Consider the following 114,089-nt stretch of genomic DNA (forward strand, 5'->3'; position numbering starts at 1 on the left):
GTCCTCACCGCTTTCATCGGGACGCTGTGGCGAAAATGGGGTCGGCGGTCGGGTGGGGCCACAGGTGTGCGGCCGTGATGGCTGCGAGTGTAGCCGGCACGGTCAACGCCGCCGCGGCAACGACGTGCCCGGCATGGGCACCGACCCACCCGGCGAGGGGGTAGGTGATCAGGAAACAGGCATGGGACAAGGAGAACTGGGCGGTGAACAGCGCCTGCCGCTCCCGGTCATCGCAGTGGTGGCGCAGCAGCCGTGCCGAGGGGGTGTTGATCAGCGACGTACCCGCGCCGAGCACGAACCATACCGGCACGAGGACGGTCCAGCCGATGCCCGGCCCCGGGTCGACGGCCAAGAGGAGGGTGGTCGCGGCCAGTCCGGCGGGGATGGCAATGCAGCCGGTGAGCATCAGGGTCCGGTCGGATCGCTCGATGAGCAGATGCGGCAGCAGCAAGGCGACCAGCATCGATCCGGCACCGAAGCAGCCCAACGCGATGGCGACGCCGGTATCGGTGCCGTCGAGTAGGTCGTGGACGTAGACGACGGTGTTGACCAGTACCAGCCCGGTTCCGGCGGCAACCACCAGGTTCATCGCCGCCAACCCGCGCAGCGCCGGCCGCGACCCCATCATCCGGACACCGGCGAGAATCCGCGCGCTCAGCGATTGGGACCGGTCCGGCACCGGCAGGCCGGGCAACACGGTGGTGACGACCAGCAGGGCCGAGCCGAGGAATCCGGCGACGGTGCCGAGAAACAGCCAGTGGTAACCGATCACGGCCAGCGCGGCGGCGGCCAGCAGCGGGGACAGGACCGCCTCCAGGTCGTAGGCCAATCGCGACAGCGACAGCGCGCGAGTATAGTCGCCCTCGTCGGCCAGCACCGACGGGATAATCGACTGGAACGCGGGGGTGAACGTCGCCGAGGCCGCCTGCAGCACGAAGATCAGCGCATAGATCTGCCACACCTGGTCCACGAATGGCAACGCCACCGCGGCCATGGCCCGCACGGCATCCGCGGTGACCAACACCGTGCGTCGCGGCAGCCGATCGGTCAGCGCGGCGACCACCGGCGCGACCGCGACATAGGCGAGCATCTTGATCGCCAACGCCGTCCCCAGCACCGCGCCCGCATCGTGCCCGGCCAGGTCATAGGCCAGCAGTCCCAGTGCCACGGTCAGCAACCCGGTCCCGATCAGCGCCACCACCTGTGCCGCGAACAACCGGCGAAACACCCGATGACCCAATACGGCCGGTACGACCGGCCGTCCCGTATCGGCGATACGAACAGCAATCACTCTTCAACTATAGGTGCGCAATTGCGCACCTATACGATATTCGACCGATACCGCCGGGTTCCCCATACACTCCCGTTCACCTGGCCGATCCGAGGCCCAGCCGGCGCGTGACGCGATCGAACGGATCGGGAGGCATTCCCGGTTCCCGCCGCGCGGCCGGCGCCTCACGCCGGCCCGCCGCTACCACATCCGCCCTGATCCGTGTGACGGTGGCGGCCATCCGCGCGTCCCGTACGGCCTGGTCCGCGGCCCTCCGGATCGGCCCGGGCCGGCCGGACAGGGTCATCAGAACCGCGGACGCCACGCCGATCCTCCGTGCCACCACCTCGGCGAGTATCACGGCGAACAGGGTCCCGAACATCAGCGCCAACCGGTCCATGACCGTCCGGTCTGCGCGCGAGTGCCGCGATCCTCCCCACGCAATGCCGGGCTGCGCCGAAGGACCGGGTACTCACCACACGAACGAGCACAATCGAACCCGCGCCCACCGGCGGCCGCATTACGCCGGACCCGCACGCACAGAGACGACACGCACAGCGACGAAAGGGATCGCCCATGCCCCGTATCGCCACCGCCGAAACCGTCGAGCGGCCCGCGCTACTGGAGTTCCTGCGCCCGCGCCACCACGGCGTCCTGGTCACCACCCGCGGCGACGGCAGCCCACAGATGTCACCGGTCACCTGCGGCCTCGACACAGAGGGGCGCATCGTGATCTCGACCTACCCCGCCCGCGCCAAGACCCGCAATGTCCGCCGCAACCCCTCCGTGTCCATCTGCGTGCTGTCCGACGAGTTCGACGACGCCTATGTCCAGGTCGACGGACAGGCCCGGGTGCTCGATATGCCACAGGCGCCCGACGGTCTGGTCGACTACTACCGGGGCATCGCCGGGGAACACCCGGACCGGGACGAGTACCGCGACGCGATGGCCCGGCAGAACAAGTCGCTGATCCGCATCGACATCACCCGATGGGGGCCGATCGCCACCGGCGGCTTCCCGCCTCGGCTCGCCTGATCGTCCGCGCCCGGGCCGACGGAGGCCGCCGAGCCCGGCGGCCTCACAGGCCCCGCGGGCCTTCCGAACGCAGGTCCTCGACCTTGCGCATGGCCCCGCGCAATTCCTCCAACCACGATTCGGCGTGTTCGCCCGCCAGCTTCACCGTCCACGCCAGCGCATCGGCCCTGGAGCGCGCGACACCGGCATCGACAAGCGTGTCGAGCACTTTGCGTTCCGGCTGACGCAGCCGGGTCATCACCGGCACCGCCAGATGCGTGAAGAGAATCCGCTCGCCTTCGACCGAGACACCCCAGGCGACGCTGCGACCGTAGCGTCGCTGGGCCTCGTCGGCGATCTGCATACGCGCCGCTCGGGTGGACTCGCGGAACCGCGCGACCGCCCCCTCCTTCGTCGCGTCCGGAACCTTGCGGGTCGCCGTGTCACCGGACTCCTCCGCCTCGGTGGTCGCACCCTCCGTATCGGACGAAGACGCGTCCGGCTGCGGCAGGGGTAGCTCGCCGATCACCACGATTTCGTCCCGGTCGATCTCGATGACGGGCCGACCGGTGAACCAGTCGCTCGGCAATCGCCCCGCGAACCAGTCCGGTGCGTCCGCGATATCGGGCAGATCGGCCTGCTGCCAGCCGCCCGGCCGACCGAAGCCACGTCCTCGGTGTCCATACCTCATGGGTTTCACCTTCTCACTGCCAAGAACCATTACTTGATTACAAGATTACGCGACAATGGGTAGCAACGGTTCCGCCCAGAGCGAACGCACCGCATGAGGAGGAACCGCACAGCGGTGACGTCACGTGACGTGGTTGCGTTGCCATACCGCAAGTGGGGCTACCTGCGTGAATAAACGTTCCCGCCGCCTATCCGGGAAACCGACCTCGCGGATGACCGAAGAATCGCGCGCCGGTATCGGCGGTCGAGCGCGGGCACGGCCGCGCTTCTCGGGAAACCGATGGCCCGCGCAACCGCCCGCCGCGACCCGGCCGGCCGCTCGGTGTACACAAAGCACAACCTGCTCCGTCACGCCGGAGCCGCAGGAGTCGCGGCGGCCCCCGGCAAGGTGTCGTCGAGCGGGAAGAACACCGGCTCGCCGACCGAACGGGCGGCTTCGTCCACCTTCTCGCGATCCTCGGTGCACAGCGGACGCCACGGCCTCGACAACAGGCCCCACTGCCCACCGCCGACCGGGGGAACAGCACTCACGACGGCATTCGACCACGGTGGACGTATCGGAGCGGGCGCATCGGCGCATACCCTGGTCGACGATATCGGGGGTGCCGGTTGCTGCCGCTGCGGCCCCTCCACGAAATCGGGCCACCGCACGACGGAACAGGGCATCGAGCCCGCTCCGAAATCCGGCGGAACCACGGGAGGCTCCGAGGATGCCGCCCCGGTCACCTCGCCCGGCGGTGTGGCGGGGCCTGCCACCTCATGCGCGGCCGAGAGGGCCGGTCGTGTCCACGGTGTGGGCGACAGGGCGACCGGTTCCGGTGCGCCCACATCCACCGGCTCCGATGTGCCTGCCTCTCCGGAGATGGCCGGTGTGGTGCCCACAGACGACACCTGTGGGCGCTGCCGCGGAGCCGGGTCGGGGGTATACAAACGCGGCGGATCCACAAAAGGCACGGATGGTGGGACACAGTTCGGCATTTCCATATCGGGCCGCGGTGGCGGAACCGGGCATGCGACACTCCACGGTTGCGGCGGGATCACCGGTCGCACGTGTTCTCGCCGCTCCGGCACATCCGTTTCCGGGTGTCGCCGCATATGAGAATTCAATTCCCTGCGTAACGCGTCGATCTCGTCGCCGAGGGCTGTCGCCTTGTCGGCCACCCGATTACTCGAGGCCACCGCGTGGCTCAGGATATGGCGGCCCTGCTCGAAAGCGTCGTTCAACAGATCCAACGCGTGGATCTCGATCGAGGTCTCGGCGGCGGGAGGTTCGCTCGCCCGTCCGTTGGCGGTGTCGATGAGTGCTCCCACCGCGGCGCGTCCTTCGTCGGACAGTCGCGCGGTGTTCCCGGCGAGCTCCGCGACCCTGCGGTCCAGTTCGGCGAAGCCGGCCATCATCGCATCGAGCCGCCGGGCCTTTCCCGCGTACTCGCCGATGCCGCTCCGCGTGGTACCGGTCGGGGACACCGGCAGTTCCAGCGCCGGCGGGACCGCATGAGCACCCGATCCGAAGCTACGCCAGACGTCACACAGGTAGCGGGGCAGTACGCGGTACATATCGCCGACGGGGCCGGTCAGGTCCGTGGGCATGCGCAGAGTGGACATCTGGACAGGGCATCCACCGTTTCCGATATCGGCTGTCGCGATCACGACCGGCGAGCGAGCCTGTGGCGAGACCTCGTATCCGCCGATCGCGCCGCCGAAGGCGGCAATCGGCCCCCCTTCGTGTCCGTTCCACGGCAGCAACGCTTTCGCCGCGACCTTGTCCACCCCGCGCGCCGCACCGGCGGGAAGCACTTTCGTCGCCGCGGCACCGATCCCGTCCTTCAGGAGTTTCCCGGCCAGATTCGTCGCCCATGCGCCACCCGCGGCACCGATCCCGGAAACAATGGCTTCCTCCATCGCGGCATCTGCACTCTTGTCATCTCCCCATGCGGCACCCGCGAAAGAAAACACCGCCGAGCCGAGCATCGCCCCCGGCGGACCGAGAAAAGCGCCACCCAACGCACCGCCGACAAAAGCCCCGGCATCGGCCCAGGTGAATCCGAGAATTCCCATAACCGAACGCTATTCCACCGCACCGCGTACCAGAACAGCCCTTGATGGAATTCTGACTCGACAATCGAATTATTAACGGCTTACTCGAATGGAATGGGAGTTCTCGGCGAGTTGCAACTCGCCGAGAACTCCCATTCCACAGCACACGTATTACCGACCGTACACCGAATTATAGAATTGAATCGCACTGGCGATGCCCACCGGGACGCCGATCAGAATCATCCCCGCCGCGGCACCCAACGTTATGCCGGTGGCCGCTCCGGCGATACACAACCCGACCGGGCCGGCGAAAAACGTCGGAACGACCAGCGGCGCACCGATGACCGCGCCCGCCACACATCCGAGCGCACCACCGACAAGCGACCCGAGCAGGGTACCGACGGCCGTCGCGAGACCGAATTGGGTACCCACCGTGCCCAACGCCGTATTCGGATCGACGCCGCCGACGTTCTCGATATCAACCGGTTGCAACATGGTGGCGGATCGCGTGTCGGCCGGATTCGTACTCGGCGTGAAGATCGCCGTGTTCCCGTCGACACGCGCCGCGATGGGCCACTCCCGCCCATCCCTGAGATAGGTCAGGGGCATACCGGCGACGAGCCGCCCCTCGCCGTCCAGGACCTGGAACTGGGTACCCCGCGTCGTCAGCGAACCCCCGTCGGTACGGAGCACCACCGAATTGTCGACGATACTCGCCGTGTAGTGGATACCCGGGAGAATATCGGTCCGCAGAGTGGAGCCGGCGGGCGGCTCGGGTTCGGGCACCGGCGCCGCATACGCGGTCCCACCCGCCATTCCCACCGTGGCCGCCATTAATACCGAAGCAGCCGCGAAGCTTTTCATTCCCATATATTTCTCGCACTTTCCTGACAGTAGTACCGCAACCCCGAAGTCCCGGAACCAGAACGCGAATACAAACCTCGAAAGGGGTCCGTAGCATTCGATCACGAATTCATTCGGAAAACCGTATGGGACCCGTTAAATACATTCGTCCCCCGTCAAGAACCCGTCAACAGCCGCCGGATCGCTCAATACATCTCCCTGAAACGATGCCGCCCAGAGCGATTCGACCGTCCACTCACACGTTCGTACGGACGGCCTCATCGAATGGGGCACGATATTCACGGTGTGTTGACGCGATGATGGCTCATCCTGACGGCATCATGACACCAATACCGGCCGGTCTGTAAATGAAGTGTCAAACCGCACCCCCCGAGCGCTAGGGACCCGTAAAGACACTGGGCGCGGACTTCGGCGGCGGTTTGACTCACCGGGTGCCCGCCCGAAGGGCGCGATATGGAGGTTGGACCAGATGTCTGTCGTGGTGTTCACAGCGCTCACAGTCGCGGTGTTCGCGCTGCTGGGCCTTGTCCAGCGGGGAGTTGAGAAGCTGTGATCGCGAACCTGATCGGTCTGATATTGGCGGTCTCCGTCGCGGTCTACCTGGTCGCGGCGCTGCTCTTTCCCGAGAGGTTCTAGGTGGACCCGACAACAGCGGGGATCGTCTTCGTCGCATCCCTGGTACTCGCGCTCGCGCTGGTGCACGTGCCGCTCGGCGACTACATGTACCGTGTCTACACCGGCGGCAACCACTCTCGTATCGAGCGGCTGGTCTACAAGACCATAGGGGTACAGCCGCAGGTCGAACAGACCTGGGGAATCTATGCCCGCAGTGTGCTGGCCTTCTCCGCGGTGAGCATCCTGCTCCTGTTCTTCCTGCAGTTGGCGCAGGGCAGGCTGCCGCTGCGTCTCGCCGATCCCGGCACGGAGATGACCGCGGCGTTGGCCTGGAACACGGCGGTCAGCTTCACGACGAACACCAACTGGCAGAACTACTCCGGCGAATCCACCCAAGGGCATCTGGTGCAGATGGCCGGACTCGCCGTGCAGAATTTCGTCTCCGCGGCCGTCGGTATGGCGGTGGCCGTGGCGCTGGTCCGCGGCTTCGCCCGCACCCGCACCGGCGACCTGGGAAATTTCTGGGTGGACCTGGTGCGCGGCACCATCCGGATTCTGCTGCCGATCGCCTTCGTGTTCGCGATCGTGCTGGTCGCGGGCGGCGTCATCCAGAATTTCCACTCGCACGACCAGATCGTGCAGACGGTGGCCGGCGCCGAGCAGACCATAACCGGTGGACCGGTGGCGAGCCAGGAAGTCATCAAGGTACTCGGTACCAACGGCGGCGGCTTCTACAATGCCAACTCCGCGCATCCGTTCGAGAACCCCACATCCTGGACGAACTGGGTGGAGATCTTCCTGCTGTTGGTCATCGCCTTCTCGATGCCGCGCACATTCGGCCGGATGGTCGGTGATCGCAGACAGGGATACGCCATAGCCGCCATCATGGCCACGATCGCGGTGATCAGTGTCGCGTTGACCAATTTCTTCCAGCTGCGGCATCACGGCACCGTGCCCACCGCTATCGGCGCGGCCACCGAAGGCGTGGAACAGCGTTTCGGTGTCGCGGACTCGGCGACGTTCGCCACCTCGACCACGCTGTCCTCCACCGGTGCCGTCAACTCGTTCCACGACTCCTACACCAGCCTCGGCGGCATGATGACCATGTTCAACATGCAGCTCGGCGAGGTCGCGCCCGGGGGCACCGGTTCCGGCCTGTACGGCATGCTCATCCTGGCCGTGATCACGGTCTTCGTGGCCGGGCAGATGGTCGGGCGAACCCCCGAATATCTGGGTAAGAAGATCACGCCGCACCAGATCAAGCTCGCCGCGTCGTACTTCCTGATCAGTCCGCTCATCGTGCTGGTCGGTACCGCCGTCGCCATGGCGCTGCCCGGCCAACGCGCCGGAATGCTGAACACGGGGCCGCACGGACTGTCCGAGGTGCTCTATGCGTTCACCTCGGCGGCGAACAACAACGGTTCCTCGTTCGCGGGCCTGACCGGCAATACCGAGTGGTACAACACCGCACTCGGTCTGGCCATGGTTTTCGGCCGTTTCCTCCCGATCATCTTCGTGCTTGCCCTGGCCGGTTCACTGGCCCGGCAGGGCACCACTCCCGCGTCCATCGGCACGCTGCCGACGTATCGGCCGCAGTTCGTCGGCATGGTGGTCGGTGTGACGGTGATCCTGGTCGCGCTCACCTTCCTGCCCGCGCTGGCGCTCGGGCCGCTCGCCGAAGGAATCCACTGATATGACCAGTAGCACCGGTACCTCCGATACCGCCGTGGACGCCGAGCCCGAGAAGGCCCGCACCACCCGCGGGGCCGTACCGAGCGGCACGCTCGATCCGAGGATGATGCTGACCTCCCTGCCGGAGGCGGTCCGCAAACTCGACCCGCGCACGATGTGGCGCAATCCGGTGATGTTCATCGTCGAGATCGGCGCCGCCTGGTCGACCGTGCTCGCGATCGTCGACCCCGCCTTCTTCGCCTGGGCGGTCGTAGGGTGGTTGTGGCTCACCGTCGTCTTTGCCAATCTGGCCGAAGCCGTGGCCGAGGGCCGCGGCAAGGCGCAGGCCGAGACCCTGCGCAAAGCCAAGACCGACACCCTCGCGCGGCGCCTGGTCGACTGGACCCCGGGCGGGCGGATCGTGGAGGAACGGGTGGCGGCTCCGCAGCTGCGGCGCGGCGACGTGGTGGTCGTCGAGGCCGGCCAGGTCATCCCGGGCGACGGTGACGTCGTGGAGGGCATCGCCTCGGTGGACGAGTCCGCCATCACCGGTGAATCGGCGCCGGTGATCCGGGAATCCGGCGGGGATCGCTGTGCGGTCACCGGCGGAACCACCGTATTGTCCGACCGCATCGTTGTGCGGGTCACCCAGGAGCCCGGAGCGAGCTTCATCGACAAGATGATCGCTCTCGTCGAGGGGGCCAGTAGGCAGAAGACACCGAACGAGATCGCATTGAACATCCTGCTGGCCTCGCTGACGATCATCTTCGTGTTCGCGGTCGTGACACTGCAGCCACTCGCGATCTTCGCCAAGGCCGACAACCCCGGAGTGCCCGATACCGCGGCGCTGAACGGTCACGGTGTGACGGGCATCGTCATGGTCTCGCTACTGGTGTGCCTGATACCCACCACTATCGGGGCATTGTTGTCGGCCATCGGAATCGCCGGGATGGACCGCCTGGTGCAGCGCAATGTGCTGGCCATGTCGGGCCGCGCCGTGGAAGCGGCGGGAGACGTGAACACCCTGCTGCTGGATAAAACCGGCACCATCACGCTGGGCAACCGGCAGGCGTCGGAATTCGTTCCCATGCCCGGTGTTTCCGCCGACGAATTGGCCGATGCCGCGCAGCTGTCCAGCCTCGCCGACGAAACACCCGAGGGCCGCTCCATCGTCGTCTACGCCAAACAGGCGTTCGGCAAACGCGAACGCACCCCGGGGGAACTGGTCGGCGCGACCTGGGTGGGGTTCACCGCCCAGACCCGGATGTCCGGTGTGGACCTCTCCGACGGGCATCGGCTGCGCAAGGGCGCGGCCAGTGCCGTGATCGAATGGGTGCGCTCACACGGCGGTGACGTACCGGACGAAATCGGTGTCACCGTCGACGGTATCGCCGCCTCCGGCGGCACTCCCCTGGTCGTCGGGGAGGTACAGGACGGCAATGCCCGGCTGCTGGGCGCCATCCGCCTCGCGGATATCGTCAAACGGGGTATGCGGGAGCGCTTCGACGAAATGCGTCGCATGGGCATCCGCACCATCATGATCACCGGCGACAATCCGTTGACCGCGAAGGCCATCGCCGAGGAGGCCGGCGTGGACGACTTCCTGGCGGAGGCCACGCCGGAGCACAAGCTCGACCTGATCAAGAGGGAGCAGGCCGGCGGCCGTCTGGTCGCGATGACCGGCGACGGCACCAACGACGCCCCCGCACTGGCGCAGGCCGATGTGGGCGTCGCGATGAACACCGGCACCTCGGCCGCCAAGGAAGCCGGCAATATGGTCGATCTGGATTCGGACCCGACCAAGCTCATCGAAATCGTCGAAATCGGCAAACAGCTGCTCATCACCCGGGGCGCGCTCACCACGTTCTCGATCGCCAATGACATCGCCAAGTACTTCGCGATCATCCCGGCGCTGTTCATCGGGCTGTTCCCCGGACTGGAGGCGCTCAACGTCATGCGGCTCACCTCCCCACAGTCGGCGATCCTGTCCGCGGTGATCTTCAACGCGCTCGTCATCGTCGCCCTGATACCGCTGTCGCTACGCGGTGTCGAATACATCCCGAGCAGCGCGTCGACGCTGCTGAGCCGCAATCTGACGCTCTACGGCATCGGCGGCATCATCGCGCCGTTCATCGGGATCAAACTGATCGACCTCGTCGTGCACCTTCTCCCCGGGATGTCCTGACATGCGTATCTCCCCCTGGATGCGGCAGCACGTGGCGGCATTGCGTGCGCTGCTCGTGCTCACCGTGATCACCGGAATCGTCTACCCGCTCGCGGTTTTCGCCGTCGCCCAACTGCCCGGACTGCGGGACAGGGCCGATGGCTCCCTGATCGGAGCCGGCGGGACACTCGTCGGCTCCGAACTCATCGGGCAGTCGTTCACCGATGCGGACGGTAACGCACTCGTGCAGTATTTCCAGAGCCGGCCGTCGGCGGCGGGCGGTGGATACGATCCGCTGTCCACCGGTGCCTCCAATCTCGGACCGGAAAGCATCGTCGACAGGCCCGGAGGCCCGAGTCTGCTCACCACCGTGTGCACCCGCAGCAAGGAGATCGGCGAGCGGGAAGGAGTCGACGGCAGCAGACCGTTCTGCACGAAAAGCGGTGTGGGCGCCGTCCTCTCGGTGATCGGTCCGCGCGGGGCCGACGGGGAGGTGACCGCCCCGGTTCGGGTCGTCAGTGTCAACGAGACCTGCCCGGCCCAACCGTTCCTACGCTCCTACCAGGGTGTGCGGGTCGAATGCGCCGAGCCGGGAGCGGATTACTCCCACGGCCGGATCGTGCCGGTCATCGGTGACACCCCGCGTGATCCGCGGGTGCCCGCCGACGCGGTCACCGCGAGCGGCAGTGGTCTGGACCCGCATATCTCCCCCGAATACGCGGCCATCCAGGTGCCCCGAATCGCCAAGGCCCGAGGCGTCACCGAGGACCGGGTGCGCGAAGTGGTCGCGGCGCATACCTCGGGGCGGGCACTGGGGTTCCTCGGCGAGCCGACCGTCGAGGTGGTGCGGTTGAACCTCGAACTGGATCGGCGATATCCCCTCCCGGGGTAGCCCTTCGCTTCTCGCGCACGGACGGAGTCGCAGACCGACCACCACCCCACAAGGTAGTTGCAAATCACAATCGGAATTACCCTGGAGGTAGGCGATAGTAGAATGCAACCACTTCTGAGGAGGTGGGATGGAACCCCGATCCGGATGTCCGATCAACGCCGCGGTGGAGGTACTCGGCGATCCCTGGACGATGTTGGTGCTGCGCGACGTGATGTTCGGCAACCGGCGTCACTTCCGCGAGCTGCTGCACGGCTCGGAGGAGGGGATCGCGTCCAATATCCTCAGCGACCGACTCAAACGCCTCGTCGCCGCCGGCCTGCTCACCAAGGCCGACGCCGGACGCGGCCAACGGGCGGCGTACTCGCTCACCGAGGCAGGTATCACGACGCTCCCGGTAATGGTCGCCCTCGCCAACTGGGGACTCGACCACCGCGACGGCACGCCGACCCTGCGTGTGCGCGCCGAACTCCTGCGCGACGGCGGACCGAAACTGATCGAGCGGTTCATGGACGAACTGCGCGAGGCGCATCTCGGCATCCCACTGCCCCACCCCGACCTGCCGCGGGCGAGCGTTCAACTGCGGGAAGCGTATGAATCCGCTGTCGGCGCGGTATGAGCACACGGCCTGATCCCGGCGTCACTCGAGTGGCATGCCCGTATCGGCCCACCCCCGACCCTCGTCACGTCCGCGATACTGCGACCCGCGGGCGGAAACAACGAACCCCAGGCCATCGGGCCCGGGGTTCGTCGAGGATTACGCCGACACCGGCGGCCGAACGTCACGCGGGTCGCGGGTTCGGTTCCCCGGCAACGCGACCAACAGCACCGCGGAGATGGCGCAGGCCGGCAGATAGCCCGCGGTGATCGAGGTCAATCGAACGCGTCGCCTACTACCTGTCGAGCGCCGAGCGTGACCTGGACGAAGCCGGTATCGGCCAGCTGGTCGCCGTATCCGACAAACTCATCGTCCGAGCGCCGGGATCGGCGCTGCGCCTGCTGGACCGCGTCGCGGATGTCGCCGGTCCGGACCGGACGACCGGCTGCGGCGGTCACTCGGTCGGGTGTCCATCCGCCGCCTCGCCATCGGAGCGTCTCATGTCCCGGGCCTTGCGGCGCCACTGTGCGATCAGTTCGCGCGACCGGTCGGCGAACTCGGCCCGGTCCGCCTCGGGCCAGGTGTCGACGTCCATATCCAGTCCCCGTTCGAGAACGAAATTCATGAAATGCTCGCCGGTCGCCTTGCTGCGCTGCCGGATGAACTCCGCTTCTGCGGGGGTGATGTTCACAGCTTCTTCATCAGCCATAGGTCCATCCATTCCATGATGCGCACACCCAGCCGGGGATCGTCACCGACCACGGACACCAGTTCCAGGGGCGAGGGGTATTCGGTAACGGTTTCACCCACGGTGACGGGCTCTGCGAACCGGGCGAGCAGACCGTCCAAGATATAACGATCGGCGGGGGACGCCGTCTCGCGCAGGCTCGACAACCGCTCCCGTATCTGCTCGACGCCCTGTGCCAGCCTGACCGGATTCGGGTTCCAGTCATAGCCGGCCCGTGCCCAGAATACGGCTCCCTTCTCGGCGCCGGTGCGGACCTGCACTCGGTCCACGCCAGAGGAACGGTAGTAGTCCTCCACCGCGTTCAGGAACATGGACGAGAACCCTCGGCCGCGAGCGTTCGCGTTCTCGATATTGAGCGCGGCGACATCCACCACGAACCGGTCGTCACCGTCGATCGCGATGATCTGCCGTACGTATCCGATCTTGGTGTCCTCGTCGAGGATATCGGCTTCCACCCTGATGGCGGCCCGGATATCGGGTTCGCCGGCGACATTCATGTGTTTGCCGACGACCTCGCCCAAGCGGTACGGGCCGTACTGTTGCCCGAGCCCCTGCAGCCGAGCCGTCAACGTCTGGTTATCGGGGGTATCGAAAAGCTCTCGTACCGGAGGGAGGTTCGACAGATCCGGCTGTGGCCGAGACGCCGGCCCGGTGTTCGCCTCCGCGGAAGTGGGGTCAAGTCGGTCGGAAGCGCCGGCACCTGGGGAATCGACCACCGAACCGGCTTCCTCGCTCCGGGTGCGCGGTGCACCGGGTACCCGGTCGGCGTCGGCCGGGGACCGGTTCGGCGCCACGGTGGATTGCCGGTCGGGAAGTGTTTGTTCCCGTGCGATATCGGCGACTCCAGGGAACCGTTCGGAGAGAACGGAGGTGAGCGTGGCGGCACGCGGTGCGGCATGAAGGTCCGGGATGTTCGCACGTGTGCTCCGAAGATAGAAGTTGGTGAGGCCGACCGCGGCGGCGGAGAGCTCCGACGGCCATGCGTGGGCAAGGAGCTCGTCCATGATGTCGCTCATCTTCTCGGCGGCCCGCGACATCGCGCGATGTTGGTCGACCTGGTCGTCCAGTGCGGCGCGAGCCATATTCCGGGCTTCCTGCGCCTGCATCTGCGCCTCGAAATCCCTGACCTCGTGGTCGATTCTGGTTTCGTCCGCCAAGGCCGCGGCGATCCGACCGAACGGTTCGTCGTCGGGGGCGTCCGAAGGCGCCAGGCGATCCCGCTCTTCGAGAACGGTTCGGATCAGGATGTCACGCGCGCGCTCGGCGGACACATCGGCCGCGTGCTGCTGTGCGGCGGCCACCCGTTCGGTGGCGTAGGCCCGTTCCTTCGCACCGATGACACTCTCGACCGTGTGCGCTTCGGCGAGCGCCGCCATCCAGGACGGTTTGCTGGACGCCCCGTTCAATGCGTCACCGACAAACCGGGTGAAGTCGTCCAGCACTTGTATCTTGTGGTTGTTCCGCTCCTCGATGGTGTCCCTGACCGCCGCCCACGCCCCGGCACTGTCCTGATATGCCGTATTCGCCCGGTCGTACGCGTCACCGACCCTGTCCCACATATCGTTCAACAGGTTCTCCGCAGCGAATTCGGCGTCGGCGTCCGAATAGATCCGCAGCTCCAGCGATTCGAGCTTGGCGTCCAGCCAGGCCAGCGTGCGTAACCTGGCCTGGCTCGCGGCGTCGGTTGCCGCCATCTCGGCGACATTCGCGTCGAACATCGCGGACTCCACGGCCGCGTCCAGCTCCGACAGGCGGGTAGTGGCCTCCTGGATTCGGGCTGCCTGCTCCGGGAACGGCACTTCCGGGCCCGTCACGGCCGGTGCCTCGGGTTCGATCCCGACTTCGTCGGGGAGAGGTGCCGTGGTGTCGTCCGAGGCAGCAGACGGGGCGAGGTCACCGTGGTCCGGGCCATCGGATCTGACCAGATCAACGGAAACGCTCTCGGGAGGTTCACCTCCGCCACCGGTCGTTTCGGGCTTGACGCTCGGCGTATCCGGGAGGCCGGCCTCCGCCTGTGCCGCCATAGGTGCCAGCGGTGCGGCATGTGCGGTGTGTACGGCGTGGACAGCGCTGCCGACGACCCCACCGACCAGTCCGGTGACGATTCCGACGTGCAGATCTTCGAGGGTCGGCATGGCGACGCCGTCTCCGAAGAGCACGGGAGCCACCGCGGCGGCGCCGAGACCGGCGCCCGCACCGGCGATCCCACCGACCCCACCGAGCAGCAGCATGTTGCCGGCCGTGGCCCACCTGCCGGCCGGTGCAGTGATGCCGGTGTGCAATCCCAGCCGGCCGGCCAATCCGGCGGCCGCACCGGCGCCCGCCGCACCACCGGCCGCGCCGCTGATACCAGCAATAGCGATCGATTTCCAGTCGAAGGTTTTCCGATTGCCCTGCGCCCACTGCCACCCCTGTGCCGCTGCCATCACTCCGGCACCGGTCACCGCGCCGAGGACTGTGGAGGCCAACACCATGGCACCGCGCGAGGCGGTGGCCCGGGCCCCGCTCAGCGTGATCGTCTCGACCACCGAGCGCAGCACTATCCGCCACGCCGCCTGCGCGACGACCCGGTCGGCGGCCATCTTCACCGGCGCTGCATACAACAGATAGGCACTGGCGACGAGCTGGATCACCATAACCGTGCCTATGCCGATCCAGTTGAGTTGCCCCAGTTCAATGGAATTGGCGCCCGTGTACTGCTGCTCGGCCATCGAATCGTGGTAGTCGGCCTGCATCGACAAATCCCTGGCCAGATCGGCATACCGCCGCGAAGCCTCGGCGTAGGTATGTCCCTCGCCGGATTGCCGCAGCACGGCGGAGACCGTCTCGCACCGGCCCGCCAGCACCCGGCACCGTTCGGCCGAGTCCGACCACGCGTCGCCGGCCAGCCGCATCTCCCCCGGCTTCCCATCCGGGTACGGCCCGAGCACCTGCTCCACTAGGTCTTCGGGAAAACCCTCCGGCAGCATCATGCGCGTCCACCGATTCGGTCCCGTGCGGTATCGATCAGCAGGCGATGCAGCACCCGCGCCGGCCCGGCGGCCGGCTCACCGCCCAATTCCACCTGGGTGAATGCCGCCACCAGCGCGGCATCCGGGTCGAGACCCGCCGGGGTGAGCGCCTGTTTCGGCAATTGCGTCCGCCAGCTCCGATAACCTGCGACCACCCGCGCCGGTCCGTCTCGGCGGTCCCGGGCACCGCTGATCCGCAGATACTCTTCGATGAGGCTGCGTTCCACCCGACGCCGCAGCCTCGGCCCCACGGCGATGGCGGCTATGGCGCCGAGATCACGGACGAGCACGGCGTACACCGGTCGTCGTTCGGCTTCGTCCACCCATGTGCCCGTCCCGGCCTCCGCCCGCCATGCCTCGGCGAACCGTGTCGGGTCGCTCAGCGCAGACCTGCTCAATTCGATCCACGCGTGGGATGGAACGCTGGATTCGGATGCGGGAGAGGGATGATCGCCGACCGACGAGTCGGGAAGTGCCCTACGGCCGTCACGGCGATACGAAACATGCCGGTCGGAAACCACCTGCGACAGTGCCCGGCCGGGCAGATCGGCGACCGCCAGACCGGCCGGCCCGATGAAGGGGTGCCGGTCGAGCGTAGTGGTGATCGCGTCGGCGATCTGGCGTGCGATCTCGGAATCCAGGCCGACGGTGTCGAACCCCACGACGGTGAGGCCGTACCGTTCGGCCATGGCCGACATTATCCGTGCTGCCGCAGGGTCGGTCGCGGGGCTTCCGGCCGTCGGCCCGAGTGCGGGTTGCGGGCGCCGACGACCGGGGTCCGTACCCTTGCCGGCCGTGCGCGGTGTGCCCCGAGCGGCGGGCGGCCGATGAGCCGGCGGCGGGGAGGAAGCGGGGGCCGAGACCCGATTCGGCGAGGGCGTCGATGGTCGCGACCACGGTGTGGTGGTATCCGGCCGGGGTTGCGGCGCGGTCGACCAGGGCGTTCGGCTCGGTCCGCACCCGGTGGGGCTCACGGTGTCCGGCCGGACCGGTGTTATCGGCGAGGTGGTTCGACCCGGCACGGCACCAGTGGCGGGAAAAGCACCGGGTAGCGGCTCACTCGTCTGGGCGAGGGGAGGGTCCGGCTCCGCGAGCGGCGGTGCCGTGCCGGCCAGAGAAACGGTGGGCCGCGTGTCCGGTGGCGCGGACCGTACGGATAGCCCCTCGGATAGGTCGGGTGGCTCGTCGGATCCGCCGGATGGCCGTCCGCCGGCAGTGCCCGATTCGGCTGTCGGCGTGGCGAGCGCACCCACGGTCCCGAAGGTCGGGGTGTGCCCGGATAACCCGACGTCCCCGGGTGGTGGCACGCCGTCGCCGGCCGGTGCACCGCGTTCGGCCGGTATACCGTGACCGGCCGGTATACCGTTGCCAGTGAACGACCTCGGGGCAGACCGGTCGCCGACCGACTGCCCCGAATCGCTCGTCATCGGCCCCGAGCCGCGAATGTGACGGCCGAGTTCAAGGTCGGCGCTTTCGAAACCATGGGTGGCATCGGCTATTCCGGAGCTCATACGGCGCAGGTTCTCCACCAGATCTTCGAAGGCACTCAGACCCTTGTCGGCACCCGGCAGATAGGTCTCGGCGAATGCCTTGCCCGGTGGATCCTCCCCCCAGCACGCACCGCACAGTTCAAGGGCCGTGCGCAGTTCGGTGAGTGCCAGCCGAGCGTCTTCGGCAATAGTTTCGAGTTCCGGGGCCAATGCCCGCAACTGTTGCGTGTCGACCTCCAACCGACCGCCCATTGCCAGACCTCCTCGGGCGAAGACCCCACCATCAGTGTCGGCGGTTACACCAAGACGGTTTTCGCGCTGTCGCCGCACTGCGAGCGAGGTGAGGACAGCCCACTGCCCGAGGGGACCTTCTGCCGCCTTTTCCCGTTCCGAGCCATGCCGTATCGGTTCTACGGGTAGCGTCTCGCCGCTACGTCCGACACACAGGTCGCCGACCGACTTCGTTTCATGACATCCAGCTGGGCGGCCGATACTCTCATACCTGGCTCCGATCGTCGGTGTCGTCGCCTGGACCACACGCTCGAAAACGCTGCCGTGCGAACACGGTCGGCTCCCGATACAGCTGCCCTGGCATACCTCGCCGCGCTCATGCGGCTACGCGATGGCCACGTCGGCACCGATGTTGCGGCCGGCGGCTCAATTGTGATTGACACGGCCCCTCTTGCCAAGTAGGGATCTCCCTATTTCGATGCCCGAAATCCATTCGGACCCCGCTGCCGGCAGAGCCGTTGCGAAAGGTGTATCCCACTCGGGCACGTGGCCCTCCGGTCTCCGCCGACTCCGAAATCAAGCGAACATTGTCGCGAGTAACGATCCTCGACGTGGCACCAAAGGTTCACCGTGACGCATGATCTCGGGAGCGCCGTCACCCACGACGACCGAACAGTCCCGAGGCAGTGCGAGGTAACCGACGATGGCCGGGTTCGCTACGGCGAGCTCGTAGAGGGTCGCGCCGCGCAGCGTGTCGTCGGTGTGCTCGTGACTCTCACCGAGACAGCCGATGAACCAGCCCGACTCGTCTTCGTCATGCGGGTAGCGATGCATCAGCACGGCCTCGGCATCCAGGAATCCCTCGCAGGTGACGGCGTACTGGACATAGTGCGGAAAGTCCAGCTCGGCTGCCGGTCCGACACTCTCGGCGACTTCGCGTTGGAACCACAGCTGTCCCACCGCCTTCGACGCGCCCGCGGCGAGGATCGGGGGAACATTCACGAAATCAGGCTCGCACAGGCCCAGCGTGCCGTCCTCACGATCCACGACGTAACAGTTCAACCACCCGATACTCACGGTCTGCCCGTCGGTGAAACGGCTGCCCTCCCGTATCGAGTCCTCCAACCACGACACGAGCCAATCGATTCCCAGGCCGGTGACGACATCGGGTTCGTACTCGAGGGTGAACTCGGCCTGCCCGGCGACACCGGCCGCCGTCCTACGCCGCTCCACTGTTCTCCGATGCTCTCGCGGATACCGGTCCGGGCGGCCTTCGGCAAACGCCGGTAGCAACCGAAGGTCTGCCCATGGATATCCTGCCGCAGGATCACCGCCGCCGCGCCGCGAAGCAACACCATCGCACCCTGGACACCCTCGCGCCGCCAGCAACAGCCCGGTCGGCCCGAATCCCACTCCCGTCCGAAAACCACAGCCCCGATCCCGGCACCCGAACGTAGCGGCCGAACGGGTCACCACCGAGTGCGGCCGACGCCCTCCCACCGAGGATGATGTATGCGAAGCTGTGCCGACCGAGTGATACGGAACGCTGGAACGGATAAGCGGGCAGCCTGTACGGTCCGGCCCTACACTCGACGCACACGCATGTTCTCGACGGAGGTGATCGGCGGTTGAATCCCCAGGACCCGCGCGACCAGCACACCGCACGCTATGAAGCCGGTTATCAGCCGGGGAACTACCGGGAGGCCGCCCACGACCGGGACCACGGCTACCCTTCGGGCCCCGGATACGGCCAAGATCCCGGATACGGCCAAGAGGCATACGGCGCGTACGAGCAGCCCGGTTACCCGGACCGGCAGCCGCGACCGCAGCAGGGGCCCGACGTCAACATCGGCATGTTCACCGGTGGGGTGTTCGCGGCGGCGGTGGTAACCGCACTCGCGGCCTGGCTGTGCGCCTGGATCATCGAGATCATCGCCACCCGGGCGAGCGAAAGCGGCAAGTTCGGGGTGTGGAACCCGATGGCCCAGGACGCGTACTGGTTCGCGGTGGTGGCCTTCATCTGCACGCTGCTGGCCGGGGTGCTCTGGTATCTGCTGCGCCTGGGCACTCCGTCGCCGGAATTGTTCTTCAACTGGATCATCGGAATCCTCACGGCCGCGGCGGTGATCATTCCCCTGGCCCTGTCCAGCGACCTCTGGGTGGGTATCTCCACCGGTATCGAACATCTGGTGATCGGACTTCCGATCCTCAGCATGGTGCGCATGGTGGGCGCCAAGAGCATCGTGTACCCCTGAGAAACGAGCGAGCGGACCGTCGTGGCCGGCCGTCCATGGGCAGGCCCGGGAGCCCGAGGCTGCACGACACGACTCGGGTCGGGCCCGCATAGAGTTTCGGGGTGCAGAATTTCGATGCCGACCCGGATCGGTATGCGGGCCTCTCGGCTCATACCGAGCGTTATCTCGGTTCGGCCACCCACGGTGAAGGCCCGAAAACGGAAGGACGCAGCCGAAGATTCACGATCGGCTTTCACACACACCCGCGGTTCGGGATGGTTTCCGCGGTGACCACCGGAGTGCGATCCCAGAACCTCACCACCGACCTCCCCCAGGAGTTCGTCGTCTCGGCCCTGCCCGACCAGCGCGACGAGGCCGCCTATCTGCTGCACGTGGTCGCGGATCGCGTGGTGGTCGGCGGCCGGGGCTACGAGTACGGGCGCGGATACATCAATATCGAGCCCCTGATCCCCGGAAGCGGTATCGAATTCCTGCTCGCCTGGACCCACCCGTACACCGAGGAGGGATTCGACCTCTATCGGGACGAGCACGACGAACCGGCACTGCGGTACATCACTCTCATCCCCGCCACCCGGGCCGAATTCGAGTTCGCACGCGACCGGGACGACCCACTCCCCCTGCTCGAACTCTGGGAATCCCACGAGACCCATCTGCTCGATATCTACCGCTCGTCGGCGGTGTGAGCACGGACGACCGTCGGTTCCCGGGCACTCGCTGCGAGCGGAGCGCTTCCCGCGGACATCCTCGGCCAACACCTGGATGAGTGGCACCATATGGGGCATGAACAAAGCCACCGTGTACCTTCCCGAGGAGTTGGAGGCTCGGTTGGACGCGGAAGCGGCGGCCACCGGGGTCAGCAAGGCCGAGCTGATTCGCCGCGGGGTCACGATGCTGCTCGATGCTTCGACCCGGCCGAAGTCGGATACTTCCCTGCCGGTGTTCCGCAGTGGGCGTTCCCGCACAGCGGACGAGATGGACGACGATATCCACGCCCACCTCGAGCAGCAGGCCGCTCGGCGGTGATCGTTGTCTCCGAACCTCCGGGCTGTTCGCAGCTTTCGATGCCGATCAGGACGAACACGAACAAGCGGTCGCAGTCATGGAGCGGGAGACCCTGGTGATCTCTCCACTGGTGTTGACCGAATTGGATCACCTCATTCACCGTGACATCGGTTTCTCCGCCGCTATGGAAGTGACCGACGCATTGATGGCCCGCATGATCGAAGGGCGATACCGGCTCGCTGAATTGAAGCATGTCGATCTGGCCACAGCACAGACGGTGCGCGCCAAATATGAAGGACTGCGCCTGGACTTGGCGGACGCTGTCGGCGTGGTCCTGGCGGACAAATACCGCACCGACAGTATCTTCACTCTGGATCAACGAGACTTCCGCGCCATAGAGCCACTCACCCAGGGCGTTTCGGCCCTCCGGATCTTTTCGGCCGATATGTAGCATCGCGAATACCGCGGCGTTACAAACCTGTTCGCCGGCTTACCGGCGAGAAAGTCGGCAGACGGATGAGCAACGGCAACCGAACACAGGACCGGTGAATCCTTATCTGTCTCCGGGCGACGGACGGTTGAGCGCCCACTCGATGAGGCGATCGACATATCCGCCGGCGTGGGATCGGTCGGCATAGGCGCGGCGCAGCCCGGCACACGCGGTCCGCAATTCCGGTGTCTGCCCGTGCTCGGCCAGCAGCACCACCAGCGCATCCCAATGACCCACCTCTTTGTCCGGCAACGCCGACAGCTCGGCGGCATAGCGCCCTGGTTTCAGCAGCTCCACCGCCCGGCCCGCCTCCTTCGCCACTGCGGCAAGAAGATCGGCACGCAGCCGGTTCACGTCCGCGCCATCCGTCACCCGCCACAGGTCGGTGCCGTCCACACACCGAACCCGCCCTTCGAGGACCCGAATCCCGTCAGCGGCTTTCGCCTTGTCGATCGAGCCGGCAGCCCCGCGTTTCCATTCCCACCATATCTTCGGCACTACGGACGTATCGAGAAAGAACAGCCGGTCGTCCCATGCCGAGCCGCGCGACCCCTGCTTCTGGACCACGACAACGCCCTCGCCGGTGACAAGCCGCCAGACACCGCCGAAACCGCGAAAGCCCATCGGGCGAAGCACCGTACCGATATCCCGCATCAGGGACCTGACGACAGCGTCGAGATCAAGCATTTCCCGACAATAAGATCCGGCCCGGACAACAGCACCACCGCTCGGACTTCTCCGGCACGGGCACCGGGGACCCGACGCACCGGCATACGGAGCGCGGTGTCGGTCACCGGCCGGGAGCTCCTCGTCCGCCCAGCCGGCACCAACCACCGAGCCGGCACCTACCCCCAGAAGGCGCTGAACAGCGCGAGTGTGTCCGGTAGCTTCACTTCTGTAGTCGATTCAGGGGGAACTCCGAATATCGTCGGTGATATCACTGTCGTGCCCGAGAAGGTGCGGGCGGTCGACCGGTTGTAGTCGATCTCGCCAAATCGCCGCCCTCACTCCGACTCCGCCGGCGCCTACCGTACGACAGAAGCCATAGGGATGAGGCCGAGGTCGGCGAGTACAGCCGCACCGCGGGCGGCATGGTCACCGCCGGCGAGCACTCTGGTTCGTGCCGACTGATAACCGCAACCGGCGGCGTCGAACGCGTCCACCGTGGCGAGCAGCCGCTCCCGGTCGTTGGTGAACAGTGCTTCCGCCCGCGCCACGATGGCGCCGGCGACAGGATTGCCCGCGACGAGGGACCGGGCCTCGGCCAGCCGGTCGCCGGCGTCGGAGCTCCCGGCGAGCACCGCAGCCTCGGCACGCAGCGCCACATACCAGTGGAGCCAGATCCAGGTGATCCACCGCCACACCTCGCCGGGCTCGGCCGCCATCCGTTCCAGCGCCGCGCGCGCCTGCCCACGGTGAAGCAGGGCCAGCGCGTCGAAGACGGCGCCGTAGCCGTGGGTATGGCCCGGTAGGGGGCCGAGCCGACGCAGCACCGCGTCCCATTCGTCGCGGGCATCGTGGTCGTCGCGCAGATCGTGGATCATCGTCACGCCGGCCACCGCCGGACCGAGCGCCGACATGGCGGGATTACCGGCCCGCTGCCACGCCTCGAGGAACCGGACACTGTGGGTGAGTACCTCGTCGACATTGCCCGCCAACGCGTCCGCGACCAGCAGTCGGCTCGTCGCACGATGACCGACCTCGGCCGGCAACGGATGATCCGCGAGTTGCCGTGCCCACCGCCGGGCACCTCGTAGGTCTCCGGCGCCGAGGCCGGAATCGGCGGCCTCGCCGAGCGCTTCGATCAGCTCGTGGGTGGCGGCCGGGGTAACCGGAGCGGACTCCAGCAACACCATCCGCCGCCGCGCTGTGGCCGCCGCGGCGAAGGTGTCGCCGGCCCAACTGTGGACGCCTGCAAACGTGTCGAGCGCGGCGGACTCGGCGAGCGGATCGCCCGTGCGGTGAGCGAGTTCGACCGCGTGTTCGGCACGCTCGATCATCTCCGCTACGGCGTCGACGGGCGGGTACTGGGCCGGGAGGGCCTCGGTGAGCGCACGCCCGGCGTCGGCCAGTGCCGCGGCGGCCCGTGCGGCCGGATCGTCTCCGGCCAACCGCCGCGCTTCGGAGACGAGAACGACCGGTTCCTCCGGCGACAGGGGCCGGGCGAACGTGGTCGCGAACCGGTACGCGGTGGCGGCGGCGGACGCCAGGCCGCGGGCGGCTCCCGCCATGTCACCGGACCGACGGGCGGCCTCCGCCGACGCGCGGTGCAGGCGGTACATATCATCGCCCCGCATCCGGCATCCGGCCACGGCAGCGGCATGCCGCAGCCACGAGGCGGCGGCCGTATCGTCCGCGAGCGTGGCCGCCTGCTCATAGCGCATCTGGGACTCGCCGATCAGGTTCCGGGCGAAGCACAATTCCGCCAGGTGCCCGGCCAGGGCGTACGCGTCCGCGCGCCGCTCCGGCCGGTCGGCGGCCCACGCCAGGGCGGCGCGGAAGTCGTCGGCCACCGCGTCGAACCGGGCCCGCCGGTCCGCTTGCGCCACGGCCAGGTCGGCGGCCTCCGTCAGGCACCAGCGAAGATGCCGGGCCCGGGTGTCGTCGAGCTCACCGGCCTGCTCGAGCTGCTCCACCCCGTACCGACGAATGGTTTCCAGGGCCCGGTACGCGGTTCCGCTCGAGCCCGTCGTCACCACCAGCAGGCTCTGCTCGGCGAGCCGGGCCAACCCGTCGGCGACCATGGTCGTCTCGGACGCGGTCACCTCCGCGGCCGCCTCGACGGTGACCGATTTCGTGAACACCGAAACCCGCCGCAGAATCATTCGATCGTTCGGCTCCAGCAGAGCATGACTCCAGTCCAGCGCTGCCCGCACCGAACGGTGCCGATCCTCGGCACGCGAGCCGCCGGCCAGCATGCGAAGCTGATCGGACAGACCGGCTTCGAGACCATCCAACCCGAGGGTGGTCCAGCGGGCCGCGGCCAACTCGATCGCCAGCGCCACCCCGTCCAGCCGCTCGCAGAACGCGGCGACCCGGTCACGCAGCGCGTGGTTCGGCGGCCAACCGCTCGCTGCCGCGCGATCCATGAACAACGCCACCGCGTCCGAATCACCCGCTTCCGCCACCGACATGGGCGGAACCGGATACACCCGTTCGAACGGCACCATCAGCCGCGCCCGACCGGTCACCAGCACCGTCACCCCCGGACATGCCGCGAGCAGACGTTCGAGGAAGGGCGCCACCCCGTCCCGCACATGTTCGCAGTTGTCCAGCACCAGCAAGGCGAGCCGGTCGGCCAGCGCGGTCGGCACCGACTCGTCCATGCCACGGCCCGGCTGCTCCCCCAGGCCCAGCGCGAGCGCGACCGTACCGGCGACCGCGCGAATATCCGGATTGGTGACCGGTACCAGGTCGACGAACCACACGCCGTCGGGGTACTCGCCGGCCACCTCCGCGGCGACCGCCAACGCGAGCCGTGTCTTACCCACACCACCCGGCCCGACCGCGGTCACCTGCCGGTGCCCACGGAGCAGCTCGGCCAATTCGGCACGCTCCCGCACCCGGCCGATGAACGAGGTCAGCGATGTCGGCAGGACCGGGGCCGGGAGTGACCGCTCGGCACCGGTCGCCCCGGCCGCGCGCTGGGCGAGTGCCCGCCGATCCGGAACCTCGAGCTTGCGCAGCAGCGAGGAGACATGGCTTTCCACGGTCCGCACGGAGATGAACAGTCGCGTGCCGATCTCGGCATTACTGAGGTGCTCCCCCACCAGCGCCAGCACTTCGGCTTCCCGAGCCGAGATCTCCACCGTCGCCACCACGACCTCATTCTGCCGTACCCCGGTCCCGGGATCGGACTCGGTGGTCTGTTTCCGTGGTGGGAGGTGGTGATCCGTGCCTCCGATCAGTGGACGGTTCCGTGGTCGCCACGGATGTGGACCGGGCCCATCGGAGGAGAAACTGTGAACACATCCGGTTCGCCCCACCGGGCAGACCAGGACCCACGACCTCAGGAGTGACCATGACCAATTCGTCCACCCAGGGCATCAAGACCGTCCTGCATCCGGTATCCGATCTGACGGCGGCCAAGGCGGTGTACACCGCCCTCCTGGGTATCGCACCGCAGACCGACTCGCCCTACTACGTCGGCTTCGAAGCCGAGGGCCAGCACATCGGCCTGGTGCCGGACGGTGGCCCGCAGAGTATGGCCACACCGGTGGCCTACTGGCACGTCCCGAACATCGAGGCCAAGCTGTCCAACCTGACCGCCGCGGGCGCCACCGTGAAAGAACCCGCGCACGAAGTCGGGGGTGGCCGCCTGGTCGCCACCGTCACCGACATCGACGGCAACGTCCTCGGCCTCATCCAGGACCGCTGAGTGTCGCCCGCGCTCATCCGTCCCACCGACGACCCCTACCCTCTCGAACTCACGCAAAGGAACCGACCCATGGCTGCCCAGAAGCCCGCCACCCGCGCTACCCGGACCAAGACCACCGCGGGATTCAGCGACGAAGAACGTGCCGCGATGAAAGAGCACGCCAGTGAACTGAAGACAGCCGCCCGCCGCGGCCCCCGCGCCACCGAGGCGGACGGCGAGAAGGATGTGCTCGCCAAGATCGCCGAAATGGCGGAATCCGATCGTGCCCTGGCCGAACGGATCCATGCCATCATCACCGCACACGCACCGGGCCTGTCGCCCAAACTCTGGTACGGCATGCCCGCCTACGCCAAGGACGGCAACGTCGTGTGCTTCTTCCGCAGCGCGGAGAAGTTCAAGACGCGGTACGCCACACTCGGTTTCGAGGACAAGGCGAACCTCGACGACGGCACCATGTGGCCGACCTCCTTCGCACTGACCGCACTGACCGCCTCCGACGAGGTGATGATCGGCGAGCTCGTGAAGAAAGCGGCCGCCTGAGGGCAGCGCCTGCCCCGCCCCTGATGGCAGGCCCGCCCGCGTCAGCGCATGTGATGCCGCCCATCGGGCCTCCTGTGCGGCCCATGGCCCGGCTGCCCGGTTTCCGGAAACGAAACCCCCCGCTGTAGCGGACGTTCGCCGAGGGCACCTCTACCGGAGAGTGAGTGGCGACCGGCTCACCGAGTCGATGGGCACCGGGTTCGCCGTCCCGACAATCAGCACTATGCGCGGATTCCTCCGCCTCCTGCCAATACTCGCCGCCTGCACGGCCCGGTCCCACTCCGGGCCCGTCATGGCGGTCCCGCCCGAAGAATCCGATATTCGTCTGCGCCATCATCCCGTATCGATCGACTATTAGGCCCACGAAGATGCGCATATCGATATATCCATCGTTCTGAACCGCGCCGACGACCAGGCGCACCGGATCGGCACCCTGGTCTCGCTGCCGGACGGACCCGCACCTCGGGAGCGGCGAGATCCCGCGGGCGGTGAATTCCCCCGGAACTGCACACCCGATTCGATATCGTCTCCCTCGACCCGCGCGGTGCGCGGCGCAGCCACCTCATCCGCTGCGATTCCGGCTCGGTGGACGACCGACCCGGCCCGGTGCCGGACGCGGGCGGAGCCCGGCCCGCGTTCGAAGAATGGTCGCGCGATGCTCATGTGGAGACTCCGCTCCGGATAAGGAGGGGTTCCGGGCCATACGGTAGGGTGTCCGTAATACCTGGACCCGATCTGGGCCGATACCCTTCGGCGCGAATTCCGAATTCCGCGCCGGGAACCGCAACTCCGCCTCGACGGGCGCACAGCCCGACCGGACCTCGCGGTCACCTCCGATGCCGAAAGGCGCCAATACCTTCATGCCTGCCAACGCTGCTGCCGCGCGTTCATTAGCCGACCTCGGCGTGCGCGCCGATATCGTCGACGCACTCGCAACCGACGGAATCATCGAGCCGTTCCCCATCCAGGCCGCCACCTTGCCCGATTCACTCGCCGGCCGCGATGTGCTCGGACGCGGTAAGACCGGCAGCGGGAAAACCCTTGCCTTCGCCATTCCGGTCGTCGCGCGGCTCGCCGGAGCGATCCGGGCCCCGGGCCGGCCCACAGGGCTGATCCTGGCACCCACCCGGGAGCTCGCGACCCAGATCGCCGCCACTGTCACGCCGCTGGCCGAGATCTGCGGACTGCGGGTGACCACCATTTTCGGCGGTGTGCCGGCGAACCGCCAGGTCAGAGCGCTGAAGCAGGGAGTCGATATCGTCGTCGCCTGCCCGGGCCGACTCGAGGACCTGATCCGGCAGCGCGCCCTCACGCTGGACGATGTGCGGATCACCGCGCTGGACGAGGCCGACCACATGGCCGACCTCGGATTCCTGCCCGCGGTGACCCGCATCCTCGCGGCCACTCCCCCGGACGGCCAGCGTCTGCTGTTCTCGGCCACTTTGGACAACGGTGTGGGGAAGCTGGTCGACCGTTTCCTGCGCACACCGGTCTCGCATTCGGTCGACGAGGCGGCGGCCCCGGTGCCGACCATGCGGCATCACGTCTTCGAGGTCGACGGCGCCGACGCCAAGAAGGAACTCGTCCACGCGCTGGCGGCCGGAGGCGGACGCCGCATCCTGTTCATGCGCACCAAACACCACGCCCGCCGACTCACCACCCAGCTCACCAAATCGGGTATCCCGGCGGTCGACCTGCACGGCAATCTCTCCCAACCGGCGCGCGACCGCAACCTCGCCGCGTTCGCCGCGGGTACCGCCCGGGTGATGGTCGCGACGGATATCGCCGCGCGCGGTATCCACATCGACGACCTGGAACTGGTCGTTCACGTCGACCCGCCCGCCGAACACAAGGCCTACCTGCACCGCTCGGGCCGAACCGCCCGCGCTGGTACGGCGGGAACCGTGGTCACACTGGTCTTGTCCGAGCAGCGTAAGGACGTGGCGGCGCTGCTGCGCAAGGCGGGCATCGATGTCCAGCCGCGTGCGGTGACCGCCCACTCCCCGATCATCACCACCCTGACCGGTGGTCCGGTACCCGCCGAACCCACTCCCGCCGAACTCCCGGCCTCGGCGCCCGGTCCGGATCAGACTCGGGCGGCCACCGCCAAACCCAGAAAATCCAGGCGCGGACGCCGGCCGGCCGGAGTCGGCGGCGCAACGGACCAGCCTCGGGAGGCGAGGCCGGCCGCTGCCGAGCGGGTACCAGCACAGGGCAGCGCCCGAACCCGGTCGGACAGCACGGGCAAGCAATCGGCGCAGGGCTGTCGTTCCGGCGCGGCCGAACACGCCGGCGTGCGCGGGACCGCCGGGCGACGCGGGAGTTCTTCCGGACGGGCCGGGAACCGTGCGGCGGCGGGGCACGAGGTCCGCCGGCCTGCCGCCGCAACACGGAAGCAACCGCCATCCGGGGCGGACGCGGCCACCGGGCGCGGTGGTGCCGGAACCGGCGACCACACCGACCCGGTGCGTGGGCGCCGCACGCCCCGCCGGGCAACCCGGCCCGCGGGCTGAGTCCTACGATGTCCCGCGACCCCGTCCGATCGACGTCCCGACGGTCCTGAGTCCAGCCGTTTCCCGGTGGACCCAGGCCTCCGGGCTCCGTGAGCGCCGGCGATCAGGGCCGAGGTCTAGTCCAGTTCCCATTCGCGTACGAGGAGATCGGTCAAAACCTGCTGCCGGGCCTGGACCGTTCCGGAGTCCACTTGTCACATCCCAGCACCTGAGTCGTCAGCGCGAACACCGCAGAACCTGTCAGAGTGGTGAAGTACCGTGCCTTTTTTCTCTCGAAGTCGTAGTTTCTGGCCTGGCTGTTCTTCTGCCGATTGAGGAGCAACAGGTTCCCGAGGCGATGGACCCAGTACTCGCGCTGCTCCGGAGTGAAGTCCTGCTTCCACTGGCTGTCGGCCCGTGGGTTCTGCGGCAGCACATGTTCGATGCTGATGATGCCATGTGAATAGTTGGCGCCGGGGTCGTTGGCGAGAATTTCGTCCAGGCGCAACATGAGGTATCGGACCCGCTTGGTCTGCATGAGGTAGACGGGGCCATCGAGCACATCGCGTGCTTCGGCCTTCTCCACGTCACTCGGCTCGGATGACGGCGCCTCCAGCCCATACCCACGCTTCAATTCTTCCAGCAGGCTCAGATACCGGATGAGACGAGGTGTTGTGTACCCGCGTCGCAGCAGTGAACTCGCGGCCAGGCGCTCGAGCTTGCGGAGGAACTCACCGAGGAACGCAGCATCGTCTCCGTGGTGGGTAATGGCCCACAACGCAGGGGGCCGCCAGTCCTTGTTGTCGAGGGTGGCAAGCCGCTTCAGCCAACCATTCACCGATTCCCACCCCGCCCCGGGGCCGAAATCGTGCGCTACGGTCCGCTCGTACGCCTTGCCGTAGGGAAGCAGCAGATCCTCGACGAAATCGGATGCCCGTCCGCTGTCGATATAGTCGTCGAGCACCTGCTCCGGGAACTCTTTCAGCAGTTCACGGCGAGCGCGCTTGCCGTTCACGATCGTTCGGATGTCCTGGAACAGCTCGGTGAAATCTTCACTGCCGAGCGCTTCTTCTATGTCCTCCCAGCGCTTGGCATAGTCCGAGTCTTCGGCCGGCGCGCCGATAACCTGGGACTTGAATATATCCGCGGGTGCGAGATCCAGGCCCCGGGCGTTCATAACGCTGAAGATCCGGTACGCGCTGTTCAGATCGGGAGTACTGACTACCACCAGAAAAGTTCGGGTGCTCATCAATGTAGCCAAGGCCTTGCGTTTCGCCTCGTCCCACGACGCCAGACGAGTTCGCAGAGCGGCGGCGTTGTCCCGGATCGCGCGCTGGGGTTCGCTTTCGACCGTGTTGTCGGACAGTGCGATCAGGTGCACGATTCTTCCGGGTTCCTGCACGTACTTCGAGAAGAAGAACCGGTCTTGGCGGCGCAACGTCAACCGGGGCTTGGCAGCGATACCGGACAGCTCACTACCCGGCTCGAGCACCAGAACACCGAGTTCCTCCGCGAATCTGCCAGTACTGAGATCCCGCAGCACCGAGAACAGGATGCTCAATGTAGTCAGGCGCTGTTGTCCGTCGATCACGTCGTACGCTGTCTCCGACTTCTGGACCAGCACCAGAGAGCCGAGGAAGTAGGGCTCGTCCGAATCACGCCCGAGACTTTCCTCGAGGTCGTCGAGCAGTTGCAGCGCCTGATCGATGCCCCAGCGGTAGGGACGTTGGTAGTCGGGGATGGTGAACTCGTAGTCGCTGGAGAACACCTTACGCAACGGATGTTCATGCGCGGTCAGAGTCTTCTGCATCATTTGTCCTCGCCGAAATCGTAAGGCCCAGAGAACTTCCCTGCTCAGGGCATCGCACATGCGCCGAGGCAGTGTATCCGGACAACAGCCTCCGGCGTAGCGGCATTCGTCCGGATCGACAAGGGCTGCTGCACGGATAGGTGACAACTCGAGCTGACTCTCACCACCAAGCGACCAGATAACGATGGCAATACCGGCAGCGCCGCCGGGCCACCCGCGGTGTGCGACACTTGGAGCGACTCATCACTCCAGGTGTACACTCCCGGAGAAGCGCCGGTCAGGCACGTGTTGCGCCGTCGGGCCACACCACATCCACAGGCACTCCGCGTTCTCGTGCGAGTCTCACCACGCTGCCAGTACCGCCGGCCTCGCCACCTTCCCCGTCCCACACCGCGACCAGCCGGTCAGCCGACCCGAGCAGCGCCTCGTTCGCCGCCTCGTACGCTTCCCGGCCGGCCTCCTCGAAATCCATCACCCGAACCTCGGACGCGCGCGCCACCAGCTCGTCGAACACCGATACGTGATCAGGCTTCACTTTGGCCTCGCGGTAATTCCGGGAAGGCAACACCACCTCGAGTTCACCGCCCATCTCGAGCACCGCTCGTGCGAACACCGAATCGGCGCCACGCGCAATACAGCTCACCCCCACCAGATCGGAAACGTCGGCGAGGCGCCGAGTGATCTCCTCGCGCACCAGCACCGCGGTTTCCTCAGTGATGTTCATGTGCCCGGTCACAGCGACCCGCATAGTTCACTCCTGTGCGTTGAGCAGCGGGCGCATCCGGTCTCGTAGCTCGGCAACCGCGACATTGGCCTTCACCCGCTCTGTTCGTTTGTAGAGCTTGCCGACCTTGACCCGCACCCGATCCGACCGGGTCCGTTCAACGGTGGTCAACGCATCATGGCCTACCCGGCACGCCTCCCCCGCCTCGCCCTGAATCATGCGCGCCTCCGCCAGCCCGAGACGATCCAGCGCGGTGCTGCGGATCCGGTCCGCGCGCCGAAACTGTACCGCCAGCTCGATATGGTCGATCGCCTCAGCCGCGAACACAGGTTTGCGGCGTGACATGTCCAGTAGGCGACCACCGATGGTCCCGGCCAGCTCCGCCGCGTCGAAATAGTGCACCCAGAAAGGGTCAGTGGCGGGCTGCGAGGCCGCGAATTTTTCCTTCGCTTTTTCGCAAGCACGCCGGAACCCTGACGGGCGCTCGAGCTTGCTCAATGCCCATGCCTCCCGCGTGTACAACATCGCCTCCACAGTTGGGGTGAGCGCCCCAGCACCGCGGTCACGGGCGAGCCGCACCAATTCCAGGGCGTCGGCCGCTCCGGCATCGCCATCGAGGCCGAGGAGTTGCCGCGCCATACCAGCCAGCGCGAATGCGCAGAATGCGGGATCATCGGCGCGGCTCGCGGCGCGGGCTGCGAGCACGTAGTACTGCTGCGCCGTGGCCTGCTGCCCGGAGTCCCAGCTCATCGTCGCCGCGGTCTCGGCGAGCTGCGCCAGCACACCCCACAGTCGTTTCTCCACTCGCGCGGGTTGCCGCTCCCGCAGCATCTCGTTCACTTCGGCCAGCTGACCGACGACGGCCTTGCGTCGCAGGCCGCCCCCGAACTGGTCGTCCCACTCGCGGAAAGAGCGCGCCACGTGTTCGAGCTGCTCAACCTCTTGCATGCCGAGTCCCATCGGTTTGTCCACCAGGCGCGGGGCGTCGTCGAAGAACAGCCAGCGTTCCACGGTCTCGAGCAGGCCGGCGCCGATTGCGACCCCGACAAGCGCCTGCGTGGCGTGGCGTCGGTCCATCGTCAGGTCCTTGCGGGTCAGTTCCGCTGTCGCGGTGACGCAGTCCGCAGAGTCGGGAGTACGCCAAACTGTCGCCGCGGTACCGGGTTCCGGGCCGCCTCCATCCAGGCCAATGGCAGCCGCGAACTGTGCCTGCTGCTCGGTGGTGGCGCGAGCGAGGGTGGTGTCCATGATCCGAGCGAAATCCTCGGACAGAGTCACCCACGCACCACGCTGCGCCCACTTCTTGATAGTTGGCACACCGACCCCGGTGATCTTCGAAAACTTCGACTGCGTCACCCCAAGGGCGCGCCGGAGTTCGGTTGCCTCTGCGCCGGTCCACGTAACCTGCATATCCATATGCTCCCCCTAAACGGAGTCCGGTTGTGCGAACACTACTCCCGGGGAGACTGCGGTATACCGCGTTCGTCTTCACGCAGGTGACAGTGCGCGGCGATGGTGTGGGAACCGCCCGGTGCTCGGCTCATGTCATCGTCACCGAGCCTCGGTGGTCCAGGAACCCAACCCAGCAACCCGTGAGGTGACCCCCATGGCCGAGACCTTGCCGCCGCTCCCCGTCCGCCGGCCCGTCAACCGCGCAATGGCCGCGACACTGCGGTACTGGCACACCAGCCCTCGCAACAACCGCGCGCTACTGGAACGGATCGCTGCCGGGCTCCGCGCTCTACCTGACACTCACCCAAGAGGACACTGCCGCACCGACCTTCCAATTCGCAGCTACGCCCATGCCCACCAAGTCATGGCGATGCACACCGATCATCACTGTGACCGGTACGCCGAAGCTGCCCGCTATGCCGAGAGAGCGCGCCCATGATCGACGCCTTCTCAGTGACCGTTGCCCGGAGAACATCCAGATCGGGCGCTTGCCGTCCGAGTCTCTGGTGTGGCTGCCACAACATCCTCGGCGGCACGTGTACCTATCCAGCGGACGCCAACACATCCACGCAGATCGGCCAGGTGGTGCCATGAGCCACTCGATCGCCTTCGGCTGGATCGACTACAACATCAGCCGCGCACCCGAATCCGACCGCGACCGGATACACCGCCTCGCCGACCAACTCGGCTACCGACTCGTGTGGCCCTGTGAACGATCGGTGCTCCGAGTGGTCGACCAGGTACGCAACGCGGGAGCCGACCTGGTGATCCTGCCCGCACCCGACCACCTGAGCACGCTCGAACTCAACGCGGTCATGGACATCGCCGACGTGGAAACCGTGGTCCCGCGCCTGAGCTTCGCCCGCCGACCCTCCGTGCAGGTGACACCATGAGCGCCCTGGTCGTGGCCGGCTACATGATCGCGATCGGACTACCACTGCTGGTGATCGCGGCGACGATCTGGTGGCCCAGATGAGCCGACGAGCTGATCTCGTTCGTCCGAGACGGCCTCGCACCCTACAAGTGCCCCAGGGTGGTGGAGATCCTTACGGACAGACCGGCAAGATTCGCCGACGAGCGTTACGTGGTCAACACACCGACGCCCGAACCGCATAACGAAGGGTCTGGTTGTCGGCGAATCGCTGTGACCTGGACAGGAGCTTCTCGGCGAGGAGCCGGACAGAAGGACAGGGCTGATCGACAGGATTCCCGAGTGATGCCGAAGTAGGTCGGGGCACAGTGGTGTCGGCGGGTGGGTTATACAGTTCTGTTGGTCTTCGTCGAGCAGAGCAGGCAGGTTTCGGTATCCGTGATCACCGGTGACGTCAAGAACAAGGTCGACGCAGTCTGGGACGCATTCTGGACGGGCGGTATCTCCAATCCCCTCGAAGTGATGGAGCAGATCACGTACTTGCTGTTCATCCGTCGGCTGGACGACGAGCAGACCCGCGCACTGGAGCAGGCGAACCTGCTGGAGCAGCCGCTCGAGGGCAACCCGTTCCCGGAGGGAGACGACGAGGAAGGCCGGCCGTACAACGACCTGCGATGGTCGGTGTTCCGGGACCGGCATGCCGACGAGATGTTCGACATCGTCGCCAACCGGGTGTTCCCGTTCATCAAGGAGATGCGCGGGGAGGACTCCACGTACGCGCACTTCATGAAGGACGCGCGGCTCACGATCCCGAACGCGGGCATGTTGCAGCGGGTGGTGGATCGCCTGGACAAGGTGCCGATGGAGAACCGCGACACGAAGGGCGACATCTACGAGTACCTGCTCGCGAAGATCGCGTCCGCCGGCCAGAACGGCCAGTTCCGCACCCCGCGGCACATTATCGAGCTGATGGTGCACATGACGGCCCCGAAGCCGGGCGACACCATCGTCGACCCGGCGTCCGGGACGTGTGGCTTCCTGGTGGGGGCGTCGGAGTACATGCGCGCGTACCACGCGGACGCGATCAACTCGGGTGCCGGTAAGCAGCATTACCACCACGAGATGTTCCACGGCTTCGACTTCGACAACACGATGCTGCGAATCGGGTCGATGAACATGCTGCTGCGCGGTATCGAGCAGCCTGACATCCGCTACCGCGATTCCCTCGCGGAGGCGAACACCGGTGACGCCGAAGCGTATTCACTGATCCTCGCGAACCCGCCGTTCGCCGGCTCGCTGGACTACGAGAACACGGCGAAGGATCTGCAGCAGATCGCGAAGACGAAGAAAACCGAACTGCTGTTCCTGGCACTTTTCCTGCGACTGCTCAAACCCGGTGGCCGTGCCGCGGTGATCGTGCCGGACGGGGTGCTGTTCGGATCGTCGAAGGCGCACAAGGAGCTTCGGCGAATTCTGGTGGAGGAGGAGAAGCTCGATGCGGTGGTGAAGCTGCCCTCGGGCGTGTTCAAGCCGTACGCCGGTGTGTCGACGGCGATCCTGTTCTTCACCAAGACCAACTCCGGCGGCACCGATTACGTGTGGTTCTACGACGTGCAGGCAGACGGCATGTCGCTGGATGACAAGCGCAACCCGCTGCTGGCCGCCGACAAGCTCGGTGCGCTCGCGGAGCTGTCGGAGGACGAGCACGCGAAGAACAACCTGCCTGATGTGTTGCGGCGCTGGGCCGAACGCGACGGCGCGGAGCGGGAGCGGGCTCGGACAGAGCAGAGCTTCTGCGTGCCGAAGGATGATATTGCCGCCCAGGGGTATGACCTGTCGTTGAACCGGTACAAAGAGATCGATCACGAGGAGGTCGAGCACCGTTCGCCCGGAGACATCCTGGATGAGCTTGACCGGCTCGAGAAGGAAATCATGGACGGCATGGCGCAACTGCGGGAGATGCTGGCGTGAGTGTGCAAGTCGTGTCGGTTGAAGAAATCGCCGACGTCAAGCTCGGGCGACAGCGTTCGCCCAAGAACCACGATGGTCCGAATATGCGCAGGTACTTGCGTGCGGCGAATGTCGGCTGGAGCGGTTTGCTTCTGGATGATGTCAAGGCGATGAACTTCACCGACGCTGAGATGGCGCAGTTTCGGCTGGAGCCCGGCGACATCTTGTTGAATGAGGCATCCGGGTCACCTCGTGAGGTGGGCAAGCCTGCAATTTGGCAAGGTGAGATTGACGAGTGCGCTTTCCAGAACACACTCCTGCGTGTTCGTCCACAGAGTGACGTCGACCCGCGTTATCTGCTCCACTTTTTCCGGCATGAAGCAGAGTCAGGTGCATTCGTGCGCGGTGCTCGAGGTACCGGGATCAATCACCTCGGACGCGCGGCGCTCGCGAAATGGAAAGTTCCGCTGTCGCCGATCGAGGAGCAGCGGCGGATCGCGGCGATCCTCGACCACGCCGACGCCCTCCGCGCCAAGCGCCGCGAAGCCCTCGCCCGCCTCGACGAGCTGACCCAGTCGATCTTCATCGACATGTTCGGCGATCCCGTCTCGAATCCGTCGGGATATCCTGTACGCACCCTCGGCGAGATCGCTGAATTCTATGCCGGTGGCACGTTGCCAGAAGGTGAGGACTTCGCCGGGCAGACAGATGGGTTCGCGCTTCTGAAAGTGTCCGATTTAAATCTCCCGGGGAACGAGAGGGTTCTGCGCTCAAGCCAAGGGTGGTCAGCGCACCCGGGGGCGAGGTCCGCGACGTGTCCGGCTGGAAGCGTTGTTATCCCGAAGCGAGGTGGAGCGATTGGGACTAACAAAAAGCGGCTGACAAGTAGGCCATCGATACTTGATCCAAATCTGATGGCGATAAAGCCGCAACAGAGTCAGCTTGGCCTTGAGTTTCTTTACGCCTGGTTCGAGAGATTGGACCTCAACTCTCTCATCTCAGGAAGTTCAGTTCCGCAGCTGAACAAGAAGGACCTCGCGCCACTGGTAATCCCTGTTCCGCCATATGAATTGCAGTTGGAGTTCGCTGCGCGGGCGAACGTCATAGGGCATATTCGTTCAGGACACCGAGCCAACCTCGTCGAACTCGACGCTCTCTTCGCCTCCCTCCAGTCCCGTGCCTTTCGAGGCGAGCTGTGATCGCACCGGTGTCAGCGATGCCGGTGTGGCCCGGCTTCCTCACCCCGGTGCTGGAAGTGCTTGACGACGGCCAGATCTGGCGCAGGCGCGATCTGCACACGGCGGTGGAGGACCATATCGGGTTGACAGCCGAGCAGCGGGCCGAGGTGCTGCCGTCGGGAAAGGGGCGCGCCGACAACCGGATCGGGTGGGCGCTCAGCGGGTTGTATCGCGCGAAGCTCGTCGACAAGCCGGCCCGCGCTACTTTCGTCATCACCGATGCGGGCCGGGCTCTGCTCGCCGCTCACCCCCCGGGGATTACCGAGAAGATCCTGAAAGCACTACCCGAGTACCGGGACTACACACCGGCGCGGACAGGCTCCTCGAATGGCGATCCCGTGGCCGAGGCAGCTGCCGCCGACGAAGCAGTCGACCCACTCGAGCAGATCGAGCGTGGTGTCGAACGCCTCCATGCCGAGGTCGCCACCGACCTGCTGGCGCGGCTGCGCGGTCAGGATCCGGCGTTCCTCGAACAATCAGTACTCGACGTGCTCGTCGCTATGGGATACGGCGGCACCGAAGGCCGGGCCACCCGGATCGGCGGGTCCGGTGACGGCGGTGTGGATGGCGTCATCGATCAGGACCCGCTCGGCCTTGAGCGCATCTACGTGCAGGCCAAGCGCTACGCCGCGGACAACACCGTCGGCCGGCCGGAGATCCAGGCGTTCGTCGGCGCGCTGCACGGCGTCGGCGCTGCCCGCGGCGTCTTCATCACCACGAGCGCCTTCACGTCGGGTGCCCGTGAGTACGCGCAGAGCATCGGCACCCGCGTCATCCTCATCGACGGCAAGCGCCTCGCCGAGTTGATGATCCGCTACGGCGTCGCAGTCCAGACGCGACAGACCTTCACCGTCATCGAGGTCGACGAGGACTACTTCGAATAAATCCGTGCCGCAGACGCAGCACGTGCAAGAGCCGGACCCACTGACGAACTCCGCAATTCCATCCCGACGGGGACGAATCTGTCGGACCCTGCCCGTAATGTTCGAAGGCTCCGGGAAAGCTCGGACGCCTGTGCCAAGATCGAGCACAGAACGACACGTCACTGCGCGACGCACACGAGTTCGGAGAGGACCGCGGGCCCATGGTGGGGAATTTCGACTTCCTGCAGGCCGAATGGCCGAAACTGCACGCCGAGGCCAAGAAGGCAGAACGTGACGCGCTGTTCGACCCGCGCACCACCTGCTTCTACGCACGCCGCACCGTCGAACACACCGTCAAGTGGATCTACCACACCCAGAACCTGCCCGAGCCGTACAAGTCGGACCTCGCGGCCCGGATCCACGAAGGCAGGTTCGTCGGCATCGTCGGCCACGGACTTGTCATGAAGATGGACCTCATCCGCAAGCTCGGCAACGCAGCCGTCCACGACGACAGGCCGGTCTCCAAGGACTCCGGCCGGAAGGCGCTCGCCGAGCTGTTCCACATCCTGTCGTGGCTGGCCCGCACCTACGCGACGCAGCCGTCGAGCAAGCCGTCGCCGCAGCAGCAGTTCGACCCCGCCCTCCTGCCCAAGCCCGGCGGTGGCGCCGTCGTCGCGAAAACCGTCGCGCAGCTCGGCAAGCTCGAAGCCGAGCTGGCCGCCAAGGACGCGCGGCTCGAGCAGGCCGAGGCCGAGAAGCAAGACCTCATCGCGCAGCTGAAGGCCCGCGACGAGGCCGTCGAGACGGCGGAACTCGAGAATGCCGGCTACGAGCAGCTGATCACGGAGTTGCGCGCCCAGGTTGCCGCCGCGCAGCAAGCGAGCGTCGCGACGCCCGACACGCACGATTACGGCGAGGCACAGACCCGCCGCGACTTCATCGACCGCATGCTCGGCGAATCCGGCTGGGCGCTCGACCAGAAACGCGACCGCGAATACCCGGTCACCGGAATGCTCGACGGCAAGAACGGATTCGCCGACTACGTGCTGTGGGGCGCGGACGGTCTGCCGCTGGCCGTCGTCGAGGCGAAGAAGACGTCCGTCGATCCCATCGCCGGTCAGCAGCAGGCGAAGCTGTATGCCGACTGCCTCGAGCGGAAGTTCGGCCGGCGGCCGGTCATCTACTACAGCAACGGATTCGAGCACCACTTCTGGGACGACCTGCGCTACCCGCCGCGGGAGGTCGCCGGTTTCCACACCCGTGACGAACTCGAACTCCTCGTCACCCGCCGGACGTCGATGAAGTCACTCGCCGGTATCCCCGTCCCCAAGGCGATTGTCGACCGGCCGTACCAGGAGAAGGCGATTCGCGCTGTCACCGAGCGGTTCGAGATCGAGAACCAGCGGGCCGCGCTCCTCGTCATGGCCACCGGGGCCGGCAAGACCCGCACCGTCATCGCGCTCACCGACATGCTGATGCGCGCCAACTGGGTCAAGCGGGTACTGTTCCTCGCCGACCGCAAGGCCCTCGTCAAGCAGGCCGTCGGCGCGTTCAAGACGCACCTGCCCGACTCGTCGCCGGTGAATCTGCTGACCGACAAGAACACCGAGGGGCGGGTCTACGTCTCCACGTATCCGACGATGATGGGATTCATCGACGAAAAGGACGGCGGTACGTGGAAATTCGGTCCCGGATACTTCGACCTCGTCGTGATCGACGAGGCGCACCGTTCGGTGTACCAGAAGTACCGGCACATCTTCCGATACTTCGACTCGCTGCTCCTCGGGCTCACCGCCACCCCGAAGGACGAGGTGGACTACAACACCTACCAGCTGTTCCATCTCGAAACCGGTGTCCCGACGAACAACTATTCGCTCGACCAGGCCATCGACGAGGGGCATCTCGTCCGGCCGCGCGCGGTGAACGTGCCGTTGACTTTCCCGCTGCAGGGAATCCGCTACGCCGATCTCACCGATGAGGAGAAGAAGCGGTACGAGTCCATCGACTGGGGCGACGACGTCGCCGAGGGCGAGATCCCCGACGCCGTCCAGGCCGAGGCCGTCAACAAGTGGCTGTTCAACACCGACACCGTCGACAAGGTCCTCGAAACCCTGATGACCCGCGGGCATCGGGTCGCTGGCGGCGACCGGCTCGGCAAAACCATCGTCTTCGCGAAGAACGAGCGGCACGCCCAGTTCATCGCCCAGCGGTTCGACGCGAACTACCCGGAGTTCAAGGGCTCGTTCGCACGCGTCATCACCCACTCGGTCAACCACAGCCAGGACCTCATCGACAAGTTCTCCCAGCCCGAGCAGGAACCGCATATCGCGATCTCCGTCGATATGCTCGACACCGGCATCGACGTCCCCGAGGTCGTGAACCTCGTGTTCTTCAAGCCGGTGCGGTCGAAGTCGAAGTTCTGGCAGATGGTCGGCCGCGGCACCCGGCTGCGCCCCGATCTGTACGGTCCCGGCCAGGACAAGACCGACTTTTTCATCTTCGACGTGTGCGGCAACTTCGACTACTTCGAACAGCACCCCGACGCCTCCGAAGGGGCACTCGCGCCGTCGCTCTCGCAGCGGCTGTTCACCACCCGCACGGAACTGCTGGCCGCTCTCTACCGGTCCGGCGCCTCGTCGGAGTTGCGCCGCGACACCGCCGACCTGCTGCACGGCCAGGTCGCGGGCATGCGACTGGACAACTTCATCGTCCGCGCCCGGCGCCGTGCGGTGGAGAAGTACGCCGACCGTGCCGCCTGGGAATCCGTCACCGAACAGCGGGCCGCCGAGATCGTCGCCGGCCTCGCCGACCTGCCCACCACCGTCCGCGACACCGACGAGATGGCGAAACGATTCGACCTCGCCATCCTGCGCGGACAGCTCTCCGTCGTCGTCTCCGACGACCTCCTCACGCGGCACGCCGACACGATCCGCGGCGTCGCGGACGGACTCCTCGACGAGGGGCTCACTATTCCGAAGGTGAAGGCCAAAGAGGAACTGCTGCGGGAGGTGGCGAGCGACGAGTGGTGGGAGGACGTCACCGTCGACATGCTCGAACACGCTCGGCGTGAGCTCCGTTCCATCGTCGGACTGCTCGACAAGAAGAAGCGCGTCGTCGTCTACACCGACTTCACCGACACCCTCGGCGAAGTCGCCGAACGGGACATGCCGGAGATGCGGTCCGGTACCGACGTCGAGCGATACACCGCGAAGGCGCGTGACTATCTGCGCCGCCAGCCCGACAATCTAGCGCTTCAGAAGCTGCGTTCGGGCAAATCGTTGACACCGGCCGATCTGGAATCGCTCGAGGAACTGCTGGCCCGCAGTGGCGCCGGCGGCCCCGAGGACATGGAACGCGCCGTCGCCAACGCCCACGGACTCGGACATTTCATCCGCTCCCTCGTCGGCCTCGATCAGCAGGCCGTGCAGGAAGCGTTCGCGGAGTTCCTCGGCGAACGCACCGCCACCGCCAGCCAGATCGACTTCATCAACCTCGTCATCGGCCACCTCACCCGGCACGGCGAGATGGACCCGAAGCTGCTGTTCGAGCCGCCGTTCACCGACGCGGCGCCGCAGGGGCCGACGCAGCTGTTTGCCCCCGAGCAGACGAAACGGCTCGTCGGCGTCATCAGGTCGATCAACGACTCGGCGGCCGCGACCGCCTGACCCCGGACAGTGCCACGCGACGCACAAGCAGGACATCGAACAGACTTTCTTCAATTCGGGGCGTGAGGACTACTCGCACGGCCCGGAGTGTTTTCCGTTCAAAGCGGAAGAGGACGAATCAGTACATCGAATGTAGGCGCCCCTTCCCAGCCAGGACGCTGAACGCCGACTCGGTACCAGCCCCATCGCCGATACCGCGCGTATGCGCGCTCGTTACTCGGATCCACCAACAGCGTCGCCCTCCGCTCTCGGCGGGCACCCAGCAATTCGTCGCGTAGCGCCCGCGCGTAACCCCGGCCCGTCTGCTCAGGGACCACCATGATCTCCGAGAGCCCGAACGTCCGAGTCCCGTCCTCGCGAGTGAATCCCGGATCATGTCGATCGAGCTGCAATCCGTCCCAGCCGGCAGTTTTCTCGCCGAGCGGCCATCCCCATGCTTGCCCTATCGGTTCCCCGTCCAGGTACAGCACCACGAGGTCAAAGCCCGGCGCCCTGAGGTAAGCGTCGAACCGATTCATCGACGCTTCCAGCGATTCGAAGGGATCGCCGGTCGCGATGGCCTCCGCATAGGCGCGCGCGTAGATGTCTTGGACCGTGTCGCGTATTTCGCGCGCACCGATGTGATCAAAGCGGCGGAATTCAATCAACCGAGAATCCTTTCGCGGTGGCAAGTGCGTAGAACCGAGCTTTAAACTCCTCGCCTCCGGAAGCGCTGTCGACCAACTCTCGCACCGGTTCCAGCGCCTTGAGTGCGCGCGGCGACGCTAGCCATCCTTCCAGCGCCTCGAGCACGGGTGTCCCCGCTTCGACCGCTGATCTCGTATCGCCGGTACGGGCGAGCGCCGCCGACCACCAGGCCGAGGCATGCACGGAATTGCCAGCGCTTGCCGGCTCGCCCGCAACGACCTCGTGCAGGACGAGCGCTCGACTGTGGTTGCCAATGTCAGTGCATGCCCGCGCCTCGTGGAATCGGATCTCGGAATGGTCGACGAATCGCAGCCATGGAGCGCACTCACCCATCGGCTCATGTTCGGCTGCATTATCCATTTCCCGCCAAGCCGCTGACATGGCTCGCTCCATACTTCGCCGATCACCGGCTGTGCCGTATGCCGCGGCCTCGCGGGCGGCGATCAGCGCGTGTATCCGCCCCGCCGGCCGCCTCCGTACCAAGTCCGCAGCCCGACGTGTCAGCGCGAGTGCATAGGAGGGCGACGAATGACCGGTGCGTACCAAGCTGATGGATTGCAGAGCAGCATTCATGCAGGCGTGGACAGCCAACTCGTCGTCTTCGGCCATGGACGCCAGGGAGAGCGCATCGGAGTAGCACCTCCGCGCCAACTGGACTCGATCCGCGTCGTATGCGAGCCAGCCGGTTTCCACGGCCAGCGCGCCGACCGCAGACATCCACGCCCGACCCGTCGCATCGTCGAACACCCTGCTGTGCAGCAAACTCTGGCTGCGTTCCAACGCATCGACGGCGGCAGACAGTAGGCCCGCTCCACCGACAGCCTGATCGGCCGTCTCCAGTTCTGTCGTGAATGCGTTGAGACGTTCTACGTCGGCCATACCGATCCGGGAATGGTTCGATGCCGGGAATGCCACAGCGGTAAGCGCTGCGGCTTTACCGAATTCGCGGCGATTCACGTCTGCCTCATCGTCAATGTTTCCAGGGGAGGGGTTTACTTGCGTTGATGGCCGCGTGGACGATACGGCGAGAGCGAATCGACGCATCTGCTCCGGGCTCAGCTTGGCGAGCCAACTATCGAGGTCGGCGGCACGTTGCCCGCGCACCGGCCGCGATTCGGTGGCACGCTCCCATTTTCGCACGGTCGCAACAGACCACCCGATCTGCTCGGCAAACTGCTCCTGCGTCATCCGGAGCGCCGCGTCACGCAGCGCCCGTACCTCGACCCTTGTCCAATCTCCACGATCATGCGGTGCCCCCTGTCCCTGCATACCTAGCGGAAGAGTAGCGGTTCCCTATCACTGCTGTCCCTGGGACGGCGAACTCCGGTCGATGACGCTTGATCCGGCCCCGGCGCCGGGTCGAACCGCCCGGCCGGACAGCACATTACGAGTCCGCCAACCGCGGAATTCCCCGGCGCCGGGTGCCTGCCATGACACCTGATGAGGAGGCACTGTGCGCGAACGACCACCTTTGCCCAAACGCCCCGCGCGAAACCAGGCAATCGAAGCGGCCATCCGGCTGTGGCGCGATCAATACTCCATCGAGCCGGCGACGTTGGAACGAGTAGCGGCCGGACTCCGGGCCACTCTCGATGTCCCGAAACCGGCTACCGACACCGACGTCGCGCCATGAGCCACTCGATCGCGTTCGGCTGGATCGACTACGACATCAGCCGCGCACCCGAAGCCGACCGCGACCGGATACGCCGCCTCACCGACCAACTCGGCTACCGGCTCGTGTGGCCCTGCGAACGGTCGGTGCTCCGAGTGGTCGATCAGGTACGCAACGCCGGCGCCGACCTGGTGATCCTGCCCGCACCCGACCACCTGAGCCCGCTCAGGCTCAACGCGGTACTGGAGATCGCCGACGTCGAGACCGTGCTACCGCGCCTGAGCTTCGCCCGCTGGATATCCGGGCAGGTGGCACCATGAGCGCCCCGGTAGTAGCCGGTCTCGCGATCGCGATCGGACTACCACTGCTGGTCATCGCTGCGACGATCTGGTGGCCCTGATGAGCGACATACCGAACTATCGCCGATGGCCACCGGCTCGGCGAGTTCCTGACAGGCCGTCCTGGCCGTGCGCACCGCATCACGGTAGACTGAATCACGATCGACGATCGTGATTCAGTCCTGGACAGAGGTGGTAGCGGTGACGACTGATGTCGGTGCGCGGATCGAGCGCGCTCGCCTTGCCGCGGCGCTCAGCCAGCGTGCCCTTGCGGACGCGACCGGGATCTCGCAGCCGACCTTGTCGCGGATCATCTCCGGGGACAGACCGGCGAAAATGCCGGAGATCGTGGCGATCGCCTGGGCGACCGGGCACACAGTCGCCCAACTCACCGGGAGCGAGACGGTAGCCGACCGAATCCAATGCGTGGCACGAGCGACAAACGACTCCGAAATGGATCGGATGCGGGAGGCGCTACTGCATTTCGTGGAGCTGAACGACTACCTCGACGACCAGGCCATCCCCGCCACGGTCGACCCCGCGTAGGCAACAGTGAACAACGAGACAGAAGGACGCACCGCCGCCGCGCGGTTCCGTCACGACCACCGACTCGGCGTACAACCACTGGGCGACCTGGTCGCGGTCATCGAACAGGCAACCGCGATCGACGTTGCTGTACTTGAGGTCGGCCCGGACGAACATGGCCTGACAATGCGGGACCCGGTGCGCGACGCCGTATTCATCGGTGTCGCGCGCACCCGCAACCCGATGCGGCAACGCAGCACGCTCGCCCACGAACTCGGCCACGTGTTGTTCCAGGACTGGGTAGACGACCGCTCGGGCAACTGGAGCGATCGAACTTCCGCGGAAATTCGTGCCGATGCCTTCGCCCGGCACCTGCTCGTGCCGATCGAGGGCCTGCGTGAGTTCCTCGGCAACCGAGAGTCGGTGACCCGATCCACCCTCTCCGAGGTTGTGCAGCGGTTCCTGGTGTCACCGCCCATCGCGGCGATCGCCCTGCACCAGGCCGAGTACATCGATGACGACACCAAACACGAGTGGATGACATTGACCGCGCCGCAGTTGGCTGCCCGCTACGGATGGAGCGACCAGTACCAGGTGTTGCAGGCCGACTCCGATCAGCGCAGAGCGCCTCAGCGGTTACTAGCCCGGGCTATCAGAGCCTATGAAGAAGAAGTACTGTCTGCACAGGCAATCGCCACTCTGCGCGGCATCACGCTGGAGGCTGCCCACGAAGAGCTGCGCGAAGCAGGTGTCGAGCCCGTACGACGCGAGATCGCCTGGGCCGATGCCGCCGAATTGCCCGATGTCGACGTGGACCTGGCAGCCCTCGACGAGGCCCTCGACGCATCGGTCGATGAGCCCGCCGATCCCCAAGTGGACGGGGACGAGGCGAGGTGAGCCACCCGCCCATCATCGACGCCGGACCCGGACTGAATTTCTTCTCTATCAACCAGGAGCGTCTGCTCATCGGCGTGCTCGGGCGGCTCAGCGCCCCGGAGACCGTGCAAGACGAGATCTTTCGCAAGTCCCGGCAGGACCCACGGTTCCGAGCCGCCGCTTCGGTCTGGCGCAAACTGACGCCTGCATGGATTCAGGTGCTCTCCGATGACCAGACACCCGAACTCGCCGCTGTGGTCCACCGGATCGCCCGGCAATCCATGGAACAACGCCTGCAATCCCCGAAAGACCTGGGCGAGACCATGGTCATCGCACACGCGGTCGTCACCGCAGAAGCCGGTGAGACCGTGACCATCCTCATCGACGACGGACCAGGAACTCGGACTGCCACTGCAGAAATCAACCGGCTGCGACGACTTCACGCCAGTGGTCGCCCTGTAGGGTCGATCCGGCTGGTGAGCACGCTGACAATTCTCGAGCGTGCGGCGGGCGGGCAACACATCCCCGACAAGGCTGCGATGCGCACCATCTACACCCGGTTACGCCGCCTCGATGACGGTCTACCGCCGGTCGAGAAAACCAATCTTCTTCGACTTCCACACTGGTCCTGAGATGCGTTGTTCCCTCCGGCACGCACCGCTCACCTCGTATCAGCGCCGCTCATGAAGACCCTCCACACCGGGCCACTGAGAAATCACTCCTGAATGCCTGTGCGGCACCATGTCGCGCCAACTCCTCTATGCGAACGTGCAGGCGAGGATTCGGTGCCCAACTTTTGTATGAGCCCTGCGCGCTGCAGCGCCAGGATGAATGATCCCCAGACCCGCGGTTCAGGGAGGTCCTTCCAACCTCCTGCTCGCATCCTGAGCTGTATGTCGGCCGCCATGAACTTCTCCCCCTCCGGCAGCGCCAAGATCAGTTGCCGGGCGGTACCCAGGTACGTATCAACGTACGGATCGCGCAGTGATTCAGTCATTCGGCACCTCGGTCTACATGCCGCTATGCTACGTAACTACTATAACCGCACTGCCACAACATATTTCGGTTTCAGGCAACGCCAAATGGCCCGGTCGCCGCGCACCCGAATCCGACCGGATACACCGCCTCGCCGACCAACTCGGCTACCGGCTCGTGTGGCCCTGCGAACGGTCGGCGCTCCGAGTGGTCGATCAGGTACGCAACGCCGGCGCCGACCTGGTGATCCTGCCCGCACCCGCCCATCTGAGCCCGTTCGAACTCAACGCGGTAATGGACATCGCCGACGTCGAGACCGTGCTACCGCGCCTGAGCTTCGCCCGCCGGCCCTCCGCGCAGGAGACACCATGAGCGCCCTGGTAGTAGCCGGCTTCGCCATCGCGATCGGACTGCCACTGCTGGTGATCGCGGCAGCGATCTGGTGGCCCAGACGGTCGGCATACCGAACCGATACCGCACGTTCAGACCGCATGCGAGCACAAGCTCGACTCACGCCCCAACCGACGATTGAGCCGGACAACCGGTGGAAGACGAACCAGAGAGGAGCCGCTCACCTGGAGGTTTCCCATTTAGGTAGCATTTTCATTCCCATTTTCCCATTTCGTTCCCATTTGAGTGCCATGTGCTTATGGCCATCGACCGGCCTGCGCTGATCGACTCCCTGTGCTCGCTGGGCGGCGACTGTACGAACATCGAGGTCAAGTCCGCGACCGGCGGACTTCCGGACTCTTTGACCAGTACATTGTCTGCCTTGGCAAACCTTCCGGGCGGTGGGCTGATCATCCTCGGCTTGGACGAGCGCGATGGTTTCCGGCCGACCGGATGGCCGGATCCGCAGAAGCTGAAACAGGGCCTGGCACAGAGGGCACGGTCGTTCACGCCGCCCGTGCAGTTGACGATCGATGACGCCACCATCGACGGTAAGCCCGTCGTCGCCGCGGTGGTACACGAATGCGCACCGTCTGCCAAACCCTGCCGGGTCGATGCGACCGGCGCGGCGTACCTGCGCGGATACGACGGCGATTTCCGGATGTCCACGCTCGAGGAACAAGCGTTTCTCGCAGCCCGGCAAGCTCCGCATTTCGATCGGACACCCGTAACCGAGGCATCCCGGAGCGATCTGGATGACGAACTGGTCGACGATTTCGCCCGCACGGTCCGGTTACGGGACCGGCATGGACTCGGCCGGTTCAGTGGTGAAGAACTGCTCCGACGCGCCGGAGTGATCACCACCGGCGGCGTCCCCACCCTCGCCGGGCTCCTGGCGCTCGGAACGTATCCCCAACAGTGGTTTCCCCAGTTCGTCGTCCGTGCCGCCGCGGAGCCGGGACCCACCGATCCACCGGGCACCCGGGCACGCAACCAGGTCACGCTGACCGGCCCGATCCCCCGCATGCTGGACGCGGCTTTGGAATGGGCCGGGCAGACCTTCGACACCGCCATCGTGAGCAGACCTGACGGCACCGTCGTCGACGTTCCGTCCTATCCGCTGGTCGCCTTCCGTGAGCTGATCGCCAACGCTCTGCTGCACCGTGATCTGGACCAGTGGTCGCAGGGGATGGCCGTGGAAGTGCGTCTGCGCCGCGATCGACTGATCGTCACCAATCCGGGCGGCCTGTACGGGGTAACGGTCGACCGCCTCGGCAAAGACGCAGTGACCTCGGCGCGAAACATGTGGCTGGTCAACATCTGCCAGTATCTGCGCTCACCGGAATCCGGGAGCCGGGTCATCGAAGCACTGGCGACCGGAATACCCACCATCGCTCATGCTCTGAAAGCCGGCGGGCTACCGCCCGCGCAGTACAGCGATATGGGCATCAGGTTCACCGCCGTTCTGCGAACCACGGCAGATCCCCGAAAGTTTTCAGGCGAAGCGAAACAGCGACAGACCGTTGCGCAGTCGACGGTAGAGCGAAGGTTCGAGGCAATAAATCCAGGTACCACCGCGTTGAGCCCGACCCAGGTACGAATCGCCGAAATTCTCGCGACCGGCCCACACGATACGTCCCAGCTGCAGCCCTTGCTCGAGCTGTCCACGTCCACGATCCGGAAGGCTCTACGTGGAATGCGGGATGCGGGAATCGTAGTTCAGACCGGTGGCCGCGGTCGGCGGACTTTCTACGAGCTCACCGACCCCGACGAGTCCCGCGAAGACCGGCGCGACCCGGTATGAGGTAAAGGCTCGAATGCCCGCTGGTGATCACGGCGACGATCTGGTGGCCCTGGCGGTCAACTCACAAACGGGCATTGCGGACTGTGACGGCGATGCGGCGAAGCCTGCCTCGTATCCGGCCGTCGGTGTCGGGCGCCAGTGTCACGCCGACCGTGTCGGCGATCCGGTCGGCTACCGCTGCCACCGGAGTCGTGTCGGTCCAGATATGGTCGGCGAATTCGGGCTTGCTCAGCTGCTCGAGGCAGAAGTCCAGCCTGTCCACCGCGAACTGTTCCGCACGCAGCAGTAGATCGCCCTGTCCGACTGCGCGCAGGATGGGAGCGAAGCCGAGCCCACGATCGCGCAGACGATCCAGAACTGTTTCCCGACGGGCCAACAACGCGAAATGACGCACGTCGTGGCCGGATTCGCGCAGCCGTCCGACCGTCTCGTCGAAGTATCGGGGGTCGGCGACGGTCATCGGGGCGATCACCACACCCTCGTGCTCGCGAAGCACATGGTCCAGTACCTCGAATACGCCTTGTCGCCAGCTCGGATAGTCCTGGAAGTCGGCCCGGAGCTTCGGCGGCATCATCCGGTGCAGCCCGTATCCCACCATTTCCGGGTCGCACACGACACTGCCGGGAAGCCGGCGGTGCAGCTCGAACGCGGTCTGTGTCTTTCCCCCGCCGAAGGGACCGTTGATCCAGAGCAGCATGGCTACGACCCTAGCCACATCATAAGCGAGATCATCTGAGCGGTGCGCTGTATCCAGGGTGCACATTGGGCGTGAGTCCAAGGCTTGCCGCGACCTTACCGAGCAGCCGGGCCAACTCTTCTCGCTCCACTTTGCTCAGTGCCGTTGTCATATCACCCTCGTGCGCGGCACCGATCTCACGCATTTGCCGCATAACGGTTTGTCCTTCGCCGGTCAGCCGGAGCTCATGGGTGCGGCGATCGCGGGTGCTGCGACTTCTCGCAACCAACCCCTTCTTCTCCAGACCGTCGATCAGGACCACGACCCGGCTCGGGACAACGCCGAGCTTCTCCGCGAGTGCCTGTTGGCTCAATCCGGCTTCGGTGGCGATGAGGCGCAGGATCCCCACGTCACTCGGCTGCAGGGCCAGGGCTTCCAACCGTTGCGCGAAGCGTGCCGCAGCGAACGCTCCGATCTGGGAGAGAAGGAAGGCCACGGGCTGCGCGGTTCCGCGTTGCTCCGGTCGCTTCGAATCGTTCGCCATGCCGCCATGCTAGCGTAGATGAATCATTCTGTGCTATGAATAATTCATGTCACATACACATATTCTGACCGGCCGCGTCGCCCTCGTCACCGGGGCATCCGGTTCGATCGGCGCGGAGGTCGGTCGGACGCTGGCGGCACTCGGAGCCGATGTCGCCGTTCACGGCCGGACCAAAAGCGTTCTCGACGACCTCGCCGCCGAGCTCCGAGCCACAGGCTCCGCGAGCGTCTCCTACGTCGGGGACGTACGAGACCCGGACCATCTGGCTGCGACCGCGGCTGATGTGGAGCGATCGCTGGGACCGGTCGACATCCTGGTCACCCTCGCCGGTGGGGACGGCGCGCCGGCTCCCACCGCCTCCCTCGACGCCGACAGATGGAGAAACGTCATCGACAGTGATCTCAACTCCGTGTTCTTCACTGTTCGAGCAGTACTACCGGCAATGATCGAACGCGGCAAAGGTCAGATCGTGACCGTCGCATCCAGCGTTGGTCGTCGCCCCTCCCGAGCCAATGCGGCCTATGCGGCGTCCAAGGCAGGCGTCGTCATGCTCACCGAACACCTCGCCAAGGAATACGCGCAGTCAGGAATCCGCGCGAACTGCGTGGCGCCCTCGATCGTTGAGACGACCAAGCTGCGTGACCGGGTGAGTCCGCCGCAACTGGACGCAATCGCCGACCATGTGCCGCTCGGCCGGATCGGCCGGCCGATCGACGTCGCGGAAGCAATCGCCTTCCTGGTCAGCGATCGATCGTCATGGATCACCGGAACAACGCTCGACATCACCGGAGGAATGACCCTGTGACCACCACAACCAGCAGCAGGCCAACCCGCCGGTCCGGCCCACCGCTACCACCCATCGCGATCGCCACAGTCGCCCTCTTCATGGCCTCTCTGATCCTCCCGATCATTCTCGCTGCGGGCGCCACCTTTCCATCGCCCTACTCGGACGAGGCCATGATCGTGGACTACTTCCGCAGCAACACGACCCCGGTGCTCATCGGAGCTCTGTTACAGTTCGCCGCTTCCATTCCACTGGGCATATTCGCCGCCACCGCCTCGGCGCGGCTGAACCACCTCGGCGTTCGCGCCCCCGGACCCACCATCGGGCTTGTGGGCGGGATCCTCGCCTCGACATCAATGGCGATATCCGCGCTGATCACCTGGACCCTCACAAGACCGGAAATCCTCGACCACACCGAACTCATCCGTCTTCTTCACGATCTCGCGTTCATTACCGGCGGCCCTGGGTTCATCGTCCCCAGTGGCCTCCTCCTCGCCGGAATCGCCGTGCCCGGCCTGATCGCCCGGCTCCTACCGCACTGGCACGCCTGGGCAGGACTCGTCATTGCATGCCTGGCCATGATCGCGACTCTGACGGTAGCGATCGGCGAGCTCTCGATCCTGCTCCCCGTTGTGCGCTTCCCTTCGCTGGCATGGATCGTCATCGCCGCATTCCTTCTTCCCACCCATCGCGCCGCCACCAGGAGAAAGGATCCCCGATGACCCACCCGCTGCTCGAGAAATCGATTCCAACGATCGGAGCAGCCGCTTCCCTTCGCGCAGCATCCGAAGCCGACGCCGAACGCCGAGTGGAGCGCCTTTCGACCAGTCCTCGCCCGGCCGGCGCCCGGCGCCATCGGCGCATTCGACCCACAGGAGCAGACATGACAAATCCGATGCTGGAGAAGCTCGTACGCTTCCAGCGGCCCGAACACACCCTGCCCTTCGCGCAAAGCCTGAGCGCACCGACGCTCGCCGGCATCTTCGGCGCCGGCGAATCCGAGTACCACGAAGTCCTCGAAGGACTCGGAAATCGACTGAATGACGCAGCAACACGGATCTCCCTCGACCCGCGGGTCGGTTCACACCTACGGCATCTGCCGTTCGAACCCGGCGACCGAATTGTGGTCATCGGCGAGAGCACCACCGCGGACCGACTCTCCTGGTTCGAAATTCTGCGTACCCTCCTCGAAACGCGACGCCCAGAACTGCGACTCGGTTTCGCCAACCTCTCATTCCCCGGCGCCACCACCACTCAGATGCTTGCCCGGCTATCGGCGATTCGCCGGCACCGAGCAGACTGGATCTTCTGCATGCTCGGCAGCAACGACTCCCAACGGCTCAGTACTCCGGATGGGCCGTTGTTGGTGAGCCGAGAAGAAACGCTGCGAAACCTCGCCGAACTACGCGCACGCGCGATCACCGACGACAGCACCCACTGGATATGGGTGGCACCCACCCCCATCGAAGAAGCCAGAGTCAACGCCTTCCCGTTCTTCCGCCAATCCGGAATCACCTGGACGAACTCCGATCTCGTCGAGCTCACGGCGGCCTTACGGAATATGGCCGATCCCGTCGTCGACAGCGCATCCGCGGTGGATGCGGCAGGCGCCGACGCCTTCACCGAAGACGGCCTGCATCCCGGCATCGCGGTTCACGAAGCGCTCGCGGTACAAGTCCTGCACGAACTCGTCATAGGAGGAGCGCGGTGAAGCTCCTCATAGTCGGTGCAACGGGCGGTACCGGAGCCGCGCTGCTCGGCCAGGCTGTCAGCGAAGGGCACGACGTCACCGTGATCACCCGATCTCCGGAAAAGCTCCCCAGGGTCGAACGCTCGTCACTGACGGTCGTCCCGGGCGACGTTCTCCGCCCCGGGCCATGGCAGGAATTCGCCTCCCGGAACAACACCCTCCTCTCCTGCCTGGGAAGCACCGACCGTAAGCAGCCCACCACCGTCTATTCCGCCGGCACCCTGAATATCCTGTCCGCAATGGGTACAAGTCCGACGCGGCGAATTGTCTGCCTGTCCTCGGCCGGTCTCGACATTGCTCCCGGCACTCCGTTTCTCCAGAAAACCGTCACCCGGTTGCTCATCCAAAGGCTTTACCGCCATGGCTACGCCGATATGAGACGAATGGAGGCAGTCCTGCACGCTCAGGATGTCCGCTGGACAATCGTGCGACCGCCCATGCTCACCGACAAGCCGGCCTCCGGCAGGTACCGCACTGCGATCAACACGCATGTGCCGAATCCCGGATCCATCGCCCGCGCAGATCTCGCCCACTACATGCTCACCGCCGTCGAGGATCCGGCAACCTGGAAATCGACCGTGGAAATATCGGCGGGACCGTAGCGCCCGTATGCTCCGGATCGCCGGTTGGGTAACCCGCTACCGGTCCGAGCCGCACTCGACCCGAGCAGAGCCTCGCACGCCGCCCGGTTCGCCGCGTCGAAGTCCATCACACGAACCTCGCACGCACGTTCCACCGGCTCATCGAAGACCGGCGCGTGATCAGGCTTCACCTTCGCCTCCCTGTAATTCCGGATAGAACGCCTACCAACGAGTGGTCGGGTGCCGGGTCAGCCGATTGGCAGGGCACCGAGGATCGGTATGAAACCCCAGTCCATGATGCGTGTGGCATCGGCTGTCGCGGCGGCCAGGTCATGGGGTGAGCTGTTCAGCACCACGCCGATCAGCCGCTGTGCGCCCCGGGAGGCTTCGAACAGCAGGCAGGTCCCGGCGGCGTCCGTGGATCCGGTCTTGATGCCCGTGGTGCCCGGATACTCGCGGAGTAGTCCATTGGTGGTTTCCCAGACGTGGTCTCGGTTCGCGGGACCGGCGGGCTGGTGATAGGTCCGCGCTTTGACGATCTCCCGGAAAACCGGGTGGGCCATCGCGTGGCGGCCGAGCTTCACCAGTTCCGCGGGTGTGGAATACGTGGAGAAATCGCCGGGGGCGGGGAGGCCGCTGGGGTCGCTGAAATGGGTGCTCGACATCCTCAGTCGTCGCGCGGTGGCGTTCATCTTGGCGATGAAGGCGTCTTGCCCAGGTCCGTAGGCCTCGGCCAAGGCGTAGGCGGCATCGCAGCCGGAGGGCAGCATCATCGCGTACAGCAGTTGGCGTGCGGTGAGCACTTCGCCGGGAGCCAGGTCGGCGGTGCTTCCGTCGTAGGCGGCGGCATAGTCGATGGCCTTCCGCGACACCGTGATCGGGCGCTCGAGGTCGCCGGCCTCGAGCACGACCACTGCCGTCATGACCTTGGTGATACTGGCGATCGGGACGCGGGTGTCCGGCTGCCGTGACCACACGATCAACCCGGTATTGGCCTCCGCCAGCGCCGCCGTCGGCGCCTGTACTCCCTCTGGTTGGAGAGTCAGTGGAAACGGAAGCCGAGCCTGCGAGACGCCCGGAGCCGGGGCGGCCGCGACGGGGGGAGCGAATATGGCGAGTATTCCGACGAGGGCCGCCGGCAGTACACGGGCATAGGATCGCATCGCCACATTGTGTCGCCTGACCTCGTCGAACAGTGGGATTTCCGATCCGGAGGCGTGGCCGGCGATGATGCGGCCCAATAGAGCACGACCCCATCCCGATCCGCGCACAGCGATCGGCGAGGACACACAAGCCGTGGCAACTACGACAGGCCGCGGCCTCAGGGTACGGTGTCAACCGCCCCCGATCACGGTGTGGTATTCCTGCTGACAAATCTGGATGTTTATCGATGAATTCCACCGCCGAAAAACTTGCGGACCTACACAAGAAGCTCGAGATCGCGCGGGAACCGGCCGGAGAGGCGGGAGCCGCCAAACGAGCACGTAAGGGCATACCATCCGCCCGCGACCGCATCGACATGCTGCTGGACCCGGGCACCTTCGTCGAAATCGGCGCTCTCGTACGCAACCCCAACGACGCGGACGCCCTCTACGGCGACGGTGTGGTCACCGGGCGCGGTTTGGTGGACGGCCGACCCGTCGCCGTGTTCTCCCATGACCAGACGGTGTACGGCGGCACCGTCGGCGAGATGTTCGGCCGCAAGGTCGCCGCGATCATGGAGCTGGCGGGGAAGATGGGTTGCCCGCTGGTCGGTATCAACGACTCCGGCGGCGCGCGCGTCCAGGAGGCCGTCACGTCGCTGCGCTGGTACGGCGAGTTGGCGACCAAGATGGAACCGCTCTCGGGCGCGGTGCCGATGGTGTCGCTCATCCTGGGCAATTGCGCGGCCGGCGCGGTGTACCAGCCGATCTGCACCGATGTCGTGGTCGCCACCGAGAGCGCGCACATGTTCGTCACCGGTCCCAAGATCATCGAGGACGCCATCGGCGAAAAGGTGGACATGGAGGAGTTGGGCGGTGCCTACAACCAGGCCGCCTACGGCAATATTCACCATGTCGCCGAGGACGAGCCGGCCGCCTTCGCGTGGGTCCGCAACTATCTGAGCTACCTGCCGTCGAGTGCCGTCGAGCTCCCTCCGATCGTGAACCCCGGCCTGGAGCCGGAGGTCACCGAGTCCGATCTGACGCTGAACACGCTCGTCCCCGACTCGGACAATGCGGTCTACGACATGCACGACGTGCTGTTGCGGATCTTCGACGACGGTGAGTTCCACGAGATCGGCGCGGCCGCCACCACGAATCTGATCACCGGTTTCGCCCGCGTCGACGGCAGGCCGGTAGGTGTGGTCGCCAACCAGCCGACCGTGCTGGCGGGTGCGCTCGACGCCAAGGCCAGTGACAAGGCCGCGCATTTCATCCACATCTGCAACGCCTTCGAGATCCCGCTGGTGCTGGTGGTCGACACCCCCGGTTTCCTCCCCGGCGTGGAGCAGGAGAAAGCGGGCGTCATCAAGCGCGGCGGCCGATTCCTGTTCGCCTACGTGGAGGCCACCGTCCCCAAGGTGACGGTGGTGATCCGCAAGGCCTACGGCGGCGGGTGGGCCGTCATGGGCGCCAAGGCCCTCGGCTGCGACGTCTACCTGGCCTGGCCTACCGCCCGTATCGCGGTCATGGGTGCCGAAAGCGCCGTCGGTCTGACCCAGCGCAAGGTCCTCGACGCCACCCCCGAGGACCAGCGCGCCGAGCTCCGCCGGCAGATGATCGACTTCTACAACACGACCGTCGCGACCCCGTGGATCGCGGCCGAGCGCGGCTACATCGACAGCGTGATCGAGCCGTCAGCCACCCGGCTGGAAATCCGGCGTGCCCTGCGCCTGCTACGCGACAAGAAGGTCATCCGCTACCCGCGCAAGCATCACCTGTTGCCGCTGTAAAACCGACGGGGCTACTCGGACCGCACACGATGATGCGGACGCTGCCGACCGCGCTCCACCCCTACGGGTAATTTCGTCCAGCACGACATGTACGCCGTCGACGGGCCGAGACTGCACGAGCATGTCGTGCAGTCCTACAGCGCCGGCGAAAGTTCATCGGGCGCCCGGGTGTCGGTCGGCGGTGCGCAGGGGCGCGCCGACGTGGTGCAGGTGCCTCAGCGCCTCGCGGTACGAGGAGATCAGCCCGGTCTCGTGGTATGGCACACCGATCTCGGCGCAGTAATCGCGGACGATTACCTGGGCGTGACGCAGGTTCGGTGTCGGCATGCTCGGGAACAAGTGGTGCTCGATCTGATAGTTGAGCCCACCGAGGGCGAAGTCGGTCAGCACGCCACCCCGGACGTTGCGGGAGGTCAGCACCTGACGACGTAGGTAGTCGGGGCGGTCGTCGCCGGTCAGGGTCGGCATGCCCTTGTGGTTCGGGGCGAAGACGCAGCCCATGTACAGGCCGAACAGCGCCTGGTGAACAGCGAGGAACGCGAAGGCCTTGTCGGCGGGCAGGACCGCGAACAGTGCGGCCAGATAGACGGCGAAGTGGCCGATGAGCAGCACACCCTCCAATCCGCGGTGTTTGAGCGATCGATTTCTGAGCGCCCGTACGCCCGCCGCATGGAGGTTCAGGCCCTCCAACATCAGTAGGGGAAAGAACAGGAATGCCTGTGCCCTGCCGATGAGACGAGGCAGACCACGGCTGGCCCGCGCCTGCCGTTGTGACCAGATGAGAACGTCGGGCGCGACATCGGGGTCGAGTTCCTCGTGGTTCGGATTGGCATGATGCCGGGTGTGCTTGTCCTGCCACCAGCCGTAGGCCAGGCCTATTCCGGCGTTGCCGACGACTCGGCCCACGATCTCCGTCGGTCGCCGCAGCCGGAAGACTTGGCGGTGCGCGACATCGTGCATGACGAGCGCAACCTGAGCGCAGGTCACGGCCATGAACGCCGCGACCATGAGCGTCCACCACGAGTCGCCGACGAGGACGAACGCCGCCCAGCCGGCCGCGAACGCGCCCCCGACGAGGCCGAGCCGGACGGCGTAGTAGACGGGACGCCGGTTCATCAGTCCCGCGTCGGATATCCGACGTAACAGACGGGCGTAATCACCGTCGGCGCCGCCGCGCCGCGATGACCGTGGAGAGGACTCTGGGGCCAAGGCCGGTGTCGTCATAGATCTTCCTGATAGTTGAGTCGGGGATCCCACCTCTACCCGTTTCGATGCCCGCCGGTCGATCCCGATCGGAGATCTGATCCAGCGGGCACTGCTCGGTGTGCAGGGGCGGGGTGACGATTTCGTTGAACCGAAGCTATCGGTCGGATTCTCGTTCCGGGTCATCCCTTGGTATGGCGTGGAATCGCACTGCGGTGTGATATCGGATGTCCACCGCAGACCGAGATCCGTGGCTTGCACGGCAACGGACGAACAAAAACCACATGGCGTTCGGGTACGACGCCCACCGCTGCCCGGGCGCACCGCCGGCGCGGCTCGAGGCCCAAGTGGCCCTTCCCGCGCTCTTCCAGCTGTTCCCGCACATGAAATTCGCCTGCGCGGATCGGCTTTTCTGCCGAATCTCACCAACGGTTGCGTGTCTCCTCCGCCCAACCGACCACACCGTCGAGATTCAGCCGGCGCCCGTCGTCGGTCCAGGCGCGGCCGAGGAAATCCCCGAAACACTGGTGGGTGTCATTGGCCACCACGAGTAGGCCGGTCTTCGCTGTTCGAGTATGGAACGGCCGGAATTCGGCTTCGACTCGTTCGCCGGTAATGTGCCAGGGCCGCAGCCAATTCTCGCGATCGTAGTCCCAACGCAATTCGTCGCTGATCTTGTGGATCCGGCCGTCGACGATGATCGCGTTCTCGGTACTGCCGGTGCCGTCGGTCCACGTGCCACCGAACTGGATTCCCAAGCCGGGCCTGCTGCCGGCGGCCCAGTTCCAGGTGATCGCGTACGGCCATTTGCCGCGACCGTGGTCCAGCACCGCGAAGGCGTCATCGAAGACGTATTCCCGTGCCCCCACCGTGAGCGTCCCGAAAGCCGGCCTCCCCACATCCTTGACCGTGTACTGGAAGCGCCGTCCACTCCATGGCACGACCACGCCCAGCGATTCGTGACCGGAGGGCAGCTCGGCGCGGGCCGACAGACGCACGCCGGGCGCACGGGCCTCGATTCCGGTTCCGGACTCGTCGTTCGACAATTCGATGTCGATACCGCCACCGCGCACCGAGCTGACCCCTACACCACTGCGCTCGCCCAGTACCGCTCCCCGGGCGAACGGCACCACTGCGTCACGCGCGATCTCTTCGCCGGTTTTCCTGTCGAGTACGTAGATCCCGTACACCCCGGCGTAGTCGAGCGAAGACGCGACGATCCCGACAATGTGGCGCGGTGTGACAATGCCCCAGTACTCCCAGCGCTTGCCGCGGCCCCACCCCTGTAGGTTGGCCCGATGCAGGGGCCGCCGCGTCCACCCGACGGCGGCCGGGTCGAGCCGGCCGTCCGGGCGGCACAACTCGACGGGCACGGTGATCTCGCGTTCCGTTGTCATCCCCGTCCACAGCTCCTCGAAACTCGCCGACACCGCCTACCTCACAGCAGAGGACGCTACTCGGTCACACGACCGTATCGGAGAACAGCGATGGTCGAGTCCGAATGCTGCTCAGGGCAGGACGCACGGCGGGCCGCCGTCACGACGGCACCGAAAGCCGGGCGAACGGACACTCGGGTCAGCGGACCGCTCGGACCCGACAGGGAGCCGGCCCGTGAGTCCGATGATCTCCGCGGGGGTTTCGGCAATCGAGCATCCCTCGGCCACAACCCGGTGGGCGTGGTGCGGGGAACCGCGGTCCGGCCGGGGAACCAGGACGACACCGCGTTCGAGGTGTGCGTGCAGAGCCCCTGCCTTGTGGGCACCGATAATGATCGACCCCCTCAGACCGGCATCCCGATATCGACCACCCGTGCCCAGTCCGGCGGACCGGCCGCAACGTAATCGGGATCGTGTTCCCTCCACGAGCTCTCCCGACGGAATAGTCCAACCACTGTCCGACATCCGGGTCGGCCGGTCGGCCAGGGTGTCTGGCCGTCGGTCAGCACGACGAGCACATCCGGCCGGGGCCGGCTTCGAAGCGCCTTGGCGAAACCTGTGCGCAGATCCGTACCCCCACCGCCCACCAGCGGTATCCCCTCGGCCCGGCACAGCGGATGCACGACCCGTGCCGCCGCGTCGCACGACAACACCGTGACGAGGTCGCGACGACCGCCCACGGCCCGGGAAATCGCGGCGACTTCGAGCAGCGCGCTGCCCAGTTCGGCATCGCTGACCGACCCCGAGGTATCGATGATCACGCCGACCCGAGGTGGTGTGCGCCGCAGGCTCGGCAGCACGGCCCCGGGCAGCGCGGCCGAGCGCCGCGCCGGCCGACCGTAGGTGTAGTCCTCGCCGACACCGGGCGCGGCGGTGGCCGAGCGGATGGCCGCGCCCAGCAGTTCCCGCCAGGGTTGTGGTGGGTGGAACGCCTCCTCCGCCCAGCGCCGCCACCCCTGGGGTGCGTCCCCTGGACGGCCGATAATGCCCTGCGCCACACGGAATCGGACCGCGTCGCGTTCCTGTTCGCTGAGGCCGTCCGCGCCGTCCGGTCCCAGTTCCCACCCGCGGTCGAGTCCGTCGGCGCCGCTGCCGCAGTCGAGCCAGGACAGATCGTCCGTATGCCTTCCGAGGCGGAACTGGCGCAGGTAGTCCTCCATGAGCTCGCCCCCGGACAAACCGAGAGTCGATGGTAGGACGGCACCCTCGGGCCGAACCAACCCGTCACCGAACGCGTCGTCGTTGATCTCGGCATCGGCGGCGATGTTCATCCGCAGTCGCTCCGCCGGGCCGGTCAGGCCGTGCTCGCGGGCGAATCGGTCACTTCGACCGTGATGGTCGCGCAGCAGATGCGACACCTCGTGCACCAGCACCGAGGCCAGTTCCTCCACCGGCGTGTAGTCCACGAACGCGGGCGAGACGTAGCACCGCCAGTACCGGTCCACACCCATTGTCGGTACTCGTCGCGACTCGACGATGTGCAGCGCGTACAGGGCGGTCGCCAGGTAGGGCCGGGCCCGGGCGGCGTGCAGGCGGGCGGCGAAGAATTTGCCGAGGTCCGGCTCGGCGGTGTTCGGCGTCATCGGCCGACCTTCGCGGCGACGCGGGCCGCGGCGCGATCCGCTCCCTGGGATACCGACACCATTCCGGCGAGCCGTTCGATCGACTCCGGCACGTCCCAGTTGTCCTGGCGCAGGGTGGCGAGGGTGGTCGCGGGGACGACCACCAGGTCCGGGGCTCCGGTTTCCACCGCCTTCACGAGTAGCGCCCAGGCCGCGTCCCAGCGGGATTTCGTCGGACGCCTGCGGACTGCCGCCACCACTCCGTCGAGCACGGCTTGGCGCAGATCGCCGCGCTCGGGCAGGTCGGCGGCGGCCGGATCGGCGAGCAGGACCTCGGGGTCCGGGAGGTCCATCCGATCGATGCCGGCCAGGAGTTCGAAGCCGGGGCCGTCTCCCACGGTGCCGCGGACCAGCAGGGAGAGCACATCTCGGGAAGAGCCGGCGGCGGTGGCGAAGGCGATCAGGCGCAGTGTCATATCCCAGCTGCGCGGCGACGGCCAGGCTCCGCCCCGGCGGGTTTCGCTGGTGGGGAGCTGATGCACGAGATTGGGGCGGGCCGCGAGGAGCCCACATACCGCGCTGCGGGCGAAAGCCACTGCCTCCGCGAATTTTTCCGGATCGAGTCGGGGCAGGGTCGCGCGCGGCCAGGTCCCGCCGAGGCCGCGGACGACCACGTCGTGGTCGTGGGCCCATTGCAGGTGCACGAACCGGTTGGCCAGTGGCGGACTCAGCTCCCAGCCGTCGGCCGCCGAGGCGCGCGGGTTGGCGGCGGCCACGATGCGGACACCGGATGGTAGTTGGAGTGCGCCGATTCGCCGTTCGAGGACGAGGCGGAGCAGGGCGGCCTGTACGGCCGGCGGTGCCGTTGACAACTCGTCCAGGAACAGCAGCCCACGGCCGGCCCGGACGAGTCGGACGGCCCAGTCGGGCGGTGCCATCGGAACACCGTGTTCGGCGGGGTCGTCGCCGATGATGGGCAGGCCGGAGAAGTCCGACGGCTCGTGCACACTCGCGATCACCGTGGTCAGCGGAAGATCCAGGGACTCGGCGAGCTGGGTGAGGGCCGCGGTCTTACCGATCCCCGGTTCACCCCACAGGAGTACCGGTAGGTCGGCGGCCACAGCCAGCGTCAGGGCCTCCAGCCGGGTGTCGGGGCGGGGTTCGGTGGTTACCTCGCCGAGCAGGGTCAGCAGATCGCCGGCGACGTCGAGTTGGGAGGTGTGGGCTCGGTTCGAGACAGGAGCGCACGGGGTGTCAGCGGGCATGTGTGAATCACCTTTGGGTTGAGAAAAATCGAGTGAGCGCGAGATGAATGCGGGACGGGGATCAGCGTGAGGTGCCGTTGCGCGGGTGCGCGCGGCGATCGCGGCGGCGACGATCGCCCTGAATGCGGGTAGGCCCGGCTCCGGCCAACCCTGCCCTGAACAGTCCGTAGGTGATCCGCCGTTGCGCGGCCACCTCCAACTCGTCCCGTAACGCACCATCGCGCAGCACGGCGTCGGGGCCGAGCAAACCTTCGACAACGGCCAGCGCACCGGCGGTGTCACCATGATCCAACCGTTCACGAACGCCGGCCAGACAGTCCGGATGCCGATGGGCTCTATCGATGGCCCGCAGACATGGCAGCGGAGTGCCGGCCAAGGCGACCAGCAGTTCCTCCCGCCGGATCTCGGCCGGGTCGTGATCGAGCGCGACCAGTACACCGTCGACCAGTCCGATCCGGTGCTGCTCGCCCCGGCACTCCACCAGGTGAGGCCGATCGACCCGTTCGGTGGTCCGGGACGAATCGGTCGGCGAAAAGCCCGGTGCCAGTGCCGACGCGACCAGCGGATGCAGCCGGTCGGCCGCTATCGCACCGGCACGGAGAAGTTCCAGGTCGGGCAGCGTCCAGGTCGCCGCGTCGGGCAGGACCGGGAGGGCGGACACCCCACCACGCGGGTATGACTCCGCGATCCGCAACGCGGGCGGGTCGTCGCCCTCCGCAGCCAGGTCCACGACCACCTCTTGCCGTGCCCCGAACCGCACCCGCAAAGGACCGTTCGGCCGCCCTTCGGCCCGCAACAGAATCCGCGCCTCGGCCGCCCATCGGTCGACGGCGCAACCCGCGGGCACCATTTCCGGCAGCCCGGCGTCGAGGTCACCGGTGCCGGCGCATTGAGCTGCCCCCGAACGTATCCGAAGCTCATCAACTCTGCGCGCGTCCCACAGGTGACGGTGGAGGTCTAGCCGGAAGCGCCTGTTGGGACGGGGATGCGGATGCAGGCCGGCGCCGGAGCGGGATCCGTCCCACAATGCGAGGCCGATCCGCTGGCCGGCATCCGCCCAAGCCGGCGCGGTCCGAACCACGAGGTACACAGAACCTGCTCTGTCACATCGGTTTCGAGTACCCGGTGGGCCGTACCGAGCCAGAGCGATGGTCAGACCCGGCCGCAGCAAACCGTCAGGAGCGACCCTGGGCAAGTGCCACCGCAACAGATCGGGAGCGAGATGGCGCAGGTCGTCTCGGAGCCGGGCTGCGACCTCCTGGCCGTGACTACGTGCCGGCGCCCGTAAATCGATATCGACATCGAAACCTGCTGCGGCACATGCTCCCGCCCAGTCTCCGACGTTACGCCGGGCGGTCGCGGTCTCGATCATGGAAGGCGGCACGGCGAACTCGCGCACACGCAGCCAGAAGGAAAGGCGGGAATCGTCCCCATTCGTGATCCGAGTGCGCATCAGCACTCACCTTGCACGAACGGGACCCCCAATCTTTGATCAGAAGGTGTCATCATCGTGTTGATCATATCGCCCCGCGCCGATCCCGGCCATCCGGGCCTCGATGCCTGCACACTGAGTGTGGAGTGGCGCGGGCTACCGGTCTCCGCGCACTCCCTGCACGGGTGAACGGGAGGAATCGCAAATGTCCGAGGCCACTACCCCGGGCCTGGTTGTCCCCGACGGGCGGGCACCGGCCACTGAACCGACATCGTCACGGGCGGCAACGCGTCGCGCTGTCTGGAACACGCTGCGCGGATCGTCGGGCAATCTCGTCGAGTGGTACGACGTCTACGTCTATACGGTGTTCGCCTCGTACTTCGAAAGCCACTTCTTCGATTCGGCGGACAAGAACTCCACCGTCTACGTGTACGCGATCTTCGCCGTCACGTTCCTCATGCGTCCGGTCGGTTCGTGGTTCTTCGGCCGCTACGCCGACCGCCACGGGCGGCGCGCGGCTCTCACATTCAGTGTCTCGCTCATGGCGGCGTGTTCGCTGGTTATCGCGATCGTGCCGGGACGAGAAGTGATCGGCGTGGGCGCCGCCGTGATCCTGATCCTGTGCAGGCTGGTGCAGGGGTTCGCGACCGGCGGCGAGTACGGCGCCTCGGCCACCTACATGTCAGAGGCCGCCACGCGGGAACGCCGGGGCTTCTTTTCGTCGTTCCAGTACGTGACCCTGGTCGGTGGTCACGTACTGGCCCAGCTCATCCTGTTGGTGCTGCAGGCGTTCATGGACAAGGAGGAAATCTCCGATTTCGGCTGGCGCATCGCCTTCTTCATCGGCGGCGTCGCCGCGGTCGTCGTGTTCTGGCTGCGCCGCAGCATGGACGAATCACTCAGCGATGAGCAGCTCGACGCGGTCCGCCGGGGCGATGACTCCGAATCGGGTTCGCTTCGTGAACTGGTGCTCAACCACTGGCGCCCGCTGCTGCTGTGTTTCCTGGTCACCATGGGCGGTACCCTCGCTTTCTACACCTACAGCGTGAACGCCCCGGCCATGATCAAGGCGGCGTTCGAAGGTCGAGGCATGACGGCCACCTGGATCAACCTCACCGGGTTGGTCTTCCTCATGGCGTTGCAGCCGGTCGGTGGATTGATCAGCGACAAGGTGGGCCGCAAGCCCGTACTGGTGTTCTTCGGGGCCGGCGGAGTCGTCTACACCTGGTTCCTCATCACTTTCCTGCAGAACGCGACGTCGGTGACGACAACCCTGTTGGCGACCTGCGTCGGCTATGTCGTGCTCACCGGCTACACGTCCATCAACGCCATCGTCAAAGCCGAACTGTTCCCTTCACATATCCGAGCCTTGGGTGTCGGTGTCGGATACGCCTTGGCCAATTCGGCATTCGGCGGTACCGCGCCGATGATCTACCAGGCCGCGAAGAACGGGGGACACGTGACGTGGTTCATCGTGTATGTCACCGCCGTCGTCTTCGCCTCCCTCCTGGTGTACCTCTCCGCCCTGAAGAACAAAGACGAGACGGCACTCGATCGGGAACAGGGGCGCGCGTTTCGTTAAGTGCCGGACCCCGGGTCGTGGGTCGCGGGTCGGCCTCTGGGGTGTGCGGGTATCGCAATGGCGGCCGATTTCAACGTTCGCTCTCGGGCAAACCCGATCCGCGCGTGGCGGTGCGGAAGTAGAAGTGGCCGAGGGCCGCGACCATTCCGGTCGTGGTGGCAGCGAGGGCCATGGCAGGCCCCAGTCCGAGGTGGGACAGGAGGAGTGCTCCCGCGCCGGCCCCCGATATGACTGCGACGATGGCCGCGACGCGGCGGTTCGGCAGGGCGGCTCGGGCCGGTTTCGCGGCCAGGTCGGCTGCGAAGAGAGTGAGTGTGGACGTTGCGACCACCGTTGTGACGTCCTCGAGTCCGTCGACGCCGACCGCGCCCATGCCCAGAATTACGATATTTCCGGTCATATTGCCGACGAAGACGCGGTCGAGTCCGAGATATCCCGCCGCGTCGACGAATCCCGTACCGAATGTCAGAGCGAGCATGAGCCATAGGCGGACCGACACGGAACCTCGGTCGCGCACGGGGCGCCGGCTGCGGTGCCGAGAGCGCCTTCGGTCCGACTCCCTTCGTGTAGACCCCGTTGCTGCTGGGCGCCATAGCCCTGTCACGCGGATCACCAGCGAATCATCGGTAGTGGGCGGACGGGATGACCGAGTGCGTATCCGGTGACGCGACGCGCGAGGAACAGATGGAATCCGAGGTACGGCAGCCGGTCGACCACGGTTTCGACCTGAGTACGGCGCAACGGCCTGCGCAGCAGGCCGCGGCTCGCATCGATCCGGTCGGCGATCCGGAATGTCTCGGTCAGCCGATCGTCGATGCTGCGTAGTCGATGGTGCTCGAGGACCATTCGCCGGGCTCGGTCGATGTCCGTGACGCCGAAGTCGGCAGCGTGTTCGGCGATAAGGTCTGCCGAAGGCACCAGGTAGTCGAGGGTTGCGGCGGTCCAGATCCCCAGGTCGTGCACGGCCCATGCGAGCGCCGCGAGGTCCGGCACCGGCTCGCCCAGCAACAGCTGCTGGTAGTTCAGACCACGCAGCACATGGTTGCGGTAGACCGGCAGATCGTCGCCGAGCCGGCCGTGGTGCCGTTCGAGCACCGCGTCCACGATCGGATGGGATGTGCGGATGTTCATCGTCACTCGGCTGTGCGGCGTAGGGAACTGATCATGTCGAGCGCGATCTGTCCCGCTTCGCGCCGCGTCCTCTCGTCGGTCGCGTCGGCGATGCTCCAGGCCAGTTCGGTGAGCAGTCCGTAGATGGCGCGGGCCGTGAGCTCGGTCGGACGGGGCTTGAAAACACCGGCTCGGACCAGCTGGTCGACCAAGTCGCGGATCAGGCCGACCATGTACCGCTCGTCGAGTTCGCGCCATCGGTCCCAGCCCAGTGCGAACGGCCCCTCCTGCAGCACGATGCGCTGATAGGCCGCGTCGGTGCATTCGTCGAGGAACACGTTCAAGGCATGGGTGGCGGTGTCCCAGGAGTTGCCCGGCTCACCGATCGCGCTCGTCAGACGTTCGGTCAGTTCCTGTTCGACCTGCTCGAACACGGCCTCGAACAGTCCTTGTTTGCCGCCGAAGTGGTGGTACACCGCGCCTCGTGTCAGGCGGGCGGCCCGAGCGATCTCGTCGGCGGAGAGTTCGGAGTACCGCTGTTCGATGAACAGCCGACGGCCCGTCTCCACGAGGGCGGACCGGGTGGCTTCGGCGTATTCCGCACGTCGTCCCTTGACAGTCACACCGACAAGACTACATTTACATACACAATGTATCTGAGATGTTAGGCGTATGTGGATGTTGGGCCTCAGAGACGTCATCGTGGTGGGGGCCGGCGCGGCCGGGCTGACCGCGGCCCGCACGCTCGCAGCGGCCGGACGCGATGTCCTGGTGCTGGAGGCTCGGGAGCGAGTGGGTGGGCGAACCCTCAATGTCGAGGTACCGGGCAGCGACGCGTACGTGGAGGTCGGCGGCATGTGGGTCGGCCCGGGCCAGGACCGGGTGTCGGCGCTGCTGACCGAACTCGGGTTCTCCACGTACCCCACGCACGATCGGGGTGCGAACATCGGCGAATTCGGCGGCCGCATCCGCCGCTACCGGGGCCGAATACCGAGACTGAACCCGCTCGTGCTCGCCGACATCGGCCTCACGCGGCTGCGACTCGATCGCTCGGCACGACGGGTACCACTACAGGCACCGTGGACAGCGCCCCACGCGAGGACGCTCGACGGTCGGACATTCGACACCTGGCTCCGCAAGCACTCGCACACCTCGACCGGTCGCGCGTTCTTCCGGCTGGTCACCCAGGCGGTCTGGTGTGCCGAGCCCGACGAGATGTCGGCCCTGTGGGCGCAGTTCTACATCCATTCGGGCGGCGGCATCGACTCGTTGATCAACACGAGCGGCGGTGCGCAGCAGGACAGGGTCGTCGGCGGCACCCAGCGGCTGTCCATCGCCATGGCCGAGGAAATGGGCGACCGCATCGTCCTCGGCGCCGCGGTGTCCGAGATCGAGTGGAGCGACAACGACGTCCGGGTGTGGGCCGGGAAACAACAGTGGCGGGCACGGCATGCGATTATCGCGGTCCCGCCCCCGCTGATAGCGCGCATACGATTCACGCCGGGTCTGCCCGCCGAGCGCACCCAGCTGCTACAACGTCTGCCGATGGGCCGGACGATCAAGGTCAACGCGGTCTACGACGAGCCGTTCTGGCGCACGCAGGGTCTTTCCGGGCAGGCCAACAGCGATCGGCGCGCGCTCGGCACGGTCTTCGATGGCGGGCCGCCGGACACCGAACCCGCGGTCCTGGTCGGATTCCTCGAAGCCACTCATGCCCGGACCGCGGCGCGCCTCACACCGAAACAGCGCCGCGATATGGTTCTCGACGATCTCGCAGCGTACTTCGGCCCCAAAGCACGGTCTCGTCCACGCACTGGCTCGCCTCGGCGGCCGCGATGGCGATCCTCGAGGACGGCGGTAACGCATTCGACGCGGCGGTGGCCGCGGCGTTCACACTGCATGTGGTCGAGCCGCACCTGAACGGGCCGGCGGGGGAAGTGCCGATCATTCTCACGCCGACGGGACAGGCACCGCGGGTTCTGTGCGGACAAGGGCCCGCACCGGCGGGCGCGACGATCGAACACTACACCCGTCCGGGCCTGGGCCTGGTGTCCGGAACCGGCCCGCCGGCCGCGGCAGTGCCGGGTGCCTTCGATGCCTGGATGCCGCTGCTCCGCGACCACGGCACGAAGCGGCTGTCCGACGTACTGGCCCACGCCATCTGGTACGCCGAGCGCGGGCACCCGGTGCTCGGGGATGTCCGGTACACCTTGTCCGCGATGCAGAACCTCTTCGAGTCCGAGTGGATCACCTCGGCAACGGTGTACCTACGAGACGGAAAGCCGCCCGCACCGGGACAGTTGTTGAAGAACCCGGTACCGGCACGAAACTGGCGGCGGTTGATCTCCGAAGCCGAGGCCGCACATGCGGACCGCAAGGCCCACATCGAAACCGCGCGACGCACATGGCGAGAGGGGTTCATCACCGAAGCGTTGACCGCCACCGCCGCGCAGCCCACGCCGGACACCCCGGGCGAGCGTCACACCGGCACCCCGACCGGTAACGACCTGGTGAATTACACCGCGACCTACGAGGATCCGGCCGCCTACACCTGGAAGGGCCGGACGATCGCCAAGCCCGGTCTCTGGAGCCAGGATCCGGTGTTCCTGCAACAGCCGGCCCTGCTGCCAGAACACTTGGACCACGGTACGGCCGATTACTACCACGCACCGATCGAGGGCTCGAAGCTCGCGATGGCGGACCGGGAGGCCCGGTATGGCGATGGTACGGATATGCCCCTGGAGGCGTTGCTGTCTCCGACATACAACGCGGAGCGCCGTGCTGCGATCACCCCGGAGGCGTCCCGCCGGCTGAGGCCCGGAAGCCCGGACGGCCGACCGCCGAGGGTGAGCAGCCATGCAGTTTCCACTGTGCCGGAACAGTTTCCGGCAGGCGTTGGGGAACCGACGGTGACCGCAACACGCGCCGCCCACGGCGACACCTGCCACCTCGACGTCGTGGACCGCTGGGGCAATATGATCGCCGCTACTCCCAGCGGCGGCCGGCTGGATCTACAGGGTGCTATCGACGCACCGAACTGGCATCAGGACAGTTTCCCCGGCTCGTTCTATCCACGTTCGATGAATCCGGGAGGGGTGACCATGGAATCGCGGTTCGGCGCCGAAATCCTGATCGAGCTGCGCCGACGCGGCCACCGGATCACCATGGGTGACGCCTGGTCGGAAGGACGCATCTGCGCTGTCGCCCGTGACCCCGAAGCAGGTGTGCTTTCGGCTGCCGCCAATCCACGCGGAATGCAAGGTTACGCGGCCGGTCGCTGAAACACCATCCGAACTCCCATTCACCAACCCACTACTCAGGAGAGCTCCATGTCGAGAAGAACGTTCCCTGTGCGGCGCGCGATCGTGACGATAATTGTCGCCGTGTTTTCGGTGATGGCCACCGGATCGTCGACAGCGGACTCGCCACCCCCGACCGGACCGGGAACGATTGTGTCGTCCCGACCGCTGGACGAAGCCGAGCTGATTCCCTCGGCCGTCACAGGATATCGGCTTGTCTACCGAACCACCGGTCAAAACGGTGAGCCGCAGATCAGTACCGGAAACATCTACCTGCCCGCGGGAAATCCCCCTCCAAGCGGTTGGCGAGTGGTGTCATGGGGGCATTCCACAAGCGGCATCGCGCAAGGCTGCGCACCCAATCTCATGGGCGGGATCGCGGACACATTCGACGAAACACCGCAGCTATCCGCCTACCTGGCACAGGGCTACGCGGTGGCGGCCACGGATTACATCGGGCTCGGCGCACCAGGACACTACGAATACCTGGCCGGGCGGGCCGCCGGGCACGCCGTGCTCGACATCGTTCGGGCCGGTCGCATCCACGATCCCGCACTATCGGACTCGTACGTGCCGGCCGGGCATTCCATCGGGGGGCAGTCGGCACTGTTCGCCGCGCAATTGTCACCGGACTACGCTCCGGAACTCGACTTGCGCGGCACAATAGCCTATGCCCCGACAAGCAACTACGAGGACCTGATCACCACACTGTCCGGGCCCGGCCTGGCGGTGCCGTTTCCCGAAGGGCTCCAGCTCAGGGTCTTGATGATCATGGGCGGCCTCGATCACGTGCGCCCGGATCTGCGCGTCACCGACTACCTGAGCGACCGGGGAAAGCAGGTGCTCGCCATCGCCGAGGCCGGTGAAGGATGCCTGAGGTCAGCGGGAGACGCTGTCGCGGGCCGCCCCTTCGGGGAGCTGTTCTCCAAGCCCTTGTCCGACCCGGCGCTGATCACCGCGCTACGCGACTACATGGCGGTACCCACAACCGGATACCACCGGCCGCTGCTGCTCCTGCAGGGCGGAGTGGATACCGTGCAGCCCATGCCGACCACAATGCTGCTGCAGCAACAACTCCGGCAAGGCGGCGCCGACAGCCGACTGCTGCTCTATCCACCGGCCACCCATTTCACACTCTTGCAGCAAGCTCGCTCCGACACGGACACATTTCTCGCCCACGTCCTGCCGACCCACTGATGCAAAGCGCGCCGGGCAGGTGGTTCCCGCTCGGTAACCCACGAACATGGGCGAGTGAAGTCCCGGCCCGCGCCCCCGCCCAATACCGGCGGTCACCCATACCGTCCGATGCATATTCGCCGGAGCGATCCAACCGATGACAATGACCACCGCCGGTGGTCATCACACGCAGTCCGAGCGCGTGAGCGCAAGGCCGCCCGGCCGGCGCGTGGACCAGGTCCAGGGTCTCGAGTCCCACTGCTGAGCGGCTGTTGGCGTGTGCGTGGTGGACGGGCATCATCCGTTGGCCGGCACCAGGTGTGTCCAACGTCTGACCTGGTATGACGGATAGTTATTCGTGAGTGTTTTCAGGTTGATTATTCTGACGACATCACCGGTTTTGGGCGCGTGTATGAACCGATTATTGCCAATGCATAGCAAGACGTGGCCTCCAGAACTACTGAAGACGAGGTCGCCGGCCTTTGGTATTCCTGTGACCTTACGTAGTTGGTCGCGCTGAGCCCAAGTTGTTCGTTTGATATCGACTCCGGCCTTTTTCAGCGCGTACTGCGTCAGGCCCGAGCAGTCCCAACCGTTCGGGCCTGTACCGCCCCATACATACGGTTTTCCCTTCTGCGCCATCGCCGCTGCGATCGCCTTCTTGATGGCTTTCGCTTTCTTCGTGGCAGCTTTTCCGGTCGGGCGCTTGGTCTCGGGTGATGCGCTGCCGTTTTCGCCTTGCTTGTCCTGCTCGAATTCCTTGGTGAGCGCGTCGATGGCGACGACGGTGCCATCGACGTTCCGCTGCCCACCGGACACGATGTTGCCACCGTCCCCGAGCGCGGTGGCGAACATCTGGTTGACCTGCTGCTTTTCGTGTGCGCTGTTGTAGGGTGGCGGATTTGCGCTCAAGGCGCTGCCTACGTTCTGCAGTACGCCGTTCATGGCCCTCTTTCCGGCAGCGTGCCCACCGGAAAAATCGTTCAGGACGGCATCCAACCGATGGTCGCGGCCTTCGAAGGTGTCGGCGGTGTCACGTTGGAGGGACTGCCGGGCGTTGATCGCTGTCACAGCGTCCCCATAGCCGGGTACGTCATCCGACTGCCGCGGCAGATTCCGGACCTCTGGGATCGTCGTGTCCCCCTTGCCGTACAGCGCGGCCATCTCCTCCAACGTCCGCAACGCACGCGCCTGCTCCGGGGACAGCCCGGCCGGCCGGGCATCGCCGTCACCGGTGTCCGACAACGCGTCGGTGCCTGTACCGGCAACCGGCATCGGGCCACTCCCGCCGGCGACCGGCGCCGAACCACCCTTTGCCGCGTTCAAACCGTCCAGCGCGGAAGCCATCAGCGGCATCATGTCCGCGGCGGTCGGCCCGGCCGTCCCGACGGCGGGCGAATCTCGACCGATCCGCTCCGGACCGACCCGCTCCGGACCGACCCGCTCCCGACCGACCCGCTCCGGACCGACCCGCGGCGGCTCCACCTGGGCCAACCCCGGCCCGGCCGATACCTGCCCCGGCTGCGGGACAGCTACATCACTCGGCGCCGCATGCGCAACCTCCCCCACCCGACCCGGCGGACCATGATGCCCGACATCATCCGCCCAACGAGTGTCCGGCCCGCCATGATCGACGACGCCCGCGGAACCCGGCCCAGGGCCATGCGGCAGACCCAGAGGATATGAAGGGTCAGGCGCGATCGCACCCGGGGGCGGACGTCGGTGTACTCGCCGATTCGACCACGGCGTCGCCGGCCCGGTTTGCTGATCTTCTCGGCTTTCCGGCTCGTTCGGATCCAGCTCCAGGTCCTCGGGCCAGATCTCGGCACTTGTCACAACCCACCTCCGACACCCGGCGTGGCGGGAAAGGCAACGGATGACAAGGCGGCACCGTCGAGATAATGGCGATGGGCGTTCATCGGCTCGGTCCTCGTACATCGGCCGCACGATTGCGAATCAATGGGGCGGCTATGGCAATTCGTGCATGTCAGTGTACATCCGGCGACGATTACCAGGGCTTCTTCGAAGCCGTGGTCGCCATTGTCGGGAATTCCCTACCGGTCATCGGTCCCCGGCAACTGGCTTTCGAGATCGCCATCGTGTAATGACCGATATCTTGGCCGCTGACTGTCCTGTGACGTAGACCTGGATGCGTTCTTCGGCGACGTTGTTGTCGATGAACACGTGACCGCGTTGGGGATCGCCGATCAGCACGGCCCGGTCGTCATCGACCTGAAACGCCATGGAGGGCCGGGAGGTTCGATTTCCGACTCGGGACGAATTCCGGCGCGCCGGAGACGGCCGAGCGTTTCGGATCGATACCGGCACCGAGCCGGACGGCAGTCGTATCCGGCAGCGCTTCACCTACGACACCGAGACGGAAGCGCGGCGCAGGTATCGTCGGATCTCCGCAGCCGTCGCCGCCGGAACCTTCGCCGGCCGGACCGACATCACTCTGCCGCAGGTGTGCGACGAGTGGCTCGAGTCGCGCCGGGACATACGGGAGAACACGCTGCGCAACTACCGCGATCCCCTGAAGTATGCGAAGCGCGACCTCGGTGCGATGAAGCTTCGGGCATTGCGGCAGTCCCACGTGGACGAATGGGTTTCCACGATGCCGGAGGCCGGCTCGAGGAAGAGCAAGCCGCCGGCGCCGGCTACCATCCGACCGGCTTTGGTGGCGCTTCGGCAGGTGACGGAGTACGCCACGCGGCAAGGTCTGATCGCACGCGAGCCGGCCGAATACGTGAAGGCTCCCCGGCAACGCCCAACCAAGGTCACAGCGTCGGACCAACGCGCCTCCCACCCGTTGGCAGAGTCTTGGCACACTGAGATTCGAAAGAGAAAGACCCGGCATAATTACCGGGTCCGACCTGATCACAGGAGTGGAGCTAAGGGGACTCGAACCCCTGACCCCCACACTGCCAGCAGCTTGCTCACCCCCTGCTCAGGGGTATTTTCCTGCGGAAAACGGTATGTCGTCGATGTCGTAGTCGGCGTGGTCGGCGGGGACGTTGTCGTAGTAAGTGTCGTGAGGAGGCAGTCTTGCCGCCACATCGCAAATTTCACGCAAAGCGCACGACCATTCATGCCGAGAGTGAATAACTCTCGCCTCGGTGGCGTCGCGGAGCGCCGCCGAGGCAAATCCCTCCCCGACAGTTCACGGCGTCGATCGTCCACGGAACAGGAGGCTCACCGCTGCCCTCACGTTAGCCGGACGACGCGAGTACCAGCACGAGGCGTACAAACCGGTTGCGGCATCCGATCGGGATTTCGGCTTCAATGGAGTTGGGACAGGTCAGTGGACACTAGTGTCCTGCACCGGGAATCCGTTGTTGAATTGCTGGTTTGTGGCGTGTCGGGGTGCGCGCGGCGGTCGGGGCGGGGATGCTGAGGGTTGTGGCCGAGCGTGGACGGCGGAAGCAGCCGTTGGTGTTGACCGATGAGGAGCGTGAAGTGCTCACGGGGTGGGCGCGTCGGCGGAAGTCGGCGCAGGCGTTGGCGCAGCGGTCGCGGATCGTGCTTGCCTGTGCGGAGGGTCTGTCCAACACCGATGTCGCTGCGCGGGAGAGGGTTTCGCTGCCGACTGTCGGCAAGTGGCGTAAGCGTTTCCTCGAGCGGCGGTTGGCCGGATCGATGTCTGGCGGGCCGACTGGCGAGAAACCCTCAGCGGGGTCGCATCGTATTACAAGACACTGCTCCCAAACCGGGTAGTCGCCTATCTGGATCCCCCGTACCTGTCGAAGTCTGGAAAGCTCTACCGACGCTCGTTCGACTCGACCAAGAATACCGCCGAGGCTGACCTCGACTGGATGTCGATGCTCCAGCATGAAAGCCTCGCGGAGTACCTACGTAGGCATATGCAGTTCCGGTGGATCCTGTCGTACGACTTCGACGCACGCCTCCTCGAGGACGACGCCCTCTACGCGGCGAAGCGGATGCAGCCCGACTGCGATAGTCGGGAACTACTCGGTACCAGGGCGTGGCGGATCGTGAGACGAAGCGTCACCCTGAACTACACCGCATCGTCGCGCAACGGACGCGGTCCAGCCAAGGAGCTGCTCCTGACCACATTGCCAGCGGAGACTGTTCCATCGAATGAGCGGCTCCGGACAATCCAAGAATGAGCTTTCTGGGACCCGTCGGTGGTCCGGCATCCCCGGGATGGGCCAGCTCGATCACTCCCCGATCGGTCCACAACCGCCCAGGAAGCCGAGCTTCAATCGTTCACCTTTGCGGCATCCATCACCCAGATCTCGTCATTGCTGCCGGAGCCCGAGGGATTCCCATCTTCTTCGCACACGTCACAGTTCCTCGTCGAAGCGGGAATACGAGGGTGTGCTGGCCTGTGGTCAAGCCCGGCCAAAACGTTCAGAACCGCCCACCGAACTCGCCCAATACAGACCAACCCTGCGCACTCGGTCGACGGCGCTAATGCTCTCTGCTGCAATGAATTCCGAATGGTCAACAAATTCGGGAGAGCAGCATGTGGCAAGAAATCGGCAAGACGGTCCGGACGGCGATCAGCGATTGGGGCCGGACCTGGCGGCTAACGGTGTGCGTTGGCGTGCTGACCGGTTCGGCGGTCGTGCTTACCTGGACACTTCCGCTGTAACCCGGACGCAGCACGAAGGACCCGTCAAAATGGACCCGATGAGAGCGGAAGTGGAATCGGAGATCGAGCGGTTCGTCGCTGACCTCCGAGCGTTGCGCATCGCAGCTGGCGATCCCAGCCCTGAGCGGGTCCGGAGACTCGCAAGTAGGATGATTGCCAACCCTGTGGGCACCAGCACGCTAAAACGTGCCAATAGCGAGCAACGGTTACCAAGTTTGGCGACCGTTACAACGTACATCATGGGATGCCGGGCGGCCGCAGACAAGGACGGCCTGCCAATCGACGAAACCCAATTCTCGGTGGAAATCTGGCATGAGCGGTGGAAGAAGCTCCGAGCGATGCAGGAGCAGGACCTTCGCACCCCGGCCGCACAGATTCCTTCCCCCTCCCCCAAGTCCTCCGAAGGCAACTCCGGGGTGACATCGGCAGCGTGTTTAGATCGTGCCCCCATGTGGCTGCCGAACCTCATAGATATGACGTACTTGCTGATGCTCGACTCGAGCCGAAGCAGCCGGGTCCGGACGAAGGGGGTCCGCTCTCTCGACGCCCGCCTCGAACAGGTGGCCGTATTAGGGAACACCATCGTCGTGAAGGGAAGGTTGGACGATGCCAATGAAATCGCTGCGCTGTTGACCGAATTGAGAATTGCCGGTGCACATGATCATATTGCAGCACTATTAAGCCTCGACATCGACCTCATGGCAAAAGTTTCAGTTGAGGATGAATGGGGAATCCGCACACTTCTTGAAGAACTCGGAATAGTGGCCGAAAAACTCGGAGAAGTGCGCGCCAACCAACAAGCCGCAGCATTGGCAGTCCGCATAGCCGGTATCTGTCAGTTCGATGACCTGTACCTGCTTCACGACCTCCTAAATGCACTGAGAAAAGTAGATGCTCACAATCAGATCGCTGCGATACTCGAGCGAAACCCTGCCATGACTGTACCCGCGGATGACGGATTCTACGTGGCCAAACTACTGAAGCAGTTTTGGGAAATCGGCGCGCACGAACAGGCAATGACACTGGCTGATCGGTCCGTTATTGGCGTGGAGTTCGACGATCAGGGGGAGGGTGTGGCTGCCTTGGTCAGGGTTCTGCTGGATATCGGTGCCGAATACAAGGCGACGCAACTAGCGATCCGCCCGGAATTCTTAGAGGATCCAGACGATGTCGCCAATCTGCTGTGGTGTCTCCGGGAAGTCGATGCTACTAATCAAGTCTCGGCCTTAATTTCTATGGACGTTGCTGCAAAGATCTCCCTCGACCGTGGAGTTTCTGAATTGGTGAGATCCTACTGCGAGGCAGGGGCAATACAACAGGCCACCACCCTCGCTAACCGAGCTACCGCGAATGGTGACGAACGAATTCTCAAGCAACTCGAAATATTCACCAGCAAGGAACAAGAGTCTCAGCTATCCACGATTGCGGCTGCGACCCTCGGCAGTACCTTATGGAACCAGCGAACCCTGGTAAACCCTTCTGAGCAGACCTGACTGCAGGGGTTCTCCAGATCAGCTACCTGCCGAAGAAGGCACAGCACGACCACCGCCTGCACAGTCCGGGCTTCCGAGACGAGTCATCCGCGCGTTTGTCCGCGACGTTCCGGTACAGGCATTGACGCCGTCGTCCCGATGTCGGAGGCGTCACACACCTACCGCCGGCACAGCCTCAGGTCAGCTGGCCGCAAGCGCAAGGACAGCCACCTCATCACCACCGCGAACAGTGATCGGGACATCTCTGCGGGACAACGGGGCGTCGTTCGAAATCGAATACGCCCAAACTCGAAGTGACCACCACACTTCGGCTCTCATTGCTCCCATTCAGAGTCGTTCCGGTGCGGCGATTCCCAGGAGTCCGAGGCCGTGGGCGAGGGTTCGGGCTGTCAGCTGGGTGAGGGCGAGGCGGTTGCCGCGGACCGGTTCGGGGGCGGTGAGGACGGGGCAGGTGTCGTAGAAGGCCGTGAATGCTCGGGCGAGGTCGTAGAGGTGGCCGGCCAGGCGATGGGGTTCGAGGGTTGCGGCGACTTCGGTGAGAACCGTTCCATATGCATCCAGGGTGAGGGTAAGTTCTCGTTCGGCTGGCTCGAGGGAAATGCCCGAGTCCACCGAAATACCGTTGAGGCCTTCGGCTTTGCGCAGGATCGAACGGGTTCGGGCATGAGCGTATTGGAGGTAGACGCCGGTGTTGCCGTTGAGTGCGGTCATACGGGCGGGGTCGAAGGTGTAGTCCTTGATCCGGCTCGTGGACAGGTCCGCGTACTTCACCGCGCCGATCCCGGCCTGCTCGGCAATACGGTCGAGCTCGACCGCGGGCAGGTCGGGGTTCTTCTCAGCGACCACACTGCGGGCGGCGGTGACGGCATCGTCGAGGAGGTCCATCAGGCGGACGGTGCCGCCGGCGCGGGTCTTGAAGGGCCGGCCGTCGGGGCCGAGGACGGTACCGTAGGGGACATGGTCGACGGTGACGGCGTCGGTGAGCCAATCGGCTCGGCGGGCCGCTTCGAAGATCAGTCGGAAATGCAGGGCCTGGCGGGAATCGGTGACATAGAGGAGCCGGTCGGCGTGCAGGGTGGTGATGCGGTAGCGGATGGTGGCCAGATCGGTGCTGTCGTAGCCGTAGCCGCCGTCGCTCTTGCGGACCATCAGCACCGCGGGGGTGTCGTCGGGACCCGTTACTTCTTCCGAGGCCACCACGATCGCGCTGTCGCTCTCAACGGCCACGCCCTTGTCGAGAAGCTCGGTGACGGTGTCGGCCAGCATAGGGTTGTAGAACGACTCCCCCGCATAGTCGTCCGGGCCGAGCAGCACACCCAGCCGGTCGTAGATCGCGGCGAACGCCTTCTCCGACTCGGCCACGATCTCCTTCCACCGGGCCACGGTCTGCTCGTCGCCGGATTGCAGGGCGACCACGCGCCGCCGGGCACGGTCGGCGAAGTCCGCGTCGGCGTCGAACTGTGCGCGTGCGGCCTTGTACAGCGCATCCAACGCCGAGACCGCGCTGTTCCCGGGGTCGCCGAGTTCGTCTTGATGCCACGGTGTTTCGGGGTGCTCGTCGATGTATTGGATGAGCATCCCGAACTGGGTTCCCCAGTCACCCAAATGATTCGCGCGGACCACGTCCGCACCCAGGAAGGCTAGGACGCGGGCGAGGCTGTCCCCGATGATCGTGGTGCGCAGGTGCCCGACGTGCATTTCCTTGGCTACGTTCGGGCCCGAATAGTCGATCACCACCCGCCGCCCCGTCTCGGCGGCGGGAACACCGAGCCGCTCATCGGCCAGCCGGGCTGCGACCTGGGACCAGATCGCGACATCGGAGACCGTGATATTGAGGAAACCCGGCCCCGAGAGTGTCACGGATTCGACCACCTCGAAGCTGTCGGCGTCGAGCTGCCGTACCAGTGATCCGGCCAGGTCGACGGGCTTTGTCCCGGTTTTCTTGGCCAAGGGCAGCGCGGCGTTGGACTGGAAGTCGGCGCGGTCAGAGCGTCGCACCACCGGATCGGCTCCTGCCAGGTCGGGTCGGACTCGGCCGATCGCCTCCGACACAACGGCAGCGACAGATCCGAGCAGCGGCACAACACCGGCAGAACTCACCTGGGATTCCTTTCCTGAACGACGGTAGGCACCGAGTATCTCAGGGGCCTGTGTATGCGTGAGGGTCGCGGTGGGATCGGGCCGTCGCCCGAACACGGAGACCAGGAAGAACCTTAAGGTCGCCTGCGGTGACGAGCGCCAAAACTCCTGCTGCAACAGCCGAACGAAGATAGGGGCTGGATGTATATCCCAGGAAATCTTTGCCGCAGGCACCGGTGGAACTCCGGGACAACGCCTCGACCGCATCCGCGATCGTAAGCGAGTGGTTGCCGATCATCGAGACGGCGAGCCGGGCGATGCCGTGTTCGGCCCGCTGCCGATCGAACCGGTAGCGCTGCACATCGCCGCCGAGGAAGATGTGTTGACTGGTGAGCGCATTGAGCAACAGTCGCCGGCCGAATTCGGTCGAGTTCAGCCACCATGGTTCGACGATCACCGGTCCGGGGGCGAATCGACCGTCGACCCGGTCGAAGCACCGCAACTCCACCGCGGCATTCACATCCTCGTGGGTTGCGAAGAGTTTCGTCCGATAGTCCACCTCGGTGTCGAGGTCGAGCCCGAACGCGTGGTGCAGCGAGACCACCCGGCTGATCAACGCCCTCATTCGTGCACTCTCCGGCCGCTGCCGGCCGATCAGGACGAGATCGAGGTCCGAGTTCGGCCCGGCAAGCCCGCCGGCATGCGAACCGTAGGCAAGTCCGTAGCCGTCCGGAGCGAATTCCGCCGTGATGGCCGCCGCCGCGGCGAACAACTCGTCGGTCATGGCAGTACCTGAGGCAGGGACGCGCGGGGATGGTCTGCCCGGTGGAAGTCGATCAGGTGAACGCCGCTGGGAAGTGCGACGGCGCCGTCGGGCAATGTATGCCGGTCGATGAAGTCGTCGACGATCCGAGCGAGTTCCTGATCGTTCGTCAACTTGGGGTGGTGTTTGAAGTGGACTCCGAAGAACCAGTCACGAGCGGCCGCCGGATCCGGTGCCCAGGCGACTCCGCCGAGCCGGGTGTGGTTCAGCGTTCCTCGACCATTCTCTTCCAGCCGCCGGAGAGCGTCGATCAGGAGATTGCGGGTGTAGGAGCGGCCACCTTCCGGGAAGGGCACGACCTTTTCCCAGCCGTGGGTGACGAGTCGTTGTTCCGGGCTTTCGGCGTCGAACAACAGCGCCGTCAAGTGTCCGTTCGGGGCGAGAAGGTCGATCATCTGGTGTATGAAGGAGAGCGCCTGCTCCCGTGCGGGACCCGGTTCCGGGTTCGGCACGACCCCGGACGCAGACAGGGTTTCGAAGAACTCGCCGAGTGGATAGCTCAACGACCAGAACGCTGCCACCACATCGAAAGTCGCCTGCCGACCCTCGGCGAGGAGGGCCGCGACGGCATCCCGGGTATCGGCGCACAGTGTGCGCGCATGCGGAAAGCCCCGGGAGACCGCGGTGATCATTGCCGGGCTGTAGTCGGCCAGGACGAGCTCACGGGCGTAGGGGGCGAGCATGCGTGTGATCCGGCCGGTGCCGCACCCGAGCTCAGCGATCCGCAGTGCTGGGTCAGGAGTGCCGAACAGGTCGGTCATCCGGCGCCGTACGAATTCGGTGTCCTCGATCCCGCCGAAAAAGTGGCGTAACAGCAGACGGTCGTAGACGCCCTCGGTCTCGTAGACCGAGCGGAACTGATCGGTGGTCGTCATGCGGCACCCTCCAAGTCTGCGGCGAGGTGGTCGAGGTAGGTCACGACGTCGCGCATGTGCTCGCTTGTGAGGCCGGGATTGTTGGCCATGAACCGCAGCGGGCGCAGGACCGCGCCGTGGCGCAGTCGGCCGAGATCGTCGCGCAGGGTGAACTGATGCAGGTGCCACCGGCCCTCGTCGAGCATCCGCTGATGGATGGCGAGGTTGAACTCGTTGACGGCGGCAATGTCGGCCTCGGACAGCGGAACGGACTCGTCGACTCCGCCGGGAAGGTACATGAACACGACGACCGCCAGATCGGGATCGTTGAGCCGGACGAGCCGGGGATGCGCATCGACGAGCGCGGCAAACCGACGAGCCGCGGCGACCCGGTCCTCGGCGAGCGCAGCCAAGCCGGAACGGCCACGGCCGAGCATCATCATCCACAGTTTCAGCGAACTCCAGTCCTTTGTCCCGAGAAGCGGCGTGACCTGGCCGAACGCGAAGTCCTCCTGCATGATCAGGTCCGAGTAGGTGGATACCGTCCGCAACGCTGCTGGGTCGCGGACCAGTAGCGCGCTAAGCCCGTATGGGATGGCCATGATCTTGTGCGGGTCCACGGTGACGCTGTCGAATTCCGCGATGCCGTCCAGCAGCGGCCGCAACCGCGGGCTGAACGCGGCGAGCAGACCCCAGCAGGCATCGACGTGCAGCCAGATTCGGGGATCGAACGAGCGCACGAGGTCGTGCACGGCACGGAGATCATCCACAGTCTGCGTGCGGCTGTCGCCGGCGTAGGCGACGACAGCCATCACCTGCCCGAGATGCCCACTGAGCGTGCGCTCGAGGGCTGTGAGGTCGTAGCGGAAACCGATGGTCGGGACTTCGATGATCCGGGCGCCGCAGCCGATCCATGTCAGCGCAGCCTTGACACTGTAGTGTCCGATACCTTCGGGGACGACGACCGAAAACCTTTCCGGATAGGTGATGCCAGCGCTCATGGTGCCGGGAGCCGCAGTCTCGCGTGCCAGCATCATCGCAATCGTATTGCTCATCGTCCCGCCGGGACCGATCACACCACCCACGTCCCACACCGAGCTCACCTCGGACACCGCCGGATTCATGAACCCGAGGAGGTCTCGTAGCCACCGCAGCACCGCGATCTCGATGAAGGTGGCGCTCGGCGAGTCGAACGATTGGTTGATCATGTTCTGCTGGGTCAGCAGCGACAGGACACCGCCCATCAGTGCCGCCGGGTCATCGCCGGTGTCGCCGAAACCCAGAAACCGCGGCGATGCCTCGTTCTTGCACAGTGGCAGCACCTGATCACGGAACTGCCGATAGACCTCCTCATACCTCATAGGTACTTCCGGGAGCTCGGTCAGCAGCAGGTCACGAATCTCGTTCGGCGGCATACGGTCGCCGTAGATCTCATCTCGGCCCTTGAACGCCAGACCAAGATCCAGCGCACGATGCAGCATTTCGAGAACATCCGGCCCGGTGGCGTCCCTCGCCGAACCCGGCTCGACCGTAATGGCACGGGATTGCTCCGACCGGATGTATCCGTCGTTGTTTCCGGCGCCGTCGACGCGAGCGTCCGTGCTGGCTGGTGCACTTCGGGACAGAGGAAGAAGTGGGGTCGATTCGAGCATGCACGACGCCTTTCGAACACGGTGGACGATGCATCCAGTAAGCCAAGGCGCACAGGGGTTTTCGATCACACAGCGGGGATATCACCGGCCAACCTGATAATCTCGCAGTGAGATAAAGCCCAGGTGGGTGTTCAGGATGGGGGCAGCCGTGCAGGGATTCGCGTTCACGCCGGTCGTCGTCCCCGCCGAAGTCTGGGACCGTGCAGAAGTCCGGCGCCTTCTCACCGATCGTGATGTCGCCGGCATTCTCCGGCTGGTGCAGCAGCACACCGGCGCAAGCCAGCAACGCCTGGCCACCGCCCTGGCCATTTCCCAAGGCCGGATCAACGAACTGATCAACCGGCGCCGGCAGGTCACCAGCCTCAGCTCGTACCAGCGACTGGCCGACGGCCTGGGTATGCCGGACCCGGCCCGCATCGCCCTGGGACTCGCACCCCAGAACGACCCGGTGATATCGGCCGATCCCGCCGAGATCACCCGCACCTACCCATCCCAAGCCGACGCTGCCGCGGACATCCGCATCGCAGTCCACAGTGCTGACACCATTGATGTCATGGCGGTGCGCGGGCTCGGCATCCTGGGGCTGAAGGACTCACTCCTGCGCGAGGTCATCCCGGCCGACGCACGGCTACGCGCCCTTCTGCTCGACCCCGACTCGGCTGCCGCCGCCTACCGTGCACAGGAGATCGGCGAATCAGCCGAGTCATTCGCCGCCGGCATCCGCTTGGCCCTCTCACGACTGCGTGAACTGGTCGATGCCGGACGGAGGGTTGAGGTCCACCTCTATGACCATGTGCCGGTATGGCGGATCATCAGCATCGACGGACCACACGGAACCATGTTCGTCTCCGCGTTTACCGACCACCGCGAAGCCCACGCCTGCCCCACACACCGGATCGAACCCAACCCCAGCGGGGTCCTGCACCACGCCTTCCGCCGAACCGTGGAACAGACCCTCATCACTGGACACCGCGTCGTCTGACCAGCGACAGAAAGGCAGCACACGTGATCGAGGCCGAATACAAAGCCCGCCTGACCGCCCCGGACCGAGTCCGCGCCGCCCTACACGAGCGAGCCACTCCCGATACCGTGTCCTACCAGGACACCTATTACGACACCACCACCGACGACCTCGACCGCACCGGCCGCGAATTCCGACTCCGCACCATCGAAGACCACTCCGGCAACCGCCGCCATGTGCTCACCTTCAAAGATCCCGCCGTCGACGCAGCGACCGGATCCAAACCCGAATTCGAAACCCTCATCACCGACCGCGACGCCATGCATGACATCATCACCAGGCTCGGCTACCAACCCGCCCTGTCCTTCACCAAACGCTGCGAAAATTTCGAGTTCACCGCCGCCGACAGGCGCATGCTCGCCACCATCGCCCAGGTCCCGGAAATCGACGACACCTACCTCGAGCTGGAAACCCAAGCCGAAGAACCCGACCTGCCCCAAGCCTTCGCAGAACTGCGCATGATACTCACAGAACTCGGTGTCACCCCCGAGGAACTGACCACCGAGCTGTACACCGACGCGGTCCGACAGGCACGCCAACCATCGGATGCTCCTTCAGGGCGAAAAGGATGAGCCCCACGACGACCCACCTTGAAGACCTCACTACCAAGGCCGAACGCGACGGTGTCCAGCAACTCGTCGTCGGCGCCGTCGTCGAGCACGACGGACGCATCCTCCTGCTGCGCCGACCCGGCAACGACTTCATGGGCGGCATCTGGGAACTGCCCAGCGGCAAAGTCGAACCCGGCGAAAACCTCACCCAAGCCCTCACCCTCGAAGTCACCGAAGAGACCGGCCTCCAGGTCACCGGCATCGGCCGCTACATCGACAGCTTCGACTACCGCTCCGGCAGCGGAAAACACAGCCGCCAATTCAACTTCACCGTCCAATGCACCGCCCCCGAGCCCGTCCGGCTCACCGAACACGACGCCTACACCTGGACCCCACTCACCGAAGAACCGCCCGTCACCAACGCGGTCAAACAAACTCTCACCACCTACCGAAACACCGACTGAACGGCGAGATCATCGTGCACAAGGGGGCACCAGGTGAGTGCTGGTGGACGTCCGTCCGGCTGCCCGTGGGCGCCTCGGTCGCGGTCCTGCCGGTCGGCAGCTTCTAACAGCACGACGACCACCTACCCTCATCACCAGGGTCCTGGCGTTTTCGGTGGCCGCCGAGCGGACCGCGAGTCGCAACCCCACTTTACGCCACCGGTCCGGTGTGGCTCTGGTCACACATCACGGGAGGATACGTCGTCGGGAGGAGCGGCTCGGCCCCGGTCCGGTGATCACCACACCAACAAGAAAAGGACCCTCGCACCGGGGATTTCGGTGTGAGGGTCACTGTCGTCGAAAAGTGTCGTAAAACCCGACATATCGGGCATATCGAACGGCTATAACCCCTGGTGGAGCTAAGGGGACTCGAACCCCTGACCCCCACACTGCCAGTGTGGTGCGCTACCAGCTGCGCCATAGCCCCGGAATGTGCCGGTTTGTTCCCCGACCTGCCTGAACGAACCTACACCACCGAGTTACCCGGAACCAAATCGCCTGGTTCCGGGCGTACCGGGCGATCAGGGAGCCACGTGCTGAACCCACTCGGAATCGTTGACATCGATCTTGGTGTCCCCGTCGAAGACAGTGGGTGTGGCGGCCTTGTCGGACAAGGCGTCGGTGAGGGCCTTGGTGGCCGCGGCGGCAGCGGCCTCGGCGGCGGTATGGCGGGTGTGCAGGACTATGCACTGGTGGGCTGTTTCCGTGGCACCGGCCTCGGCGGCGATGGTGGCCAGTTCGTCGTCGCCGAGGTCGGAGCCCTCGTCGGGTTGCCGGGTGGTGAACAGGGTGTCGTGGAATTCGGCGAACACCGGACCGGAGCCGCCTTCGGCGACGCATTGCAGGGCCGCAATGGCGCGGGTGGAGTAGTCCTTGCTCGCGGAGCGGTCGTTGAGGAAGTCGACGTAGAGGTAGCGGACGGCGAGTTTGCCCTCGTCCAGTTTCTGGGCGATTTCCTGGCCGTAGCGACGTTCGAGGATGCCGCAGGCGGGACAGAGCGGGTCCAGGTAGATATCGATGGTTTTGGGGGCGTCGGCCCGCCCGAGGCGGATGGCGTCGCTTTCCAGCGATACCACCACCGCCGCCTGGTGCACCGAACCGTAGCCGTTGTTGCGGACCTCGGTGGTGCCTCCGGAGCTCCAGCGGTAGACCAGGAACACGATCAGTGCGATCAGGACCACGGCCAGGGCGCCCAGCGCGTAGGTGGTGCGACTGGAGACGGGCCGGGGCGTGTAGTCGGACGGTGAGCTGCTCACCCTTTCCACTTTGCCGCAGGCAGCGGTTCCGATCACGCTCCTCGGGATGCGCGCAGCGTCATTCGGCGGGTTCGCCGGCCTTGTCGATGCGGGGTGTGCCGGTGCCAGGGACGGTGGTGGATATGCCGCCGCCGGGGCCGCCGTCGCAGGTGCACGAAGCGGCGAGTTTGTCGGCCTCGTCCTCGACGGTGAGCACCTGTTCGGCGCCGTGGACCACCGGGACGTCGCGACGCAGAGGTTCGGGGACGATCAGCCAGACCAGCGCGGCGACGGCGAGCAGTGCGCCGGTGACGGCGAGGCCGGCACCGTAGGACAGCCGATCGGCGATGGCGCCGACCGCCACGGGGCCGAGGACGGTGCCGAGGTCGGCCGACATCTGGAAACCGGCGAGCACCGGGCCACCTCGGGCCCGGGGACCGATGATATCGGCGACGGCGGCCTGTTGGGCGGGGGTGAACAGGCCCGAACCGAGTCCGGCGACGAACGAGGCAACCAGCAGCCATGCCAGGTCGGGGGCGATACCGAGGCCGCCGGTGCCGAGTGCGCACAGCAGGGTGCCGGTGATGAGCAGGGGGCGGCGTCCCCATCGGTCGGAGAGCCGGCCCGAGACGAACAGCACGGTCGCGTTACCGGCGGCGAAGACCGTGAGCGCCACCCCGGCCATCCCGGCGGGCTGTCCCAGCACCTCCACCACAAGGAGCGGCACCAGCGCCATCCGCACCCCGAATACCGCCGCGCCGTTGGCGAAGTTGGACCAGAGCACCGCGCGGTATTCCGGCCGGGCCAGACCCTGTGCGAAGGTCACGGTCGGTACGGGACCGGAGCCCTCGGGTTCGATGAGCTGCGAATCCTTCAGGTTGAAGTACACGATGGCGCTCGCGATGAGCAGGGCGATCGCGTAGATGAGGAACGGCGCCCGCAGTCCGAAGCCGGCGAGCGCGCCGCCGACCAGCGGGCCGGCCAGCGAGCCGATCAGGAAACTGGTGGACCACAGCCCGGACGCCCGTCCGCGAAGTCCGGGTGGTGAGAGCCGGATGAGGAGGGCCATCGCGGAGACGGTGAACATGGTCGAGCCGATCCCGCCCGCGGCCCGCAGCACCATCAGCTGCCAGTAGGTCTGCGCGAACGCGCTCGCCCCGGTCGACAGGGCGACGATGAGCAGCCCGCTCAGATACACCCGCCGCTCCCCCAGCAGTTGCACGAGCCGCCCGCTCACCGGGGCGAACAGCAGCCGCATGAACGCGAACGCGCTGACGATCGCCGACGCGGCCGCGATTCCCACGCCGAAGCCGAGCGCGAACTGTGGGAGGACGGGCGCGACCAGACCGAATCCGATGGCGATGACGAAGGACGCGCCCACCAGCACCCAGATCTCGCGGGGCAGGGTTTCCTCTCGAGGGCGTTTACCTAGGGGTAACGGGCCGACTCTACTGCTCACTCGGTCCACTATCCCCCGGATAGTGCCCGCCCCACCATTTCCTCCGCCGCGGCCTGCACCTTCGCCAGGTGTTCGGGGCCGTGGAACGATTCGGCGTAGACCTTGTACTTGTCCTCGGTGCCCGAGGGACGCGCGGCGAACCAGGCGTTCTCGGTGGTCACCTTGAGTCCGCCCAGTGGGGCACCGTTGCCGCGGGCCCGGGTGAGCACCTCGGTGATCGGCTCACCCGCGACCTCGGTGCCGGTGACCTGTTCGGGGCTCAGCGCGGCCAGCAGTTTCTTCTGTTCTTTGGTGGCCGGGGCGTCGATCCGGGCGTAGGCGGGGCTGCCGTAGCGGCGTTCGAGTTCGGCGTATCGGGCCGACGGGCTCTCCCCGGTGACGGCGGCGATCTCGGCGGCGAGCAGGGCGAGCACGATCCCGTCCTTCTCGGTGGTCCACACCCCGCCGTCCATCCGCAGGAACGACGCGCCGGCGCTCTCCTCACCACCGAAGGCGAGGCTGCCGCTGAACAGGCCCGGCACGAACCATTTGAACCCGACCGGAACCTCGTGCACATCCCGGCCGAGTACCTTGGCCACCCGGTCGATCATGGACGAGGTGACCGCCGTGCGGCCTACCTTGGTGAGCGCGTCCCAACCCATACGGTTGGCGATCAGGTATTCGACGGCGACTGCCAGGAAGTGGTTCGGGTTCATCAGCCCGGCGTCGGGGGTGACGATGCCGTGCCGGTCGGCGTCGGCGTCGTTACCGGTGGAGATGTCGTAGTCGTCCTTGATGGCGATCAGGGAGGCCATGACGTGGCGGGAAGAGGGGTCCATCCTGATGACGCCGTCGCTGTCGAGCGACATGAACCGCCAGGTGGGGTCGACGGAGGGGTTCACCACTTCCAGCTCCAGGTCGTAGCGCTGGCCGATCTCTTCCCAGTAGTCGACGCTGGCCCCGCCCATCGGGTCGGCGCCGAGTCGGATACCGGCGCCGCGAATGGCGTCCATGTTCAGTACGGCGGGCAGGTCGGCGATGTAGTGGTCGAGGTAGTCGTAGTGTTCGACCGTGTACATGGCATGCGCGAGCGGTGCGCGGCGCACCTGGGCGAGGCCGCCACGCAGCAGGTCGTTGGCACGCTCGGCGATGGCGTCGGTGGCGCCGGTGTCGGCGGGGCCGCCGTGCGGCGGGTTGTATTTGATACCGCCGTCGCGGGGCGGATTGTGCGACGGGGTCACCACGATGCCGTCGGCCTGGTGGTGGACCTCGGCGCGGTTGTGCCGCAGCACGGCATGGCTGAGCGCGGGGGTGGGGGTGTAGCGGCCGCGGGAGTCGATCACCGCGCCGACACCGTTACCGGCGAGGACCTCGAGCACGGTGGTCCAGGCGGGTTCGGACAGGGCGTGGGTATCGCGTGCCAGGTAGACGGGTCCGGTGATACCGCGGGTGGCGCGGTATTCCACGACGGCCTGGGTGATGGCCTGGATATGCGCTTCGTTGAAGGTGCCGTCGAGGCTGGAGCCACGATGGCCGGAAGTACCGAACACCACACGCTGCGCCGGGTCGTCCGGGTTGGGGACACGGCTGTAGTAGGCGGTGACCAGCCCGGCGATATCCACCAGATCGTCGGGGCGTGCGGGTCGTCCGGCGCGATCGTGGGCCATGGTCGGAACTCCCTTCATGGTCGGCTGCGATCGACTCGTCATCGTGATCATGCCAACATCCCCGCGGTCTCGGCGGCCGGATAGGCCGCGGCCGGGCTCCATTCGCAGGCGGCCGTCACCGAGCACCCCCGTACTGTCGGGATCGCGACCCGCGGCCCCCGCGCACGGATGATTCGGTCATTGTCCGGCCCTTTCGTCGTGCTGTTCTCGTTGTCCCGCCACGCTACGCACTTCCCGCCGGTCACCGCGTCGACATCATCCCGAGCGCCACGGCACCGAGGCAAATCACCACCGTCCCCACCGGATATCCGAGTGCCACACCCGCGGCCCTCGATTCGAGCAGTGTATGAATCTCCGCGCCGTAACCGGAAAACGTTGCGAATCCGCCGAGCACACCGACACCTTGGGAAGGGCGTAGCAATCTGTGTGCTACCCACATATCGGCGATCGGAACCACCGGGACGCCGATCGCCGCGCGGTCGACGATATCGATGGGGAGAGCGGCCCGGAGGACGCGTCCCGGCCGCGCGGGCCACCACCGCGCGACTCGTGGCGCAGGGCGGACCCCGGTATATCGCCATGGACGCCGCGGATACGGTATCGGTGTACTCCCGTGAAGTGGGTACGGCGGCCCGTGCGCAGGTCGAAGCGCCACCGGATCCTAGGTATTCCGCTGGGCCGCAAGCGCTTTCCCTCCCCCCAGCAAGATCACGAAAACTTCGGGCGCCCAAGCGAAATGGCACCGGCGTGCGACGGAACGCGGCCCTCGGGACGGCCGCGCCTTGCTACGATTCGAGCGTGGAACACGCCACGACCGACCCCGGAGCGCGGCGACTCCGCGCCGATGCCGCACGCAACCAGCAGCGCATCGTGGCCGCGGCGCAGGAACTGTTCGCCGTCCGCGGGCTGGAGATCACCCTCGACGATGTCGCCGAACGGGCAGGTGTGGGGGTGGGCACGGTCTATCGCCGCTTCGCGAACAAGAAGAAGCTCATCGCCGAGGTCTTCTGCCGGCACGTGGACGCGTTCGCCGAGGTCGCGGAGGAGAGTCTGCGCCATCCGGATCCATGGCTGGGGTTGGTGGGACTCATGGAGTACGCCTGCCGCCATATGTCGACCAACCGCGGTTTCGGCGAGGTGATACTCGAACTGCGCGGCGGTAGCGAGCAATTCCACAGCATTCGCGAGCGGATCGGTCCCGCCGTGGCGGCCGTTGTCGATCGGGCGCGCGCGGCGGGTGTGGTTGTCGCCGATATCGAGGCGTCCGACCTCTTCACGATGATCCGCATGGTCGACGCGGCGGCGGAATTCGCCGGACCGGTCGATTCGGAATTGTGGCGGCGCTATCTGGGCATCGTCCTCAACGGTGTCCGGGCCGATGGCACCCCGCGTCGGGACTTGGAGGTGGGCGCTCCGACCGACTTCGGGGCGGGGGCGGTCGGCGCCTACTGTCCGATACGCCGCCGCTGAGATCCGGTCGCGTCGACGAGCGGTTACGACACATCGAGGTATGGACGAGAGCGTCTTCTTTGACATCCTCGCCCGCCTGAAGGCGGGCGATTCCTACCAGCGCCCCGCGGGGCGCTGTCGGTGGGTTCCTGTTTCACAGGGGCTCGCTTCCCACTAGGCGGAAAGACCGACAGCCCCTCCGCAGGCGTTTGAGCTCTCGGCGCGTCCCGCCGCGAGAATATTGATGGCCGCGTTCAGATCGCGGTCGTGGAGGATGCCACACGTGCACGTCCAGGTGCGCACATGCAGCGGTTTCTTGTCCCCGACCGCCCCGCACACCGAGCACGTGCGGTTGGACGGGAACCAGCGGTCCACTGTGCCGAAGGCCCGCCCATACCGGGTGGCTTTCTCCTCCGGCATGCGGATGAACATGCCCCACCCGGCATCGTGGACCGATTTCGCCAACCGGCCGCGGGCGAGACCTTTCACGCACAGGTCCTCGACGAACACCGCTTGGTTCTCGCGGATAATCGCCGTGGAATGCTTGTGCGCCCAGTCCCGCCGCATATCGGCCACGCGAGCGTGAGCCTTGGCGATCCTGACAGGGCCTTGACCCGGTTGGCCGGGCCCTTCTGTTTGCGAGACACAGCCCGCTGAGCTTTTTTCAACCGTCGTTCGGCCTGCCGCAAGAAGCGTGGTGAGGTGATCGTCTTGCCGTTCGACAGGACAGCGAACGTCGACAATCCGAGATCTATACCGACCTCGGTGCCGGCCTCGGGCAACGGCTCGGCATCTACTTGCACCACGGACGACGCGAAATACCGGCCCGCGGCGTCCTTGACGGTCGTCACCGACGACGGCTCCGCCGGCAGTTCCCGCGACCACGCAACCTTCACATCCCCGATCTTCGGCAACCGCAGTTTCCGGCCCGCTGTGATCTGGAACCTGGCGTTCTTCGTGAACCGGATCGTCTGTCGATGATCGCGACAAGACCGAAACCGGGGCGGCCCGACCCGTGTGCCCTTTCGTTTCCCGGTGATCGAGGCGAAAAGTTCCGGTAGGCGGTGTTCAGGTCGGCGAGCGCTTGTTGCAGCACCACCGACGACATCTCGCCGAGCCACATCCGGTCGGGGTCCTTCTTCGCAGCCGTCAACGCCTTCGACAGTTCAGCGTCTTTGATGTAAGGCAGTCCGCCTGCCCGTGCAGTTTCGCGAGCAGCGAGGGCGTCGTTGTACACCACCCGTGCGCACCCGAACGCTTGCGCCAACGCGATCCGCCGGCCGGGCGTCGGGTAGACGCGGAAGTTGTATCTGAGCTGCACAAGATCGAGTGTGCCATATTGGTTTATGACCGAAGACGATGATATCCGCACTGGTCGGCATTGCGTTTTCGTTCTCCATGCGCACTTGGTTTTCGTGACGAAGTACCGGCATCGAGTGTTCGCTACGCGTCATCTCGAGCGGATGGAGCAGATCATGCGGGCGGTGTGCACCGACTTCGAGTGCGAGTTGGTCGAGTTCAACAGCGAGCCGACCATGTGCATCTGCTGGTGAACTTCCCACCGAAAGTTGCACTCTCCAAGCTGGTCAACAGCCTCAAAGGGGTGTCCTCGCGACGGATGCGTCAAGAGTTCCCCGACCTGGTGCGCCACTATTGGCGGGCGCAGCGGTTGTGGTCGGGCTCCTACTTCGCCGGATCGGTCGGCGGTGCACCGGTCACGGCCCTGCGGCAGTACATCGAACAGCAAAGCATCCGGTTTGAGGCACGCTCGGGCCTTGGCGGCCCTCCCGCGTCCGCTTTCATCACCGCCCTGAACGACGGCGCACCAGCGGACATTCTGGTAGCGCGCACCACGACCATCCCCTAAATTGGACGAGTGACCAACTCATGGGTGAATTGGGCCGGCGACCAGCGGTGCGCGCCGGCGCGACTGGCCACCCCACGCGACCACACCGAACTGGCCGAAACGCTCGCCCGTGCGGCCGCCGACGGCCATCGGGTACGTGTCGCGGGTGCGGGCCATTCGTTCACCGACACCTGCCTCACCGACGGGGTCCTGCTCGACCTGTCCCACCTGAACCGGGTCCTCGATATCGACTCGGACACCGGGCTGGTCCGAGTACAGGCCGGTATGCGCCTCGACGCCATCAGCACCGCCCTCCACGAACGCGGCCTGGCCTTCCCCAACCTCGGCGATATCGATGTGCAGACCATTGCGGGAGCCACCGCCACCGGCACCCACGGCACCGGTGCGAAACTGCCGAATATCTCCGCAGCGCTACACGCGGTGGAATTGATGACGGCGGACGGCGCAATCGTGGAACTGGATGGCCGGTCCGATCCGGACGGCTGGCGCGCGGCCCGGGTGAGCGTGGGCGCCCTGGGCGTGGTGACCGCGCTGACCCTGCGATTGGTGCCGTCGTTCGTCCTCGAAGGTATCGAACGGCCGATGCCCGTGGAGGAGGTGCTCGCCGACCTGGACTCCCATGTAGACAGCAACGATCATTTCGAGTTCTACATGTTCGGCCACAGCTCGATCGCCATGACCAAACGCAACAACCGGGTGGAGCTGCCCGCCCGGCCACGTGCCAAGGCCGTGGACTGGTTCGCCGATATCCTGCTGTCGAACTATGCCTTCGACGCGCTGTGCCGGGCGGGACGACGGATTCCGGCGCTGGTCCCGTATATCCAGCGCGGCGCCGCCTACGCGGGAAGCTACCGGCGCCAAGTGGACCATTCCTATCGAGTGTTCGCCTCCCCGCGGCTGTTCCGCTTCACCGAAATGGAATACGCGATACCCCGGCGGCATTCGGCCGAGGCGATCCGCGCGCTCAAACGGCTCTCGGCGAGATTCGGCTCCCCGATGCCGGTCGAGGTGCGCTGGGTCGCCGCCGACGACGCGTTCCTGTCCCCCGCGACCGGCCGCGATACCTGCTATATCGCGGTACACATGTATCGGGGCATGGACCACGAACCGTATTTCCGGGCCTGCGAGGAGGTCTTCGACGGCTACGAGGGCAGGCCGCACTGGGGCAAACGCCACTTCCAGACCGCGGGGACCCTGCGTCCCCGCTACCCGGACTGGGATCGGTTCGCCGCTGTCCGGCACCGTTTCGATCCCGACGGCCGATTCGCCAACGACTATCTCGATCGCGTACTCGGACCGGTCGGCTAGTCGACCGAAGGATTCAGCGCCCGAGGATCTGCCGCACCAGCCTGGGCAACGCCTCACCGATCGATTCCCGGACGACCTCGGTCGCGATCGAATCGTACGGCGTCGGTTCGGCATTGACGATGACCAGATCGGCGCCCGCGGCGACGGCTCGCCCGCACAGCGACGCCGCGGGTTCCACCTGCAGCGAGGTGCCCACGGCCAGGAAGATATCGGAGGTTTCGGCGACCAGTGTCGCCTTCAACAGGGTCCGGGTGTCCAATGCCTGCCCGAACATGATGGTGCCCGCCTTCAGCACTCCGCCGCAGTCCGGGCACGGCGGATCGGCCTCACCCGCGGCCACCCGCTCCAGCGTCACGGTCATACTCGAGCGATAGTCGCATTCGACGCAGACGACATCGAACATATTGCCGTGGATTTCGAGCACCCGTTGCGGGGTGGAACCGGCTCGCTGATGCAGACGGTCGATGTTCTGGGTGATGATGGTGACCGTGCGGCCCGCCCGCTCCAACTCCACCAGCGCGACGTGCGCGGCGTTCGGTTCGGCGTTCCAGGCGGGATTGTCCCGGCGCGCCACCCAGGACCGCTCCCGCACCGTCGGGTCCGCAAGGTAGTTGTCATAGGTGAACAGCAGTTCGGCCATCGGGTCCTTGGTCCAGACCCCCCGCGGCCCACGAAAGTCGGGAATCCCGGAATCGGTGGAGATACCGGCGCCGGTGAGGACGCCGATCCGACCGGGACGGCGATACCAGGCGGTCATCGCCGCGACCACCATGCGGGGACGGGCGGCCGGTGGAACTGTCGTCTCATCGAGGAGGGCCGTGTCCGCATATCCGCCGGCATAGGGCGCCGCCCCGAGGTATCACTGCACACGGGCACGTCGGCCGGCGTCGGCGATGCGCAATTCCAGGCGCACCGCGATCTCGTCCACCTCGAGCGCGCACCGTAACCGCGCCACCGCCTCGTCGAGGATCCGCCGACGCAGTTCGCCGATATCGGCATCGGATTCGACGGTCACCCGCAGGTCCAGTTCGGGCGCGGTCAAGGGTCCCGACAGCCACGCGGCGGCCGCGCGGATCTCGGGCATGGCCTCGATATCGGCGACCACGGGGGACGCCGCGGTCGCCGACGACAGCATCGTCTTCCCTGCGGAGCCCTCGGTCTCCATCCGCCACCACTGCGGTTTCGGCATCCGGAACACCTGCGCCAGCAGCCACCGCAGACACAGCAACCCGAGCACGACGGCACCCGCCACCACCACCCACAGCACCCAGTCCGGCGGGGCAGCGGTACCGGGCACCAGAGTCGAATCCGCGTCCACCCAGGGCAGCCGATCGAAATGCGCGGCCACGGCGAGACCACCGGCGGCCATCAGCGCCACCCCGAGTACCGCGAGCAGGGCGCGGTTCAGTCTGGCGGGACGATCGTTTCGCGTCACCGATCCTCCCCCGATTCGGCACCGTCCGGCAGCGCCGATCCGGTCGCCCCGCCCCCGGCGCCCGTGCCGTCGGCGGGGGGCGGGCCGTATACGGCGGGACCGCGGGTCCTTCGCCGCAGCGTCGCGGGCCGGCGGTGGGCGGTGCGACGCTCGCGATGCGGCCTGTGCACCTGAGCACGCACCCGACGCACCGACGCGCCGGTTTCCTGGACGCGCTCGCTCAAGGCGGAACAGACGGCAGCGGCCATATCATCGTGGGAGCGGTGGTCGGTGTGCACTATCGCCAGCGCCTTGTCGCGTCGGAGTCGAATCCGCGCGGAGATCACGCCGTCCACCTCGGCCGCACCGGCGCGCAACAGCGCCCGCAGGTCACGGCGCCGGATACCGGCGTCGATACCGTCCGGGCGCGAGCCGGTCAGCGGCAGCACCCGGGCGCGGCCGGGCAGCAGCGCCGCCGCCAGCAGCAGCACCCCGAGCACCGCCGCCGCGATACCGGCCACCAGAACCTGTGGTTCGTTCCAGGTGAGGCCGTGCAGTTCACGGGCGACCCGATCATAGGAAATGTATTCGCGCACCCCGATCAGCCGCTGCACCAGCGCCACCCCCACCGCGATGCACGCCGCCAACAATGCCAGCGCGACCAGTGCGGCCGCTACCGCCCGGCGGGGCCTGCGGATCACCGCACCCTCCCGACGGGCACGGTATCGGCGACCAACTCGGTCACCTCGATATCGATATAGACGACGCCCAGCCCGGTCAGTTCCTCCGTGCGCTGCCGCAGATGCGCCCGACAGGCGTCGGTGACCCGGCCGACCGGTTCGGGATACCGCACCGGCAACCGCACGCTCAGCGCGGTCCAGTCGCCGGAGACCACGGCTTCCACCTTGGCCTTCCCCGCCACCCCCGGGACCTCCGCGGCCAGATGCGCGGCGATCCGCCGCACCGCACGACCGCTCACCGTCGTGACGCCCGGTGGTTCGGCGGGCGGCAGCGCCCCGATATCCACGGTCATCGGCGGTTCCGGGGCTGTCGTGCCGACCGGAGCAGTCCGTCCAGATCGATCTCACCGTCGAGCCACCGGCCGATCAGCAGACCTCCGGCCGTGAATACCGCGACGGTCAGGAACGCGCCGAACCCACCGAGCGCGGCGGCCAGACCGAGCGCGACGCTGATCAGCAGGCATATCGAGGTGGCGTTCACAATCGGCTCCTCTCCGAGCGCCGGGCTAGTGCACCCGGCCGGTGGGGACGTCGGACTCGTCGTCTCCCGGGATATGGACATCATTGACGTTGATATTGACCTCGACCACCTCGAGCGCGGTCATCTGCTCGATCGCGATGATGACATTGCGACGCACCACCCGGGCCACCTCGGCGATATGCACGCCGTATTCGACCACGATCTCCAGGTCGACGGCCGCCTGTTTCTCCCCGACCTCGACCGAAACGCCCTGCCCGATACTGGAGGAGGCGCCGGGGATACGGTCGCGCAAGGCGCCGAACGCCCGGCCGCCACCACCGCCGAGGGCGTGCACCCCGGGGACCTCGCGGGCGGCCAATCCGGCCACCTTCTGCACTACGATATCGGCGATGGTGGTGGTGCCCTTCTCGGTCACCAGGGCATGTTCCCTACCCGCCGGGGCGGGCGGCGCGGCCGGCGGCATATCCGCCGAGCCCGTTGCCGTACGAGCCTTTTCACCGAGTGATGTACCGCTGTCGAGGGGACCGGAAGCGGTCTCGGCACTGGACGGAGCCATTCGATTCCTCCTGATCACGTTGAAATACGTTCCATTCGTATATATCCGCTGCGCGGGACACGGGGACGGGTGCGGTGCTCACCGGATGGCCTCCCGTCCGGAAACGGCCGCGGCGTCGAGTTCGGTGACCACCAACCGCAGCTCGGCCCCTTCCCACGCGGTACCGGCCAATACGGCACGAATCGCCGCGGCGGCCCGATCCAGCAGCGGTGGCAGCGGCAGCGCGGCGGCGACCACCCGGACCTCGACCACCTCGGGCGCGAGATCCACAGCGAACTTCCTGCTGTCCCAGGGACAACGGACCGAGTTCTCCCGGACGATCGGTATCGCGAGCTGTATACCGGTGACGCTCTCGACCGCGCCGAAGATTCGGTTGTCGATGTTGTCGCCGGCGCGTCGGTCGGCCATCACCGCACCTCCGGCTCGATATCCAGGATGGTCACCCAGACCTCCGCCACCCGTTGCCCGGTCTGCTCCCACACCACCCGGGCCACTTCCTCCTGCACCGCGTGTCCCACCTCCACCGCCGGCCGGCCCGCCGCGATGGCGATATCGACCTGTACGAGCAGGCCGGTCTCGCCGCGGCGCACCCGTACCCCTTCGGCCGGCGCCGGGTCGATACCCTTCCAGCGCCGGCGGCCCGCGCGTAGCACCGTGGACACGAGTCCCCGGATACCCGGTTCCAGCCGCATTACACCCGGGGTAGCGGCAGCGGCCCCGGCGGCAACAGCGGCGATCACCGGTGGTTCCACCACGACCGACAGCGGACCGGCCGTCATGGCCGGTCTCCGGAACCGTTCTCGGTGTAGACATCACCCAGGTGGACATCGAACCGATGCACCGCCGTACCGATTCGCTCGGGCAGGGCGATACGCACCCGCTCGCGCACGGCCGTCAGCGACTCGGCCGTATCGGCGCCGAACCGGATCGCGACGGTGAGTTCGATATCGACCAGGTGTTCCCCACCGGGCCCGGCGTCGGCCGCGGCAACCCGGCAGCGGCGGGCCCGCACTCCCGACACGGAATCGGCGGCGTAGCGCACCACGGCGGCCACCGCCTGTTCGCTGATCTGCACCTGGCCGGGCCGTGAGGTCGGTAGCGCGAGGATGCGGCCGCGACGCATCTCGGCCCGGACGGTGGACATGATGCGCTCGCTCAGATCGGGGGGCGGTGCCTCCGGTTCGTCGATCAATTGCCGGGTCGCCTCACGCAGGGCCTTCAGGCTTTCGCGGGCAGCCCGGCAGTGCTGGCAGTCGATCTCGTGTGCGTCGGCGTGCCCGGACTCCACCGCGTCGAGCCGCTCCCAGACCTGTTCCAGGTCGCGGCCGCAGGGCAGCCGATAGTCCGGTTCGGTCGTCTCGTTCACCGCCATGGCTTCATCACCTCGGACAATTGGGCGCGGGCCCGCGTGATACGTCCGCGTACCGCAGTGGTGTCGGCTTCGACGATATCGCCGATCGCCGCGTAGGAGAGCCCGTGTACTTCGCGCAGCAGCCAGCAGACGCGCTGCTCGGGGGTCAGGCGATCCTGCAGGGCCGCGTTCAGGGCTTCCAGTCGGGTGCCGACCTGGACGGCGTGCTCGGGGCGGGTGTCCGCGCGAGTCGGCTCGGTGCTGTCCGGGTCCATGTCGACCCGCGACCGACGGGACCGGATCAGGTTCAGGCATTGATCGGTCGTCATCCGGTAGAGCCGGCCCACGAACGCCGCGTCGTCGTTGAGTTGCGGCAGGCGGCGCCACGCGGTGAGGAAGACCTTCTGAACGGTGTCCTCGGCGTCGGGCCGGTCGTTCAGCATTTTCCATGCCAGCCGGAACATAAGGGACTGATAGCGCAGCACCAACTGCTCATAGGCCCGCACATCACCGTCGCGGGCCCTGCTGACCAGGGTGGCGTCGTCCGGTGTCGCATGCGGTAGGGGTTCGATTGCGGTCACGCTCACCTCCTCCACCGCTCGGCCCGTCCATTACCGGTTGGGAAACGTCACGTCCGATTATTCCGCGATCACCGGCCCTGGGAGCATGGCCTCTTCGGTCACGAGTTGGCTCGTGGGGAACTATCCGCGCAACGCTCTCGTTAACGCGGAGAGTGTCCGAAGAGATATACCGGACAGGCCGTGGCGATCCTTCATACACCGAGGGCTCGACACCGTCGATGATCGCTGAGCGTTTGCCCTCTCTCGTAGGTGCCATGTCTACCCATGAGTTCCAGCTGTACGACCGTATCGATTCGTCCGAGTTAGACCACGCTCTACCCTCGAAAATAACTTTCACCAAGCAATTTCCGGCTCTACAGTGGAAGCGGAACATCCACCGCAAGAGCTCGGACAGCGCGTGTGTGATCGGTGTCTCATAATTTGCTGCGTGCACCTTCGTCAGCGAACGAGTCATTACAGTTGAGTGCCAATAGAGGCGCGAGCACGACACGGAAGGTTCTGCCATGGCTCGCCACGCTGCCACCAGCGCGGAAAACCCACGCGTCACCTCCCCCTTGCCCGAAAACCACGACCATAACGGTTTTATAACCCGAAACCCGGGGTACTCGAAGAACATGACAGCACTGCGCAACCGACCTGCCCGGATCGCCGGCATGGAATGGGGCACCGCGCTGCTGGCCTTGGCCACGTGCCTCACCTTCACCGTCGGGATCGCCGCCATCACCCAATCCGTGGCGGACGCCCTGGTAGCCACCGCCAGTATCGCGGTGGGCCTCGCGGTCACGCTGAGAACACTGCGCTCGGCCCGCTAGCGGCCCCCTTCCGGGCGGGCCCGTCGAGTCCCTGCACCCTCGCCGGACCTCGACGGGCCCGGCCGACCGTACCCGCGATCACGGGAGCGCGGGTACCACGCGCTACCGCCGGACACCAGGCCGATGACAAAGCCGGCGGTCTCCTCCATCTGCCGGGCCCGCGTCAACGACCCCGGCATGGGCCGGCTCCGCCCCGCGTCTCGCACCGGTCCCCCGACCACCCGCAAGGCCGCGGGATCGTCACCACAGAGGACGACGGTCGTCGATCCGGCCCCCGCACTCTTCCAGTGACTCGCGGGAATCGGATAGACGGAACGCCTTCACCACCCGGACCTCGGGAGCCGACGTGCCGATGCGCTGGGCCCCGGAAGCGCCGGGCTCGGTCAACAGCACACCGACACCATGCTCGACGGTGTTGGTCGGATCGATCACCGGGACATCCGCGAGGGCGCCCTCGTCCGCGCCGACACGGCGCAGCGTCTCCTCCACGCCGCCCCACGACACGGCCGACAACACCGCGTCCGCGCCGCGCAGCGCATCCTGCGCCGCGGCCACCGTGGCAGCGTCGGCGAGCCGGCGCTCCGACAGCACCGCGCGGACCGACCGGTTCGGATTTTCCAATAGCCAAGTGGAACAAGGGTATTCGCGAGAAGTACCTCCCATTTCTGACAATAGAGAGGACTATGCAGGCCGTACTGTGACGATATGTCCAGCGAGCGTTCTCCGTGGTACTCGTCACGCCGCGCTTCGATTCAACCCACCGAGCAGCTCGACGGACGCCCCGGGACCGGGACCCCCACAGCGTCTCCCGGTCCCGACCTTCCGCCCATGCCGCCCGAGCCCGCTATCCCGCCCGCACCCGAATGGCAGCCGGGCAGGGCCGCGTTCGTCGGCCTCTGTCTCGGTCTCGTACTGCTGGTGGCGACCTTCTACTTCAGCGTGGGCCAACCCGCCCTGCACACTCCCGCCGCCGCGACCCCCACCACCACCGTCCCCGAGGCGGCCGACTCCACCCCGACACCCAGCGTCTCCCAGAGGCCGACCGCTCCACCTACCCGGTCCACCTCCGATAAAGCGGACCTCGGTGTGGGAGTGGCATTCGGCAAGATCATCGAGACCGACGGTTCCACCCTCATCGTGGCCAGCCCTTTCGGCGGGAAGAAGACCACCGTCCACACCCACCCCCGCACCAAGGTGTACGTACTGATCGCAACCCAGGTGAAGGCGCTTCGCGTCGGCGCCGCGATCGCGGTGTACGGGCGCAGACACCCCGATGGCTCGGTCACCGCCGACGTGATCACCGGGACCTCCCTCGGGCTTCTGGTACCGCGCGGCGCCGGGGACGACCCGCTGTCGACCACGCGGAGCACCCTTTCGAAAAACCCCGTCCCGACCGGTGGGGGCATACATTCCCCCTGACCGGCGGCCGGCGGATCGCACCGACACCGACCACGGTCCCGTTACGGGTTTCGCGGATCCACCGTCTTGTCCATCGACACCACCCGGTCCGTGCCGCGGAACCGAGGCGCCGGCCTCGGCGCGGACCGTGCCGCCGATCCCGGGCCGCTCATCGCGCTACCGCCGGCGCGGATCGGCCGGCGTGAGGTCCACACCGGCCGGTGGGCGCAGCCGCCGCAGGGTGCCGTCCATACTGGTGACGAACAGGGCCCAGGAGTCGCCGTCGCGAGCGATGCGGACCGAGGTGGCGCCATCGGGCGGTATGCGGACCGGATCGGGGCGCCTGATCAGACCGGAGATGATCGCACAACTCTTCCCGGTGCCCGGATCGATGCGGTAGACGGCGCCGATCGCGTGTTCGGCGAGGAAGAGGTCACCGTCGCGGGTGGCTTCCATATCGTCGGGAACCGAGACCAGCTCGGGAATTCCGGTCACGGGCATGGGATGGGCCGGGTCGTCGAGCGGGATACGGAAAACCCGCATCGTCATATTGTCGGTGTAGATCGACGCACCGTCCGGGGCAAGCGCGAGACCGTTGGGCAGTGGCAGCGGCGACCAGATTTCGGTGAACTCGCTCGTGGCCGGCCGGTAGCGGGCGATACCGGCCGGCCCGCCCTTCAGGCCCATGACGCTGAACGCCAGGTCGCCATCCGGGAGGACCAGCAGTCCGTTCGGCGAATCGAGGCCGGTGAGCAGGACCGTCACCGCGCCGGTGTCCAGGTCGTACCGCCGCAGGGTGCCGGGACCGGCGGCGTCCAGGCCGTCGCCGGTCAGGAAATACACGGAACGGTCCACCAACCGGACGCCGGCCGGGTGATCGAGCCCGGTGAGCAGCGTCTCGAAGGTCCCGTCGGCGGCGATGTGGGCGAGGAACCCGTCCTGGATCCCGGTGACATAGAAACCGCCCGAACCGTCGGAATCCAGGTTCTCCAGTTCGCCGACGCCCTCGACGATCGTGGTCGATTCCCATCCGTCCGCGCACATCGGCGGGAACTGTTGTGCCCGCGCGGGTACCGCGGAACCGATACCCGCCGCGACCGCGAGCGCGATCATCACCACACACCCGCGCGACCTCAGGATCCCCGATGTCATGCCGGACAAACCAACAGCGCGGGCATCCGGGGGCGAATCGGTGTGAACCCCATCTTGTCCACATGTGGACTGTATCCGCTCGACCGGCCGTCGCTCGACTTTCGCGGCTTCGCGTGTCGGGCAACACTCGTAGGATGGCCGCCGTGGATACCGCCGACACCGTGTACCTCGAACCTCCCGCCACCGAACCCGGAACGGATGCGGCCCACCAGGTGCTACATCGGGTGTTCGGCTACGAGAGCTTCCGGGGTGAACAGCACGAGATCGTGCGGCATGTGGTGGACGGCGGCGACGCACTGGTACTCATGCCGACCGGCGGCGGCAAATCACTGTGCTACCAGGTCCCCGCGCTGGTCCGCCCGGGGGTCGGGGTGGTGATCTCGCCCCTGATCGCGCTGATGCAGGACCAGGTGGACGCGCTCAGCGCGCTCGGGGTGCGGGCCGGATTCCTGAACTCGACCCAGTTCCCGGACGAGCGGCGCACGGTGGAGGCGCAATTCCTCGCGGGGGAACTGGATCTGCTGTACCTGGCACCGGAACGGCTGCGGCTGGAATCGACGGCGAACCTGTTCGACCGCGGCAGGATCGCCCTGTTCGCGATCGACGAGGCGCACTGCGTCTCGCAGTGGGGCCATGATTTCCGGCCCGACTATCTGGCGCTGTCGGTCCTGCACGAACGCTGGCCGGATGTCCCCCGAATCGCGCTGACCGCGACCGCTACCGAGAAGACCCGCGACGAGATCGTCTCCCGGCTCGATCTGGGCACGGCCCGCCGGTTCGTCGCCGGCTTCGACCGGCCCAACATCCAGTACCGGATCGAACCGAAAAACCGCCCCGAGCGGCAGTTGCTCGATTTCATCCGCACCGAACACGCGGGCGACGCGGGCATCGTCTACTGCCTGTCCCGTAATTCGGTCGAGAAGACCGCCGCATTCCTCACCGAGAACGGCATCGACGCGGTGCCATACCACGCCGGCCTGGACAACCGCACCCGCGCCGCGAACCAGGCCCGGTTCCTGCGCGAGGACGGTCTCGTGGTGGTCGCCACCATCGCCTTCGGAATGGGTATCGACAAACCCGACGTGCGGTTCGTCGCCCACCTGGACCTGCCCAAATCGGTCGAGGGCTACTACCAGGAAACCGGGCGCGCCGGGCGCGACGGCCTGGCCTCCACCGCGTGGATGGTCTACGGCCTGCAGGATGTGGTGCAGCAGCGCAAACTCATCGACGCCTCCGAGGGCGACGCCGCCCACCGCAGGCAGCTGCAATTGCATCTGGACGCCATGCTCGCCCTGTGCGAGACGGTGACCTGTCGCCGCACCCAGCTGCTCGCCTATTTCGGTCAGCACACCGAGCCGTGCGGAAACTGTGATACCTGCCTGCAGCCGCCGGAATCCTGGGACGGTACCGTCGCCGCGCAGAAGCTACTGTCCGCGGTGCTGCGGCTGAAACGGGAACGCGGTCAGAGCTTCGGCGCCGGGCATGTGATCGATATCCTGTTGGGCAAGAAGAACCAGAAGGTCCAGCAGTACGACCATCACGAGCTCAGCGTGTTCGGGGTGGGCACCGATCTGCGCGATACCGAGTGGCGGGGTGTGGTGCGACAGCTGCTGGCCCAGGGCCTGTTGGCCGTGCACGGGGATTACGGCGTGCTCACCCTCACCGAGGCCAGTAGCGAGGTGCTGTTCGACGGCCGCACCGTGCGCCTGCGCCGCGAACCGGAGCGTCCGGCTCCCGCTCGCGCCGTCCGCTCCGCCAAGGCCGCCAAGAGCGTCACGGCCGAGCTCACGGGCCCGGATGCCGAGTTGTTCGAGAAACTGCGCGAATGGCGGGCCGCCACCGCCAGGGAACAGGGAGTGCCCGCCTACGTGGTCTTCCACGACGCCACGCTGCGCGAGATCGCGGCCTGCAAACCGGCGGGTCTGGCCGGGCTGGGCGGTGTCACCGGAGTGGGCGAGAACAAGCTGGCCCGCTACGGCGAGCAAGTGCTCGAGGTACTCACGGACGCGGCGGACGATCCCGCACTGTGACGCTCCCACCGGCGAGCAACGGGCACCACTCGTTCGGACCGGCCGCCGGATCCTGTTGGACACCCCGGCCCGGTATTCCCGCGCGGCGGAAAGCTCCCGACTAGCGTTATGCGACATGGAAACTGGTGACGGCTCCGGTGGGGAGGAAGTGGACGCCGGCGGTGGCACTCAGGGCGGCGAAGTACCCCGTCCTTCCGGCGCGACCGCCCGCCGCGGGGATCCCGCCGTGGAGATCACGTGGCTCGGCCGCCGCCTCCCACGCCGCCGACGCGGCCACCTGCCCCGGCTGTCTACCCTGTTACTGCTCGGCGCGTTCATTGCGGTGCTGGTGCTCTACCTGATGCTGCAACCATAACGACCCGCCCGCGCACCGGGAATAAACCGATTGCCCCGGAGCCTTAAGGTTGACGTTATGAAGGAGAAGGGGCGCAAGGTCATCGCGACCAACCGCCGGGCACGGCACAACTACACGATCCTGGATACCTATGAGGCCGGGATCGCGCTGGTCGGTACCGAGGTCAAGAGTCTGCGTGAGGGCAAGGCCTCGCTGGTGGACGCCTTCGCCACCGTGGACGACGGCGAGGTATGGCTGCGCGGGCTGCACATCCCCGAGTTCAGCCACGGCACCTGGACCAACCACGCGCCGCGCCGGGTCCGCAAGCTCCTGCTACACCGGCGGGAGATCGAGCGCCTGGTCGGCAAGTCCCGCGAAGGCAACCAGACCCTCGTTCCGCTGTCGATGTACTTCTCCGACGGCAAGGTGAAGGTCGAACTGGCCTTGGCCAAGGGTAAGCAGGACTACGACAAACGGCAGGACATCGCCCGCCGCACCGCCGAACGCGAGGTGACCAGGGAAATCGGCCGCCGTGTCAAGGGCATGCGGTAGCGCGGATACGGTCGGGTGCACGCGCCCGAATAATGGGAATGCATCCGGCGAGCGAGGTGTTAACATAGCTGGCCGCGGCAAGATGCCGGGGACGTACGGGGCTGAACGGTTTCGACTGCGTACGTTGATTCAAGGGAAGCGTGTCGGTGCAGGCAAGAGACCACCGTTAAGCGTCGTTGCAACCAATTAAGCGCCGATTCTCATCAGCGCGAGTACGCTCTCGCTGCCTAAGCGACAGCGTCTCTGTCGGCCCGGGATTCGCCCTCGCTCCCGGTGCCGGCATCAGCTAGAGGGCTCACCGTGCGGCTCGGTCGCGGAGTAGCACGGGACAGCACACAGCGACTGGGATCGTCATCCCGGCTTGTTCGCGAGACCGGGAGATCCGAGTAGAGGCACAGCGAACTGCACACGGAGAAGCCTTGGTGACACTGCGGAGGACCCGGGTTCGATTCCCGGCAGCTCCACCAAATTAGTAGTTGTACGAACTAGTCCCTCCGGGGCGCTGACCGACGGTTTACCGCTGGTCAGCGCCCCGGAGGCATTTGTGGGGGCGTTGACGGGGGTGTCGTGGTCGGTGCCGGGTTGGGGGATTCGGAATACGGGGACGATGGTGTCGGGTCCGGTGATCTTGATTTTGGCGATGAGTGTGTCGATGATCGCTTTGCGGGTCTGGTCGTTGCCGGAGGCGATGATGGTGGCGATGTGGTCGGCGATGTCGGTCAGGGCGGCGGGGGAGGGGAGGGTCGGTGCGTTGTCGACGGTGGCGAGGAGTTCGTCTCGGCGGGTGGTGAGTTGTCGGCTGGAGTCGCGTAGTTCGGTGAGTCGTGAGCTGACCAGTTCGGGGTCCATGGTGCCGTTTTCGAACGCTGTGAGGTAGCGGTCGATCTTGGTGTTGATGTCGGTGATCTTGGCGCGGACGGTGGTCAGCTCTTGGTGGTCGGTGGCTTGTCCGGCGTGGTGCTGGCGCTGGGCTTCGGTGACGGCGTCGGCGATGAGTGTGTCATTGTCGCGGTAGAAGGCTGTCAGGGCGTGGAGGACGGCGGTTTCGGCGGCGTCGGCGTCGATCCGGTAGCCGTCGCATTTCTCGGTGCCGTAGCGGTTGCGGTTATGGCAGAAGTAGTACCGGTAGATCTTCTTGTTCCGGCCGTGGCTGCGTGAGCCGACCATGGCGCTGCCGCAGGTGGGGCAGCGCATCTTCCCGGTCAAGTCGTAGTCGTAGCTGTTGGCGCGCAGGCGGGCGGGTTCGGTGGTGCGCTGGGTGGTGATGCGTTCGGCTTCGGCGAAGGCGGCTGGGTCGATGAGGGGTTCGTGGCAGTCGGTGGTGGTGATGTCGCGGAAGGTAAGTTCTCCGAGATAGATGCGGTTGGCGAGTATCCGCAGAACGGAATAGCCGGACCAGGTGCCGCCGCCACTGTTGCGGTGCCCGCGTGTGTTCAGCATGCGGGCGATGGTGGTGGAGCCGAGGCGGTCGTTTGTGTAGAGCTGAAATATCAGGCGAACGATCGGGGATTCGCCAGGGTGGGGAATGAGGGTGTGTGCGGTTTTGTCGGCGGTGTAGCCGAAGGGTCGCCTGCCGCCTTTCCAGAGCCCTTTCGCGGCTTTGCGTTCCATTCCGGCGATGACACGGTCGATGATGGTGTCGCGTTCGAATTGTGCGAAGGTGCCGAGCATTTGTACGAGCATCCGGCCCATGGGGGTCGAGGTGTCGAATGGTTCGGTTGCCGAGCGGAATACCACATCGTATTGTTCGAGATCGTCGAGCAGGGTCACCATGTCGCGCAGGTTGCGGGAGAATCGGTCCACCCGGTAAACCAGCAGGACGTCGATCTGCCCGTCGCGGGCTGCGCGGAGGGCTTCGTGGAGGTCTTTGCGGTTGGTGGTGGCCCCGGAGGCGTCGTCGGAGAAGCGTCGCACGATATGCCAGCCGGGCTGGGAAGCCACGTAGGCTTCGAGGCGCGTGGTTTGTGCGTCGATGGAGTAGGGCTGGTGGTCGTCGTCGGTGGAGCGGCGTGTGTAGATGGCGACTCGTACTGTTTCGAGTTCTTCCAATCGCGCGTGAAATCCGCGCTTGACGTTATTCTTTTTTCTTGCATGGGTCATCGGCAATGGCTCCTCTATCTGACTCTCTCGCTCGAATCGGCGGCGGGCGATGCAAAACTATTCACGCACTGGGCAGTGCGTGAATAGTGAAATTCAGGATAGCTCCATTATTCGAGACATCGGTATTTCATGCTGCTATTTCTCCGTCGCATTCCGGTGTGCTGGTGGGAGATTTCCATTGATTGATAAGAGTCGCGAAGACGGTAACGGCCTGGTTGTATTCGTCGGGTGTCATCTGTTCGGTCTCGACCTGTTCGACGGTGATGCGGCGCCGTTTCTTCGGTCGGTGCAGCGGCACGATGTTGTCGCCTCGTCCGTCGAGACTGCTGGCGGCGTCGGGCTGGAGGGGGTTGTGGCGGTCGGTGTGGTCTGGCACGTTTTCTCCTCCGGCGGGTTCGGGCGGTCGCGGGGTCGGTGTGGTGTGGACCGGGGTCATGCCGCGTCCGGCTCGGGGATATCGGTGTCCAGGACGTCGTCGGCGTCGAGGCCGTCGCCGGGATGGCTGTGTAGGTTTGGTGTGGGCAATGCGTTGAGGTCGATATCGGTGTCGGTGTCGAGCGCTACGGAGTTCCCGTCTGGATTCTCGACAGAAGCGAGGAACTCCGGAGAAGTGGTGATCAGGGCGTTCTCGGTGGGTGAGGCCAGCGAGGCGAATACCGCGCGGTCGGTGCCGCCGACGGCGAGTAGTCCGCTGCCGCGTGCGGCGGAGAGCAGGAATTGTTGCTCGCCCTCGGAGAGCCGGAATGCTGCGGCGACTTCGTCGATGGCTTGGGGTGCTTGGCGGAGCAGGATCTGGGTGGCGGCGTTGGAGACGATCGCGCGCCCGAGTTCGGTGGACAGGACATCGGCGCTGTCCTGGGTGGCGACGGTGAGCCCGGCCCAGTGTTTGCGGAAGCTCTTCGCCGCCTTGAACAGGAACTGGGCTCCGGCGGGTTGGCGCATGAGCAGCCATGCTTCGTCCACGGTGACCATCCGGGGCCGCCGGTCGGCGGGGTTGGAGACCCGCCGCCATGTCGCGTCCAGGACAAGCAGGGTGCCGATGGTCTTGAGTTCCTCGGGCAGCTCCCGCAGTGAGAACACCACCAACCCGCCGTCGAGGTCGGTGGTGGTGGGTCCGTCGAGCAGTCCGGCGTAGGCGCCTGCGCCGACGTAGGGCGAGAGTCCGTCGGCGATCTCGCCGGCCGTGGGTGTGGCGAGTCGGGCCAGGTGCTCACGTAGGGCGCTCAGGGTCGGGGCCGGGTGGGTCCAGGTGGCGGGGTCGTCGGTGATTCCGGCGGCGGTATAGGTGGCGGTCAGGGCGGTGTCGAGGGCTGCTCGCTGGGTGGGGTTCTGGTTGCCGAGCAGGACCGCGACGAGGGTGTGCAGGAACAGTTTGCGGCGGGTGAGAGCGTCGGCGGGGGCACTGCGGCTGCCGTCGGGGCGGGTGTGGATTTCCAGGTCGAAGGGATTGAGCCGCTGCCCTTCCGCACCGAGCCGCAGGTGCGTGCCGCCGACCGCGTGGGCGAGGCGGCGGTATTCGTTTTCGGGGTCGATGACGATTTGTTCGATCCCCCGATACAGCGAGCGCAGGATCTCGGTCTTGACCAGATACGACTTGCCCGCGCCGCTGCGGCCCAGGACGACCAGGTTGTGGTTGTGGGCTTCGGCGGCGAAGCGGTCCACGAACAGCAGGCCCGAGGCGGCGTCGCGGCCGTAGAACACGCCCGAAGGGCGTTCGGCCTGTGCCGGGTCGGCGGCGGGCAGTTGCGGGGAGTCGAAGGGGAACGCCGCAGCGAGGGCGGTGGTGTCGAAGGTGCGCCGCACCCGAATCAGATCCAAGCCCAGGGGCAAGGTGGTGGCCCAGGCTTGCGCGGCGCGGTAGGCCAGGGTGCAGGTGTCCACGAGCAGGCTCGCCGCCAGCGCGCGGACCGCGGCGAGTTCGTCGGCGAGTTCGGCTTCGGTGTCGGCGTGGACGGTGAGGTAGATCCCCACCCGGAACAGCCGCGCTTCGGCGCGGGCCACGCGCGCCGACAACTCAGCGGCGTCTTCGACCGCGACATCGACCTGCGGATCCGACAGGCGGCCCCGGCCCGCGTCGTGCATGCGGGAGGACTCCAGACGCGCGAGCTGGCGACGCAACTGGGTGCCGGCGGTGACCGGGTCGACGGGGTCGATGTGCACGGCGACCTCGATGCGCCCGGGATGGGTCAGTAGCGGAGCGAGCCAGCCGGCCGTGACTTCTCTGGGGTATCCGGTGACCGCGATGGTGGCGGCCCAGTCGCCGCCGATCTCCAGGTGTCGGGTGCCGATCGTCAACGACTCGGGCGCGAACCCGGCCGCCTCCGGCCCGGCGAACGGGTCCGGCGCCCCGGCTTCGCCCGATCCGGCGGCGGTGACCACGGCCGTCGCGGACGAGACGTCGGCCGTGGCGGAGACGAGGCCCTCGGGATTGCAGCAACTGCGCAGGACCGCGCTGGCTTGGAAGTCGTCGAGGGCGGTGACGGTCACGCCCAGCGGGGACAAGACATCGGCGGCTTCGTTGAGCCGACGCAGCAGCCGCGACTCCGCGCCGCGACGCACGGCGGTCGACATGGCACGCCGGGTCCGGTTTCGCCTGAACAGGTTGGCCCGCGGCGAGGTGGTGGCGAGGTGGTTGAGTGGTTCGTGCCAGACGAGCAGTACCTGGCGGCGGGCCAGGTACTCCCCCGCAGCGAGGTCGTTCAGGTGCGCGGCGTGATCGGCTGCGGCGACGGCCAGCTCCGCAGACATTTCGCGGGCGGCGGCATGCAGGCCGGTGAGGTGGGCGGTCAGGTCAAGGCGGGCCGAGCGGATGAGAACCTGTACGGGCTGGCGCAAGGTGTGCAGCCAGCCCGCGAGCTGCCCGACGAGGCTGTCCTGCTCGGCCGGGGTCCGCAACGACAGATTCAAGGTGCCCGCGACCGCGACGACAGCCAGCCCGTCGCCCCCGAGATCGATCACCCCGACACCAGTACTGCCGGGGGTCACCGCTTCCGGTAGCCGCTGATCCTGAGTCGATAGTGCTGCCGGGCGCGGCGGGCGGGGGCGAGATCGCGTGGCGCGGTCGGTGATCCACCTCGGCGCCGCGAGTGCAGTTGCCTCGGTGCCGGTCACGAGGTGGCGGGATGAGAGGCGGTGCCGGATCGCGGCGACCAGCAGCAGGTCGGTGGAGAGCCCGTCGCGGCGGGTCGAGATGGCGACGGTGACCACGACCGCGATCGGAGCGGCAGCGGCAAGGAACACCGCGGGTGCGAGGACGGCCCGGGTCGCGATCCACGCCGAGTACAGCAGTAGTGCGGTGGCGGCGAGGATGGCGAGCTGACGGGCGGTGAACGGGCCGATCAACCGATCGGAGCGATCGACATCAGCAGGTATACGAACGATCGTGCTGCTCATCGACGAGTTCCTCCTCGGGGAGCGCGTGGCGCGCGGCGGCGCACGGGCAGGTCGGGCATCGGCAGATGCAGCTGACGCCCCGCTGGACGCGCGGGTATGGATGGTTGTGGTGGGTTCGGTGGCGGTGGTGCGGGTTTGACCCGGGTCACCGGGAACGGCAGCGGGTACTGGCCGCTGCGGGTGGGCCGGTTTCGCGCGTAGGGGTCGGCTGGTGGCTGTTCGGCGAAATCGAAAGAGAGCTGTTGCGGTCGACGCCGCGCAGCCGCTCGCGCCGTTGAGGGTTGGGGAGGCGGTGGTGGCGAGGGCCGTACCCGACGCACGGCGATCGGCAAGGGGTACTGGCCTCCCTTTCCGGGCCGGATTCCCCGATAGGGGTCGGGTTCGGCGAAGTCGAACGCGAGTTGCCGCCCACGCGGCGCGCGACCCGGGGACGGACCGGTGGATCCGGTGCGTGCCGGGCCCGGTTCCCGCCGTACGCGACGCACACCCTCGAGAGGCAGCATGAGCTGCCCGTCGCGTGTCGAGCGAACCCGCGCATACGGGTCCGCAGGTCCAGTGCCGGCTGAGCCGGTGCGAGGGGCTCGCGGGAGGCGGGCGGCTCGCTGGGCGGGTGGCGCCGAGGCGGCGGTCGCGGCGCTGCCCGAGGTGGCTCCTTTGAGCAGGCCGAGGGTCTTGTAGGCGATGTAGCCTCGCACGATCGATCCGGCGAAGCTGCGGCCTTGGCCGATCTTGAGGACCGACAGCAGCCACATCGGGGTCTTGATCAAGATGAACATCAATGCCAAGGCGACGGTCAGGTCGGCGATTTCGTTGGCGTCGGGGCCGAAGAGGTGCCAGCCGCCGGGGGTGAGCAGTACCCGTAGGACGGTTACCAGTGTCAGTGATTGCACCACCTGGATGGCCAGGCAGGCGGCGAACGAGCGCCACCACCATCGGGCTATGCCGTCGATGCCGGGCAGTGCGTGGCACATCAGGAGCAGTGGGGCGCCCACGATCAGCAGGATCGTGATCGTGACCCGCACGACGTAGGAGATCAGCAGCACGAGCAGCATCACCGCCAGCGCCAGCTGCAACAGCAGGAAAACGCCTCGGCTCTGGCCGCTGGTCACCGCGAGCTCGGCCAGCGCGTCGGCCGCCGACCCGGAGTCGACACCGTCGCCGGCTACCGCGCCGGCGAGGGCGTTGGCGAACCCGATGCCCGCCGTGGCGATCATCATGCTCAGTCCCCCGGCACCGAACCCGACCACCAGGCGAGGTGCGAGCTCGCGGATCGACCACTGGGTCTGCAGCGTTTCGCGAGCCATGAGCAGCACCCCGGCGGCCATCACGACCAGGACATAGAGGGCGGTGACGATCTGCCACGACTGGTTCCACAGCACCCCGATCTCCGGTATCTGCCCGGGTTCCGGAGTAGTGAGCAAAGTTTCCGACAGCAGTTCGAGCAACGGATTGAGCGCGGTTTCCACGATCCGCTGAAAGAACCCGTCGATGGCGTTCTCCACGCAGCCGTTGATGTCGGTGACCCCGCACTCGGCCGACCCGGCCCCCGATTCCGTCGGCGACGGGGTGGCGGGTGTGGTCGGGGTGGGCGAGGCCGGTGTGGTGGAGGGTGGGGTCACCCACCGGCTCGGCGGAGTTGTCGTGGTCGGTGGTGTGGCCGTCGGGGCGGGTGTGGCCGGTGTCGGTGTGACCGGCACGGGCGGTGTCGGTGTCGCGGGCTGGGCGGCGGCACCGGCCGCGCCGATGACGGCGATCAGGACCGCGGCCAGTACCGCCGCTGCGGTCGCGGCAGCGGCACGCGACATGAGCAAGTGCCTGGCAGGTGCGGGTGGGGCTTGGGCCGTGGTGTTCACGGTCAGGCTCCGATGATGGATTTGAGCACGGTGACGATGACCGGTGCCAGCATCGCGAGCGCGTAGCCGAGACAGGCGGCGCGGAACGCGGTCTTGGCTTTTTCGATCTCGCTGGGATCGCCGCCGCCGAGGAGATACCGGGCACCGGCGATGGTCAAAACAGTGTCGCCAGCCCGGCCAGGATCCCGACGATCCAGCTGCGTGCGTTGTCGATGACCTCGCCCAGCGAGGAGGCGATCGCCAGCACGTCGGTGTGCGGCGGTGCGGCCGACGCCGATCCGGCCACGAGCACCAGCAGCGCCACGGTGGCGCCCAGCGTCGCCAGGAGGGTCGGCCACCGGCGACGCAGCACCCGCAGTCGGATCGGGGCCTGGGCGAGGGTGAGGTGTTTACGGTGGGTGTTCATGCCGCAGCCTCCTGCCCGTTGTAGGTGCTCGACTGCGCCTGTGCCGGGGTGTGCCGATTCGGTCGGCGCCCTCGCCGGGGTGAGGGGGCGGGCGGTGTGAGTGCGGTGACTGCCTCGGCTTCGACCGTGCTCGTCCGCTCGGGGTCGAGGTCGTGGAGGCGCTCGCTCAGCCACGCTGCCAGTGCGCGCTCGGCGCGGGGACGCGCCTTGCGTAGCTTCCACACCGACACGCCGCGCTCGGCGGCCAGCGTGGTCAGCGTCCGCTTCTCCCATCGCGATGCTGCGATGAGTTCGCTCTCCTCTTCGGAGATCACTCCGGCGGCCACGGCGTGGGCCAGGACCGTGTCGGGATGGCCCGGTCCGGCCATGATCGAGCGCGCCCGCAGCGCGAGCGGACCGAGGTCGTCTTCTAGGTCGCCTACCGATGCAGCAAGGGATTGCTGCTGGTTCGCTGCTTTGCGTGTGGCGCGGTAGGCCACCCAGCGCAGCCGATGCCAGAGTCCCGGCCGGTCGACGTTGACGTCACCGAGACGGGCCAGGAACCCTGCCAGCACCTCGGATTCGATGTCGTGGCGGTGCCCGCTGCCCAGCGCGGCGTATTTCCCGGCTGACCTCGCCAGCATCGGGGCCGCCAGCCCCGCGCACACCAGCATCGCGTCGTCGGCCTCGGCGCGGACTCGTTCGAGCAGCCACACCCAGATCGCGTCGATCTCCTCGATCGGCGTGGCCTGATCCCACAGCCGCTCGCGCAACTCGTCCCACGTCCGGATCGGGCTACCAGTTGCGGCCCCCGTTGTCGGTACCGGACGCGGATCGGCGGGTACCACCGCGGCGGCGATCCGGTCGAAACCCGCCCGGACCACTGCCAGTGGCGAGCCCGGCTCACCGCCCGGACCCGCATATTTCACGAGGCTCGAATTATTCACAAGAAGCTCCTTGCTAGATCGAAAAATTCCGACCTCACAAGGACACCGGCGACCTCTATCCGAAACGCATCCAAACCCTATCCAAATCACACCCAAACCCCATCTAAAACACATCCAAGTCAAATCTTGGACATGATGGCAACCTCTCGGCTACCGGACCGAGTCCATGCCGGGACCTCTACATCGACGCCGCGTTCATGCGCGTCTACCAGCAGGTATGAGCGGCCGGATAGATGCAGGATATGAATTGGATATGTTTCAGATAGGAGGCGGATAGACCCTCCGAACACGGAGGCAACCCTCTGAAAAGTTTTCAAAATAAATTTCTCCGAGCCTTCGCTCCGAACAGCATTGCGCCTCGAATTTTCGGCTCACGAAATTCTCAGAAAAATTCTTCGATCGCAGTGTCCCGAAATCGGCGTTTCGGCGGAAGTAAGAGAGTGCACACCGCTCTCTCGCCAGGAGGCCCTGCAATGACCGCCAGCTCCCGCCGCCCCCGCGCCATTACCACCGCTACTGTCCGGGTCCCCTCGACCTTGTGGGCGATCGGTCCCGAACCACCGCATCCCGACGACCGCTGGCCCGGCCCGATTCTGGCCCGCACGATCGCCGAGTTCTCTGAGCCAGGGTCGCGGGTGATGCTGGTCGGCTGGCCCGCCCCCACCGCACGAGGCACCCTGCGGATCCTCGAACCCGACACCGCCCACGCTCTCGCCGCGATCAGCGATCTGGACCGCCACGCCCTCGACGCGCCCACCGGCCGGGACCGCTGCGGGGAGCCGGTGGATCTGGTTGTCGCGAGCCTGCTGGCCGAGCACCTCGACCCGATCGCTGCCGCCGAGCACGTCACCACGATCGCGACCGAGGTGCTGGCGATGGGCGGTTTGCTGGTTGTTCTCTCCCGGTGCCGCCACAGCGACTCCGGGGTCCTGCTCGATCCCGCCGGTTCGGTGGTGGCCGCAGCCCAAGCCGCCGATCTGCTCTACCTCCAGCACATCATCGCCGCGCCCGTCAGCGGCACCACTATCACCGCCGCCGACCTCGAGGACTCGGCCTCGAGAGTCGCGCGCCACCGGGTTGCGCACACCGACGTTTTCGTTCTCCTCCAGCCGGCCCATGGCTGACCCGGCACAACCCCTGCCCTGCCCGAACTCTCACCTGAAGGACGCCCCCATGGCCCTCGATCCCTCCGCCACCAACAACGCCGATATCGACTCCGCAATCCCCGCACAGACCGATCCGGCCACCATGCCGGTGTCGGTGTGGGCGACGGCCCAGAACGCTCCCACCGCGCAGCGTCGGGGCCGCTACCACCCGGACAGCACCGCCCACCCGGCCAAGATGTTCCCGGCCATCGTCCAGCACGCGGTCGCCACCTACACCCGCCCGGGGGACCTCGTCCTGGACCCGATGTGCGGGATCGGCACCACCCTCGTCGAGTCGCTGCACCTGGGCCGCCGCGCTATCGGCGTGGAGTACGAGTCGCGGTGGGCGGACCTGGCCCGCACCAACATCGGCCTGGCCCGGGACGCGGGCATCGATCTCGACGCGGCCGTCTACCACGGAGACGCCCGCAAGCTACCCGCCCTGATTCCGGCCGAGCTGCGCGGCCAGGCGAGTCTGGTGATCACCTCCCCGCCCTACGGCGACAGCTTGCACGGCCACGTCCGCGCCAACCGCACCCAGCCGATACGCAAGTCCAACCACCGCTACGGCCAAGTCCTCGACCGGGGCAACCTCGCCAACGTCGGACTCGGCCGGCTGCTCTCGGGATTCACCAAGATCCTCGCCGGGGCCGTCGAATACCTCGCCCCCGGCGGGCATGTGGTGATCACCGCGCGCCCGTGGCGTCAGCACGCCGAACTCGTACCGCTACCCAGCCACCTCTACA

General features: G+C 66.4%; 112 protein-coding genes, 1 tRNA gene, 1 other RNA gene and 2 pseudogenes (1 of these 116 running past the window's edge). 56 read left to right on the forward strand and 60 right to left on the reverse strand.

Features of this window, described 5'->3' with window-relative positions; all coding sequences use genetic code 11:
* Nucleotides 1-13: 13 nt before the first annotated feature.
* Both ON20_RS18365 and ON20_RS18370 read right to left on the reverse strand, forming a co-directional pair.
* Entirely contained in the window at nt 14-1,291 is a 1,278-nt protein-coding gene (locus ON20_RS18365; RefSeq protein WP_245547305.1) for an MFS transporter, read from the reverse strand.
* A gap of 76 nt (nt 1,292-1,367) precedes the next feature.
* Entirely contained in the window at nt 1,368-1,670 is a 303-nt protein-coding gene (locus ON20_RS18370; protein WP_040837109.1) for a hypothetical protein, read from the reverse strand.
* Between the two features lie 176 nt (nt 1,671-1,846).
* On the opposite strand from ON20_RS18370, the gene ON20_RS18375 reads away from it, so the two are divergent.
* Nucleotides 1,847-2,305 carry a PPOX class F420-dependent oxidoreductase gene (locus ON20_RS18375; protein ID WP_040837111.1) on the forward strand — a complete coding sequence of 153 codons (459 nt, stop codon included), beginning with the start codon at nt 1,847-1,849 and terminating at the stop codon, nt 2,303-2,305.
* Nucleotides 2,306-2,348: 43 nt separating this feature from the next.
* Here ON20_RS18375 and abmR read toward each other — a convergent pair whose 3' ends face one another.
* The 3 genes from abmR to ON20_RS18390 form a co-directional block, all read right to left on the reverse strand.
* Nucleotides 2,349-2,975, reverse strand: coding sequence for an ATP-binding transcription factor AbmR (gene abmR, locus ON20_RS18380; protein WP_040837260.1), 627 nt, complete (start codon nt 2,973-2,975; stop codon nt 2,349-2,351).
* Between the two features lie 347 nt (nt 2,976-3,322).
* The gene (locus ON20_RS18385; RefSeq protein ID WP_040837112.1) at nt 3,323-5,032 is read right to left on the reverse strand and encodes a hypothetical protein; all 1,710 of its coding nucleotides are present in this window, start codon (nt 5,030-5,032) and stop codon (nt 3,323-3,325) included.
* Nucleotides 5,033-5,182: 150 nt separating this feature from the next.
* Nucleotides 5,183-5,875 carry a DUF8020 domain-containing protein gene (locus ON20_RS18390; RefSeq protein ID WP_157228888.1) on the reverse strand — a complete coding sequence of 231 codons (693 nt, stop codon included), beginning with the start codon at nt 5,873-5,875 and terminating at the stop codon, nt 5,183-5,185.
* A 549-nt stretch (nt 5,876-6,424) separates the two neighbouring features.
* Between ON20_RS18390 and kdpF the strand changes: the two genes are divergently transcribed.
* The 5 genes from kdpF to ON20_RS18415 all read left to right on the forward strand — a co-directional run bounded on the left by kdpF (nt 6,425) and on the right by ON20_RS18415 (nt 11,833).
* Nucleotides 6,425-6,511, forward strand: a complete 87-nt coding sequence (kdpF, locus tag ON20_RS34575) for a K(+)-transporting ATPase subunit F (protein ID WP_083865030.1) — start codon at nt 6,425-6,427, stop codon at nt 6,509-6,511.
* Nucleotides 6,512-8,182, forward strand: a complete 1,671-nt coding sequence (gene kdpA, locus ON20_RS18400; RefSeq protein WP_040837116.1) for a potassium-transporting ATPase subunit KdpA — start codon at nt 6,512-6,514, stop codon at nt 8,180-8,182. It abuts the gene before it with no gap.
* A 1-nt stretch (nt 8,183) separates the two neighbouring features.
* A complete protein-coding gene (kdpB, locus tag ON20_RS18405) occupies nt 8,184-10,346 on the forward strand; it encodes a potassium-transporting ATPase subunit KdpB (RefSeq protein ID WP_051162758.1) in 2,163 nt (720 codons plus the stop codon).
* Between the two features lies 1 nt (nt 10,347).
* On the forward strand, nt 10,348-11,217 hold the full coding sequence (locus ON20_RS18410; protein WP_040837117.1) for a potassium-transporting ATPase subunit C: 870 nt from the start codon (nt 10,348-10,350) through the stop codon (nt 11,215-11,217).
* Between the two features lie 127 nt (nt 11,218-11,344).
* Entirely contained in the window at nt 11,345-11,833 is a 489-nt protein-coding gene (locus ON20_RS18415) for a winged helix-turn-helix transcriptional regulator (protein ID WP_040837118.1), read from the forward strand.
* Between the two features lie 254 nt (nt 11,834-12,087).
* On the opposite strand, the gene ON20_RS18420 is transcribed toward ON20_RS18415, so the two are convergent.
* From ON20_RS18420 to ON20_RS18435, 4 genes are read right to left on the reverse strand one after another with little or no spacing between them, the layout of a single operon-like run.
* Complete coding sequence (locus ON20_RS18420; protein ID WP_040837119.1) at nt 12,088-12,270, reverse strand: hypothetical protein; 183 nt, start codon at nt 12,268-12,270, stop codon at nt 12,088-12,090.
* Nucleotides 12,267-12,521: a hypothetical protein gene (locus ON20_RS18425; RefSeq protein ID WP_157228889.1), complete on the reverse strand. Its 255-nt coding sequence runs from the start codon at nt 12,519-12,521 to the stop codon at nt 12,267-12,269. Before ON20_RS18425 ends, ON20_RS18420 begins: the two co-directional genes overlap by 4 nt.
* The gene (locus ON20_RS18430; RefSeq protein ID WP_040837121.1) at nt 12,500-15,532 is read right to left on the reverse strand and encodes a hypothetical protein; all 3,033 of its coding nucleotides are present in this window, start codon (nt 15,530-15,532) and stop codon (nt 12,500-12,502) included. The genes ON20_RS18425 and ON20_RS18430 overlap by 22 nt, the downstream gene beginning before the upstream one ends.
* The gene (locus ON20_RS18435; RefSeq protein ID WP_157228890.1) at nt 15,529-16,260 is read right to left on the reverse strand and encodes a hypothetical protein; all 732 of its coding nucleotides are present in this window, start codon (nt 16,258-16,260) and stop codon (nt 15,529-15,531) included. Before ON20_RS18435 ends, ON20_RS18430 begins: the two co-directional genes overlap by 4 nt.
* 756 nt (nt 16,261-17,016) lie before the next feature.
* Here ON20_RS18435 and ON20_RS18440 point away from each other — a divergent pair.
* On the forward strand, nt 17,017-17,481 hold the full coding sequence (locus tag ON20_RS18440) for a hypothetical protein (protein WP_040837123.1): 465 nt from the start codon (nt 17,017-17,019) through the stop codon (nt 17,479-17,481).
* 387 nt (nt 17,482-17,868) lie between these two features.
* Here the strand turns inward: ON20_RS18440 and ON20_RS18445 are convergent, their stop codons facing one another.
* Nucleotides 17,869-18,525: an immunity protein Imm33 domain-containing protein gene (locus ON20_RS18445; RefSeq protein ID WP_040837125.1), complete on the reverse strand. Its 657-nt coding sequence runs from the start codon at nt 18,523-18,525 to the stop codon at nt 17,869-17,871.
* A 395-nt stretch (nt 18,526-18,920) separates the two neighbouring features.
* Between ON20_RS18445 and ON20_RS18450 the strand changes: the two genes are divergently transcribed.
* From ON20_RS18450 to ON20_RS18465, 4 genes are all read left to right on the forward strand, one after another.
* On the forward strand, nt 18,921-19,547 hold the full coding sequence (locus ON20_RS18450) for a hypothetical protein (RefSeq protein ID WP_040837128.1): 627 nt from the start codon (nt 18,921-18,923) through the stop codon (nt 19,545-19,547).
* A 266-nt stretch (nt 19,548-19,813) separates the two neighbouring features.
* On the forward strand, nt 19,814-20,230 hold the full coding sequence (locus tag ON20_RS33215) for a suppressor of fused domain protein (RefSeq protein WP_157228891.1): 417 nt from the start codon (nt 19,814-19,816) through the stop codon (nt 20,228-20,230).
* Between the two features lie 97 nt (nt 20,231-20,327).
* Complete coding sequence (locus ON20_RS39040) at nt 20,328-20,570, forward strand: ribbon-helix-helix domain-containing protein (protein WP_051162762.1); 243 nt, start codon at nt 20,328-20,330, stop codon at nt 20,568-20,570.
* A complete protein-coding gene (locus ON20_RS18465; protein WP_438803422.1) occupies nt 20,494-21,000 on the forward strand; it encodes a PIN domain-containing protein in 507 nt (168 codons plus the stop codon). Before ON20_RS39040 ends, ON20_RS18465 begins: the two co-directional genes overlap by 77 nt.
* Nucleotides 21,001-21,102: 102 nt before the next feature.
* Here ON20_RS18465 and ON20_RS33220 read toward each other — a convergent pair whose 3' ends face one another.
* Entirely contained in the window at nt 21,103-21,726 is a 624-nt protein-coding gene (locus tag ON20_RS33220; protein ID WP_083865031.1) for a DUF4304 domain-containing protein, read from the reverse strand.
* Between the two features lie 96 nt (nt 21,727-21,822).
* Here ON20_RS33220 and ON20_RS37405 point away from each other — a divergent pair, with 96 nt between their 5' ends.
* Entirely contained in the window at nt 21,823-22,020 is a 198-nt protein-coding gene (locus tag ON20_RS37405) for a hypothetical protein (RefSeq protein WP_040837130.1), read from the forward strand.
* A gap of 44 nt (nt 22,021-22,064) precedes the next feature.
* Here ON20_RS37405 and ON20_RS18480 read toward each other — a convergent pair whose 3' ends face one another.
* Nucleotides 22,065-24,860 carry an ATP-binding protein gene (locus tag ON20_RS18480; RefSeq protein ID WP_174361908.1) on the reverse strand — a complete coding sequence of 932 codons (2,796 nt, stop codon included), beginning with the start codon at nt 24,858-24,860 and terminating at the stop codon, nt 22,065-22,067.
* Between the two features lie 200 nt (nt 24,861-25,060).
* On the opposite strand from ON20_RS18480, the gene ON20_RS18485 reads away from it, so the two are divergent.
* From ON20_RS18485 to ON20_RS18505, 3 genes are all read left to right on the forward strand, one after another.
* The gene (locus ON20_RS18485; protein ID WP_040837277.1) at nt 25,061-25,417 is read left to right on the forward strand and encodes a VOC family protein; all 357 of its coding nucleotides are present in this window, start codon (nt 25,061-25,063) and stop codon (nt 25,415-25,417) included.
* 69 nt (nt 25,418-25,486) lie between these two features.
* A complete protein-coding gene (locus ON20_RS18490) occupies nt 25,487-25,957 on the forward strand; it encodes an iron chaperone (protein WP_040837279.1) in 471 nt (156 codons plus the stop codon).
* Between the two features lie 860 nt (nt 25,958-26,817).
* On the forward strand, nt 26,818-28,470 hold the full coding sequence (locus tag ON20_RS18505) for a DEAD/DEAH box helicase (protein ID WP_083865051.1): 1,653 nt from the start codon (nt 26,818-26,820) through the stop codon (nt 28,468-28,470).
* A gap of 151 nt (nt 28,471-28,621) precedes the next feature.
* Here ON20_RS18505 and ON20_RS18510 read toward each other — a convergent pair whose 3' ends face one another.
* The 3 genes from ON20_RS18510 to ON20_RS18520 form a co-directional block, all read right to left on the reverse strand.
* Nucleotides 28,622-30,319, reverse strand: a complete 1,698-nt coding sequence (locus ON20_RS18510) for a DUF262 domain-containing protein (protein ID WP_245547306.1) — start codon at nt 30,317-30,319, stop codon at nt 28,622-28,624.
* A 217-nt stretch (nt 30,320-30,536) separates the two neighbouring features.
* Nucleotides 30,537-30,959 (reverse strand): hypothetical protein, encoded by a 423-nt coding sequence (locus ON20_RS18515; protein ID WP_245547307.1) that lies wholly within the window; start codon nt 30,957-30,959, stop codon nt 30,537-30,539.
* Nucleotides 30,960-31,010: 51 nt separating this feature from the next.
* Nucleotides 31,011-32,393: an NsdA family TPR-like regulatory protein gene (locus tag ON20_RS18520; RefSeq protein WP_218002551.1), complete on the reverse strand. Its 1,383-nt coding sequence runs from the start codon at nt 32,391-32,393 to the stop codon at nt 31,011-31,013.
* A gap of 632 nt (nt 32,394-33,025) precedes the next feature.
* On the opposite strand from ON20_RS18520, the gene ON20_RS18525 reads away from it, so the two are divergent.
* The 5 genes from ON20_RS18525 (at nt 33,026) to ON20_RS18545 (ending at nt 41,022) form a co-directional block, all read left to right on the forward strand.
* Entirely contained in the window at nt 33,026-33,328 is a 303-nt protein-coding gene (locus ON20_RS18525) for a hypothetical protein (protein ID WP_040837137.1), read from the forward strand.
* 416 nt (nt 33,329-33,744) lie between these two features.
* Nucleotides 33,745-35,277: a type I restriction-modification system subunit M gene (locus ON20_RS18530; protein WP_040837285.1), complete on the forward strand. Its 1,533-nt coding sequence runs from the start codon at nt 33,745-33,747 to the stop codon at nt 35,275-35,277.
* Nucleotides 35,274-36,455, forward strand: a complete 1,182-nt coding sequence (locus ON20_RS33225) for a restriction endonuclease subunit S (protein ID WP_083865032.1) — start codon at nt 35,274-35,276, stop codon at nt 36,453-36,455. Before ON20_RS18530 ends, ON20_RS33225 begins: the two co-directional genes overlap by 4 nt.
* A 17-nt stretch (nt 36,456-36,472) precedes the next feature.
* Nucleotides 36,473-37,378 (forward strand): restriction endonuclease, encoded by a 906-nt coding sequence (locus ON20_RS18540; protein WP_040837289.1) that lies wholly within the window; start codon nt 36,473-36,475, stop codon nt 37,376-37,378.
* A gap of 200 nt (nt 37,379-37,578) precedes the next feature.
* The gene (locus tag ON20_RS18545) at nt 37,579-41,022 is read left to right on the forward strand and encodes a DEAD/DEAH box helicase family protein (protein ID WP_040837138.1); all 3,444 of its coding nucleotides are present in this window, start codon (nt 37,579-37,581) and stop codon (nt 41,020-41,022) included.
* 98 nt (nt 41,023-41,120) lie between these two features.
* Here ON20_RS18545 and ON20_RS18550 read toward each other — a convergent pair whose 3' ends face one another.
* Both ON20_RS18550 and ON20_RS18555 read right to left on the reverse strand, forming a co-directional pair.
* Nucleotides 41,121-41,669: a GNAT family N-acetyltransferase gene (locus ON20_RS18550; RefSeq protein WP_040837139.1), complete on the reverse strand. Its 549-nt coding sequence runs from the start codon at nt 41,667-41,669 to the stop codon at nt 41,121-41,123.
* Entirely contained in the window at nt 41,662-42,978 is a 1,317-nt protein-coding gene (locus tag ON20_RS18555; RefSeq protein ID WP_083865033.1) for a helix-turn-helix domain-containing protein, read from the reverse strand. Before ON20_RS18555 ends, ON20_RS18550 begins: the two co-directional genes overlap by 8 nt.
* Nucleotides 42,979-43,338: 360 nt before the next feature.
* Between ON20_RS18555 and ON20_RS18560 the strand changes: the two genes are divergently transcribed.
* The 6 genes from ON20_RS18560 (at nt 43,339) to ON20_RS18585 (ending at nt 48,229) form a co-directional block, all read left to right on the forward strand.
* On the forward strand, nt 43,339-43,641 hold the full coding sequence (locus ON20_RS18560; protein WP_040837141.1) for a hypothetical protein: 303 nt from the start codon (nt 43,339-43,341) through the stop codon (nt 43,639-43,641).
* Between the two features lie 219 nt (nt 43,642-43,860).
* Nucleotides 43,861-44,205: a helix-turn-helix domain-containing protein gene (locus ON20_RS18565; RefSeq protein ID WP_040837292.1), complete on the forward strand. Its 345-nt coding sequence runs from the start codon at nt 43,861-43,863 to the stop codon at nt 44,203-44,205.
* A 6-nt stretch (nt 44,206-44,211) separates the two neighbouring features.
* The gene (locus ON20_RS18570; RefSeq protein WP_040837142.1) at nt 44,212-45,081 is read left to right on the forward strand and encodes an ImmA/IrrE family metallo-endopeptidase; all 870 of its coding nucleotides are present in this window, start codon (nt 44,212-44,214) and stop codon (nt 45,079-45,081) included.
* Nucleotides 45,078-45,692 (forward strand): PIN domain-containing protein, encoded by a 615-nt coding sequence (locus ON20_RS18575; protein ID WP_040837143.1) that lies wholly within the window; start codon nt 45,078-45,080, stop codon nt 45,690-45,692. The genes ON20_RS18570 and ON20_RS18575 overlap by 4 nt, the downstream gene beginning before the upstream one ends.
* 352 nt (nt 45,693-46,044) lie before the next feature.
* On the forward strand, nt 46,045-46,407 hold the full coding sequence (locus ON20_RS18580; protein ID WP_245547308.1) for a hypothetical protein: 363 nt from the start codon (nt 46,045-46,047) through the stop codon (nt 46,405-46,407).
* A gap of 277 nt (nt 46,408-46,684) precedes the next feature.
* On the forward strand, nt 46,685-48,229 hold the full coding sequence (locus ON20_RS18585; RefSeq protein WP_051162768.1) for an ATP-binding protein: 1,545 nt from the start codon (nt 46,685-46,687) through the stop codon (nt 48,227-48,229).
* A 61-nt stretch (nt 48,230-48,290) separates the two neighbouring features.
* Here the strand turns inward: ON20_RS18585 and ON20_RS18590 are convergent, their stop codons facing one another.
* Nucleotides 48,291-48,944, reverse strand: a complete 654-nt coding sequence (locus ON20_RS18590; protein WP_218002552.1) for an AAA family ATPase — start codon at nt 48,942-48,944, stop codon at nt 48,291-48,293.
* Nucleotides 48,945-48,957: 13 nt separating this feature from the next.
* Nucleotides 48,958-49,449: a MarR family winged helix-turn-helix transcriptional regulator gene (locus tag ON20_RS18595; RefSeq protein ID WP_051162770.1), complete on the reverse strand. Its 492-nt coding sequence runs from the start codon at nt 49,447-49,449 to the stop codon at nt 48,958-48,960.
* A gap of 46 nt (nt 49,450-49,495) precedes the next feature.
* On the opposite strand from ON20_RS18595, the gene ON20_RS18600 reads away from it, so the two are divergent.
* The 4 genes from ON20_RS18600 to ON20_RS18615 all read left to right on the forward strand — a co-directional run bounded on the left by ON20_RS18600 (nt 49,496) and on the right by ON20_RS18615 (nt 52,585).
* Nucleotides 49,496-50,254 (forward strand): SDR family NAD(P)-dependent oxidoreductase, encoded by a 759-nt coding sequence (locus tag ON20_RS18600; protein WP_040837148.1) that lies wholly within the window; start codon nt 49,496-49,498, stop codon nt 50,252-50,254.
* Nucleotides 50,251-50,955, forward strand: coding sequence for a hypothetical protein (locus tag ON20_RS18605; protein ID WP_040837149.1), 705 nt, complete (start codon nt 50,251-50,253; stop codon nt 50,953-50,955). The genes ON20_RS18600 and ON20_RS18605 overlap by 4 nt, the downstream gene beginning before the upstream one ends.
* Nucleotides 50,956-51,116: 161 nt before the next feature.
* Nucleotides 51,117-51,944: a GDSL-type esterase/lipase family protein gene (locus ON20_RS18610; protein ID WP_157228893.1), complete on the forward strand. Its 828-nt coding sequence runs from the start codon at nt 51,117-51,119 to the stop codon at nt 51,942-51,944.
* The gene (locus ON20_RS18615; RefSeq protein WP_040837152.1) at nt 51,941-52,585 is read left to right on the forward strand and encodes an NAD(P)-dependent oxidoreductase; all 645 of its coding nucleotides are present in this window, start codon (nt 51,941-51,943) and stop codon (nt 52,583-52,585) included. Before ON20_RS18610 ends, ON20_RS18615 begins: the two co-directional genes overlap by 4 nt.
* A gap of 227 nt (nt 52,586-52,812) precedes the next feature.
* Here the strand turns inward: ON20_RS18615 and ON20_RS18620 are convergent, their stop codons facing one another.
* Nucleotides 52,813-53,727, reverse strand: a complete 915-nt coding sequence (locus ON20_RS18620) for a D-alanyl-D-alanine carboxypeptidase family protein (protein WP_040837298.1) — start codon at nt 53,725-53,727, stop codon at nt 52,813-52,815.
* Nucleotides 53,728-53,954: 227 nt separating this feature from the next.
* Between ON20_RS18620 and ON20_RS18625 the strand changes: the two genes are divergently transcribed.
* Nucleotides 53,955-55,499 carry an acyl-CoA carboxylase subunit beta gene (locus ON20_RS18625; protein ID WP_040837154.1) on the forward strand — a complete coding sequence of 515 codons (1,545 nt, stop codon included), beginning with the start codon at nt 53,955-53,957 and terminating at the stop codon, nt 55,497-55,499.
* Nucleotides 55,500-55,652: 153 nt separating this feature from the next.
* Here ON20_RS18625 and ON20_RS18630 read toward each other — a convergent pair whose 3' ends face one another.
* The 5 genes from ON20_RS18630 to ON20_RS40310 all read right to left on the reverse strand — a co-directional run bounded on the left by ON20_RS18630 (nt 55,653) and on the right by ON20_RS40310 (nt 61,815).
* Nucleotides 55,653-56,723 (reverse strand): fatty acid desaturase family protein, encoded by a 1,071-nt coding sequence (locus ON20_RS18630; RefSeq protein ID WP_040837156.1) that lies wholly within the window; start codon nt 56,721-56,723, stop codon nt 55,653-55,655.
* A gap of 401 nt (nt 56,724-57,124) precedes the next feature.
* Nucleotides 57,125-58,132: a DUF2804 domain-containing protein gene (locus tag ON20_RS18635; RefSeq protein ID WP_245547309.1), complete on the reverse strand. Its 1,008-nt coding sequence runs from the start codon at nt 58,130-58,132 to the stop codon at nt 57,125-57,127.
* Nucleotides 58,133-58,482: 350 nt separating this feature from the next.
* The gene (locus ON20_RS18645) at nt 58,483-59,721 is read right to left on the reverse strand and encodes a vWA domain-containing protein (RefSeq protein ID WP_040837160.1); all 1,239 of its coding nucleotides are present in this window, start codon (nt 59,719-59,721) and stop codon (nt 58,483-58,485) included.
* The gene (locus ON20_RS18650; protein ID WP_040837161.1) at nt 59,718-60,965 is read right to left on the reverse strand and encodes an AAA family ATPase; all 1,248 of its coding nucleotides are present in this window, start codon (nt 60,963-60,965) and stop codon (nt 59,718-59,720) included. The genes ON20_RS18645 and ON20_RS18650 overlap by 4 nt, the downstream gene beginning before the upstream one ends.
* Nucleotides 60,966-61,026: 61 nt before the next feature.
* A complete protein-coding gene (locus ON20_RS40310) occupies nt 61,027-61,815 on the reverse strand; it encodes a hypothetical protein (RefSeq protein ID WP_306306861.1) in 789 nt (262 codons plus the stop codon).
* Between the two features lie 787 nt (nt 61,816-62,602).
* On the opposite strand from ON20_RS40310, the gene ON20_RS18660 reads away from it, so the two are divergent.
* Complete coding sequence (locus ON20_RS18660) at nt 62,603-63,979, forward strand: MFS transporter (RefSeq protein ID WP_040837163.1); 1,377 nt, start codon at nt 62,603-62,605, stop codon at nt 63,977-63,979.
* Between the two features lie 70 nt (nt 63,980-64,049).
* Here the strand turns inward: ON20_RS18660 and ON20_RS18665 are convergent, their stop codons facing one another.
* From ON20_RS18665 to ON20_RS18675, 3 genes are all read right to left on the reverse strand, one after another.
* Nucleotides 64,050-64,457 (reverse strand): DUF1275 family protein, encoded by a 408-nt coding sequence (locus ON20_RS18665; RefSeq protein WP_083865052.1) that lies wholly within the window; start codon nt 64,455-64,457, stop codon nt 64,050-64,052.
* A 131-nt stretch (nt 64,458-64,588) separates the two neighbouring features.
* Nucleotides 64,589-65,110 (reverse strand): hypothetical protein, encoded by a 522-nt coding sequence (locus ON20_RS18670; protein ID WP_040837303.1) that lies wholly within the window; start codon nt 65,108-65,110, stop codon nt 64,589-64,591.
* 2 nt (nt 65,111-65,112) lie between these two features.
* Nucleotides 65,113-65,712 (reverse strand): TetR/AcrR family transcriptional regulator, encoded by a 600-nt coding sequence (locus ON20_RS18675; protein ID WP_040837168.1) that lies wholly within the window; start codon nt 65,710-65,712, stop codon nt 65,113-65,115.
* Nucleotides 65,713-65,761: 49 nt separating this feature from the next.
* Here ON20_RS18675 and ON20_RS34580 point away from each other — a divergent pair, with 49 nt between their 5' ends.
* From ON20_RS34580 to ON20_RS18690, 3 genes are all read left to right on the forward strand, one after another.
* Nucleotides 65,762-67,009, forward strand: a complete 1,248-nt coding sequence (locus tag ON20_RS34580; RefSeq protein WP_245547310.1) for a flavin monoamine oxidase family protein — start codon at nt 65,762-65,764, stop codon at nt 67,007-67,009.
* Nucleotides 66,925-68,370, forward strand: a complete 1,446-nt coding sequence (locus ON20_RS18685) for a gamma-glutamyltransferase (RefSeq protein WP_083865037.1) — start codon at nt 66,925-66,927, stop codon at nt 68,368-68,370. The genes ON20_RS34580 and ON20_RS18685 overlap by 85 nt, the downstream gene beginning before the upstream one ends.
* A 384-nt stretch (nt 68,371-68,754) precedes the next feature.
* A complete protein-coding gene (locus tag ON20_RS18690; RefSeq protein WP_245547311.1) occupies nt 68,755-69,585 on the forward strand; it encodes an alpha/beta fold hydrolase in 831 nt (276 codons plus the stop codon).
* Between the two features lie 276 nt (nt 69,586-69,861).
* Here ON20_RS18690 and ON20_RS39050 read toward each other — a convergent pair whose 3' ends face one another.
* Complete coding sequence (locus ON20_RS39050) at nt 69,862-70,911, reverse strand: C40 family peptidase (RefSeq protein ID WP_245547312.1); 1,050 nt, start codon at nt 70,909-70,911, stop codon at nt 69,862-69,864.
* Nucleotides 70,912-71,534: 623 nt separating this feature from the next.
* Here ON20_RS39050 and ON20_RS39940 point away from each other — a divergent pair.
* The 5 genes from ON20_RS39940 to ON20_RS18715 all read left to right on the forward strand — a co-directional run bounded on the left by ON20_RS39940 (nt 71,535) and on the right by ON20_RS18715 (nt 75,672).
* The gene (locus ON20_RS39940) at nt 71,535-71,669 is read left to right on the forward strand and encodes a hypothetical protein (RefSeq protein WP_281032888.1); all 135 of its coding nucleotides are present in this window, start codon (nt 71,535-71,537) and stop codon (nt 71,667-71,669) included.
* Nucleotides 71,670-71,806: 137 nt separating this feature from the next.
* Entirely contained in the window at nt 71,807-72,958 is a 1,152-nt protein-coding gene (locus tag ON20_RS40600) for a tyrosine-type recombinase/integrase (RefSeq protein WP_083865039.1), read from the forward strand.
* Complete coding sequence (locus ON20_RS18705) at nt 72,952-73,278, forward strand: helix-turn-helix domain-containing protein (protein WP_245547323.1); 327 nt, start codon at nt 72,952-72,954, stop codon at nt 73,276-73,278. Before ON20_RS40600 ends, ON20_RS18705 begins: the two co-directional genes overlap by 7 nt.
* A 104-nt stretch (nt 73,279-73,382) precedes the next feature.
* A complete protein-coding gene (locus ON20_RS18710) occupies nt 73,383-73,691 on the forward strand; it encodes a DNA adenine methylase (RefSeq protein ID WP_157228894.1) in 309 nt (102 codons plus the stop codon).
* Between the two features lie 637 nt (nt 73,692-74,328).
* The gene (locus ON20_RS18715) at nt 74,329-75,672 is read left to right on the forward strand and encodes a hypothetical protein (RefSeq protein ID WP_218002554.1); all 1,344 of its coding nucleotides are present in this window, start codon (nt 74,329-74,331) and stop codon (nt 75,670-75,672) included.
* Between the two features lie 327 nt (nt 75,673-75,999).
* Here ON20_RS18715 and argS read toward each other — a convergent pair whose 3' ends face one another.
* From argS to ON20_RS18735, 4 genes are read right to left on the reverse strand one after another with little or no spacing between them, the layout of a single operon-like run.
* Nucleotides 76,000-77,772 (reverse strand): arginine--tRNA ligase, encoded by a 1,773-nt coding sequence (gene argS / locus ON20_RS18720; protein WP_040837309.1) that lies wholly within the window; start codon nt 77,770-77,772, stop codon nt 76,000-76,002.
* Nucleotides 77,773-77,812: 40 nt separating this feature from the next.
* A complete protein-coding gene (locus ON20_RS39055; RefSeq protein ID WP_040837178.1) occupies nt 77,813-78,535 on the reverse strand; it encodes a nucleotidyltransferase family protein in 723 nt (240 codons plus the stop codon).
* Entirely contained in the window at nt 78,532-79,449 is a 918-nt protein-coding gene (locus ON20_RS18730) for a class I SAM-dependent methyltransferase (protein ID WP_040837179.1), read from the reverse strand. Before ON20_RS18730 ends, ON20_RS39055 begins: the two co-directional genes overlap by 4 nt.
* Nucleotides 79,446-80,909: a pyridoxal phosphate-dependent decarboxylase family protein gene (locus tag ON20_RS18735; RefSeq protein ID WP_083865055.1), complete on the reverse strand. Its 1,464-nt coding sequence runs from the start codon at nt 80,907-80,909 to the stop codon at nt 79,446-79,448. The genes ON20_RS18730 and ON20_RS18735 overlap by 4 nt, the downstream gene beginning before the upstream one ends.
* Nucleotides 80,910-81,216: 307 nt before the next feature.
* Between ON20_RS18735 and ON20_RS18740 the strand changes: the two genes are divergently transcribed.
* From ON20_RS18740 to ON20_RS18750, 3 genes are read left to right on the forward strand one after another with little or no spacing between them, the layout of a single operon-like run.
* A complete protein-coding gene (locus ON20_RS18740) occupies nt 81,217-82,062 on the forward strand; it encodes a helix-turn-helix domain-containing protein (protein WP_040837180.1) in 846 nt (281 codons plus the stop codon).
* A 23-nt stretch (nt 82,063-82,085) separates the two neighbouring features.
* Nucleotides 82,086-82,673 carry a CYTH domain-containing protein gene (locus ON20_RS18745; protein ID WP_040837181.1) on the forward strand — a complete coding sequence of 196 codons (588 nt, stop codon included), beginning with the start codon at nt 82,086-82,088 and terminating at the stop codon, nt 82,671-82,673.
* Nucleotides 82,670-83,116: an NUDIX domain-containing protein gene (locus tag ON20_RS18750; RefSeq protein WP_040837182.1), complete on the forward strand. Its 447-nt coding sequence runs from the start codon at nt 82,670-82,672 to the stop codon at nt 83,114-83,116. Before ON20_RS18745 ends, ON20_RS18750 begins: the two co-directional genes overlap by 4 nt.
* A gap of 390 nt (nt 83,117-83,506) precedes the next feature.
* On the opposite strand, the gene ON20_RS18755 is transcribed toward ON20_RS18750, so the two are convergent.
* From ON20_RS18755 to ON20_RS40605, 5 genes are all read right to left on the reverse strand, one after another.
* Nucleotides 83,507-83,582: transfer RNA gene (locus tag ON20_RS18755), tRNA-Ala, on the reverse strand.
* 94 nt (nt 83,583-83,676) lie between these two features.
* Nucleotides 83,677-84,411 carry a thioredoxin domain-containing protein gene (locus tag ON20_RS18760; protein ID WP_051162775.1) on the reverse strand — a complete coding sequence of 245 codons (735 nt, stop codon included), beginning with the start codon at nt 84,409-84,411 and terminating at the stop codon, nt 83,677-83,679.
* Between the two features lie 58 nt (nt 84,412-84,469).
* Nucleotides 84,470-85,849 (reverse strand): MFS transporter, encoded by a 1,380-nt coding sequence (locus ON20_RS18765; protein WP_245547313.1) that lies wholly within the window; start codon nt 85,847-85,849, stop codon nt 84,470-84,472.
* An 8-nt stretch (nt 85,850-85,857) separates the two neighbouring features.
* A complete protein-coding gene (gene pgm / locus ON20_RS18770) occupies nt 85,858-87,495 on the reverse strand; it encodes a phosphoglucomutase (alpha-D-glucose-1,6-bisphosphate-dependent) (protein WP_040837313.1) in 1,638 nt (545 codons plus the stop codon).
* A gap of 241 nt (nt 87,496-87,736) precedes the next feature.
* The gene (locus ON20_RS40605; RefSeq protein ID WP_368853932.1) at nt 87,737-88,150 is read right to left on the reverse strand and encodes a fluoride efflux transporter FluC; all 414 of its coding nucleotides are present in this window, start codon (nt 88,148-88,150) and stop codon (nt 87,737-87,739) included.
* A 143-nt stretch (nt 88,151-88,293) separates the two neighbouring features.
* Between ON20_RS40605 and ON20_RS18780 the strand changes: the two genes are divergently transcribed.
* Nucleotides 88,294-88,965, forward strand: a complete 672-nt coding sequence (locus tag ON20_RS18780; RefSeq protein ID WP_051162781.1) for a TetR/AcrR family transcriptional regulator — start codon at nt 88,294-88,296, stop codon at nt 88,963-88,965.
* Nucleotides 88,966-89,118: 153 nt separating this feature from the next.
* On the opposite strand, the gene ON20_RS39060 is transcribed toward ON20_RS18780, so the two are convergent.
* Genes ON20_RS39060 through ON20_RS41045 form a run of 3 tightly spaced genes read right to left on the reverse strand, consistent with a single transcriptional unit; the run spans nt 89,119 to nt 90,316 of the window.
* Entirely contained in the window at nt 89,119-89,511 is a 393-nt protein-coding gene (locus ON20_RS39060) for an RNA-guided endonuclease InsQ/TnpB family protein (RefSeq protein ID WP_245547314.1), read from the reverse strand.
* Nucleotides 89,430-89,840: an RNA-guided endonuclease InsQ/TnpB family protein gene (locus tag ON20_RS39065; RefSeq protein WP_306306862.1), complete on the reverse strand. Its 411-nt coding sequence runs from the start codon at nt 89,838-89,840 to the stop codon at nt 89,430-89,432. The genes ON20_RS39060 and ON20_RS39065 overlap by 82 nt, the downstream gene beginning before the upstream one ends.
* Nucleotides 89,837-90,316, reverse strand: a complete 480-nt coding sequence (locus ON20_RS41045; protein ID WP_306306863.1) for a helix-turn-helix domain-containing protein — start codon at nt 90,314-90,316, stop codon at nt 89,837-89,839. The genes ON20_RS39065 and ON20_RS41045 overlap by 4 nt, the downstream gene beginning before the upstream one ends.
* Between ON20_RS41045 and tnpA the strand changes: the two are divergent.
* A pseudogene (gene tnpA, locus ON20_RS18790) lies at nt 90,291-90,811 on the forward strand (IS200/IS605 family transposase). The gene ON20_RS41045 and the pseudogene tnpA overlap by 26 nt on opposite strands.
* 9 nt (nt 90,812-90,820) lie before the next feature.
* On the forward strand, nt 90,821-92,119 hold the full coding sequence (locus ON20_RS18795) for a D-arabinono-1,4-lactone oxidase (protein ID WP_040837184.1): 1,299 nt from the start codon (nt 90,821-90,823) through the stop codon (nt 92,117-92,119).
* Between the two features lie 13 nt (nt 92,120-92,132).
* Here ON20_RS18795 and ON20_RS18800 read toward each other — a convergent pair whose 3' ends face one another.
* The 10 genes from ON20_RS18800 to ON20_RS18845 form a co-directional block, all read right to left on the reverse strand.
* On the reverse strand, nt 92,133-92,876 hold the full coding sequence (locus ON20_RS18800; RefSeq protein ID WP_040837316.1) for an SIR2 family NAD-dependent protein deacylase: 744 nt from the start codon (nt 92,874-92,876) through the stop codon (nt 92,133-92,135).
* 102 nt (nt 92,877-92,978) lie between these two features.
* Nucleotides 92,979-93,554: a hypothetical protein gene (locus ON20_RS18805; RefSeq protein WP_040837186.1), complete on the reverse strand. Its 576-nt coding sequence runs from the start codon at nt 93,552-93,554 to the stop codon at nt 92,979-92,981.
* Nucleotides 93,551-94,234 carry a DUF6286 domain-containing protein gene (locus tag ON20_RS18810; RefSeq protein ID WP_174361909.1) on the reverse strand — a complete coding sequence of 228 codons (684 nt, stop codon included), beginning with the start codon at nt 94,232-94,234 and terminating at the stop codon, nt 93,551-93,553. Before ON20_RS18810 ends, ON20_RS18805 begins: the two co-directional genes overlap by 4 nt.
* A complete protein-coding gene (locus ON20_RS18815) occupies nt 94,231-94,566 on the reverse strand; it encodes an Asp23/Gls24 family envelope stress response protein (protein ID WP_040837188.1) in 336 nt (111 codons plus the stop codon). The genes ON20_RS18810 and ON20_RS18815 overlap by 4 nt, the downstream gene beginning before the upstream one ends.
* Nucleotides 94,563-94,754: a hypothetical protein gene (locus ON20_RS18820; RefSeq protein ID WP_040837190.1), complete on the reverse strand. Its 192-nt coding sequence runs from the start codon at nt 94,752-94,754 to the stop codon at nt 94,563-94,565. The genes ON20_RS18815 and ON20_RS18820 overlap by 4 nt, the downstream gene beginning before the upstream one ends.
* A gap of 25 nt (nt 94,755-94,779) precedes the next feature.
* The gene (locus tag ON20_RS18825; protein WP_040837192.1) at nt 94,780-95,217 is read right to left on the reverse strand and encodes an Asp23/Gls24 family envelope stress response protein; all 438 of its coding nucleotides are present in this window, start codon (nt 95,215-95,217) and stop codon (nt 94,780-94,782) included.
* 171 nt (nt 95,218-95,388) lie between these two features.
* Entirely contained in the window at nt 95,389-95,718 is a 330-nt protein-coding gene (locus ON20_RS18830; protein ID WP_040837194.1) for a hypothetical protein, read from the reverse strand.
* Nucleotides 95,718-96,089 (reverse strand): Asp23/Gls24 family envelope stress response protein, encoded by a 372-nt coding sequence (locus ON20_RS18835; RefSeq protein ID WP_040837195.1) that lies wholly within the window; start codon nt 96,087-96,089, stop codon nt 95,718-95,720. The genes ON20_RS18830 and ON20_RS18835 overlap by 1 nt, the downstream gene beginning before the upstream one ends.
* On the reverse strand, nt 96,086-96,682 hold the full coding sequence (locus tag ON20_RS18840; RefSeq protein ID WP_040837196.1) for an anti-sigma factor family protein: 597 nt from the start codon (nt 96,680-96,682) through the stop codon (nt 96,086-96,088). The genes ON20_RS18835 and ON20_RS18840 overlap by 4 nt, the downstream gene beginning before the upstream one ends.
* Nucleotides 96,673-97,242, reverse strand: a complete 570-nt coding sequence (locus tag ON20_RS18845) for an RNA polymerase sigma factor (RefSeq protein ID WP_083865058.1) — start codon at nt 97,240-97,242, stop codon at nt 96,673-96,675. The genes ON20_RS18840 and ON20_RS18845 overlap by 10 nt, the downstream gene beginning before the upstream one ends.
* A gap of 503 nt (nt 97,243-97,745) precedes the next feature.
* Between ON20_RS18845 and ON20_RS39075 the strand changes: the two genes are divergently transcribed.
* A complete protein-coding gene (locus tag ON20_RS39075) occupies nt 97,746-98,054 on the forward strand; it encodes a hypothetical protein (protein ID WP_245547316.1) in 309 nt (102 codons plus the stop codon).
* A 240-nt stretch (nt 98,055-98,294) separates the two neighbouring features.
* Here ON20_RS39075 and ON20_RS18855 read toward each other — a convergent pair whose 3' ends face one another.
* Complete coding sequence (locus ON20_RS18855) at nt 98,295-98,675, reverse strand: NAD(P)-binding domain-containing protein (protein WP_218002555.1); 381 nt, start codon at nt 98,673-98,675, stop codon at nt 98,295-98,297.
* Nucleotides 98,676-98,759: 84 nt separating this feature from the next.
* Here ON20_RS18855 and ON20_RS18860 point away from each other — a divergent pair, with 84 nt between their 5' ends.
* Entirely contained in the window at nt 98,760-99,473 is a 714-nt protein-coding gene (locus tag ON20_RS18860) for a hypothetical protein (protein ID WP_218002556.1), read from the forward strand.
* A 156-nt stretch (nt 99,474-99,629) separates the two neighbouring features.
* On the opposite strand, the gene ON20_RS18865 is transcribed toward ON20_RS18860, so the two are convergent.
* Entirely contained in the window at nt 99,630-100,565 is a 936-nt protein-coding gene (locus ON20_RS18865) for an SMP-30/gluconolactonase/LRE family protein (protein WP_245547317.1), read from the reverse strand.
* Between the two features lie 173 nt (nt 100,566-100,738).
* Between ON20_RS18865 and recQ the strand changes: the two genes are divergently transcribed.
* From recQ to ON20_RS37990, 5 genes are all read left to right on the forward strand, one after another.
* Nucleotides 100,739-102,634 (forward strand): DNA helicase RecQ, encoded by a 1,896-nt coding sequence (gene recQ, locus ON20_RS18870; RefSeq protein WP_051162785.1) that lies wholly within the window; start codon nt 100,739-100,741, stop codon nt 102,632-102,634.
* Between the two features lie 115 nt (nt 102,635-102,749).
* Nucleotides 102,750-102,989 carry a WLR motif membrane protein gene (locus ON20_RS18875; RefSeq protein ID WP_040837200.1) on the forward strand — a complete coding sequence of 80 codons (240 nt, stop codon included), beginning with the start codon at nt 102,750-102,752 and terminating at the stop codon, nt 102,987-102,989.
* A 57-nt stretch (nt 102,990-103,046) separates the two neighbouring features.
* Entirely contained in the window at nt 103,047-103,520 is a 474-nt protein-coding gene (gene smpB, locus ON20_RS18880; protein WP_040837202.1) for an SsrA-binding protein SmpB, read from the forward strand.
* 97 nt (nt 103,521-103,617) lie between these two features.
* Nucleotides 103,618-103,987, forward strand: a transfer-messenger RNA (tmRNA) gene (gene ssrA / locus ON20_RS34595).
* A gap of 463 nt (nt 103,988-104,450) precedes the next feature.
* Nucleotides 104,451-104,678, forward strand: coding sequence for a hypothetical protein (locus ON20_RS37990; protein WP_218002557.1), 228 nt, complete (start codon nt 104,451-104,453; stop codon nt 104,676-104,678).
* Here ON20_RS37990 and ON20_RS40620 read toward each other — a convergent pair.
* From ON20_RS40620 to ON20_RS37410, 4 genes and pseudogenes are all read right to left on the reverse strand, one after another.
* Nucleotides 104,604-105,620: pseudogene (locus tag ON20_RS40620) on the reverse strand (recombinase family protein); the annotation flags it as partial. The gene ON20_RS37990 and the pseudogene ON20_RS40620 sit on opposite strands and share 75 nt — an antisense overlap.
* Nucleotides 105,621-105,747: 127 nt before the next feature.
* On the reverse strand, nt 105,748-105,996 hold the full coding sequence (locus tag ON20_RS18890; RefSeq protein ID WP_157228897.1) for a hypothetical protein: 249 nt from the start codon (nt 105,994-105,996) through the stop codon (nt 105,748-105,750).
* Between the two features lie 56 nt (nt 105,997-106,052).
* Nucleotides 106,053-109,013 carry a VirB4 family type IV secretion system protein gene (locus ON20_RS34610; protein ID WP_169332355.1) on the reverse strand — a complete coding sequence of 987 codons (2,961 nt, stop codon included), beginning with the start codon at nt 109,011-109,013 and terminating at the stop codon, nt 106,053-106,055.
* Nucleotides 109,010-110,515, reverse strand: a complete 1,506-nt coding sequence (locus ON20_RS37410; RefSeq protein WP_051162788.1) for a TrbL/VirB6 family protein — start codon at nt 110,513-110,515, stop codon at nt 109,010-109,012. Before ON20_RS37410 ends, ON20_RS34610 begins: the two co-directional genes overlap by 4 nt.
* Here ON20_RS37410 and ON20_RS33240 point away from each other — a divergent pair.
* A complete protein-coding gene (locus tag ON20_RS33240) occupies nt 110,502-110,882 on the forward strand; it encodes a hypothetical protein (protein ID WP_051162791.1) in 381 nt (126 codons plus the stop codon). The genes ON20_RS37410 and ON20_RS33240 overlap by 14 nt on opposite strands.
* Here ON20_RS33240 and ON20_RS38000 read toward each other — a convergent pair.
* The 3 genes from ON20_RS38000 to ON20_RS33245 are packed head-to-tail and all read right to left on the reverse strand — an operon-like array spanning nt 110,869 to nt 112,198.
* On the reverse strand, nt 110,869-111,024 hold the full coding sequence (locus ON20_RS38000; protein ID WP_218002558.1) for a hypothetical protein: 156 nt from the start codon (nt 111,022-111,024) through the stop codon (nt 110,869-110,871). The genes ON20_RS33240 and ON20_RS38000 overlap by 14 nt on opposite strands.
* On the reverse strand, nt 111,021-111,272 hold the full coding sequence (locus tag ON20_RS38005) for a hypothetical protein (RefSeq protein ID WP_218002559.1): 252 nt from the start codon (nt 111,270-111,272) through the stop codon (nt 111,021-111,023). Before ON20_RS38005 ends, ON20_RS38000 begins: the two co-directional genes overlap by 4 nt.
* On the reverse strand, nt 111,269-112,198 hold the full coding sequence (locus ON20_RS33245) for a hypothetical protein (RefSeq protein WP_051162793.1): 930 nt from the start codon (nt 112,196-112,198) through the stop codon (nt 111,269-111,271). Before ON20_RS33245 ends, ON20_RS38005 begins: the two co-directional genes overlap by 4 nt.
* 473 nt (nt 112,199-112,671) lie before the next feature.
* Here ON20_RS33245 and ON20_RS33250 point away from each other — a divergent pair, with 473 nt between their 5' ends.
* Nucleotides 112,672-113,322, forward strand: a complete 651-nt coding sequence (locus ON20_RS33250; RefSeq protein WP_157228898.1) for a hypothetical protein — start codon at nt 112,672-112,674, stop codon at nt 113,320-113,322.
* Between the two features lie 49 nt (nt 113,323-113,371).
* Nucleotides 113,372-114,089, forward strand: the 5' portion of a protein-coding gene (locus ON20_RS18920) for a TRM11 family SAM-dependent methyltransferase (RefSeq protein ID WP_040837207.1). The gene runs 299 nt beyond the window's last position; the window shows 718 of its 1,017 coding nt (coding positions 1-718); it begins with the start codon at nt 113,372-113,374; its stop codon lies off the right edge, out of view.

The sequence above is a fragment of the Nocardia brevicatena NBRC 12119 genome (genome assembly GCF_000308495.1).
Taxonomy (GTDB): Bacteria; Actinomycetota; Actinomycetes; order Mycobacteriales; family Mycobacteriaceae; genus Nocardia; species Nocardia brevicatena.

Bases quoted from the DNA above. Each gene is read 5' to 3' on its own strand.
- ON20_RS18370 (WP_040837109.1), bottom strand. From the start codon at position 1,670: ATGGACCGGTTGGCGCTGATGTTCGGGACCCTGTTCGCCGTGATACTC.
- ON20_RS18375 (WP_040837111.1), top strand. From the start codon at position 1,847: ATGCCCCGTATCGCCACCGCCGAAACCGTCGAGCGGCCCGCGCTACTG.
- abmR (WP_040837260.1), bottom strand. From the start codon at position 2,975: ATGAGGTATGGACACCGAGGACGTGGCTTCGGTCGGCCGGGCGGCTGG.
- ON20_RS18385 (WP_040837112.1), bottom strand. From the start codon at position 5,032: ATGGGAATTCTCGGATTCACCTGGGCCGATGCCGGGGCTTTTGTCGGC.
- ON20_RS18390 (WP_157228888.1), bottom strand. From the start codon at position 5,875: ATGAAAAGCTTCGCGGCTGCTTCGGTATTAATGGCGGCCACGGTGGGA.
- kdpB (WP_051162758.1), top strand. From the start codon at position 8,184: ATGACCAGTAGCACCGGTACCTCCGATACCGCCGTGGACGCCGAGCCC.
- ON20_RS18410 (WP_040837117.1), top strand. From the start codon at position 10,348: ATGCGTATCTCCCCCTGGATGCGGCAGCACGTGGCGGCATTGCGTGCG.
- ON20_RS18415 (WP_040837118.1), top strand. From the start codon at position 11,345: ATGGAACCCCGATCCGGATGTCCGATCAACGCCGCGGTGGAGGTACTC.
- ON20_RS18425 (WP_157228889.1), bottom strand. From the start codon at position 12,521: ATGGCTGATGAAGAAGCTGTGAACATCACCCCCGCAGAAGCGGAGTTC.
- ON20_RS18430 (WP_040837121.1), bottom strand. From the start codon at position 15,532: ATGATGCTGCCGGAGGGTTTTCCCGAAGACCTAGTGGAGCAGGTGCTC.
- ON20_RS18435 (WP_157228890.1), bottom strand. From the start codon at position 16,260: ATGGCCGAACGGTACGGCCTCACCGTCGTGGGGTTCGACACCGTCGGC.
- ON20_RS39040 (WP_051162762.1), top strand. From the start codon at position 20,328: ATGAACAAAGCCACCGTGTACCTTCCCGAGGAGTTGGAGGCTCGGTTG.
- ON20_RS33220 (WP_083865031.1), bottom strand. From the start codon at position 21,726: ATGCTTGATCTCGACGCTGTCGTCAGGTCCCTGATGCGGGATATCGGT.
- ON20_RS18485 (WP_040837277.1), top strand. From the start codon at position 25,061: ATGACCAATTCGTCCACCCAGGGCATCAAGACCGTCCTGCATCCGGTA.
- ON20_RS18490 (WP_040837279.1), top strand. From the start codon at position 25,487: ATGGCTGCCCAGAAGCCCGCCACCCGCGCTACCCGGACCAAGACCACC.
- ON20_RS18505 (WP_083865051.1), top strand. From the start codon at position 26,818: ATGCCTGCCAACGCTGCTGCCGCGCGTTCATTAGCCGACCTCGGCGTG.
- ON20_RS18510 (WP_245547306.1), bottom strand. From the start codon at position 30,319: ATGTGCGATGCCCTGAGCAGGGAAGTTCTCTGGGCCTTACGATTTCGG.
- ON20_RS18520 (WP_218002551.1), bottom strand. From the start codon at position 32,393: ATGCAGGTTACGTGGACCGGCGCAGAGGCAACCGAACTCCGGCGCGCC.
- ON20_RS18525 (WP_040837137.1), top strand. From the start codon at position 33,026: ATGAGCCACTCGATCGCCTTCGGCTGGATCGACTACAACATCAGCCGC.
- ON20_RS18540 (WP_040837289.1), top strand. From the start codon at position 36,473: ATGCCGGTGTGGCCCGGCTTCCTCACCCCGGTGCTGGAAGTGCTTGAC.
- ON20_RS18545 (WP_040837138.1), top strand. From the start codon at position 37,579: ATGGTGGGGAATTTCGACTTCCTGCAGGCCGAATGGCCGAAACTGCAC.
- ON20_RS18555 (WP_083865033.1), bottom strand. From the start codon at position 42,978: ATGCAGGGACAGGGGGCACCGCATGATCGTGGAGATTGGACAAGGGTC.
- ON20_RS18560 (WP_040837141.1), top strand. From the start codon at position 43,339: ATGAGCCACTCGATCGCGTTCGGCTGGATCGACTACGACATCAGCCGC.
- ON20_RS18585 (WP_051162768.1), top strand. From the start codon at position 46,685: ATGGCCATCGACCGGCCTGCGCTGATCGACTCCCTGTGCTCGCTGGGC.
- ON20_RS18595 (WP_051162770.1), bottom strand. From the start codon at position 49,449: ATGGCGAACGATTCGAAGCGACCGGAGCAACGCGGAACCGCGCAGCCC.
- ON20_RS18600 (WP_040837148.1), top strand. From the start codon at position 49,496: ATGTCACATACACATATTCTGACCGGCCGCGTCGCCCTCGTCACCGGG.
- ON20_RS18610 (WP_157228893.1), top strand. From the start codon at position 51,117: ATGACAAATCCGATGCTGGAGAAGCTCGTACGCTTCCAGCGGCCCGAA.
- ON20_RS18620 (WP_040837298.1), bottom strand. From the start codon at position 53,727: ATGCGATCCTATGCCCGTGTACTGCCGGCGGCCCTCGTCGGAATACTC.
- ON20_RS18625 (WP_040837154.1), top strand. From the start codon at position 53,955: ATGAATTCCACCGCCGAAAAACTTGCGGACCTACACAAGAAGCTCGAG.
- ON20_RS18630 (WP_040837156.1), bottom strand. From the start codon at position 56,723: ATGACGACACCGGCCTTGGCCCCAGAGTCCTCTCCACGGTCATCGCGG.
- ON20_RS18645 (WP_040837160.1), bottom strand. From the start codon at position 59,721: ATGACGCCGAACACCGCCGAGCCGGACCTCGGCAAATTCTTCGCCGCC.
- ON20_RS18650 (WP_040837161.1), bottom strand. From the start codon at position 60,965: ATGCCCGCTGACACCCCGTGCGCTCCTGTCTCGAACCGAGCCCACACC.
- ON20_RS40310 (WP_306306861.1), bottom strand. From the start codon at position 61,815: ATGGTGCCCGCGGGTTGCGCCGTCGACCGATGGGCGGCCGAGGCGCGG.
- ON20_RS18660 (WP_040837163.1), top strand. From the start codon at position 62,603: ATGTCCGAGGCCACTACCCCGGGCCTGGTTGTCCCCGACGGGCGGGCA.
- ON20_RS18665 (WP_083865052.1), bottom strand. From the start codon at position 64,457: ATGCTCGCTCTGACATTCGGTACGGGATTCGTCGACGCGGCGGGATAT.
- ON20_RS18670 (WP_040837303.1), bottom strand. From the start codon at position 65,110: ATGAACATCCGCACATCCCATCCGATCGTGGACGCGGTGCTCGAACGG.
- ON20_RS34580 (WP_245547310.1), top strand. From the start codon at position 65,762: ATGTGGATGTTGGGCCTCAGAGACGTCATCGTGGTGGGGGCCGGCGCG.
- ON20_RS18685 (WP_083865037.1), top strand. From the start codon at position 66,925: ATGGCGATCCTCGAGGACGGCGGTAACGCATTCGACGCGGCGGTGGCC.
- ON20_RS18690 (WP_245547311.1), top strand. From the start codon at position 68,755: ATGGGCGGGATCGCGGACACATTCGACGAAACACCGCAGCTATCCGCC.
- ON20_RS39050 (WP_245547312.1), bottom strand. From the start codon at position 70,911: ATGGCTTCCGCGCTGGACGGTTTGAACGCGGCAAAGGGTGGTTCGGCG.
- ON20_RS39940 (WP_281032888.1), top strand. From the start codon at position 71,535: ATGGCAATTCGTGCATGTCAGTGTACATCCGGCGACGATTACCAGGGC.
- ON20_RS40600 (WP_083865039.1), top strand. From the start codon at position 71,807: ATGGAGGGCCGGGAGGTTCGATTTCCGACTCGGGACGAATTCCGGCGC.
- ON20_RS18705 (WP_245547323.1), top strand. From the start codon at position 72,952: ATGCTGAGGGTTGTGGCCGAGCGTGGACGGCGGAAGCAGCCGTTGGTG.
- ON20_RS18710 (WP_157228894.1), top strand. From the start codon at position 73,383: ATGCTCCAGCATGAAAGCCTCGCGGAGTACCTACGTAGGCATATGCAG.
- ON20_RS18715 (WP_218002554.1), top strand. From the start codon at position 74,329: ATGATTGCCAACCCTGTGGGCACCAGCACGCTAAAACGTGCCAATAGC.
- ON20_RS39055 (WP_040837178.1), bottom strand. From the start codon at position 78,535: ATGACCGACGAGTTGTTCGCCGCGGCGGCGGCCATCACGGCGGAATTC.
- ON20_RS18730 (WP_040837179.1), bottom strand. From the start codon at position 79,449: ATGACGACCACCGATCAGTTCCGCTCGGTCTACGAGACCGAGGGCGTC.
- ON20_RS18735 (WP_083865055.1), bottom strand. From the start codon at position 80,909: ATGCTGCATCGTGCGCTGGATCTTGGTCTGGCGTTCAAGGGCCGAGAT.
- ON20_RS18740 (WP_040837180.1), top strand. From the start codon at position 81,217: ATGGGGGCAGCCGTGCAGGGATTCGCGTTCACGCCGGTCGTCGTCCCC.
- ON20_RS18750 (WP_040837182.1), top strand. From the start codon at position 82,670: ATGAGCCCCACGACGACCCACCTTGAAGACCTCACTACCAAGGCCGAA.
- pgm (WP_040837313.1), bottom strand. From the start codon at position 87,495: ATGGCCCACGATCGCGCCGGACGACCCGCACGCCCCGACGATCTGGTG.
- ON20_RS39060 (WP_245547314.1), bottom strand. From the start codon at position 89,511: ATGCGGCGGGACTGGGCGCACAAGCATTCCACGGCGATTATCCGCGAG.
- ON20_RS18800 (WP_040837316.1), bottom strand. From the start codon at position 92,876: ATGACCGCCTGGTATCGCCGTCCCGGTCGGATCGGCGTCCTCACCGGC.
- ON20_RS18815 (WP_040837188.1), bottom strand. From the start codon at position 94,566: ATGACCGTGGATATCGGGGCGCTGCCGCCCGCCGAACCACCGGGCGTC.
- ON20_RS18825 (WP_040837192.1), bottom strand. From the start codon at position 95,217: ATGCCGCCGGCCGCGCCGCCCGCCCCGGCGGGTAGGGAACATGCCCTG.
- ON20_RS18830 (WP_040837194.1), bottom strand. From the start codon at position 95,718: ATGGCCGACCGACGCGCCGGCGACAACATCGACAACCGAATCTTCGGC.
- ON20_RS18835 (WP_040837195.1), bottom strand. From the start codon at position 96,089: ATGACGGCCGGTCCGCTGTCGGTCGTGGTGGAACCACCGGTGATCGCC.
- ON20_RS18840 (WP_040837196.1), bottom strand. From the start codon at position 96,682: ATGGCGGTGAACGAGACGACCGAACCGGACTATCGGCTGCCCTGCGGC.
- ON20_RS39075 (WP_245547316.1), top strand. From the start codon at position 97,746: ATGGCTCGCCACGCTGCCACCAGCGCGGAAAACCCACGCGTCACCTCC.
- ON20_RS18860 (WP_218002556.1), top strand. From the start codon at position 98,760: ATGTCCAGCGAGCGTTCTCCGTGGTACTCGTCACGCCGCGCTTCGATT.
- ON20_RS18865 (WP_245547317.1), bottom strand. From the start codon at position 100,565: ATGATCGCGCTCGCGGTCGCGGCGGGTATCGGTTCCGCGGTACCCGCG.
- recQ (WP_051162785.1), top strand. From the start codon at position 100,739: ATGGCCGCCGTGGATACCGCCGACACCGTGTACCTCGAACCTCCCGCC.
- ON20_RS18875 (WP_040837200.1), top strand. From the start codon at position 102,750: ATGGAAACTGGTGACGGCTCCGGTGGGGAGGAAGTGGACGCCGGCGGT.
- smpB (WP_040837202.1), top strand. From the start codon at position 103,047: ATGAAGGAGAAGGGGCGCAAGGTCATCGCGACCAACCGCCGGGCACGG.
- ON20_RS34610 (WP_169332355.1), bottom strand. From the start codon at position 109,013: ATGAGCAGCACGATCGTTCGTATACCTGCTGATGTCGATCGCTCCGAT.
- ON20_RS33240 (WP_051162791.1), top strand. From the start codon at position 110,502: ATGGCGTTCTCCACGCAGCCGTTGATGTCGGTGACCCCGCACTCGGCC.
- ON20_RS38005 (WP_218002559.1), bottom strand. From the start codon at position 111,272: ATGAACACCCACCGTAAACACCTCACCCTCGCCCAGGCCCCGATCCGA.
- ON20_RS33250 (WP_157228898.1), top strand. From the start codon at position 112,672: ATGACCGCCAGCTCCCGCCGCCCCCGCGCCATTACCACCGCTACTGTC.